The sequence below is a fragment of the Nocardia sp. NPDC059229 genome (assembly GCF_042754165.1).
Lineage (GTDB): Bacteria > Actinomycetota > Actinomycetes > Mycobacteriales > Mycobacteriaceae > Nocardia.
Map to the genome: position 1 here is coordinate 95,333 of NZ_JBHZAK010000016.1, position 115,343 is coordinate 210,675.

102 protein-coding genes and 4 pseudogenes (1 of these 106 cut by a window edge) are annotated in these 115,343 nt (G+C 68.0%); 61 read left to right on the top strand and 45 right to left on the bottom strand.

Going from position 1 to position 115,343, the window contains the following annotated elements:
- The first annotated feature begins 453 nt into the window (after positions 1–453).
- Positions 454–3,732: a protein kinase gene (locus ACFXHE_RS31250; RefSeq protein WP_379388020.1), complete on the top strand. Its 3,279-nt coding sequence runs from the start codon at positions 454–456 to the stop codon at positions 3,730–3,732.
- 295 nt (positions 3,733–4,027) lie between these two features.
- Here ACFXHE_RS31250 and ACFXHE_RS31255 read toward each other — a convergent pair whose 3' ends face one another.
- Positions 4,028–4,528 (bottom strand): transglycosylase SLT domain-containing protein, encoded by a 501-nt coding sequence (locus tag ACFXHE_RS31255; RefSeq protein WP_379388022.1) that lies wholly within the window; start codon positions 4,526–4,528, stop codon positions 4,028–4,030.
- Positions 4,529–4,907: 379 nt separating this feature from the next.
- On the opposite strand from ACFXHE_RS31255, the gene ACFXHE_RS31260 reads away from it, so the two are divergent.
- The 19 genes from ACFXHE_RS31260 (at position 4,908) to ACFXHE_RS31350 (ending at position 24,479) form a co-directional block, all read left to right on the top strand.
- Entirely contained in the window at positions 4,908–8,171 is a 3,264-nt protein-coding gene (locus tag ACFXHE_RS31260) for a protein kinase (protein ID WP_379388024.1), read from the top strand.
- A gap of 130 nt (positions 8,172–8,301) precedes the next feature.
- Complete coding sequence (locus tag ACFXHE_RS31265; protein WP_379388201.1) at positions 8,302–8,931, top strand: PAS and ANTAR domain-containing protein; 630 nt, start codon at positions 8,302–8,304, stop codon at positions 8,929–8,931.
- 108 nt (positions 8,932–9,039) lie between these two features.
- Entirely contained in the window at positions 9,040–10,164 is a 1,125-nt protein-coding gene (locus ACFXHE_RS31270) for a HoxN/HupN/NixA family nickel/cobalt transporter (RefSeq protein WP_379388026.1), read from the top strand.
- Between the two features lie 94 nt (positions 10,165–10,258).
- Positions 10,259–10,633: a hydrogenase maturation nickel metallochaperone HypA gene (gene hypA / locus ACFXHE_RS31275; RefSeq protein WP_379388027.1), complete on the top strand. Its 375-nt coding sequence runs from the start codon at positions 10,259–10,261 to the stop codon at positions 10,631–10,633.
- A complete protein-coding gene (hypB, locus tag ACFXHE_RS31280; RefSeq protein ID WP_379388029.1) occupies positions 10,591–11,433 on the top strand; it encodes a hydrogenase nickel incorporation protein HypB in 843 nt (280 codons plus the stop codon). Before hypA ends, hypB begins: the two co-directional genes overlap by 43 nt.
- A gap of 126 nt (positions 11,434–11,559) precedes the next feature.
- On the top strand, positions 11,560–12,615 hold the full coding sequence (locus ACFXHE_RS31285; protein WP_379388030.1) for a hydrogenase expression protein HypE: 1,056 nt from the start codon (positions 11,560–11,562) through the stop codon (positions 12,613–12,615).
- A gap of 13 nt (positions 12,616–12,628) precedes the next feature.
- Positions 12,629–14,425, top strand: a complete 1,797-nt coding sequence (locus tag ACFXHE_RS31290; RefSeq protein WP_379388031.1) for a nickel-dependent hydrogenase large subunit — start codon at positions 12,629–12,631, stop codon at positions 14,423–14,425.
- A gap of 30 nt (positions 14,426–14,455) precedes the next feature.
- Positions 14,456–15,373, top strand: coding sequence for a NifU family protein (locus ACFXHE_RS31295; RefSeq protein WP_379388032.1), 918 nt, complete (start codon positions 14,456–14,458; stop codon positions 15,371–15,373).
- On the top strand, positions 15,370–16,005 hold the full coding sequence (locus ACFXHE_RS31300; RefSeq protein WP_379388033.1) for a DUF5947 family protein: 636 nt from the start codon (positions 15,370–15,372) through the stop codon (positions 16,003–16,005). The genes ACFXHE_RS31295 and ACFXHE_RS31300 overlap by 4 nt, the downstream gene beginning before the upstream one ends.
- Complete coding sequence (locus ACFXHE_RS31305) at positions 16,002–16,646, top strand: DUF6084 family protein (protein ID WP_379388035.1); 645 nt, start codon at positions 16,002–16,004, stop codon at positions 16,644–16,646. The genes ACFXHE_RS31300 and ACFXHE_RS31305 overlap by 4 nt, the downstream gene beginning before the upstream one ends.
- The gene (locus tag ACFXHE_RS31310) at positions 16,646–17,971 is read left to right on the top strand and encodes a hypothetical protein (RefSeq protein WP_379388037.1); all 1,326 of its coding nucleotides are present in this window, start codon (positions 16,646–16,648) and stop codon (positions 17,969–17,971) included. Before ACFXHE_RS31305 ends, ACFXHE_RS31310 begins: the two co-directional genes overlap by 1 nt.
- 15 nt (positions 17,972–17,986) lie before the next feature.
- Entirely contained in the window at positions 17,987–18,106 is a 120-nt protein-coding gene (locus ACFXHE_RS31315) for a DUF6893 family small protein (protein WP_379388039.1), read from the top strand.
- A 24-nt stretch (positions 18,107–18,130) separates the two neighbouring features.
- On the top strand, positions 18,131–18,586 hold the full coding sequence (locus tag ACFXHE_RS31320; RefSeq protein ID WP_379388203.1) for a hydrogenase maturation protease: 456 nt from the start codon (positions 18,131–18,133) through the stop codon (positions 18,584–18,586).
- A gap of 3 nt (positions 18,587–18,589) precedes the next feature.
- Positions 18,590–18,832 carry a HypC/HybG/HupF family hydrogenase formation chaperone gene (locus ACFXHE_RS31325; protein ID WP_354844185.1) on the top strand — a complete coding sequence of 81 codons (243 nt, stop codon included), beginning with the start codon at positions 18,590–18,592 and terminating at the stop codon, positions 18,830–18,832.
- A complete protein-coding gene (gene hypF, locus ACFXHE_RS31330; protein ID WP_379388041.1) occupies positions 18,829–21,153 on the top strand; it encodes a carbamoyltransferase HypF in 2,325 nt (774 codons plus the stop codon). Before ACFXHE_RS31325 ends, hypF begins: the two co-directional genes overlap by 4 nt.
- Positions 21,154–21,169: 16 nt before the next feature.
- Positions 21,170–21,511 carry a HypC/HybG/HupF family hydrogenase formation chaperone gene (locus ACFXHE_RS31335; RefSeq protein WP_379388042.1) on the top strand — a complete coding sequence of 114 codons (342 nt, stop codon included), beginning with the start codon at positions 21,170–21,172 and terminating at the stop codon, positions 21,509–21,511.
- Entirely contained in the window at positions 21,508–22,620 is a 1,113-nt protein-coding gene (hypD, locus tag ACFXHE_RS31340) for a hydrogenase formation protein HypD (protein ID WP_379388043.1), read from the top strand. The genes ACFXHE_RS31335 and hypD overlap by 4 nt, the downstream gene beginning before the upstream one ends.
- Positions 22,613–23,683 carry a hydrogenase expression/formation protein HypE gene (gene hypE / locus ACFXHE_RS31345; RefSeq protein WP_379388045.1) on the top strand — a complete coding sequence of 357 codons (1,071 nt, stop codon included), beginning with the start codon at positions 22,613–22,615 and terminating at the stop codon, positions 23,681–23,683. The genes hypD and hypE overlap by 8 nt, the downstream gene beginning before the upstream one ends.
- 19 nt (positions 23,684–23,702) lie before the next feature.
- Positions 23,703–24,479, top strand: coding sequence for a DUF6390 family protein (locus ACFXHE_RS31350; RefSeq protein WP_379388046.1), 777 nt, complete (start codon positions 23,703–23,705; stop codon positions 24,477–24,479).
- A 71-nt stretch (positions 24,480–24,550) separates the two neighbouring features.
- On the opposite strand, the gene ACFXHE_RS31355 is transcribed toward ACFXHE_RS31350, so the two are convergent.
- Positions 24,551–24,976, bottom strand: a complete 426-nt coding sequence (locus tag ACFXHE_RS31355; protein ID WP_379388047.1) for an SRPBCC family protein — start codon at positions 24,974–24,976, stop codon at positions 24,551–24,553.
- Positions 24,977–25,131: 155 nt separating this feature from the next.
- On the opposite strand from ACFXHE_RS31355, the gene ACFXHE_RS31360 reads away from it, so the two are divergent.
- On the top strand, positions 25,132–25,572 hold the full coding sequence (locus ACFXHE_RS31360; protein ID WP_379388048.1) for an ester cyclase: 441 nt from the start codon (positions 25,132–25,134) through the stop codon (positions 25,570–25,572).
- Between the two features lie 144 nt (positions 25,573–25,716).
- Entirely contained in the window at positions 25,717–26,169 is a 453-nt protein-coding gene (locus ACFXHE_RS31365; protein ID WP_379388050.1) for a MaoC family dehydratase, read from the top strand.
- A 3-nt stretch (positions 26,170–26,172) separates the two neighbouring features.
- Here ACFXHE_RS31365 and ACFXHE_RS31370 read toward each other — a convergent pair whose 3' ends face one another.
- The 4 genes and pseudogenes from ACFXHE_RS31370 to ACFXHE_RS31385 form a co-directional block, all read right to left on the bottom strand.
- The gene (locus ACFXHE_RS31370) at positions 26,173–26,544 is read right to left on the bottom strand and encodes a nuclear transport factor 2 family protein (RefSeq protein ID WP_379388051.1); all 372 of its coding nucleotides are present in this window, start codon (positions 26,542–26,544) and stop codon (positions 26,173–26,175) included.
- A gap of 187 nt (positions 26,545–26,731) precedes the next feature.
- Positions 26,732–26,961 (bottom strand): annotated as a pseudogene (locus ACFXHE_RS31375) (hypothetical protein); the annotation flags it as partial.
- Between the two features lie 76 nt (positions 26,962–27,037).
- Positions 27,038–28,300 (bottom strand): MFS transporter, encoded by a 1,263-nt coding sequence (locus tag ACFXHE_RS31380; RefSeq protein ID WP_379388053.1) that lies wholly within the window; start codon positions 28,298–28,300, stop codon positions 27,038–27,040.
- Positions 28,301–28,551: 251 nt separating this feature from the next.
- Complete coding sequence (locus ACFXHE_RS31385; protein WP_379388055.1) at positions 28,552–28,716, bottom strand: DsrE family protein; 165 nt, start codon at positions 28,714–28,716, stop codon at positions 28,552–28,554.
- Between the two features lie 158 nt (positions 28,717–28,874).
- Here ACFXHE_RS31385 and ACFXHE_RS31390 point away from each other — a divergent pair, with 158 nt between their 5' ends.
- The 4 genes from ACFXHE_RS31390 (at position 28,875) to ACFXHE_RS31405 (ending at position 32,394) form a co-directional block, all read left to right on the top strand.
- The gene (locus ACFXHE_RS31390; protein WP_379388057.1) at positions 28,875–29,549 is read left to right on the top strand and encodes an ArsR/SmtB family transcription factor; all 675 of its coding nucleotides are present in this window, start codon (positions 28,875–28,877) and stop codon (positions 29,547–29,549) included.
- Positions 29,550–29,596: 47 nt separating this feature from the next.
- Positions 29,597–30,058 carry a Tn3 family transposase gene (locus tag ACFXHE_RS31395; protein WP_379388059.1) on the top strand — a complete coding sequence of 154 codons (462 nt, stop codon included), beginning with the start codon at positions 29,597–29,599 and terminating at the stop codon, positions 30,056–30,058.
- 74 nt (positions 30,059–30,132) lie between these two features.
- A complete protein-coding gene (locus ACFXHE_RS31400) occupies positions 30,133–31,038 on the top strand; it encodes a class I adenylate-forming enzyme family protein (protein ID WP_379388061.1) in 906 nt (301 codons plus the stop codon).
- 132 nt (positions 31,039–31,170) lie between these two features.
- Positions 31,171–32,394 (top strand): PucR family transcriptional regulator, encoded by a 1,224-nt coding sequence (locus tag ACFXHE_RS31405; protein WP_379388205.1) that lies wholly within the window; start codon positions 31,171–31,173, stop codon positions 32,392–32,394.
- Between the two features lie 105 nt (positions 32,395–32,499).
- Here ACFXHE_RS31405 and ACFXHE_RS31410 read toward each other — a convergent pair whose 3' ends face one another.
- From ACFXHE_RS31410 to ACFXHE_RS31425, 4 genes are all read right to left on the bottom strand, one after another.
- Positions 32,500–32,634, bottom strand: coding sequence for a hypothetical protein (locus ACFXHE_RS31410; protein ID WP_379388062.1), 135 nt, complete (start codon positions 32,632–32,634; stop codon positions 32,500–32,502).
- A 529-nt stretch (positions 32,635–33,163) separates the two neighbouring features.
- A complete protein-coding gene (locus ACFXHE_RS31415) occupies positions 33,164–34,846 on the bottom strand; it encodes an FAD-dependent oxidoreductase (protein ID WP_379388064.1) in 1,683 nt (560 codons plus the stop codon).
- On the bottom strand, positions 34,843–35,130 hold the full coding sequence (locus tag ACFXHE_RS31420) for an alpha/beta fold hydrolase (protein WP_379388065.1): 288 nt from the start codon (positions 35,128–35,130) through the stop codon (positions 34,843–34,845). The genes ACFXHE_RS31415 and ACFXHE_RS31420 overlap by 4 nt, the downstream gene beginning before the upstream one ends.
- 88 nt (positions 35,131–35,218) lie before the next feature.
- Entirely contained in the window at positions 35,219–38,197 is a 2,979-nt protein-coding gene (locus ACFXHE_RS31425; protein ID WP_379388066.1) for an AAA family ATPase, read from the bottom strand.
- On the opposite strand from ACFXHE_RS31425, the gene ACFXHE_RS31430 reads away from it, so the two are divergent.
- Entirely contained in the window at positions 38,183–39,079 is an 897-nt protein-coding gene (locus ACFXHE_RS31430; RefSeq protein ID WP_379388067.1) for an alpha/beta fold hydrolase, read from the top strand. The genes ACFXHE_RS31425 and ACFXHE_RS31430 overlap by 15 nt on opposite strands.
- Before the next feature lie 29 nt (positions 39,080–39,108).
- Here the strand turns inward: ACFXHE_RS31430 and ACFXHE_RS31435 are convergent, their stop codons facing one another.
- The gene (locus tag ACFXHE_RS31435) at positions 39,109–39,957 is read right to left on the bottom strand and encodes an MBL fold metallo-hydrolase (RefSeq protein WP_379388069.1); all 849 of its coding nucleotides are present in this window, start codon (positions 39,955–39,957) and stop codon (positions 39,109–39,111) included.
- A 204-nt stretch (positions 39,958–40,161) separates the two neighbouring features.
- Between ACFXHE_RS31435 and ACFXHE_RS31440 the strand changes: the two genes are divergently transcribed.
- From ACFXHE_RS31440 to ACFXHE_RS31450, 3 genes are all read left to right on the top strand, one after another.
- Positions 40,162–40,935 carry an SDR family NAD(P)-dependent oxidoreductase gene (locus ACFXHE_RS31440; protein WP_379388070.1) on the top strand — a complete coding sequence of 258 codons (774 nt, stop codon included), beginning with the start codon at positions 40,162–40,164 and terminating at the stop codon, positions 40,933–40,935.
- A 139-nt stretch (positions 40,936–41,074) separates the two neighbouring features.
- Entirely contained in the window at positions 41,075–42,022 is a 948-nt protein-coding gene (locus tag ACFXHE_RS31445; protein WP_379388071.1) for a universal stress protein, read from the top strand.
- A gap of 78 nt (positions 42,023–42,100) precedes the next feature.
- The gene (locus ACFXHE_RS31450) at positions 42,101–43,102 is read left to right on the top strand and encodes an Acg family FMN-binding oxidoreductase (protein WP_379388073.1); all 1,002 of its coding nucleotides are present in this window, start codon (positions 42,101–42,103) and stop codon (positions 43,100–43,102) included.
- A gap of 132 nt (positions 43,103–43,234) precedes the next feature.
- On the opposite strand, the gene ACFXHE_RS31455 is transcribed toward ACFXHE_RS31450, so the two are convergent.
- The gene (locus ACFXHE_RS31455; protein ID WP_379388075.1) at positions 43,235–43,789 is read right to left on the bottom strand and encodes a flavodoxin domain-containing protein; all 555 of its coding nucleotides are present in this window, start codon (positions 43,787–43,789) and stop codon (positions 43,235–43,237) included.
- Between the two features lie 323 nt (positions 43,790–44,112).
- On the opposite strand from ACFXHE_RS31455, the gene ACFXHE_RS31460 reads away from it, so the two are divergent.
- Positions 44,113–45,054, top strand: a complete 942-nt coding sequence (locus tag ACFXHE_RS31460; protein WP_379388077.1) for an ATP-binding cassette domain-containing protein — start codon at positions 44,113–44,115, stop codon at positions 45,052–45,054.
- Positions 45,051–46,655: a hypothetical protein gene (locus ACFXHE_RS31465; RefSeq protein WP_379388078.1), complete on the top strand. Its 1,605-nt coding sequence runs from the start codon at positions 45,051–45,053 to the stop codon at positions 46,653–46,655. Before ACFXHE_RS31460 ends, ACFXHE_RS31465 begins: the two co-directional genes overlap by 4 nt.
- Positions 46,656–46,829: 174 nt before the next feature.
- On the opposite strand, the gene ACFXHE_RS31470 is transcribed toward ACFXHE_RS31465, so the two are convergent.
- Both ACFXHE_RS31470 and ACFXHE_RS31475 read right to left on the bottom strand, forming a co-directional pair.
- Positions 46,830–48,581 (bottom strand): adenosylcobalamin-dependent ribonucleoside-diphosphate reductase, encoded by a 1,752-nt coding sequence (locus ACFXHE_RS31470; RefSeq protein WP_379388080.1) that lies wholly within the window; start codon positions 48,579–48,581, stop codon positions 46,830–46,832.
- Positions 48,578–49,531, bottom strand: coding sequence for a universal stress protein (locus tag ACFXHE_RS31475; RefSeq protein WP_379388082.1), 954 nt, complete (start codon positions 49,529–49,531; stop codon positions 48,578–48,580). Before ACFXHE_RS31475 ends, ACFXHE_RS31470 begins: the two co-directional genes overlap by 4 nt.
- Before the next feature lie 183 nt (positions 49,532–49,714).
- Between ACFXHE_RS31475 and ACFXHE_RS31480 the strand changes: the two genes are divergently transcribed.
- From ACFXHE_RS31480 to ACFXHE_RS31505, 6 genes are all read left to right on the top strand, one after another.
- Positions 49,715–50,140: an Hsp20/alpha crystallin family protein gene (locus tag ACFXHE_RS31480; RefSeq protein WP_379388083.1), complete on the top strand. Its 426-nt coding sequence runs from the start codon at positions 49,715–49,717 to the stop codon at positions 50,138–50,140.
- Positions 50,141–50,190: 50 nt separating this feature from the next.
- Entirely contained in the window at positions 50,191–51,183 is a 993-nt protein-coding gene (locus ACFXHE_RS31485; RefSeq protein ID WP_379388085.1) for a 1-phosphofructokinase family hexose kinase, read from the top strand.
- Positions 51,183–52,106 carry a universal stress protein gene (locus ACFXHE_RS31490; RefSeq protein WP_379388086.1) on the top strand — a complete coding sequence of 308 codons (924 nt, stop codon included), beginning with the start codon at positions 51,183–51,185 and terminating at the stop codon, positions 52,104–52,106. Before ACFXHE_RS31485 ends, ACFXHE_RS31490 begins: the two co-directional genes overlap by 1 nt.
- Positions 52,107–52,135: 29 nt before the next feature.
- Positions 52,136–53,083: a universal stress protein gene (locus ACFXHE_RS31495; protein WP_379388087.1), complete on the top strand. Its 948-nt coding sequence runs from the start codon at positions 52,136–52,138 to the stop codon at positions 53,081–53,083.
- 76 nt (positions 53,084–53,159) lie between these two features.
- Complete coding sequence (locus ACFXHE_RS31500) at positions 53,160–54,158, top strand: Acg family FMN-binding oxidoreductase (protein ID WP_379388089.1); 999 nt, start codon at positions 53,160–53,162, stop codon at positions 54,156–54,158.
- Positions 54,159–54,186: 28 nt separating this feature from the next.
- A complete protein-coding gene (locus ACFXHE_RS31505) occupies positions 54,187–55,086 on the top strand; it encodes a universal stress protein (RefSeq protein ID WP_379388091.1) in 900 nt (299 codons plus the stop codon).
- 24 nt (positions 55,087–55,110) lie between these two features.
- Here ACFXHE_RS31505 and ACFXHE_RS31510 read toward each other — a convergent pair whose 3' ends face one another.
- The 8 genes from ACFXHE_RS31510 to ACFXHE_RS31545 all read right to left on the bottom strand — a co-directional run bounded on the left by ACFXHE_RS31510 (position 55,111) and on the right by ACFXHE_RS31545 (position 64,669).
- Positions 55,111–56,820, bottom strand: coding sequence for a GAF domain-containing sensor histidine kinase (locus ACFXHE_RS31510; RefSeq protein ID WP_379388093.1), 1,710 nt, complete (start codon positions 56,818–56,820; stop codon positions 55,111–55,113).
- 108 nt (positions 56,821–56,928) lie between these two features.
- Positions 56,929–59,235, bottom strand: coding sequence for a phosphoenolpyruvate synthase (ppsA, locus tag ACFXHE_RS31515; RefSeq protein ID WP_379388095.1), 2,307 nt, complete (start codon positions 59,233–59,235; stop codon positions 56,929–56,931).
- Complete coding sequence (locus ACFXHE_RS31520; protein WP_364618518.1) at positions 59,228–59,404, bottom strand: hypothetical protein; 177 nt, start codon at positions 59,402–59,404, stop codon at positions 59,228–59,230. Before ACFXHE_RS31520 ends, ppsA begins: the two co-directional genes overlap by 8 nt.
- Positions 59,401–59,880: a DUF2267 domain-containing protein gene (locus tag ACFXHE_RS31525; RefSeq protein ID WP_379388097.1), complete on the bottom strand. Its 480-nt coding sequence runs from the start codon at positions 59,878–59,880 to the stop codon at positions 59,401–59,403. Before ACFXHE_RS31525 ends, ACFXHE_RS31520 begins: the two co-directional genes overlap by 4 nt.
- Before the next feature lie 44 nt (positions 59,881–59,924).
- Positions 59,925–60,479 carry a flavodoxin domain-containing protein gene (locus ACFXHE_RS31530; protein ID WP_379388099.1) on the bottom strand — a complete coding sequence of 185 codons (555 nt, stop codon included), beginning with the start codon at positions 60,477–60,479 and terminating at the stop codon, positions 59,925–59,927.
- A gap of 80 nt (positions 60,480–60,559) precedes the next feature.
- A complete protein-coding gene (locus ACFXHE_RS31535) occupies positions 60,560–61,438 on the bottom strand; it encodes a DUF302 domain-containing protein (protein WP_379388101.1) in 879 nt (292 codons plus the stop codon).
- A gap of 157 nt (positions 61,439–61,595) precedes the next feature.
- Positions 61,596–62,270, bottom strand: a complete 675-nt coding sequence (locus tag ACFXHE_RS31540; protein WP_379388102.1) for a phosphatase PAP2 family protein — start codon at positions 62,268–62,270, stop codon at positions 61,596–61,598.
- Positions 62,271–62,338: 68 nt separating this feature from the next.
- The gene (locus ACFXHE_RS31545; RefSeq protein ID WP_379388103.1) at positions 62,339–64,669 is read right to left on the bottom strand and encodes a heavy metal translocating P-type ATPase; all 2,331 of its coding nucleotides are present in this window, start codon (positions 64,667–64,669) and stop codon (positions 62,339–62,341) included.
- 335 nt (positions 64,670–65,004) lie between these two features.
- Between ACFXHE_RS31545 and ACFXHE_RS31550 the strand changes: the two genes are divergently transcribed.
- Positions 65,005–65,445 (top strand): pyridoxamine 5'-phosphate oxidase family protein, encoded by a 441-nt coding sequence (locus ACFXHE_RS31550; protein ID WP_379388104.1) that lies wholly within the window; start codon positions 65,005–65,007, stop codon positions 65,443–65,445.
- A 5-nt stretch (positions 65,446–65,450) separates the two neighbouring features.
- Here ACFXHE_RS31550 and mgtA read toward each other — a convergent pair whose 3' ends face one another.
- From mgtA to ACFXHE_RS31565, 3 genes are all read right to left on the bottom strand, one after another.
- Positions 65,451–68,114, bottom strand: a complete 2,664-nt coding sequence (gene mgtA, locus ACFXHE_RS31555) for a magnesium-translocating P-type ATPase (protein WP_379388106.1) — start codon at positions 68,112–68,114, stop codon at positions 65,451–65,453.
- A gap of 209 nt (positions 68,115–68,323) precedes the next feature.
- Positions 68,324–68,971 (bottom strand): response regulator, encoded by a 648-nt coding sequence (locus ACFXHE_RS31560; protein ID WP_379388108.1) that lies wholly within the window; start codon positions 68,969–68,971, stop codon positions 68,324–68,326.
- A gap of 53 nt (positions 68,972–69,024) precedes the next feature.
- On the bottom strand, positions 69,025–70,044 hold the full coding sequence (locus tag ACFXHE_RS31565) for an Acg family FMN-binding oxidoreductase (protein ID WP_379388110.1): 1,020 nt from the start codon (positions 70,042–70,044) through the stop codon (positions 69,025–69,027).
- Positions 70,045–70,162: 118 nt separating this feature from the next.
- Between ACFXHE_RS31565 and otsB the strand changes: the two genes are divergently transcribed.
- Entirely contained in the window at positions 70,163–74,155 is a 3,993-nt protein-coding gene (gene otsB / locus ACFXHE_RS31570; protein WP_379388206.1) for a trehalose-phosphatase, read from the top strand.
- Here otsB and ACFXHE_RS31575 read toward each other — a convergent pair.
- Positions 74,136–74,342 (bottom strand): hypothetical protein, encoded by a 207-nt coding sequence (locus ACFXHE_RS31575; RefSeq protein WP_379388112.1) that lies wholly within the window; start codon positions 74,340–74,342, stop codon positions 74,136–74,138. The two genes, otsB and ACFXHE_RS31575, sit on opposite strands and share 20 nt — an antisense overlap.
- Positions 74,343–74,570: 228 nt before the next feature.
- On the opposite strand from ACFXHE_RS31575, the gene ACFXHE_RS31580 reads away from it, so the two are divergent.
- From ACFXHE_RS31580 to ACFXHE_RS31630, 11 genes and pseudogenes are all read left to right on the top strand, one after another.
- On the top strand, positions 74,571–75,509 hold the full coding sequence (locus ACFXHE_RS31580) for a universal stress protein (protein WP_379388114.1): 939 nt from the start codon (positions 74,571–74,573) through the stop codon (positions 75,507–75,509).
- The gene (locus tag ACFXHE_RS31585) at positions 75,506–77,869 is read left to right on the top strand and encodes a phosphoketolase (protein ID WP_379388116.1); all 2,364 of its coding nucleotides are present in this window, start codon (positions 75,506–75,508) and stop codon (positions 77,867–77,869) included. The genes ACFXHE_RS31580 and ACFXHE_RS31585 overlap by 4 nt, the downstream gene beginning before the upstream one ends.
- An 803-nt stretch (positions 77,870–78,672) precedes the next feature.
- Positions 78,673–79,584 carry a ketopantoate reductase family protein gene (locus tag ACFXHE_RS31590; RefSeq protein ID WP_379388118.1) on the top strand — a complete coding sequence of 304 codons (912 nt, stop codon included), beginning with the start codon at positions 78,673–78,675 and terminating at the stop codon, positions 79,582–79,584.
- A gap of 284 nt (positions 79,585–79,868) precedes the next feature.
- Positions 79,869–80,303, top strand: coding sequence for a hypothetical protein (locus ACFXHE_RS31595; protein ID WP_379388120.1), 435 nt, complete (start codon positions 79,869–79,871; stop codon positions 80,301–80,303).
- Between the two features lie 22 nt (positions 80,304–80,325).
- Positions 80,326–82,035 carry a SulP family inorganic anion transporter gene (locus tag ACFXHE_RS31600; protein ID WP_379388121.1) on the top strand — a complete coding sequence of 570 codons (1,710 nt, stop codon included), beginning with the start codon at positions 80,326–80,328 and terminating at the stop codon, positions 82,033–82,035.
- A gap of 80 nt (positions 82,036–82,115) precedes the next feature.
- Entirely contained in the window at positions 82,116–82,703 is a 588-nt protein-coding gene (locus tag ACFXHE_RS31605; RefSeq protein WP_379388123.1) for a hypothetical protein, read from the top strand.
- Positions 82,704–82,733: 30 nt separating this feature from the next.
- Positions 82,734–83,636, top strand: coding sequence for a universal stress protein (locus ACFXHE_RS31610; RefSeq protein ID WP_379388125.1), 903 nt, complete (start codon positions 82,734–82,736; stop codon positions 83,634–83,636).
- Between the two features lie 20 nt (positions 83,637–83,656).
- The gene (locus ACFXHE_RS31615; protein WP_379388126.1) at positions 83,657–85,015 is read left to right on the top strand and encodes a wax ester/triacylglycerol synthase family O-acyltransferase; all 1,359 of its coding nucleotides are present in this window, start codon (positions 83,657–83,659) and stop codon (positions 85,013–85,015) included.
- A 205-nt stretch (positions 85,016–85,220) separates the two neighbouring features.
- A complete protein-coding gene (locus tag ACFXHE_RS31620; protein ID WP_379388128.1) occupies positions 85,221–86,027 on the top strand; it encodes a hypothetical protein in 807 nt (268 codons plus the stop codon).
- Between the two features lie 76 nt (positions 86,028–86,103).
- A pseudogene (locus ACFXHE_RS31625) lies at positions 86,104–86,775 on the top strand (DUF4389 domain-containing protein); the annotation flags it as partial.
- A complete protein-coding gene (locus ACFXHE_RS31630) occupies positions 86,772–87,026 on the top strand; it encodes a hypothetical protein (RefSeq protein ID WP_379388130.1) in 255 nt (84 codons plus the stop codon). The pseudogene ACFXHE_RS31625 and the gene ACFXHE_RS31630, both read left to right, overlap by 4 nt.
- Here the strand turns inward: ACFXHE_RS31630 and ACFXHE_RS31635 are convergent.
- From ACFXHE_RS31635 to ACFXHE_RS31660, 6 genes and pseudogenes are all read right to left on the bottom strand, one after another.
- A complete protein-coding gene (locus tag ACFXHE_RS31635) occupies positions 86,993–87,379 on the bottom strand; it encodes a universal stress protein (RefSeq protein ID WP_379388208.1) in 387 nt (128 codons plus the stop codon). The two genes, ACFXHE_RS31630 and ACFXHE_RS31635, sit on opposite strands and share 34 nt — an antisense overlap.
- A 105-nt stretch (positions 87,380–87,484) precedes the next feature.
- Positions 87,485–87,670, bottom strand: a pseudogene (locus ACFXHE_RS31640) (hypothetical protein); the annotation flags it as partial.
- Positions 87,671–87,716: 46 nt separating this feature from the next.
- A pseudogene (locus tag ACFXHE_RS31645) lies at positions 87,717–88,634 on the bottom strand (alcohol dehydrogenase catalytic domain-containing protein); the annotation flags it as partial.
- A gap of 35 nt (positions 88,635–88,669) precedes the next feature.
- The gene (locus ACFXHE_RS31650) at positions 88,670–89,674 is read right to left on the bottom strand and encodes a hypothetical protein (RefSeq protein ID WP_379388131.1); all 1,005 of its coding nucleotides are present in this window, start codon (positions 89,672–89,674) and stop codon (positions 88,670–88,672) included.
- 144 nt (positions 89,675–89,818) lie between these two features.
- A complete protein-coding gene (locus ACFXHE_RS31655; protein WP_379388133.1) occupies positions 89,819–90,820 on the bottom strand; it encodes an Acg family FMN-binding oxidoreductase in 1,002 nt (333 codons plus the stop codon).
- Positions 90,817–91,527 carry an SRPBCC family protein gene (locus tag ACFXHE_RS31660; protein ID WP_379388135.1) on the bottom strand — a complete coding sequence of 237 codons (711 nt, stop codon included), beginning with the start codon at positions 91,525–91,527 and terminating at the stop codon, positions 90,817–90,819. Before ACFXHE_RS31660 ends, ACFXHE_RS31655 begins: the two co-directional genes overlap by 4 nt.
- Before the next feature lie 178 nt (positions 91,528–91,705).
- Between ACFXHE_RS31660 and ACFXHE_RS31665 the strand changes: the two genes are divergently transcribed.
- The 4 genes from ACFXHE_RS31665 to ACFXHE_RS31680 all read left to right on the top strand — a co-directional run bounded on the left by ACFXHE_RS31665 (position 91,706) and on the right by ACFXHE_RS31680 (position 95,548).
- Positions 91,706–92,467 carry an SDR family NAD(P)-dependent oxidoreductase gene (locus ACFXHE_RS31665; RefSeq protein WP_379388137.1) on the top strand — a complete coding sequence of 254 codons (762 nt, stop codon included), beginning with the start codon at positions 91,706–91,708 and terminating at the stop codon, positions 92,465–92,467.
- A 30-nt stretch (positions 92,468–92,497) separates the two neighbouring features.
- Positions 92,498–92,758, top strand: a complete 261-nt coding sequence (locus tag ACFXHE_RS31670) for an SHOCT domain-containing protein (RefSeq protein WP_379388139.1) — start codon at positions 92,498–92,500, stop codon at positions 92,756–92,758.
- 18 nt (positions 92,759–92,776) lie between these two features.
- Positions 92,777–93,679: a universal stress protein gene (locus ACFXHE_RS31675; RefSeq protein ID WP_379388141.1), complete on the top strand. Its 903-nt coding sequence runs from the start codon at positions 92,777–92,779 to the stop codon at positions 93,677–93,679.
- A 216-nt stretch (positions 93,680–93,895) separates the two neighbouring features.
- On the top strand, positions 93,896–95,548 hold the full coding sequence (locus ACFXHE_RS31680) for a SulP family inorganic anion transporter (protein ID WP_379388143.1): 1,653 nt from the start codon (positions 93,896–93,898) through the stop codon (positions 95,546–95,548).
- A gap of 19 nt (positions 95,549–95,567) precedes the next feature.
- Here ACFXHE_RS31680 and ACFXHE_RS31685 read toward each other — a convergent pair whose 3' ends face one another.
- The 8 genes from ACFXHE_RS31685 to ACFXHE_RS31720 all read right to left on the bottom strand — a co-directional run bounded on the left by ACFXHE_RS31685 (position 95,568) and on the right by ACFXHE_RS31720 (position 105,516).
- The gene (locus tag ACFXHE_RS31685; RefSeq protein ID WP_379388144.1) at positions 95,568–96,719 is read right to left on the bottom strand and encodes a site-2 protease family protein; all 1,152 of its coding nucleotides are present in this window, start codon (positions 96,717–96,719) and stop codon (positions 95,568–95,570) included.
- Between the two features lie 28 nt (positions 96,720–96,747).
- Positions 96,748–97,395 (bottom strand): DUF2267 domain-containing protein, encoded by a 648-nt coding sequence (locus ACFXHE_RS31690; RefSeq protein WP_379388146.1) that lies wholly within the window; start codon positions 97,393–97,395, stop codon positions 96,748–96,750.
- A gap of 109 nt (positions 97,396–97,504) precedes the next feature.
- Entirely contained in the window at positions 97,505–100,348 is a 2,844-nt protein-coding gene (locus ACFXHE_RS31695) for a cation-translocating P-type ATPase (protein ID WP_379388148.1), read from the bottom strand.
- A 5-nt stretch (positions 100,349–100,353) separates the two neighbouring features.
- Positions 100,354–101,973: an AAA family ATPase gene (locus ACFXHE_RS31700; RefSeq protein ID WP_379388150.1), complete on the bottom strand. Its 1,620-nt coding sequence runs from the start codon at positions 101,971–101,973 to the stop codon at positions 100,354–100,356.
- 252 nt (positions 101,974–102,225) lie between these two features.
- On the bottom strand, positions 102,226–103,242 hold the full coding sequence (locus ACFXHE_RS31705) for a TIGR03617 family F420-dependent LLM class oxidoreductase (RefSeq protein ID WP_379388152.1): 1,017 nt from the start codon (positions 103,240–103,242) through the stop codon (positions 102,226–102,228).
- A gap of 101 nt (positions 103,243–103,343) precedes the next feature.
- Positions 103,344–103,952: a hypothetical protein gene (locus ACFXHE_RS31710; protein ID WP_379388154.1), complete on the bottom strand. Its 609-nt coding sequence runs from the start codon at positions 103,950–103,952 to the stop codon at positions 103,344–103,346.
- Between the two features lie 467 nt (positions 103,953–104,419).
- Positions 104,420–104,629 carry a DUF397 domain-containing protein gene (locus ACFXHE_RS31715; protein WP_379388156.1) on the bottom strand — a complete coding sequence of 70 codons (210 nt, stop codon included), beginning with the start codon at positions 104,627–104,629 and terminating at the stop codon, positions 104,420–104,422.
- Positions 104,626–105,516, bottom strand: coding sequence for a helix-turn-helix domain-containing protein (locus tag ACFXHE_RS31720; protein ID WP_379388157.1), 891 nt, complete (start codon positions 105,514–105,516; stop codon positions 104,626–104,628). The genes ACFXHE_RS31715 and ACFXHE_RS31720 overlap by 4 nt, the downstream gene beginning before the upstream one ends.
- Before the next feature lie 231 nt (positions 105,517–105,747).
- Between ACFXHE_RS31720 and ACFXHE_RS31725 the strand changes: the two genes are divergently transcribed.
- Both ACFXHE_RS31725 and ACFXHE_RS31730 read left to right on the top strand, forming a co-directional pair.
- A complete protein-coding gene (locus tag ACFXHE_RS31725) occupies positions 105,748–106,131 on the top strand; it encodes a hypothetical protein (protein WP_379388158.1) in 384 nt (127 codons plus the stop codon).
- A complete protein-coding gene (locus tag ACFXHE_RS31730) occupies positions 106,118–106,423 on the top strand; it encodes a hypothetical protein (protein WP_379388159.1) in 306 nt (101 codons plus the stop codon). Before ACFXHE_RS31725 ends, ACFXHE_RS31730 begins: the two co-directional genes overlap by 14 nt.
- 212 nt (positions 106,424–106,635) lie before the next feature.
- Here the strand turns inward: ACFXHE_RS31730 and ACFXHE_RS31735 are convergent, their stop codons facing one another.
- On the bottom strand, positions 106,636–107,079 hold the full coding sequence (locus ACFXHE_RS31735; protein WP_379388161.1) for a winged helix-turn-helix transcriptional regulator: 444 nt from the start codon (positions 107,077–107,079) through the stop codon (positions 106,636–106,638).
- Positions 107,080–107,161: 82 nt separating this feature from the next.
- Here ACFXHE_RS31735 and ACFXHE_RS31740 point away from each other — a divergent pair, with 82 nt between their 5' ends.
- Positions 107,162–108,025: an SDR family NAD(P)-dependent oxidoreductase gene (locus tag ACFXHE_RS31740; RefSeq protein ID WP_379388163.1), complete on the top strand. Its 864-nt coding sequence runs from the start codon at positions 107,162–107,164 to the stop codon at positions 108,023–108,025.
- A 1,688-nt stretch (positions 108,026–109,713) separates the two neighbouring features.
- Here ACFXHE_RS31740 and ACFXHE_RS31745 read toward each other — a convergent pair.
- From ACFXHE_RS31745 to ACFXHE_RS31760, 4 genes are all read right to left on the bottom strand, one after another.
- Positions 109,714–110,139, bottom strand: a complete 426-nt coding sequence (locus ACFXHE_RS31745) for a hypothetical protein (protein WP_379388165.1) — start codon at positions 110,137–110,139, stop codon at positions 109,714–109,716.
- A 180-nt stretch (positions 110,140–110,319) separates the two neighbouring features.
- Positions 110,320–110,673: a hypothetical protein gene (locus tag ACFXHE_RS31750; protein WP_379388166.1), complete on the bottom strand. Its 354-nt coding sequence runs from the start codon at positions 110,671–110,673 to the stop codon at positions 110,320–110,322.
- Between the two features lie 240 nt (positions 110,674–110,913).
- Positions 110,914–111,792: a tyrosine-type recombinase/integrase gene (locus tag ACFXHE_RS31755; RefSeq protein WP_379388167.1), complete on the bottom strand. Its 879-nt coding sequence runs from the start codon at positions 111,790–111,792 to the stop codon at positions 110,914–110,916.
- A gap of 282 nt (positions 111,793–112,074) precedes the next feature.
- Positions 112,075–112,992 (bottom strand): alpha/beta fold hydrolase, encoded by a 918-nt coding sequence (locus ACFXHE_RS31760; protein WP_379388169.1) that lies wholly within the window; start codon positions 112,990–112,992, stop codon positions 112,075–112,077.
- A gap of 107 nt (positions 112,993–113,099) precedes the next feature.
- On the opposite strand from ACFXHE_RS31760, the gene ACFXHE_RS31765 reads away from it, so the two are divergent.
- From ACFXHE_RS31765 to ACFXHE_RS31775, 3 genes are all read left to right on the top strand, one after another.
- Complete coding sequence (locus tag ACFXHE_RS31765) at positions 113,100–113,561, top strand: winged helix-turn-helix transcriptional regulator (protein ID WP_379388171.1); 462 nt, start codon at positions 113,100–113,102, stop codon at positions 113,559–113,561.
- 618 nt (positions 113,562–114,179) lie between these two features.
- On the top strand, positions 114,180–114,731 hold the full coding sequence (locus ACFXHE_RS31770; protein WP_379388172.1) for a DUF4262 domain-containing protein: 552 nt from the start codon (positions 114,180–114,182) through the stop codon (positions 114,729–114,731).
- A gap of 378 nt (positions 114,732–115,109) precedes the next feature.
- Positions 115,110–115,343 carry the 5' portion of an alpha/beta hydrolase domain-containing protein gene (locus ACFXHE_RS31775; protein ID WP_379388174.1) on the top strand. The gene runs 1,149 nt beyond the window's last position, so the window shows 234 of its 1,383 coding nt (coding positions 1–234); its start codon is at positions 115,110–115,112; its stop codon lies beyond the right edge, outside the window.

The window sequence follows — 115,343 nt, forward strand, 5'->3', positions numbered from 1 at the left end:
AGGGCGTAGACGGCGAGACGGCGGGCGGTCCGGGGACGGGGTCCGGTGGCCATTGAGTTCCTCCTCAGGAATTTCGATGCCGAGCACATGTCGCTTCGTTGCGACCTGCGGGGCGAAAGCGAGCCCTGGCGGCGTTTCGGGGGAATCGGCCGCGTCGGCAGTGAAGACAGCATCGATTGCGGGCCTGTGTCGGCACGACGGCCGATCTACCTGAGACATACCTATTTCTGCTTCTTGCTCAATCCGCTTACGTAGCGGCGGAGACCTATCACCCAGCTGCGGGAACGGGCTCGCCCGTGTCCCTGCATTCGGCTGTTCGAATCGCGTTTTCCAACTCTGGAGCCCCTTCCCGATAGCTCGGTTGCCGAGGTCCGGCGGGGATACGCTGTGCATTAACGAGGATTTGACGGGTGTTGCTCGGTGCCGGGACGCCGGTGGATGGTGGGCCGCTGAATGAGCGAGGACGATCGGTTCCTGACTGTTCGTGACGTGTTCGAGCCGGTCACGGACGAGTTGGCCGCAGCCGGATTCGAGGATGCCGAGGAAATCGGGCGGGGCGGTTTCGGTGTGGTCTATCGCTGCACACAGACCGAGCTGGATCGGACGGTCGCGGTGAAGATCCTGACCGCCGAGCTGGACGAAGAGAACCAAGCGCGATTCTTCCGGGAGCAGCAAGCGATGGGCCGGCTGACCGGGCATCCGAACATCGTGACGATGCTGCAGGCGGGTGCCACCGCGAGCGGACGACCCTATCTGGTGATGCCGTATCACCCGGTCGGCTCTCTGGAGGCACGGATCCGCGGGCAGGGTCCGCTGCCGGTCGAGACCGTGTTGCGGATCGGGGTGAAGATGGCCGGGGCGCTGGAGAGCGCGCATCGCCTCGGCATCGTGCATCGGGATGTGAAGCCGGGCAATGTGCTGCTGACCGATTACGGCGAGCCCGCGCTGACGGATTTCGGTATCGCGCGGATCGCCGGCGGGTTCGAGACGACCGCGGGCACTCTGACCGGGTCGCCGGCTTTCACGGCCCCGGAGGTGCTCGAGGGTCAGAATCCTACGTCGGCCGCGGATGTGTACGGGCTGGGTGCCACTCTGTTCTGTGCGCTGACCGGGCATGCGGCGTTCGAACGTCGCAGCGGGGAGAACGTGGTGACCCAGTTCCTGCGGATCACCACCCAGCCGGTGCCGGACCTGCGCGAGAGCGGCATCCCTGCCGACGTGTCCGCGGTGGTCGCAGCGGCGATGAGCCGCGATCCCGGCGAGAGGCCGTCGGCGGCGGCGCTGGGCGAGGCGATCCGGCAGACGCAGCGCCACCACGGGTTCACCGTCGACGAGATGGCGTTGCACGCCGAACCGGCCCGGGAGCGCCGAGACGGGAAGCCGGCCACACAGGGGTGGAGCCCGCCGGCAGCGCCAGTGGTGGGCCGGGGCGGCGCTTTGCCGCTGGAGTTGACCAGTTTCGTGGACCGCCGTGTCGAGCTGGCGGAGTTGAAGAATCTGCTGTCGGCGGCCCGTCTGGTGACGTTGACCGGGATCGGTGGTGTCGGCAAGACCCGGCTGGCGTTGCGGGCGGCGGCGACCACGCGCCGGGAGTTCCCCGACGGGGTGTGGTTTGTCGAGCTGGCCGATGTCCACGACCCGTCCCTGCTGGTCAACGCAGTGGCGGCCATCCTTGGGCTGCGCGACGATCCGGCGCGGCCGTTGCCCGAGGTGTTGGTCGAGTTCCTGTCCACGCGCAAGTCGCTGCTGGTGCTGGACAACTGCGAGCAGCTGGTGGCGGCGGTGGCGGAACTGGTCGGGACATGGTTGCGGAGCTGTCCGGACCTGCGGATTCTGGTCACCACCCGCGAGCCGCTCGATATCGCCGGAGAGGCGGTGCTGCGGGTGCCGCCGCTGTCGGTGCCGGACCCGGATCGGGAGCCGTCACTGCGAGGGAGGCTGCGGTACGACGCAGTCACGCTGTTCGTCGACCGCGCGACCGCGGTCGTGCCAGGTTTCGAACTGTCGGAAGACAACAAGGCCACCGTGGCCCGGATCTGCGCTCGGCTGGACGGGTTACCGCTGGCGATCGAGCTGGCAGCGGCGGGGATGCGGATGATGTCGCCCGAGCAGATCCTGCAGCGCCTCGACGATCGGTATGCACTGCTGAGGCGCGCGAGCCGTACCGCACCTGCGCGGCAGCAGACGCTGCAGTGGTGTGTCGACTGGAGCTACGGGTTGTGCACCCCGGTCGAGCAGCAGCTGTGGGCCCGGCTGTCGGTATTCGTCGGAGGCTTCGAACTCGATGCCGTTGAACAGGTTTGCGGCGTCGATCTGGCTCCGGAGAATGCGCTCGATGTGCTGTCCTCGCTGGTGGACAAGTCGATCGTGATCCGCGACGAGTCGGATGGTGTGGTGTGGTTCCGGATGCTGGAGACACTTCGCGACTACGGCCGAGAGAAGCTGCGCGAGTCCGGTGAGGATCAGCAGTTACGGCGCCGGCACCTCAACTGGTCCCACCGAGTAGCGCTGGCTGCGGAGGCGGGGTGGATCAGCGACCGGCAGCCCTACTGGAACGCCAGGCTCGAACGCGGACAACCCAACCTGCGCGAGGCGCTCGAATACAGCCTGGCCGAAAACACCGAGCAGGCGGCCGAAGCCGGACTGCAGACCGCCGCAGCACTATTCGTGTTCTGGACTTTCCGAGGTCTGTACAGCGAAGGTCGCCGTTGGATCGACCGGCTCCTCGACCACCCGGCCCGGCAATCCGTACCAGACCGTGTTAAAGCCCTTCATGCCGGCTGCATCATGGCAGCGGTGCAGGGCGACGTGCCGGCGGCTGCCGCCCTTGCCGAGGAGGGACGCGTGCTCGCCGAACAGGTTCCCACCCCGATGACCCAGGCACTGATCACCTATGCCGACGGTATCGTGGCGCTCTATCGCGGTGAGCTTGCTCTGGCGGTCTCCTGTTTGGAACGTGCTGTCAGGATGCTCAGCTCGAATCGGCAAGGATCCCTTTACGCTGCTGCTTTGGCCCGACTCGGTGGGGTGCACGCACTGGCCGGTGATACAGAAGTGGCGATCGAGTGTTACCGGCAGTTGATTTCCATCGCCGAAGAGGTCGGTGAATCGTACTTCCGGTCGATAGCGTTGTGGGGCCTGGGCGTTGCCGCCTGGCGGCAAGGTGAACGGTCCCGGGCAACCGAATTGTTCGAGGACGCACTGCGAGTCAACCGGCGAATGCGCAGTCCGTTCGTTGCCGCGTTGAGCCTCGAGGTGCTGGCCTGGGTCGCCGGTGCCAACGGTGACGCCGAGCGTGCAGCCGTACTGATGGGAGCCGCAGAAGAAGGACGGCGGTCCTTCGGTAACCCTGCGCCCATCTTGCCAATGGTGGACAATCACGACGAATGTGTCCGGACAACGCGATCCGCTCTCGGCGCCCGTAGATTCGATGTGGCCTCCGGTAAAGGCCGAGCGATGGGGATGGACGATGCCGTAGCTTACGTACTCAGCGAGGCGCCTGCCGAATCCATGCCCACATCGGGTCCGGCCGCGGCTCTCACCAAGCGTGAGAACCAGGTCGCGGACCTCATCGCGCAAGGCTTCACCAACAAACAGATCGCCGCCAAACTGGTGATCTCCCAACGCACCGCCCAAGGCCACGTCGAGCACATACTCACCAAACTCGGATTCACCTCCCGCGCGCAAATCGCGGCCTGGATCGCAGAAGGCGCCGAACGGCAAATTCATTGACGGTGCCGGCCGGCAATGGGATCCGGTACCCGGGGAAGCTCGAGGGCGAAGAGTCGAGACACCATCGGGGCCGAGGCCACGAGTCCGAAAAGCTCTGGCTCACACCGCAATACCGCCAGATCGGCAGCTAGTCGCCACCGACATCAACCGAGCCGAGCCGACCTGTTCCGCACCTACGAGCGTGACGCCACGGCGCGGCTGGTTGAGGCTTGGCCCGACAACCTCGCGACGGTGCGAGATTATCGGGCCGAAGTCGAGGATCACGCCCTTGCATCGAGGGCCGGGTTATCGACGATCAGTATGCGGAGTTGACGTTGTCCATGGAGCCGTAGCGGGCGGCTGCGTAGTTGCAGGCGGCGGTGATGTTGGCTACCGGATCCCAGATGTCCCAGGAGGTTCCGGCGACGTGGTAGGCCTGGAAGGTCGGATCGATGACCTGGAGCAGGCCTTTGGACGGGGTGCCGCTGGCCGCGTTGGAGTCGTAGAGGTTGATCGCGCCGGGGTCTCCTCCGGATTCGCGCATGATGTTGCGGTGGATTGCGTCGTAGCTGCCCGGGATGCCTTGTGCGGCCATGATATCGAGGGCTTGACGGATCCAGCCATCGAGGTCGGAGCCGTATACGCCGGATTCGGCGGAAACCTTGCCGGAAGGACTCATGGCTGCCGGAACGGTTTGTGCCGGTGATTGCGGGACGAGTGCCGAGGCCTCGGCGGTTGCCGTGATCGTCAGTGATGCGGCTGCCAGGGCGTAGACGGCGAGACGGCGGGCGGTCCGGGGACGGGGTCCGGTGGCCATTGAGTTCCTCCTCAGGAATTTCGATGCCGAGCACATGTCGCTCCGTTGCGACCTGCGGGGCGAAAGGGCCCTGGCGGCGTTTCCAGGGGGAATCCACCGCGCTCGGCAGTGAAGACAGCATCGATTGCGGGCTTGCTTCGGCACGACGGTCGATCTCCCGGAGACATACCTATTTCCGGGACTCACTCATTTCGGGCTCTTGGCTCGATCCGCCGCACCGGCCGGCACCCGTGTCGGGAATGGCAGAGGTTGCCACCCGAGAACCAACAGCATCCTCGGAGTGCGGTCACGGCCGGTCGTGAGCATTTTTCGTGATGGTCTGACCACTCGCGCAGGGATATTCTGGCTGGTGTCCGCTGCTGCGAATTACGAGTTACCGATGGCTGAAAGTGTTCCGATCGAAACGCAGCGTGATGCCGGTCCCGACGTCGTCACGGAGCTGAGCGCTGCCGGGTTCGACGACGCCCACGAGATCGGGCGGGGCGGTCTCGGGACTGTCTATCGGTGCACGCAGGTTGCCGTTGACCGCACGGTGGCTGTGAAGGTCCTCACCGGTGAGCTGGAGGAGGACCGGGAGCGGTTCTTTCGCGAGCAGCGGGCGATGGGTCGCCTCACCGGGCATCCGAACATCGTCAGCATGTTCGAGGTCGGGCAAACGGGCAGCGGTCGTCCCTATCTGGTCATGCCGTACTTTTCCCGAGGCTCGCTGGCGGAACGTATCCGCGACGCCGGTCCGTTGTCTCTCGCGGACACGCTTCACATCGGGGTGAGGATCGCGGGGGCGCTGGAATCCGCACATCGAGCGGGGGTTCTCCACCGCGATATCAGACCGGCGAACATTCTGCTCACCGACTACGACGAGCCGGCGTTGACCGACTTCGGTCTCGCCCACGTCTCCGACGAGTTCGAGACGGATGCCGACATCATCACCAGCTCGCCGGCCTTCACCGCGCCCGAGGTGTTCGGTGGACAGGCGCCCAGCCGTGGCTCGGACGTCTACGGGCTGGGAGCCACATTGCTCGGTGCTCTCACCGGCCAGGTCGAACGCCGCCGCGGTGAGCAGGCGGCGACCCAGTTCGTGCGGATCGCCGCCCCCTCGAGTCTCGACCGCTGTGACATCGGTATCCCCTGGGACGTACGCGCAGTGATCGAGGCGGCGATGTCGCGCGACCCGCACGACCGGCCTACCGCAGCGCTATTGGGCGAGCAACTGCGCCGAATACAGCGAGAGCACGGTTTCGCGGTCGACGAGATGGCGGTGCGTGACGAATCGGGCTCCGAATCCGAATCGCTGGTGAGTTCGGAACCGTCAGGGCCGCAAGGAGTTCCGCGTATTCGCAGCGACGGATTGCACGAGGGGACGGGAAATCTCCCGCTCGAGCTGACCAGCTTCGTCGATCGACGGACCCAGTTGTCCGAGGTCGGCAATCTGCTACCGGGGTCACGTCTGGTGACCCTGACCGGGATCGGCGGGGTCGGAAAGTCAAGGCTCGCACAGCGAGTCGCGCACAAGGTGCGGCAGAAGTTCGCGAATGGGGCGTGGCTGGTCGAGTTGGCGGAGCTGCACGATGACGCACTGCTGCCCGATGCGGTGGCCGCTGTCTTCGGAATACGAAGCCAAGGTGTCATATCCGTGCTCGACACGCTGGTGGAGGCGCTGGAACCGTATGACATGCTGCTGGTGCTGGACAACTGTGAGCACGTGGTCGACGCGGCCGCGAAGCTGTCGGAGGCGCTGCTGCGGGCGTGTCCGGATGTGCGAATCCTGGCGACGAGCCGGGAGGCACTGGGGATCGGCGGGGAAACCGTGTATCCGGTGCAGCCGCTCGGGGTTCCCGATTCGACCAGTGAGCGGGCGCTGGCGCACTCCCACGCTGTGGCACTGTTCGTCGAACGGGCCGCCGCGGCGGTGCCGGGGTTCGAGATGACCGAAGCGAATCAGCGTGCCATTGGCCAGATCTGTACCAGGCTGGACGGTTTGCCGTTGGCGATCGAGCTGGCTGCGGCGCGCCTGCGCACGATGTCGGTCGAGCAGATCCAGACCCGGCTGAGCGACCGGTACGCCCTGTTGACCCGGGGTGGCCGGGGAACGCCGAAGCGGCAGCAGACGCTGTGGTATTGCGTCAATTGGAGCTATGACCTGTGCACACCCGACGAGAAGCGGCTGTGGGCTTGCTTGTCCGTGTTCAGCGGCGGCTTCGAACTCGACGCCGTCGAGCAGGTGTGCGCAGATGACATGACCGAGTCCCAGGTGCTCGATACCTTGTCCGCGCTGGTGGACAAATCGATCCTGGTCCGACAGGAAGCCGATGGGGCGGTGCGCTTCCGGATGCTCGAGACAGTGCAGGAATTCGGCCGGGAGAAGGCCGAGGAGTCCGGTCGGTTCCCGGAGCTGCACCGGCGGCATCGGGACTGGTGTGAACGACTGGTACGCGAGGCGGACGCCAATTTCATCGGCCCGCATCAACTGGATTGGGTAGCCCGGCTCGAGCGGGAACTGCCGAATCTTCGAGAGGCATTGGAATTCAGCCTGTCCGAGTCCGACGAAGGCGGGCTCGGGATGATCACGAACCTGTACCTGTTCTGGGGCTCGCGCGGGCGGCTCCATGAGGGCCGTCGCTGGTATGAGCGCGTGCTCGGCCATTCGCTCGACGGCCGGACCACGGATCGAGCCAGGGCACTCTTCGCCGCCGGCACGATCGCGGGTTTGAACGGCGACCTGCAGACCGCGAACGACCGGTTCACGGAGCTCCGCGTACTCGCCGAGCAGACGGTGGAACCGCTGGTCGGAGCCTTGGTCAACCACGCCGAGGCAAATCAGGCGCTCGCCCGCGGCAATGTCGGTGAGTCCGACGCGGTTGCCCTGCTGACCGATGTGGTCCGCAGTTACGAAGTGTGTGGTGAGCTCGGAATGCAGTTGGACGCCCAACTCTCCCTCGGCTGGGCCTACGCCCTGGGCGGTGACGCTGCCCGGGCCGTCGCCTGCCACGAGAAGACGCTCGCCATGACAGCAGCCTGCGGCGAAACGATCTATCGCTCATGGGCGTTGTTCGCGGCGGGCTTCGCCGTCTGGCGCCGCGGCGACGTCGAACGCGCCAAGCGACTGTTGGAGGAAGGCGTTCGGCTGTCCGCACTGACATCCGATCCGCTCGTCGCCGCGGGTTGTCTGGAGACGCTGGCCTGGATCGCAGCCGACCGCGACGAACCTCGCCGCGCGGCGGTTCTGATGGGCGCAGCGGACAAGCTGGGGCGCCTCGCCGGCACCGCGACGCTCATGGTCCGTGATCTGCTCGCATACCGCACCGAGTGCATGCGGAGCAGCCGGCAAGCGCTCGGCGTACGAGCCTTCGACCGGGCTCGTCAGGAAGGTTCCGCGATGAGTCTCGACTCGGCCGTACGGCTCGCGCTCGGCGAACCGTCCCCCGCGCTCGATAGTTCGCCGCAGCAGTTGACGAAGCGTGAACGGCAGGTCGCCGACCTCGTCGCGGAAGGTCTGACTAACAGAGCGATCGCGTCACGTCTGGTGATCTCGCAACGCACCGCACAGGGGCACGTCGAACACATCCTGGCCAAATTGGGATTCACCTCGCGCGCGCAGATAGCGGCGTGGGCTGCGGAAAATTCCGGCGGCAGTCCAGGGTGACCGGCCGGCGTCTCGCTGTGGTGTCGGCCGCGTCGAATCGCTCCCCGTGCCGGTGCGGCAACGCATAATTTCGGCTGTGACACAAGGCGGTGAGGCTCATCCGGACGATGCGCAGATCCTCGAACGGGTGATGGGCGCGGGTCGCCCACAGAGCGTCGGTAGCTTTCGCTTCTGGTTCGGTGACCAGCGGTGGGAGTGGTCCGATGAGGTGGCGGTGATGCACGGATACCCGCCGGGCGCGGTGTCGCCGACCACTGATCTGCTGCTCTCGCACAAGCATCCCGAGGATCGTGCCCAGGTCGCGAGCATGATCGCGCGTTCGGTGAACGATGCGCTGCCGTTCTCGAGCCGCCACCGCATCATCGATACCGGCGGGAACGTGCACGACGTGATCGTGGTGGGTGATCAGATGGTCGACGGCCAGGATCGGGTTGTCGGATCGGCCGGTTTCTACATCGACGTGACCGATGCGCTCGCTGAGCACCGTCAGGAGGCTCTCGACGACAGCCTGCCCGAGCTGTATGCCGCGCGTGCGGTGATCGAGCAGGCCAAGGGCGCGATCATGCTGGTCTACGGTGTCAGCGCCGAGGCGGCGTTCCGGGTGCTCGCCTGGCGATCGCAGGAGACCAACACCAAGCTGCGTGCGCTGGCCGCGCAATTGATGGAGGACCTGCGAGCTCTGACGGACGCGGCGAAGCCGATTCGCACCCACTTCGACCATCTGCTGTTGACCGCCCACGAGCGAGTACCTGAGCAATGACGGCCGGCGGTTTCCGGGCCGCGCCCCGCGGTACGCGAACAATCGGTTGCAGCACCGGCGAGCGCGGGTCTACCGTCAGATGGTTCGGTGTGCGTCGATTGGCAGATCGTGGCATCAACAACGCAGCAGCGCAGGCCTTTTCGCGCGTTGCCGAAGCCCCTCGCACTGACCCGGCCGGAATCGCTGCAAATGGTGGCGATGGCCGGGATGATCGTCGGCCTGCATGTGCTGGGCTGGTTCACGCTGGTCGCGCTCGTCGCCCCGCAGCATCTCAGCGTCGGTGACCGCACCCTCGGTATCGGAGTCGGCCTGACCGCGTACACCCTGGGTATGCGGCATGCGTTCGACGCCGACCACATCGCCGCCATCGACAACACCACCCGCAAGCTCTTGCACGATGGGCAACGTCCGCTGTCGGTGGGATTCTTCTTCTCCCTCGGACATTCCACGGTCGTCTTCGTGCTGGCCCTGCTGCTCTCGCTGGGCGTGCGGGTCGTCGCCGGGCCGATCGAGAACGACTCCTCGGCCCTGCATCACTACACCGGAGTGATCGGCACGACGGTGTCCGGGACGTTCCTCTACCTCATCGCGATCCTGAATCTCGTTGTGCTGGTGGGTATTCTGCGGGTCTTCGGGCGCATGCGCGGCGGCGGCTACGACGAGGCCGAGCTGGAGCAGCAGCTGGCACAGCGTGGCCTGGTGAATCGGCTGCTCGGGCCGGTGACGAGGTCGGTGACCAAGCCCTGGCAGATGTATCCGATCGGGCTGCTGTTCGGTCTCGGCTTCGACACCGCCACCGAAGTCGCGCTGCTGGTCCTGGCCGGCACCAGCGCGGCGGTGGGCCTGCCCTGGTACGCGATTCTGTGTCTGCCGATTCTGTTCGCCGCCGGTATGAGCCTGCTCGACACCATCGACGGCGGCTTCATGAACTTCGCCTACGGGTGGGCCTTCGCCAAACCCGTGCGCAGGGTCTACTACAACATCACCGTCACGGCGTTGTCCGTCGCGGTTGCCCTGATCATCGGCACCATCGAGCTGCTCGGCCTGCTCGCCGGCCAATTGGGCTGGACCGGCGGCGTCTGGGATTGGGTCGGCGGACTCGACCTCAACGTGGTCGGTTTCCTCGTGGTCGGCGTGTTCGTCCTCACCTGGGCCATTGCCCTGCTGACCTGGCACTACGGTGGCCTCGAGGAAAAGTGGACCACCGCGCGGCAACCTGGCGCCGGGGAATGAACCGCAGGGGTGAGGTGGTGTGCGGGGAACGGCTCGGGAGTAGCTTGAGAGGGGTCCTTCTCGGTAGGGGTTCTTCTCGACGAGACGAGTCGTTGTGCACGAGATGGCGATTACCCAGAGTGTCGTCGATGCCGTCGGCGAACACGCGGCCGGCCGCACCGTCCATAGCGTGACGCTCGAGATCGGCGCACTCTGTGCTGTCGTCCCCGATGCCCTGCGTTTCTGCTTCGATCTGGCCGCCGAGGGAACCGTCGCGGCGGGCGCACGTCTGGACATCCATCTCATTCCCGGTATGGCCCGGTGCCGGGCCTGCGGCCGGGACTTCGTCCTGCCCGATCCTGTGCTGCTGTGCCGTTGCGGCAGTGCGGATGTCGAGGTGACCGCCGGGCGGGAGCTGCGAATCCGATCCATGGAGGTGAGCGACCCATGTGTGCTACCTGCGGATGCGGTGGCGAGACGGGCGGACTGATCACCGTCCCCCACCCGCACGACCCGGGCGAAGACCATGACCATCACGGCCACGTCCATGACGACCACGCCCATCACGACCATGGACACCCGGTGCACGACCATGCCGGCCATGAGCACGGCGGTGACCACGTGCACCTGCCGATCACCGAGACCGTGACGCTGGAACAGCAGGTCCTGGCCAAGAACGACCGGCTGGCACAGGAGAACCGGGCCTGGCTCGCCGAACGCGACATCCTCGCGCTCAATATGACGAGCTCGCCGGGCGCGGGAAAGACCACGCTGCTGGTGCGCACCATCCGTGAACTCGGTGGAGCACCGATCGCCGTCATCGAGGGGGATCAGGAGACCCTGCTCGACGCCGAGCGGATCATGGCCACGGGATGCAAGGTGGCACAGATCAATACCGGTGCCGGCTGTCACCTGGACGCGGCCATGACCCGGCGCGCCCTCGACCTGCTCGCGCCGGAGTCCGGCAGCCTGCTGTTCATCGAGAATGTCGGAAACCTGGTGTGCCCGGCGCTCTTCGATCTGGGCGAGAGCGGCAAGGTCGTGGTGATCTCGGTGACCGAGGGCACCGACAAGCCGCTGAAGTACCCGCACATGTTCTCGGTGGCGACCCTGGTGCTGATCAACAAGATCGACCTGTTGCCCTACGTCGACTTCGACCCGGACCGCTTCGGTGAGCTCGCGCGATCGGTGAATCCCGGAGTCCGAATCCTGGAGATCTCGGCGTCCACCGGGGCGGGTCTGGCGCAGTGGTACGAATGGCTGTCCGCACAGCGCGTGCCTGCTCGGTGAACTCTTGAGGCGGTCTCGGGCCGCGCCTAAACTTACGTGATCAGGCTCACATCCCGGCCGGTCGTTTTCGAGAAAACGGCGACGCCCGACCGCCTGGCATTTCGCTTCGAAGGGTGGCACCTTTTCATGCCGACTAAAGAAGCAGTCAATGCGGAGCAGACGCTGATCCACGTTCTCTGGATCAACGCGGGACTCAGTTGTGATGGCGACTCGGTGGCCCTGACTGCCGCCACCCAGCCCAGTGTCGAGGAGATAGCTCTCGGATCCCTGCCTGGCCTGCCCAAGATCGCCGTTCATTGGCCACTCATCGATTACGAATGTGGCCCGACCGGGGGAGCCGACGACTTCCTCGAATGGTTCTTCAAGGCCGATCGTGGCGAGCTCGAACCCTTCGTCCTGGTCGTCGAGGGGTCGATCCCGAACGAGCGTTTGCACGTCGAGGGCTACTGGTGCGGGTTCGGCAACAATCCCGAGACCAACCAGCCCATGACCACCAGCGAATGGGTCGATCGGCTGGCCCCGAAGGCGACCGCGGTGGTCGCGGCCGGCACCTGCGCGACCTACGGCGGCATCCACGCCATGGCCGGCAACCCGACCGGCGCCATGGGCGTCCCCGACTACCTGGGCTGGGAGTGGAAGAGCAAGGCCGGCATCCCCATCGTGTGCGTGCCGGGTTGCCCGATCCAGCCCGACAATCTCTCCGAGACCCTGACCTACCTGCTCTACATGGCCACCGGTCAGGCCCCGATGATCCCGCTCGACGAGGCATTGCGCCCCAAATGGCTTTTCGGTGCGACGGTGCACGAGGGGTGCGATCGCGCGGGCTATTACGAGCAAGGGGATTTCGCCACCGAATACGGCTCGCCGAAATGCATCGTGAAATTGGGGTGCTGGGGCCCGGTCGTGAAATGCAATGTGCCCAAACGCGGTTGGATAAACGGCGTCGGCGGTTGCCCGAATGTCGGTGGTATCTGTATCGGTTGCACCATGCCCGGATTCCCGGACAAGTTCATGCCCTTCATGGACGAGCCGCCGGGCGGCAAGCTGTCCTCCACCGCGTCGGGTTTGTACGGCTCGGTGATTCGCAGTCTGCGGCACATCACGGGCCGCACCGTGGACAAGGAGCCGAGCTGGCGGCACAAGGGAGACAAACTGGATTCCGGCGCGGTCCGGACCTGGTAGGGAAGGCAAGCCGATGACCGAGATCATTCCCGAGCCCTCGCACCGCACGATCCAACCGGATGCCCTCGTCGAGATGGCCTGGGATCCGATCACCCGCATCGTCGGCAGTCTGGGCATCTACACCAAGATCGATTTCGAGAATCGGGAGGTGGTCGAGTGCCACAGCACCTCCTCGATCTTCCGCGGTTACTCGATCTTCATGCGCGGCAAGGATCCTCGTGACGCGCACTTCATCACCAGCCGCATCTGCGGCATCTGCGGCGACAACCACGCCACCTGTTCGTGCTACTGCCAGAACATGGCCTACGGGGTGAAGCCGCCGAATCTGGGCGAGTGGATCGTCAATATGGGTGAGGCCGCCGAGTACATGTTCGACCACAACATCTTCCAGGAGAACCTGGTCGGCGTGGACTTCTGCGAGAAGATGGTGTCCGAGACCAACCCGGGTGTGCTGGCGTTGGCCGAGAAGACCGAGGCGCCGCACGCGCAGGCGCACGGCTACCGCACCGTCGCCGACATCATGCGCGCGCTCAACCCCTTCACCGGCGAGTTCTATCGCGAGGCGCTGCAGGTCAGCCGCTACACGCGAGAGATGTTCTGCCTCATGGAGGGCCGGCACGTGCACCCGTCGACGCTGTACCCCGGCGGGGTCGGGACGGTCGCCACCCTCCAGTTGATGACCGACTACATGACCCGGCTCATGCGCTACGTCGAGTTCATGAAGAAGGTCGTCCCCATGCACGACGACCTGTTCGACTTCTTCTATGCGGCGCTGCCCGGATACAACCGGGTCGGCCTGCGGCGCACGCTGCTGGGCTGCTGGGGCTCGTTCCAGGATCCGGCGGTGTGCAACTTCAACTACAAGGACATGGAGGACTGGGGCAACGCGATGTTCGTGACCCCCGGCATCGTGGTGGACGGGAAGCTGATCACCCACTCACTGCTGGACATCAATCTCGGCCTCCGAATCCTCTTGGGCAGTTCGTATTACGAGGACTGGACCGACCAGGAGATGTTCGTCAAGAACGATCCGCTGGGCAATCCGGTGGACCGCCGCCACCCCTGGAATCAGCACACCAACCCCAGCCCGCAGAAGCGCGACCTGGAGGACAAGTACAGCTGGGTGATGTCGCCACGCTGGTTCGACGGCAAGGATCATCTCGCGCTCGACACCGGCGGCGGACCGCTGGCGCGACTGTGGTCCACCGCCCTGGCGGGGATGGTCGACATCGGCTATGTGAAGTCCACCGGCCACAGCGTGCAGATCAATCTGCCCAAGACGGCGCTCAAGGGTCCGGTCGAATTGGAGTGGACGATACCGGCTTTCGGCAGCAACACCATCGAGCGCAACCGCGCCCGCACCTACTTCCAGGCCTACGCCGCGGCGTGCGCGCTGCACTTCGCGGAGAAGGCGCTCGAAGAGATCCGGGCCGGGCGGACCAAGACCTGGGAGCATTTCGAGGTGCCGGACGAGAGCATCGGCTGCGGTTTCACCGAGGCCGTGCGCGGTGTGCTGTCGCACCACATGGTGATCCGGGACGGCAAGATCGCCAACTATCATCCGTATCCGCCCACACCCTGGAACGCCAGCCCGCGCGACAGTTTCGGAACCCCGGGACCGTACGAGGACGCGGTGCAGGGACAGCCGATCTTCGAGGAGAACGATCGGGAGCACTTCAAGGGCATCGACATCATGCGCACCGTCCGCAGTTTCGATCCCTGCCTGCCCTGCGGTGTGCACATGTACCTGGGTGGTGGCAAGTCCTTGGACCTGCTCCACTCACCCACCCAGGCGCTGACCGCTGAGTAGCGGTCGAGCCGATACCGGGAGGCGAGCGCGGTGAACGACCGATCCGAGGACCACCGCGCTCAGGCCGCGGACACCGATCGCTGGCGCGAGGCCGGCGAGCGGATCGACACTCTGCTGAGTGCCATTTCCGCCGCCGGGCCCGTGGCGCGCGAGCGCGCCGAGGAACTGGTCGGTGAGATCGTCGGCCTGTACGGTGCGGGACTCGAGCGGACCATTCGGCTGCTCGATCCCGAGACCGTCGAACGGCTGGCGGCCGACGACCTGATCGCCAGCCTGCTGCTGGTGCACGGACTGCACCCGCACGACACGCTCACCCGGGTGCGCACGGCGCTGGACGGGGTACGCCCGTACCTGGGCTCGCACGGTGGCGATGTGGCGGTGGTGGCAGTGGCCGACGGCGTGCTGCGGCTGGCCTTCACCGGCAGCTGCCGCAGTTGCCCATCCTCCGCGGTGACCCTGGAGCTGGCGGTGGAGGATGCGGTGCGTGCCGCCGCGCCGGAGATCGAGACCATCGAAGTGGTTGCGTCCGAACCAGATTCGAATGCCGGGGTGATTCCGGCGGAGTCGCTGCTGGCCCGCGTCCACGCCAACGGCGAGCACGGCGGAACCTGGATCGGGGCGCCCGAGCTGGCACAGCTCGGCGCGGGTGAGGTGGGTGGTTTCGCGCTGGCCGGCGCGGCCGTCGTGGCCTGCCGGGTTGGCGACGAGCTGTTCGTCTACCGCGATCACTGTCCGTCGTGCGGGAATTCGATGGCGGGAGCGGCGCTGCATCGCCGGGCCGGGTTCCCGGCCGGCGCGGCCGTGCTGCGCTGCCCGGTCTGCCGGGCCCACTTCGACGTCGTGCACGCGGGCGCGCGCCTGGACGGCGACGGTCATCTGGAACCGCTCCCGGTCCTGATCCGTTCGGGCACACCGCAGGTGGCGGTGCCGATGGAGGCGGCCGGATGAATCCCGCCTTCGGCGTGCTGCGCAGGCTCGCGACGTCCCGGCCCGCCCCGGCGCCGGCCGGGGAGCGGTGTGAGATGTGCGGTGAAGCCATCGCCGAGACGCACAGCCATGTCGTGAATATCGAAGGCAGACAACTCATGTGCGTCTGCCGGGCCTGCTATCTGCTGTTCACCGACCGCACCGCGAACCTGCGGTATCGCGCGGTCCCGGATCGCTGCCTCGCCTTCCCCGGGGTCAGCATCGGCCCGGGGGAGTGGGATGCCCTGCAGATTCCGGTCGGCCTGGCCTTCTTCTTCCGCAACTCCACGCTCGGGCGCACGGTGGCGTTCTATCCCGGTCCGGCCGGTGCCACCGAATCCGAACTGCCGCTGGACCAGTGGAGCGCGATCCTGGACCGGCATCCCGAGCTCGCACAGGCCGATGACGATGTCGAGGCGGTGCTGATCCACCTGCCCGAGCGCGGCGGCACCCCGACCTGCCTGCTGCTGCCGATCGACGCCTGTTACGAATTCGTCGGGCGCATGCGGTTGCTGTGGCGCGGATTCGACGGCGGGCAGGAAGCCCGCCGCTACATCGAGGAATTCCTCGCCGCCATGACCGCCCGGGCCCGCGTCGTCGGAGGCACCCCATGAGCCCGGCGTACTCGATCACCTTCGCGGTCCTGGGCATCCGGCCCGAACCGTATGCCGTGACGCCGACCCTGTCGGCGCGGATCGGGATCGCCGCGCTGTCCGAGGAGCCCGTGCACGCCATCGCCCTGCGCGCGCAGGTGCGTATCGACCCGAACCGGCGCTCCTACACCGACGAGGAGGGTGCGGGCCTGACCGATCTGTTCGGTCCCCGGGAACGCTGGGCCGAGACCCAACGCTCCTTTCTGTGGATGCATTGCGCGACAATGGTTCCCGGCTTCGGCAGCGGTGGCACCGAGGTGGATCTGCCGATGCTGTGCACCTACGACCTCGAGGTCGCGGGTTCGAAGTACCTGCACGCGCTGCGCGACGGCACGGTACCGCTGTCGTTCCTGTTCAGTGGCACCGTGTTCATCAGGGGCGAAACCGGTTTCGCGGTGCAGCAGGTGCCGTGGGACCGCGACGACCGGTTCGACATGCCCGTGTCGGTGTGGCGGGATCTGATGGCCGCGCACTTCCCGGACACGGGCTGGGTGCGGTTGTCGCGCGAGACACTGGATGAGCTGTCCGCCTTCAAATCCGGTCGCGGCCTGCTCGGCTACGACCAGGCGGTGCGCGAGTTGCTCGCCGCGGGGGGTGCGTGATGAGCGCCGATGTGGCGGCCCGGGCGGCGGCGCGCGCGGTGGCCGACGCGGTGCTCTACGAGGGGTACCTGCTGTACCCGTACCGGGCGAGCGCCCGGAAGAACGTGTGCCGCTGGCAGTTCGGCGTGCTCGGACCCGAGCGGGCGGCCGCCGACGGGCTGGGCGAGGATTCCGAGCTCGCGACGCAGTTCCCGGTCACGGCCGGCGAGCCGGCGCGGATCAGCGTCGCGGTGCGGTTCCTGCACCGGCAGCGGCGCACGGTCCGGAGCTCGGACGGCACCGCCGTCGCGGAACTCCATGCCGCCGGTCGGTCCTGGCTGAGCTGGGACGAGGCCGTCGAATACGAGCACGACATCGGACCGATACCGCTGGTGCACAGCGTTTTTCCGTTCACCGTCCCCGGCGCCGAGGAGAGTGCGGCGATCAGTGACGACACCGGCGGCGTGGTCGGCACGTTGCTGCGCACCCGGGAACCGCTCCGCGGCGAGCTCGAACTGTCGGTGGACGACGTCGGCGGCTACCGCCGAGTGAGCATCGTCCTGCGCAACACCGGCGCGCCCGCCACCGACCCCGATGACGCGCTGGCCCGCTCGCTGCTGGGCGCGCACCTGATCGTCGAGCTCGACGGCGGGCGGTTCCATTCGCTCACCGATCCGCCTCCCGACGCCGAGAATGTTGTCGAAAGCTGTTGCCACCACCGCTGTTTCCCGGTGCTCGCGGGCCCGCCCGGTCAGGACGAGCTGCTGCTGGTCTCCCCGATCATCCTCTACGACCATCCCGAGATCGCCCCGCAGAGCCAGGGCCCGCTTTTCGACTCCACCGAGATCGACGAGATCCTGGCGCTGCGCGTGCTGACCATGACCGACGACGAGAAGCGCGAGGCGCGCGCCACCGATCCGCTCGCCGCCGAGATCATCGATCGCTGCGAGAAGCTCGACGCCGAGCGAATGGGATCCCTGCACGGGGTGCTGCGGGAGGACCCGTCCCCACGGGTGCTGCCCGCGCTGGCCGACGGCGTCGACTGGTGGGATCCGGTGGCCGACAGTGCCGTTGCGCCCGACACCGACGCGGTGGCGGTGGCCGGGGTGCTGGTGCGCAAGGGCAGCCGGGTGCGATTGCATCCCGGGCGCCGCGCCGACGCGCAGGACCTGTTCTATGCCGGCCGCACCGCCAGGGTGGTCACGGTGCACGAGGACGTGGACGGCGGGGTGCACGTCGGCGTGGTCGCCGAGGACGACCCCGCGGCCGAATTGCACGAATGGTACGGGCGCTACCTGTACTTCGCCCCCGATGAGATCGAGCCGCTGGACGGCTCGCCCGAGTGAAAGGAAGGGCCGGAGATGGCAACGGTAGGAGTGGTCGCGATAGTGATCGTCGCCCTGGCCGCGTTGTTCGCGGTCGCTGTGGGCCTTGTGTCCATCCCCGATATCCGCAGGTACTTCCGGATACGGCACATGTGAGCGGGTGATCGCACGACACGGGTACTGGTCGCCGGGATCGGCAATATGTTCCTCGGCGACGACGGATTCGGATCCGAGGTGGTCCGGCGGCTGCCGCCGGACCACGACCCCGGCGTGCGCGTTACCGACTACGGCATCCGGGGCCTGCACCTGGCCTACGACCTGCTCGACGGATGGGACGCGCTGGTGCTGGTGGACGCGATCCCCGATCGCGGCGAACCGGGACGCGTGGAGGTCTTCCGTGCCGAATCCGGCGGCGGCGCTGCCGGATTCGACGGGCACGCCATGCACCCGGAGGCCGTCTTCGAAACCGTGCGCGCACTCGGCGGCGCGGTGCCGCCGACGGTCGTGGTGGGTTGTCAGGTGTGCTCGGTCGACGAGCGTATGGGACTGACCGACGTGGTCGCCGCCGCCGTGCCCGCCGCGGTCGCCGCGGTCGGCGACGTGCTGGCCGAACTACTCGCCCGGCAGGAGGTGTGAGCCGTGTGCCTCGGAATTCCCGGCCTGGTCGTGGAGATTCTCGACGGCTATCACGACCAGATCGCGCTCGTCGACGTTTCTGGTGAGCAGCGGAAGGTGAATGTCGGCCTGCTGGACCAGGATCCGGTCCGGCCCGGTGACTGGGTGATCATTCACATGGGCCTGGCGGTGGAGAAAACCGACGCGGCCGGTGCGGCCGCGGCCCTGGACGGGCTGCGGCTGCTGCGCCAGGGAGACGCGCCGTGAGCGCCGGGCGCGGCCGCCGCCGCGTGGTGGTGCGCGGCGTGGTGCAGGGCGTCGGCTTCCGGCCGTTCGTGTACACCACGGCCGCCGAACTGTCCCTGACCGGATCGGTGTCCAACGACAGCTGCGGCGTGATCATCGAAATCGAGGGCGCGACAGCGGATCTGGCGGAGTTCGTGCGGCGGATGCGGTCCGATGCGCCGCCGCTGGCGGTCGTCGAATCTGTCGAGTGCCTCGAGATTCCGGTGCGCGGCGGCGCCGGCTTCCATATAGCCGCGACCAGCCGGGACGGGACCGGACGCACACTGGCCTCACCCGATGTGGCGATCTGCGCCGAGTGTGTCGCCGATCTGTGCGATCCGGGCAACCGGCGCTACCGGCACCCCTTCGTGAACTGCACCAACTGTGGTCCCCGGTTCACCATCATCGCGAGCCTGCCCTACGACCGCGACCGCACCAGCATGGCCGGCTTCCCGATGTGCGCGCGGTGCGCCGGCGAGTACGCCGATCCCGCCGACCGGCGCTTTCACGCGCAGCCCATCGCCTGCCCCGACTGTGGTCCCCGGTTGTCCTACACCGGCCCGGGCGCCGGTGATCCGGTCGCCGCCGCACGAGAGTTGTTGCGCGACGGCGGAATTCTCGCCGTCAAGGGCATCGGCGGGTACCACCTCGCCTGCGACGCCGGGAACGAGACGGCAGTCGCCGAGCTGCGCCGGCGGAAACGCCGCGGGGACAAGCCGTTCGCCGTCATGACGGCGGATCTGGATACGGCACGGCGTATCACCGAGATCGACGAGACGACCGCCCGGCTGCTGACCGGACCCGCCCGGCCCATCGTGCTGCTGCCACGCGCCGACCGCGCCGCTGGTACCGAAACCGGCGGGCGCGCTCCGGAATTCGCCATCGCGCCGTCGGTCGCGCCGCGCAACCCCGATCTCGGTGTGATGCTCGCCTACACGCCGCTGCATCTGCTGCTCTTCGGCCTGCCCGGCGACCCGCCCGGCCCCCGGGTGCTCGTGATGACCTCGGCGAACCTCGGTGGCGAACCCATCTGCTACGACGACGCCGACGCCCGGACCCGGCTGACGGGTCTGGCGGACGCCTGGCTCGCGCACGACCGTCCCATCCTGGTGCCCTGCGACGATTCGGTACTGCGGGTGGTCGACGGCATGGAACTGCCGTTGCGTCGTTCGCGCGGCTTCGCCCCGCTGCCCCTGGCCCTGCCGCTGGCGGTCCAGCCCACGCTCGCGGTGGGTGCGGATCTCAAGAACACCTGCGCCGTCGGCGACGGGCGCTATGCCTGGCTCAGCCAGCACATCGGCGATATGGACGATCTGGCGACGCTGCGCGCCTTCACCGACGCCGAACACCATCTCGAGGAATTGACCGGCGTGCGACCTGTCGTCCTGGCCGCCGACGCCCATCCGCGCTACCGCTCGACCGCGTGGGCCCGGGAACAGGCGGGCGAGCGGCCGGTACGCACCGTGCAGCACCATCACGCGCACATCGCGGCGGTCATGGGCGAACACGGCCTCGATCCGGCCGCCGCCGTCCTCGGAATCGCCTTCGACGGCACCGGATTCGGGCCCGACGGCGCGATCTGGGGCGGTGAGGTGCTGGCGGCCGGATACAAGGGCTACCGGCGGCTGGCGCACCTGCGCTACGTACCGCTGGCCGGTGGCGACGTGAGCGTGCGCCGCCCCTACCGCATGGCGCTGGCGCACCTGCGGGCCGCCGGAATCGAATGGACCGAGGATCTTCCCGCGGTGGCTGCGTGCCCGCCCGCCGAGCGCGCCGTGCTCGCCCACCAGCTGGACACCGGATTGGGCAGCGCGCCGACATCGAGCATGGGCCGGCTGTTCGACGCCGTCGCTGCACTGGCCGGGGTCCGGTTCGAGGTCGACTACGAAGCGCAGGCCGCGATCGAACTGGAATGGCATGCGCGCGGGGTGGACCCGGAGTCCGGGAATTACCGGTTCGCGAGGCCGGATCGAGTCGGAGGCGGGGACGGTCCGTCGGTGTTCGACGCCGCCCCGGTGATCGGCGCCGTGATCGGCGATGTGCGGGCGGGCGTCCCGGTGGAGATCATCGCGGCGCGTTTCCACGACGCGGTCGCGCGGCTGGTCCTCGGCCTCGCGGCCGACTACGCCACCCCGGCCACCCCGGTCGTCCTGACCGGCGGCGTGTTCCAGAACGCGCTGCTGCTGTCGGCCGCGCGTGGACTGCTGGTGGACAACGGTTTTCGAGTCTTGACCGCTCATCGGTTGCCGCCCAATGACGGCGGCCTGGCATTCGGGCAACTACTCGCCGCCGAGGCGGGTTGAGCGAAGGGAGCAGCAAATGTGCCTGGCAGTCCCGGGAAGGGTTCTCAGCCTGCAAGAACGCAATGGCACCCTGATGTCGATCGTGGATTTCGGCGGCGTGCAGAAGGACGTGTGCCTGCAATACATCCCCGACGCCGCGGTCGGCGACTACGTCGTGGTCCACGTCGGTTTCGCCATTCAGCGGCTCGACGAGGAATCCGCCCTGCGGACACTCGCCGAGTTCGAGCATCTGGGTGTTCTGAAGGAGGAGTTCGGTAACGGATTCGAGATCGCGGCCGCGCAGGCGGGCCTGGCGAATCCCGAAACAGCGCAGGAGTCGACAGGGCAGGAGTCGGATGAACCGGAGGTGGGGTCGTGAAGTACCTCGATGAATTCAGCAACCCGCAGCTCGCCGGGATTCTCCTCGAGCGGATCCGGGAAAGCGCAACGCGCCGCTGGGCGATCATGGAAGTGTGTGGCGGGCAGACGCATTCGATCATCCGTCACGGCATCGACCAACTGCTGCCCGAGACGATCGAAATGATCCACGGACCCGGCTGCCCGGTGTGCGTGACCCCGCTCGGCATGATCGACAAGGCCCTCGACATCGCCGCGCAGCCCGGCGTGATCTTCTGCTCGTTCGGCGACATGCTGCGGGTACCGGGCAGCTCCAAGGACCTGTTCCGGGTCAAGAGCGAAGGCGGGGACGTCCGGGTGGTGTACTCGCCGCTCGATGCGCTCGAGCTCGCGCAAGCCAACCCCGATTGGCAGGTGGTGTTCTTCGGCATCGGCTTCGAGACCACCGCGCCCGCCAATGCGATGACCGTCTATCAGGCGAAACGGCTTGGCATACGGAACTTCTCGCTGCTCGTCTCGCACGTGCTGGTGCCGCCCGCCATCGCCGCGATCATGGAATCACCGTCGTGCCGGGTGCAGGCGTTCCTGGCCGCCGGACATGTCTGCACGGTGATGGGTACCCGCGAATACCCGCCGCTCGCCGACAAGTACCGGGTTCCGGTCGTGGTCACCGGGTTCGAGCCGCTCGACATCCTCGAAGGCATCCGGCGCACCGTCATTCAGCTCGAATCCGGACGGCACGAGGTGGAGAACGCCTACCCGCGAGCCGTCGCCGAAGCGGGCAATCCGGTCGCGAAGGCGATGCTCGAAGACGTCTTCGAGGTCACCGACCGAGCCTGGCGCGGGATCGGCGTGATACCGCGCAGTGGATGGCGGCTCTCGGACCGGTATCGCGAGTTCGACGCCGAACAGCGATTCGCCGTCGGCGACCTGCACACCGCCGAGTCCTCGATCTGCCGTTCCGGTGAAGTGCTGCAAGGGCTGATCAAGCCGCACGAGTGCGCCGCCTTCGGCAAGCAGTGCACGCCACGCAACCCCCTCGGAGCCACGATGGTCTCCTCCGAGGGCGCGTGCGCCGCCTACTACCTGTACCGGCGCCTGGACCTGCCCGCGGAGGTGGCACATGCGTGAGGAGATCTCGGCGCCCGTCGACCTGGCGAACTGGGTGTGCCCCATGCCATTACGGGATTCACCCACCATCGTCATGGGGCACGGTGGTGGCGGCGCGATGTCGGGGGAACTGGTCGAGCATCTGTTCCTGCCCGCCTTCGGCGCGGCCGCCGAGGCCGGGATGGGGGACTCGGCCGTGCTCACCGTCGGGGAGTCCAGGCTCGCCTTCAGCACCGACTCGTTCGTGGTCAAACCGATGGTGTTCCCGGGCGGATCGATCGGCGAGCTCGCGGTCAACGGCACGGTCAACGACCTGGCCATGGTCGGTGCGCGACCGCTGGCGCTGTCGACGGCGTTCATCCTCGAAGAGGGCACCCCGCTGGCCGAGATCGCGCAGATCGCCGGAGCGATGGGTACCGCTGCGCTCGGCGCGGGCGTCACCCTGGTCACCGGTGACACCAAGGTGGTCGACGCCGGGCACGGCGACCGGGTGTACATCAACACCACGGGTATCGGCGTGATCGACGAGGGTGTGGACATCCGTCCCCAGCGCGCGAGTGTCGGGGACGTGGTGATAGTCAGCGGCGATATCGGCCTGCACGGTGTCGCGGTGCTGAGCTGTCGCGAGGGGCTGGAGTTCGGGACCACGGTGTGCAGCGATACCGCACCGCTGCACGGCCTGGTGGCTGCCATGCTCGCCACCGGCGCCGACGTGCACGTGTTGCGCGACCCCACGCGCGGCGGTATGGCCGCATCGCTCAACGAGATCGCCCATACCGCGAAAGTCGGTGTGGCACTGGAGGAGAACGACATCCCCATCCCGCCCGAGATCCGCGACGCCTGTGGACTGCTCGGGCTCGACCCGATGTACGTTGCCAATGAGGGCAAGCTGGTCGCCTTCGTCGCGGCCGAGGACGCGGATCGGGTGCTGGCCGCCATGCACGCCCATCCGCTCGGGACGCGGGCCGCTGCGATCGGCGTCTGTGTGTCCGAGCATCCGGGCATGGTGGTGGCCAGGACCGCCCTCGGCGGTACCCGGGTGGTGGATCTGCCGGCCGGAGAACAGTTACCCAGAATCTGCTGAGGCGGAAGGGAATTCGCCCATGGACCCGGTCCGCGTCGACGGGACCGAAATGTTCGCGCGCTACGCCTACGCGCCGAACGCGCTCGGCTACTGCGGGCCGCCCGACACCGCCGGGCTGCGTGACGGGTCGAGCGCGGCCGTGCGGGCGACCGCACCGCTGTTCTCCGGGGCGTGGCCGTACCTGTGCGTGATGTCCGCGCTCACCGGGATCGAGGATCCACTCGACGCCCGGCTCGTCGAATCCTATTGGCTCGGTGGCGGAGTCGGCGCCGCACTGGATCCGGCCGAGTTCGGCGCCGCCCTGCTCGCGCGCATCGGGCCGGTCGCCGGACAGTATTGGGCGCACCTGAGCGCCCGCCTGGCCCTGGAGGCAGCGCCCAATCACGGCTTCCACGTGCTCGGCGTGTATCCCTGGTCCCGGCTGCTCGATGCGGCGGGTGAAGGCCCGGCCCTGCGGATTCTCGACGACTGCCGGATCACCTGGGCGCGAGTGATCGATCGGAGCGACTCGCAGGTTCTGGTCCGGTCCCGCCGGTTGAGCTGGAATGGCCTGAGCCTGGGCCTGTCCAGACTCGAGGACCGGACCCTGGACATCTGGCACGATGGGTACGCCGCCGTGCCCGACGCCGTGGTCGGCGACATCCTCGCGGTGCATTGGAATCACCTGTGCGGGCGGATATCACCCTCGCAAGCCGCCGCGCTCGCTACCACGACCGTGCGCCAGATCAGGGTGACCAACGAACGGCTGGCGCTCGGCCGTTCCGCCGCGACGGCGGGCTCGAGGTCGGATGGCTGAATTCCCACCCGGACCTCGACTACGCCGGCTTCCGTCGAATTTCGATGAGTGCCAGCGCAACTGGGACCTGATCAGGACTGGCAGAGGCGCTCGGCCAGGATCGTGGCGCGGGCCAGCTGGACCTTGCGGGCCTGGCCGGAGGCGAAGGCCAGCAGTCCGAGCGGGGTGCGCAGCCGGAGCTCGTCCTCGATGCGCGTGCCTTCCGGGCCGTCGGCGAACTCGAAGCGGTAGGCCATGTGAACGCCGCCGGGGCTCTTGACCTCACCCCAGACCGCCTGACCGGGTGTCCCCTCGAGCGACACCCGGATGCGGTTGTCGTATTTCAGCCCGAGGAGCCGGAACCGTTCGACGGCTACGTACGAGCCATCCTGGACATCCTCGACCGCCACGACGAGTGGCGACAGGCCGATGTAGTTCTCGGGCCGGGTCAGATGCTCGTAGGCCGCTTCCATCGGAGCAGGGACGGTGAACGTGTTACGGAGAATCTTTTCCGGCATTCCCGAACTCTAGCGGTCACGCTGGTATCGGCTCGGCACGACGAGTGACCTATCACCTGAATGTGTGATGCCTTGGGCGGCGCGGATCGGGCACGCTGTCGTTCGGCCGCTGGTATGGCCCGGATCAGATGATGCCTGTGACGAGGAGCGTCTCCATGACCAAGAGCGACGAATCGACGATGACGGTGGAGCAGGCGCGGAAGATCTCTGCGCCGCTGTATGCCGCGTTGAACAGGCCGGCCGAGAAGGACGTCGCAGCACTGCTGGCCGAGGCATGCAACGACGACTACCGGTCGTTCCACACCAACCAGGATTTCCTGACGCGTGACCAGCTGGGTGAGGTGTTCACGCGGATGGGGGAGACCGTCCCGGATCTGGCGTGGGAGGTCGTCGACATCCATGTTGTCGACGACATGATGATCGTGCGCGGCGAGGCGACGGGGACGCCCGTGGCCGAGTTCTGGGGTGCTGCACCCACCGGTAAGTCCTTCCGCACCATGGCCATCGACGTGTTCACCGTCCGAGACGGAAAGCTCGCCACGGGCTATCACGTCGAGAACTGGGCGACCGCGCTGGAGCAGCTGCAAGCCTCGTAGTACGTCCTTGAGCCCTGGATCGAGGGAGGAATCACCATGCTGGCAGCGCACGCGAACACGAACGAGGAACTGGTCGACGCCGCGCGCACCCAGCCGGCCGAGATCGCCACCGGCACGGCGTGATCCGGTCGGCCGGGAGTAGCCGTGACCGCACAGGCCTTGTGGCTGGACGATATTCGGGTGGGGGATCGCTTCCGGAGCGGGTCCCACACCGTGACCGCCGCGGAGATCGTCTCCTTCGCCGAGTCGTACGATCCGCAGCCGTTCCATCTCGGTGAATCCCGAGCAGCGGGAACGTTTTTCGCCGGGCTGGCGGCCAGCGGATGGCATACGGCCGCGATCACCATGCGGTTGCTCGTCGAGGGTGGGCTGCCGATCGCGCACGGCATCATCGGCGTCGAGCAGCAGCTGGCGTGGCCGACGCCGACGCGACCCGGCGACGTGCTGCACGTCGAGTCGGTCGTCACCGAGGTGAAGGTCGGCCGGTCCGATGCCGCGCGCGGGATCGTCACCACCGAGTACCTGACGATCAACCAGGAGGGCGAGGTCAGGCAGCGAGCAACGGGCAAGATCTTGGTGTTCCGGAAACCGGAGTAGCACTCAGGCCGGCGCGTGGATTTCGGTGACGATGGTGTACAGCTCGATGATGGTGCCGTCCTGGGTGCGGGCGATGTCCATGCCGACGACCACCGGGGACTGCCCCGCGGGACCGTAGTGGAAGCCGAGGTGGCCGATGTCGTCGAGTTCTGACGCCGGGCCCGCCGGGCGGAAGACCCAGTCCGGATTCTCGGCACGCAGCTCCTCGGCGCGGCGTTCGAGTTCCTTGCGTCCGTGCATGATTTGTTCCGCCTCGTGCCAGATCACGTCCGTGGCATAGGTTTCGGCGATGGCCGCGGCGCGGCGTGCCGGGTCGGGCTCGTTGAAGACATCGAGGAGATTGCGGCGCATCAGGTCGGCGGGAGAAAGGGTCACGGCTGTCCTCTCGGAAGTGGTGGATGCTGCACTGCGAGATCGGCTGTACCTGTGGGGAACAATCCCGGGCCGCGGGTGCGGGCTCGGCTCTCACTACCCGGTGCGGCGGTGCCGACCAGGAGCTGTTGGCCGGTGCCCGCTGCACATCGAAGGCCTGGTAGATCAGTTCGATCCGGCTCGCTCGCCGGTGGTCGAAGATCTTGGTCTTGCGGCCGAGGCCGCGCACGTCGTTGTCGTGCCACAGCGCCGCGAATTCGGCACTGGTGGTGCGGAGTCGGTCGATCAGATCGATGGTACCGGCGTCCGCGCGCGATGCCCGGTCGCCGGGCGCAGAGCGTGGACCGCGTCGCGAGCCGCGGTCGGCCAGTCGGCGAACAGGGTACGGGCGGCGCGGTCGTGGAACAGCGTGGTGATCATGTTGCGGGTATCGGCCGGCAGTGCGAGCAGCGCGTCGGCGAGCACGTTGCCGGCGGCTCGACGCCCGAGGACGCGTTCAGGGGTTTCGACGGCCGGAGTACGCGGCGGCCGGGACGACCGCCAGTGCGAGGACACCACCGGCGAGTGCCAGCGTCGGATAGCTGGTGGCGGCGACCATGAGTCCGGAGCCCATGCCGCCGGTGGCTCCGGCGATGGCGATGGACACGTCCACCGCGCCTTGGGTTTTCGCCCGAGTGGCCAGCGTGACAGTGTCGGTGATGATCGCGGTGCCCGCGACGAGTCCGAGGTTCCAGCCCAGCCCGAGCAGGGCCAGCGCCAGCGCGAGCAGGGCGACCGAGTCGCCGGGTGCGAGGCCGGCGAGTACTCCCGCGACGAGCAGCGTCACACCGGACGCGGCGGCGACGGGCAGGCGGCCGAAGCGGTCGACGAGCCATCCGGTCAACGGGGAGGGCAGGTACATGGCACCGACGTGGACGGCGATCACTGCCCCGGCGGCGGCCGTGTCGTGGCCGTGCGCGAGCATGTGGACCGGCGTCATGGTCATGATCGCCACCATCACCAGTTGCGTCAGCGCCATCACGAATCCACCGGCGGCAATAGCCTTGCCGGAACCATCAGCAGACGAGATCTCCGTGGTACCGGGCGCGGCGACGGAGTCCGTCGCGCCGATCTGCCGCGCCAACAGCAGCGGGTCCGGGCGCAGCCACCACGCGAGCACCAGCGCAGCCAAGCCGTAGGCCAGCGCGGCGAGCAGGAACGGCCCCGCCAGATAGGGAATTCCCACGGCGCGGGCCAGTGTGCCTGTCGGGGCGGCGAGGTTGGGGCCGACGACACCACCGAGTGTGGTGGCCACCAGCACGGTCGATACGGCACGGCCGCGGTGCGAGGCGGTGGCCAGATCGGCTCCGGCGTAACGGGCTTGCAGGTTGGTGGCGGTGCCCGCGCCGTAGACGAACAACGCGACGAACAGCATCACCGGGTTGTCCGCGACGGCGGCGGCGATGACGCCGAGGCTGCCGATCGCGCCGGTGAAGTAGCCCGCGGCCAGGCCGGGGCGGCGGCCGCGGGACTGGGACAGGCGGCCCACGGCGATGGCGGCGAACGCGGAGCCGGCGGTGAACAGCGCGCTGGGTAGGCCGGCCAGGCTGGTGGAGCCGAGCATGTCCTGGGCCAGCAGAGCGCCGACGGTGATCCCGGCGGCCAGTCCGGCGCCACTGAGGATCTGCGCGGCCACCAGCACAATCAGGACACGACGTTGGGCGCGGACGGTATCGGGAAGGCGAGAGCTGGAGATGGTGGCGGCGGCGCTGTGCGACACGAGAGGTCTTTCCTGAAGCTGATGGCCCGGGCACACTCTGGTGGAGTGGTTCGGCGATGGATCAGGAGCGAATGTTGCAGCGAGCCAACCAGTCTCGCTCCTGCTGTTCCTTGTTCTGGTGGTAGGCCACCGACGGCTCTTGCAGGTTCACCCGCGGGGCGGGTGGTGCGAGGAAATTGCCTTCGCTCCTGGCCGCCAAGCCGTTACGGAGTTCGACATGGCGTCTCGCTTCCTCTGCTGCTGGAGGGTTTTCAGACGTTGATGACCTGGCCGGCCCAGGCGGTCCATTCGGCCAGTTCTGCCATCGACGAGCGATGTGCGTCGTCGACAAGCTGGTTTTCGGTCATGCCACGGGCGTCCATGTACGCCGGGCAGTGGCCGATCTGTCCGCCGTTCTTGATGAGTGCGGTGGTCATCTTGGTCGTGCAGCACGAAGAGACAGTTCACGCGTGTTCTCTCTGGTAGAGCCGCTCCCGGTCGCGGGGCAAGTCGGTGGCGAATACAATCGCCATGTTCGATGTTGTTCCAAGGAACTATGGAATAAGCTATTCCAAAGAGTATTGGAGAAGCAAACGTGAGTGAGTCGATCAGTCGCAAGGCCGCCCTGTTCGACGAGATCGCCCGCGTCGGCAAGGCGCTGGGCAACGGCCGACGGTTGCAGATCCTGGACCTGCTCGCGCAGGGTGAGCGCACCGTCGAGGCGATCGCCACCGCGACCGGCATGAACCTGACCACGGCTTCGGCGAATCTGCATTCACTCAAGGCCGGCGGTTTGGTGCAAGCGCGCCGCGACGGCACCCGCCAGTACTACCGTCTCGCCGGAACCGATGTGGCCCGCTTGTTCGCGCTCGTGCAGACCGTGGCCGAAGCCCACCTGGCCGACGTCGCTGTCGCAGCGGCCGCCGTGCTCGGTGCACCGGAGGACACCATCACCCGCGATGAACTCATCCGCCGTCGTGACGCCGGGGAGATCACCCTCATCGACGTCCGCCCGCGCGAGGAATACGACGCAGGTCATATTCCCGGCGCCATCAGCATCCCCGTTGCCGAACTGGTTGCCCGCCTCGCCGAACTGCCCGCCGATCGCGAGATCGTCGCCTACTGCCGCGGGGCCTATTGCGTCATGGCGCCCGACGCGATCCGTATCGCTCAGCAGTCCGGGCGCGCAGTGAAACGTCTCGACGAAGGAATGCTGGAATGGACACTGGCCGGGTTACCGGTCGACGGTGTCGCGGCGGGCAGCCGCTGATAGGCCCCGTCGGAAGAACTCAGAAGAGAGATCAACAGCGGGTTGCGGTGGTGCTGGAACTCCGCGACACGGTCGTGTGCTGCGGCAAGGATTCCCAGCTCACCGGCGCCGACCGCGAGCACGCCGAGGTGTCGATGCTCGCTCTGCACCTGCTGCAATCGGCGATGGTGCACACCAATACCCTTCTGTTGCAAGCCGTTCTGGTGGATCCGCAGTTCCATGATCCGGTCGGCGACAACGAACGCCGCGCCCTGAGCCCGTTGTTCTGGTCGAACATCAACCCTTACGGCCGGTTCCCGCTCGACATGGACACCCGCCTGGACCTCACCAGGGAACGAGTCACCGGATTGTGCCCCTGTCGATGGTCACGCCATCAACTCCCGCACCTGGCTCGAACCATGGGGAAGCGAGGACGTGGCGGAGGCGATAGTTACATCCCGGTTACTACGGCGGCGCATGTGAGGTGGGAGTTGTCCTCCGGTGACAATGCCCGCGGCGAATTTCGTTGATGCACGACGGTGTCCAGCGGCGGCGTGATTTCTACCGTTGTCGTTATTCCCTGTACCCGTTCTGAGGACCGCTGATGAACCTTTTTTCGACTCTCCCGGACCGTCGTGCGGCTGCCGCACCGGACGCGGCCGCGGTCGCCGACGACAGCACCGACCTGAACAACGCAGGATTCCTCGACGCTGTGCGGCGTGCCGCGGCTACCCTGCGCGCCGCGGGAGTCTCGAGCGGCGACGTGGTTGCGATCATGTTGCCCAACACTGCCGCTTATGTCGTATCCCTGTTCGCTGTCTGGCGTGTGGGTGCCACGGTCACCCCTATCGACCCGTCGCTGACCGCCGCAGAAGCCGACTATCAGCTGACCGATACGGGCGCCAAGGTCCTGATCACCGCGCAGCGGCCCACCCCCGACGCTCCGGTCCACGTCGTCATACCCGCCGGCGATCTCGCCACCGCGGACCCCGATGTCGCCGAACCCGCACGGCCCCGCAACGACACACTGGCACTGCTCCTCTGCACCAACGGCACCACGGGCAAACCCCACAGCGTGACGGTCGATCACGCCAACCTCAACGCCATGTGCTCAATGGTGATCGAGGCATTCGAACTCACCGCAGCCGACCACAGCCTGCTGAATCTGCCGCTGTTCCACGTCAACGGCATCGTTGTCGGCACTTTGTCGCCGCTGCTCGCTGATGGCCGCGCCACCGTGGCCTTCAGCCCGAAGACTTTCTTCGACCGGATCGAGCGCAGCCGTGCCACATACATCTCGGCTGCCCCGACCACGTATGCACTGCTGTCGGATCTGCCCGCCCAAATCCGGCCGAACACCTCATCGGTACGATTCGCCATCTGCGGCGCGGCCCCGGCCGAGGTCGAACTGCTGACCAAATTCGAACGCCGCTACGGAATTCCGATCATCGACGGCTATGTCTCCGAAGTTCCGGTGCGAGCACGCTGCTCACCGTCACCCGCACGATGAACGCCGTCGGAATATTCCTGCCGGCAATTTCCCGCACGGCAACGGCGCAGTAACTACCGTTGGGGAGTGACGACTTTTCGTCGCGGCGGTGATGTCGTTGTGGGCCGCTATGTCGCGGGGATCGCCGCCCGCATGAACGAGCGGGTGACGGATATCGCCGCGATCCTCCGGCGCGGTCTCGAGGACGAGATCCCCGAATTGCGGGGCGACGCCCGCACCGTCGAACTGCTGGGCGCCAGCGTGGAAGGCAATGTCGACACCATCCTGCACGCGCTGCAGCACGACATACCCGTCGCCCGGATCAACGCTCCCACGGCGGCCATCGAATACGCCAGACGCCTTGCCCAGCATGGAGTTCCGGTCAATGCCCTGGTGCGTGCCTATCGGGTCGGCCATCGGCGGATGACCGAGTTGGTCTTCGCTGAATTGCGGGCCAGCGCTATCGCGCCCGCCGACGGTGTCACGGTCGCGGAGGCGATCACCACCGCGACGTTCGAGTACATCGACTGGATCACCATGCAGGTCGTCGCGGTGTACGAAACCGAGCGCGAGCAGTGGCTGGAGAGCCGCAACAGCGCCCAGGCGCTGCTCGTGCGTGAGGTGCTGTCGGGGAGTAAGCCGGTCGATATCGATGCCGCGACCGAATCCATCCGCTACCCGCTGCGTTGGCATCACCTGGCGCTGATCCTCTGGTATCCCGACACCGGCGCGGGTAGTGACGAGCTGACCCGGCTGCAACGCTTCGTCCGTGAGCTGGCCGAGGCGGTCGGCACCGCGGCCGCGCCGCTGTTCGCGGCCGCCGACCGGACGAGCGCGTGGGCCTGGCTGCCATATCGGTCCGAGGCCTCCGATGCGGTGGCCAAGGTCCGTGATTTCGCGAGCAAGCGGCCGGACCCACCGCGTCTGGCGATCGGGATCATGGGCCAGGGGATATCAGGCTTCCGCCGGTCCCATCGGCATGCGCTGCGCGCACGCTCGGTCGCGCTCATCCGCGGGGACGTCGAACCGCGGATCATCGCCGCGAGCGATCCGGGGTTATCGACCGCGGCGCTACTGGACGGCGCCCGCGCGGAGGTTGGCGAATGGGTGAGCGAGGTGCTCGGCGAATTGGCCGCCGACAACGAGAACGATGCCCGGCTGCGCGAGACGCTGCGGGTGTTCCTGCGCACCGGATCCAGCTACAAGGCGGCTGCCGCGGAGCTCGATCTGCATTCCAATTCGGTGAAATACCGGGTCGGGCGGGCAGTTTCGCGACGCGGGCGGCCGATCACCGACGACGATCGGTTGGATGTCGAGCTGGCGCTGCTGATCTGCCACTGGTACGGCGCAGCGGTACTGCGGCCGAATTCGGACTGACCGCGGCGACAAACCCCCTCGACACCCAGCGCCCAACAGCGCACCGCCTCACCCCAGGCCACCACGCGGCCGGCCGGATCAGCTTCCGCTGGAACATCCTGCTGCTCAACGCATGTCGATGACAGCCTTGCCGTTGACCTGACGGGCGAGGAGGGCGCGATCGCGTCGTGCAGGTGTTGCCAGGATCCAGTCCATCTTATTTGCGGAGAAAATCCAGCGAACTTGCGAGATGACCTGCACGGCATCGTGTTTCGAACCATGCCACGCGGTGTCCCGCCCCTTCTGCGGTGGCGTTGACCCTTCGGCATTGCCCCTGGGCCTTCGTGGCATTGCTCGCGCGTGGTCGACCTCGGCGTACACCGCCGCCGCGAGTTGAGAATCCAGCCCGCCCGGTGAGACCGGGCGTCGGGCAGGGATTCGGAGGTGCGCCATGACAGCAATCCCACGCGAACCGCGCGGTGACGGGCCCGCTCGCCGGCCGGGAAAGCGGTATACGACGGCACCCGCCGTCACCAGCGGTTCCGATGAGGATGTGCCGGTGGTGCGCTGGCCGGATCCGAGTCGGCTCGAATCGTGGTGGCACGACGTCATGCACCCCGCGAAGCGCCCTGATTCTGTGTGAATATCGCCAGGGGCGCGGATCCCGGAGCATCACGATAATGCGACCGTTCGGTATCTTTTGTGGGTAGCGTTCCGCATATGGTGCTCAACGAAATCGTCGTCCGCCCGACGGCGCAGGGCTGACCGCCGCTCTCGAGCCGGCCGGGGGTTACATGCCGGCGAGGCCGATGAATTCGTGTACCGATCGGACGCTGCCGGCGCCGTCGCCGACGGCGGCGGCGATGCGCTTCATCGATCCGGCACGCATGTCGCCGACCGCGAAGATGCCCGGCACGCTGGTCTCGAACGGGAGGGGGCCGCGGCCCAGTGTGCCCCACATGTCTTCCGCGGTGCCGGGGCCGAGCGCGATGTCGGTGAGAACGAATCCGTCGGAGTCGAGGCGGATGTCGGCGAGCCAGGAGGTCTCCGGGTCGGCGCCGATGAAACAGAACAGGCCGGAGCACGGGAGCCGCTGCGGTTCGGGTGCGTTCTTGCCGGACACGGTGATCGCGGCCAGTCGATCGTCGCCGTGCAGGGCGGTGACCTCGGTGCCGAGCCGGATGTCGATCGCGGGGTTGGCCTCGATGCGGTGGGCGAGGTAGCTCGACATCCCGGCGGACAGATCTCCCGATCGGATCACGAGGGTGACCATGCACCCGCGGCCGGCCAGGAACAGCGCGGCCTGTCCAGCCGAGTTCGCGCCGCCGATCACCGCCACCGGGGTACAGGAGCAGGTGCGGGCCTCGATTTCGGTGGCCGCGTAATAGATTCCGCGCCCTTCGAAGTCCGGCCAGCGCGGCAGGTCCAGCGCCCGGTACTTCACCCCTCCGGCGAGAATGACCGCCCGCGAGTGGGCGACAGCGCCGTCGGACAGCGTCACCTCGAACAGCGCACCGGTGCGTCGCACCGAGACGACCCGGCACGGACTGTTCAGCGAGGCGCCGAACTTCTGCGCCTGCACCATGGCCCGGCCGGTGAGGTCTGCGCCACTGATGCCGTGCTCGAATCCGAGATAGTTCTCGATGCGGGAGCTGGAACTGGCCTGCCCGCCGACGCCGACCGCGTCGAACACGACCGTGCGCAGCCCTTCGGAAGCGCCGTAGACCGCTGCGGCCAAACCTGCGGGCCCGGCCCCCACGATGATCAGATCCGTTGCGGCCGAATCAGGTTCGGATTCGGCCGAATACGCGAGGCCGAGGGCCGCGGCGACCATGGCCGGATTCGCATCGGTGATCACCCCGGTCGGCGTCACCGCCGCGGGCAGCCGTTCGTCGGTGACGCCGATCGTCCGCGCGAGCGCCGCGCCCGCGGCGCTGTCGATGTCGAACCAGGTATAGGCGATGCGCGCGTGCGCGGCCCAGGACCGCAACGCCAGCGACTCGCGAGACAGTTCGCTGCCGAGCATGCGCACACTGAGCGCGGCGTCGCCGGACTGGAGTTCGCTACGGCGGGCGAGGAATGCGGTGAGGATGAGGTCCGACAGTTCGGTGTCCTCGTCCATCAGCCGGCGGAACGCGGCCGGGTCGATCCGGATGATCGAACCCGCCGCGGTGACCCGCGCGGTCAGATACGTCGACTGCCCGGTCAGCAGGTTCAGCTCGCCCAGGAACTGACCCGGCGTGCACGAAACCACCTGCGCCTCGGGCAGATCCGTCGTGGCCACCCGCACGATCTCCGCGGCGGCGGTGGTCAACACGATGAAGTCGTAGGTCCGCTGCCCGGTGCCGTACAGCACCGCACCCGGCTGCACGACCTCGACGCTGCCGTATCCGCGCACCCGCTCGAGTTGTGCATCGGACAGGACGGGGAAGCGCTCGGCTTCGGGGTCGTGCGCGGGCGCGGCGGGAGTCATGGGGCCGACCCGTCGATGTCGCCGAGGAAGTCGCCGACGTCGGCGGCGAATTCCCGGGCGTGCTGGAAGAGGAATCCGTGCGCCGAATCGGGATAGATCTTGATGCGCGCCTGCGGAATCATCCCGGCGAGCAGGTACGAGAAGTGGGGCAGGATCATCGGGTCGCTGTCGCCGTTGGCGATGAACACCGGATGCGTGATCGCACTGACCCGTTGCAGCGCAGCGTGATCGGCGCGCACCACCCTGTTGGGGGCGGCCGCGTAGCTGAGCGCGGTCGAGGTCATGTCGCTTCCCTTCGCAGGACTGTCGGTCAGCGGGCCGTTGCCGATCGGTCGGACCAGGTTGCCATTCCCCAGCACGACGATCACTCACCTATTCGTGTGACGGCAAGCTGTGCAGGGTGTTCGCGAGCTGGACCCGGGATTGGATACCGAGCTTGGTGAACGCCGAACGCAGATGGGTGCCGATGGTGTTGACCGAGATGCCGAGCTCGGCGGCCGCGGATTTGTTGGTGTGCCCCGCGCCGATGAGGGCCGCGACCCGGCGTTCCGAGGGCGTGAGCGAGGCCCAGCCGTCGGTCGAGTGATGCAGTGTGACAAGCCATTTGGAACGACGAGCACCTGCCGCCCGCATCACGTTCTGGATCTCGGCGGTCTTGGCCCGGGCATGCATGGTGTGGAATTCGTCCCACGCGCGGTCCAGTTCGGCCAGGCCGCGGCTGCGGTCACCAGCGATGAGGAGGGCCCGCCCGTAGGATTCGGCTCCGCAAGCCCGCAGCAGGGGACGAGGGCTGCGGGCGAGAACCTGTGCGGAACGGCCGATGAGGTCCAGGTCGCCACTGTTGCGGCCGCGCAGGTTCAACGCCATGCCCTCGAAACTGGCGACCCCCGGATTCCGGCTCGCCGCCACTTCCGCGACCGCTGTTGCCAGAGCAGTGAATTCGTGATCCATGGCGGTGTCGCCGATCTTGAAGAACAGGCCCGTCCAGCACGGCCACAGTGGCCAGTAGCCGTTGCACACACCGGCCCCGTCCAGGACGGGCCGCCACGTGGCCATGGCGTTCTCGAAGTCACCGCGGGCGGCGGCGAGCCAGCCGCGCATGACCCCGACCACGGGCTTGCGGGTGTCGTCACCGCCTCGAACGATCTCGTCGGTGGTCCGGATGTGCTGGTCCGCGCGCTCGATATCGCCCTGCAACAACGCTACCGCGACGCTCACCATGGCGGCGTCACAGGCCTGCTCGGTGTTGCCGAGAGTGCGGCCGAGGTCGATGAGCGCGCGGGCTGCGGCATCTGCCTCGTGGAGGCGTCCGAGATTGAAGTGCAGCCACATTTCGCTGCCACTCGAGGCCGGCAGGATGGCTTCGGTCGTGCAGTGGTCGGTGCGGGCCTGATCGAGCAGCGCCTGTGCGTGGTCGTAGCGGTCGAGGAACTGCAGCTCGATGATCTCCTCGGCCAGGTGCGAGACCCCGCCGAGAGCGCGGAGTTCGCGAAAATGGCCCAGTGCCGTGAGGTGGCGGGCATCGTTCTTCGCGGCCTCACCGGCCGCCTGCAGGGCCAGGCCGAGCGCCTCGCGGTCGCCGACCGTACGAGCGAGGTCGAGCGCGGCCTCGCTGCCGCGGATAGCGGCGGGTCCGCGGGCGATCCGGGTGTTGGCCAGGGCAGCGGCAGCGCGCAGGCGCGCGGTGACGGCGGGCTCGAGGGTTCGGGTGCCGAGGACCCGCTCGGTGCGGGTGACGAGATCGCTGATGCGACCGCTCAGCCACAATGCTTGGGCCACTTGGGTTTCCACTTCAGCGGCAAGGGTGTTGTCGTCCAGGCGAGCGAGGATCAGGTCGGCGACGGTGATGGCTTCGGTGGAACGCTGGGTACGGCAGAGCACCGACAGGCACCGTCTGCTGAGGTCGAGCCAGGCGGGTTGGTCGGGGCGAACGGCCCGGAAGGCGAGCGCCGCCAGTTCCCCGGCCTCCTCGGGGTGGGTCGCCACCAGGGATTCGGCGACCGACACCATGGTCGTGGCGCCGGGCAGATCGCCCGGACCGATCGCTTCCCGCGCGTGCGCGGCGGCGATGAGTTCTTCGGAGGCTGCGAGGTAGTAGACGGCGCAGCTGCGATGCAGCCGTCGAGCGTGTGCGGCCGGAATACCGGCGCACACCGCGGCACGCACCAGGTCATGCCGGCAGTCCACACGTTCGCCCTCGGCGCGCAGCAATCCCGACTCCAAGGCGCCGGAAAGGGCTTGTGGGAGCTGCTGTTCGGAGCTCGCGGTACCGAGCCTGCCGAGGTCGGGTACCGGAATCGGACGGCCTGCGATGGCGACGGTCTGCACGAGATCCCGTGCGGCGGCGCTGAGCTGTGCCAGCCTGGCGGCAATGGCCGCCGTGAATTCCACCGATACGGTGTCGGAGTCGTCGCGGGCGGTGGCCCGAGCGACATTGTCGATGATCTGGACGGCCAGTGTGGGATTGCCGGCGATGGCATCGAGATATCCGCGCAGCCGCTGGTCGGGCAGGTGGCCCAGCCGATCCTGCGCGATCATCGCCAGGTCCGGCAGCGCCAGCGGGCCCAGCCGAATCTGCTCGACAGCGGCGAATCCGTGTCCGGGGAGATCGGCTTCCACATCGTCATCCCGGGTTGTCAGCACCCACACGACGGGCAGCCCGACCAGGCGTGGAATCACGGTCCGCAGGAGGAACTGGCTGACCCGATCGGCGCGGTCCACATCGTCGACGGCGAGCAACAGTGGGGCGGTGGCGGCGCGGTTCTCGAGCGCCGAGGCGACGGCTTCGACCAGGAGGAGCGGTTCTGCCGATTGTGCGACGATGCCCGCGTAGTCGGCGGTGGCCAGCAAGGGATCTCGTCCGGAACGTAGCAGCCCCAGCACCGGTGCTCCCGGCCGGACCTGCTCCACGATGTCGCAGCGACCGGTCGCGACACGCATGCCGGTGCGCTCGGCCTGTCGGCATATCTCCGACAGCAGCGCCGTCTTGCCGAGCCCGGCGGCGCCGGTGATCCAGAGGATCCCGCCGCTGCCGTGCTTGCTCGCGCCTCGCAGCACCGCCAGCGCACGCCGCATGGGTTCGCTCCGGCCTCGCAACGGCTCGGAATGCAACGGACACCGCCTTTCCCCGCAGCCACCCTGGAATACCCATTCTGCGCGGCTGCTCGAGCTCCGGCATCGCGAATCCGTCCAATCGGTGTTCGACGGGGCGGCTCGCCTCACCTGTTTGCGGTAGAGACGCCCCGACCCGCTCGCTCGATACTGGGGCGACGATCCGTGTGCGGGACCATTCAGGCCGTCGTATGGCTTCACGCGCGGCTGGACCGAGGAGGAGGCATGCACGACGCGCATGGCGCGCTCGCGTCGCAGCCTCCCGGGGCGGGACCGCAGCTGGGCTGGCAGCGTAGTGGCCGCGGCGCGTACCCGACAGTGTTCCTCCACGGCTGGCCGCAGACGTCCCACGCGTGGCGCCGGGTGCTTCCACTGCTGGACGAACTCTGTTCCGCGGTGGCCCTGGACCTGCCGGGAGTGGGCCGATCCGCGCCCCAACCGCACGCGTTCGACAAGGTCACGATGGCGGCGAATGTGCATGCCGCACTGGAGGATCTGGGCCTGGGCCGAGTGTTCCTGGTCGGGCACGACATGGGTGCACTCGTCGGCTATGCCTTCGCCCGCCGCTATCCCGCCGCCGTTCGGGGATTGGTCAGCGTCGATACGGCGCTGCCCGGCATCGCCGGATGGGAGGACGTCACCCGCTCGCCGGCCTACTGGCATCTCGGCTTCCACAGCGACACCTCCTGCGGCCGTTTCACCGCCCAGCACCTGGTCCAGGGCAACGAGCGCGAGTACTTCCGCCGATTCATCGACCGCTTCGCCGCGCACCCGGAGGCGATCGGCGCCACCGACATCGCCACCTACGTCGCGGGCTATCAGGGTGCGGATCGTCTTACCGCGGGGTTCAAGATGTTTCGTGCGCTACCGCTCGATATCGCCGACAATCAGCACACCACCGAGTCGCTCGAGGTGCCGATCCTGCTCGCGTTCAGCGAGTTCTCCCACGCCACCGTCACCGACACCGTCGCGCAAGGGCTCCATGACGTCGGAGTCGCGGACGTTCGCACCGCCATGATCCCCGATGCCGGGCATTGGCCGGCCGAGGAACAACCGGTGTCGCTGGCCCGAGCCATTACCGAATTCGTCGAATCGATCGTTTCCATCGATGAAAAACGGTGAGGATCAACGACCTCGGTCGGTGAGGTCGATCAGTTCTGGAATTGGGAATAGGCGGCGGCGAACAACGTGTAGGGGTTCCCGTAACCGGGGAAGAGACCGGTCATCTCGTCGATAACCTCGTGCGCGGACGGCAGTTTGGCGACAGCCCGGTCGAATGCCTCGATGTAGGAACGAGATTGCGCGATTTGCCGTTCGGCGTCGTCGTCGGGCGCGCCGGGATCCTTGTGCCCGGCGATGATCGTGGCGGGGTGCAGGTCGGCGATCCTGTCGATGGTCGCCAGCCACGTCCGGCGACTGTCGGGCGTCGAATTCCATAGCCACATATGGATGTTGTTGTACACGGCGTCGCCGGAGCAGACGGTGTCCAACTCGGGGATATGGACCACGGTGTTGAGGACACCATCGGCGCCCCCGACTTCGACCAAGCGCACCGGGTGGTCGTCCACGGTCAGGGTTTCCGATTCCACCGGCTGCGGGAGTGCCGGGGTGCGGTCGAACCGGTCACCGAACCACGCGATCCAGTTCTGCTGCACCTCGGGTCCGAGGTTGTAGCGCGCTTCCTCGATGACGGTGGTGTTCAGAGCCAGCAGCCGGGCCTGCGGGAAAGCCTCGAGGACCGGGCCCGCGCCGAAGAAGTGATCGCCGTGACCATGGGTGATGACGATGCTGGTCAGGTTCTTTCCGGATTCACCGATCCAGGAGGCGAGGCGGCGGCCTTCCTCGACCGTCATGAGAGCGTCGACCAGGATGGCGTCGCGCACACCGGAGATCAGCGTGGCGGTCGACGCGGGCCAGGTGGCGGCGGTGTCCGGATCCCATCCCGGTCCACCGTTGATCGGCAGGTATCCGGTGTTGAAGACGTCGATCGTGAGAGACATGGCAATTGCTTTCGCTCGCAAGGGGCAATCGGTGGTCTGGACGACCCGGAAGCCGGATCACGGCTCGAGTATCCGGAGTCGGTTCCGGACGCTCCATCACCCGAATATGTGACCCTGCCGCGAGGCGCTGATGCTGGTTCGAGAGGCGGCAGATCGAACGCAGGCTACGATTGACCAAGCAATTGCTTGGTATAGGGAGAAATAGTGAGCGATGACTTCCGAGGACGTGACGGTGCCGCACTGGTCGCGGGTGGCACCGGCGGAATCGGTGCCGCGGTGGTCCGCCTGCTGGCGCACCGGGGCAGCGATATCGGACTCACCTATCGCGCGAATCGAGACGCGGCCGAGTCGCTGACCAAGGACGTCGAGCGGGTCGGACGCTCATGCCGCGCCTGGGCGCTGGATCTCACCGATCCGAGTGCGGTCGCGGATGTCGTCGCGCAGTTCGAACAGCGATTCGGCGGTCTGCACACCGTGGTCTACGCCGCCGGACCCCATGTCCCGATGGTCCACCTGAGCAGCGTGTCACCGGAGCAGTACCGGGAGCAGTTGAATGCCGACGCTGCGGCGTTCTTCAACCTGATGCACGCCACCCTGCCGCTACTGCGCCGCTCGCAGGGCTCCGTCGTCGCGGTGACCACCGCCGCAACGCGACGCTATCCGGTCCGCGATGGCCTTTCCGCCGGCACCAAGGGGGCGGTGGAAGCCGTCGCCCGCGGCCTGGCGGCCGAAGAAGGTCGCTACGGCATCCGCGTCAACTGCGTCGGCCCGGGCATGCTGACCGACGGCATGGCCGAGCGCCTGATCAATTCCGGCGATCTCGATCGAACCGCGCTCGAGGTCGCCCGACGCAATATCCCGCTGCGCCGCTTCGGGAATGCGAACGACATCGCGGAAGCCGTCGCATTCCTCGCATCGGACCGAGCGGACTTCATCTCCGGCCAAACACTGGACGTCGACGGCGGTTACACGGTCTGAGTGCCGCACCGGACGAGTGCCCGCCACCCGAACCCGGGAATCGGGTGGGGGAGGATGGCCCGCCGAGGAATGACGTTGTTCTCTGTGGCGGCGGGTGCCTGCGCAGAATGCTCGTAGCATCGCCGAATCAGGAGATGCCATGGAAGAGAATGCTGTTCCCGCAACGGGTTTCGATCACCCCGAGCACGAGGATCTGGGGATTGTCGTCGGCACCGACGGGTCCGAGATCTCGTATCAGGCGGTGGCGTGGGCTGCCGTGGAAGCCGGCATGCGGGGCTGCCCCCTGCATATCGTCACCTCGTATGCGAGTCCGATCGTGCCGGGGGCCCCGGAACTCGGCCCCGACGACCTGCGCGACCTGCGGCTGCAGGGGCAACAGGTGCTCGCCGACGCCGCGAGCATCGCTGCTGACGCCGTACCGGGCGAGAGCCTGCACATTAGAACCGAACTCATCTTCGACATGATCACCGGTGCGCTGATCGAGCGCTCTAGCCGGGCCCGGCTGCTGGTGGTCGGCAATCGAGGGCTCGGTGCGATCCGGCGCGCGGTGCTGGGCTCGGTGAGCACCGTGCTGGCCCGGCACGCGCACTGTCCGGTCGCGGTCGTGCACGGTGTTTCGGAGACGGACCCGGCGTCGGTGCCGAAACCGGTGGTGGTCGGCGTGGACGGGTCGCTGAACAGCGTGCCGGCCATCGAGCTCGCCTTCGAGGAAGCATCGCAGCGCAAGGTCGAGCTGATCGCCGTGCACGCGTGGAGCGATACCAGCGGCTTCGACCTGCCCGTGATGGGCTGGGACGCGATCCGCAGGACTCAGGATGTGGTGCTGGCAGCGGCGCTGGCCGGGTACGCCGAACGGTATCCCGATGTCACGGTGCGCCGGGTCATCGCCTGCGATACGCCGGTGCGCGCGGTGCTGGAGCAGGCCGAGAACGCGCAGCTCGTGGTGGTCGGCAGCCACGGCCGGGGCGGATTCGCGGGGATGGTGCTGGGGTCGGTGAGCACCGCGCTGCTGCATCTGGCGCAGTGCCCGGTGCTGGTGGTCCGTCGGCCATCACAAACCTGGGTCGAAGAACCCGACGCCCAGTGACTTTCGGCCGTCACCAACGGCCACCCATGGAGACATGCTGAACAGTACGAAGCTGCGAATCCCGAGGAAGGAATAGCGATGTCGAGGACGCATCCCGATACCGACACCATCCGCGCGGCACTGGCCCTGGCCGTGCGCGCCCCGTCGGTGCACAACACGCAACCCTGGCAGTGGCGTATCGGGGAGAGCACCCTGCATCTGTACGCCGACGACACCCGCTGGCTGAAGCACACCGACCCAGACCGCCGCGAACTGGTGCTCAGCTGCGGCGCGGCACTGCATCACCTGCGAGTGGCGATCGGCGCGGTCGGATGGGAGACGGTGGTGCATCGACTCCCGAATCCCGCGGATCCGCGACATCTGGCCGCGATCGAATTTCGCTCCGGGGCCACTGATCCCACGACGGTGCAGCTGGCGGAGGCCATCGCTCGACGTCGCAGCGACCGGCGGCATTTCACCTCCTGGGAGGTGCCCGCAGTGCACGCGGACAAGGTCATCGCCGCCGCCCGTGTCGTGGGCGTGGAAATTCGCGACGTCGACGCCCTCGAGGCGCGTGGGACACTGGCGCAGGCCTTCGAACAAGCGTCGGCGAGCCACGCCCAAGACCCGGACTACATCGCGGAATTGCATGCCTGGAGCGGCCACCACGCCGCACCATCCGGCGTCCCCGCCCGCAACGCCGTGGTCTCCACGGACCCGGCCGTACGTCCGTTCTCCGACCCTCGGCTCCCCGAAGCCGTAGTCCGCGACACCGACGAATTCTCGCGAATGCTGTTGCTCAGCACCGGGTCCGACGATCTCCTGGCGTGGCTGCGCGCCGGCGAATCCACCAGCGCCGCCCTGCTGACCGCGACCGTCGGCGGCCTGGCCACCTGCGCTCTCACCGAACCTCTGGAACTGCCGGCCATCCGAGAACAAATCCGCACGAACATCCTCGGCGGCTTCGGCCACCCGCAAGTGATCATCCGAATGGGCTGGGCGGCAACCAGCGCCGACCCGGTCCCCCCGAGCCCCCGGTTCGCGCTGGACGACGTGGTTCACCCGCTGCAACCGGCTGACTCGGCTGACCAATCGCGCTGACCAATCGCACTGACCACGTCGGGATGGTTGTTCCGCATGATGTCGCGAACTCGGCTGTCGGCCGAGCGGTGACGCCATCCCGCCATGACCAGTGTGGGATCGATGATGTCGAATCCTGTGTTCGCGTGGCCGTCAGGGATGAATCGGAATGGTGTGCGGTGCGTGCAGATTCAGAGCCTGCGCAATGGAATCCGAAAAGGTGCTGATGGCGGTCCAATCCCGCAGGTCGCCGTAGCGACCGCCGCCGAGTAGGCGGTAGAGGACGCGTGCGCCGAGGGACACGCCGACGCGCTCGTAGTGCCCCGCAAAGGCCTGGTATTTGCGCGGACTGATCGAGTCACGTAGGGCAGCAATGCGTTTCGGCACGATGCGGCCGACTCGGTGGCCGATCGGTCCGCGCAGCGCCGGTCCGATGCCGACACTGAAGAGCCAGACCGGCCGAGCGCTGAGTTCGTTGCGGTGGGATGCCACGTACTCCGCGACGTTGGGCAGCAGGGCCATATCGTGCACCGCGCTGCCGATGACCACGGCGTTGAAACGCGACAGGTCCGGTGCGTGCTCGGCATCGGCGACCTCGACGGTCGCGCCCCGGGCGGCGAGATCGTTGCCGATGTACTCGGCGATCTCCCGGGTCGACCCCTGAGCCGAAGCGAAAACGATGCTGACTGCAGGTTTGCGATTCTCCATGTGCCGAGCGTGCGCCCCGCGGCGTTCCAGAATCAGAGGACTCGTACCCGGCCGGAGGGGACGATGGTCACCAGCCCGGCGGCCCGATCGTAGTGGCGACCGATGGGTCCGCCATCTCGTTCCAGACGGTGGTGTGGGCCGCGGTGAGGCGGGCCTGCACGGGTGCCCTCTGGAGATCGTCATGCCGGTCGGATGAGGGCCGGGCACGACGGTGTCCGAAGTGAATCCGGTCGGCAACGGATTCGACGACATTGGCCCATGGCCGGTGCCGAGACAGGGGTCGAGAATGGGGAGCACTCCATCGCTGGTCGGAGGTAAGGACCATGGGTGTCATCGAGGCGCACGCAGTTACCAAGCGGTACCAATCCACACTCGCACTCGATCGTCTCGAACTCGACATCGAGGCGGGGGAGATCTACGGCTTCCTCGGCCCCAACGGCGCGGGCAAGACGACGACGATCCGGCTCCTACTGGGCCTGCATCGTCCGACCTCGGGCACGGTGCGCATTGCGGGCCGGGACGCGTGGGCCGATCCGGTCGCCGCGCACCGGCATTGTGCGTACGTCGCCTCGGAAGCGTTGCTGTGGCCGTCACTGACGGGCGCGGAAACCTTCGAATACCTGGAGAATCTGCGCGGCGGCTGCGATCGTGCATACCGCGACCGGCTGATCGAGCGCTTCGATTTCGATCCTGACAAGAAGATTCGCGCGCTGTCGAAGGGCAACCGGCAGAAGGTGCAGCTGGTGGCGGCGTTCGCGACCCGCGCCGAGATCCTTGTTCTCGACGAACCCACCTCCGGGTTGGATCCTTTGATGGAGGCCGCTTTTCGCGAGACCGTCGGTGAAGCTCGCGACTGCGGGCAGACGGTATTCCTGTCCTCGCACGTGCTCAGCGAGGTGGAGGCCCTGTGCGACCGGATCGGCATTCTGCGGGCGGGCCGGCTCATCGATGAGGGCACCCTGGCGCAGCTGCGGCACCTGTCGGCGCGGACGGTGGAGGTGAGCTTCGCGCGGGACGGCGTCGATATCGCTCCGCTGCGCGCGGTCGCCGGGGTCGAGGTGGTCGATGCGATGGATCACCATGTGGCACTGGAGGTCCGCGGTGAGATGGGACCGCTGCTGGCAGCACTGACCGGGCTGCCGGTGACGACGATCGACAGCCGGGAACCGAGCTTGGAGGAGATCTTCCTGGTCCATTATCACGATGGCGCGGGCGGCCCTACCCGGAACGGCCGGGCCGGGAGCACAGCGGAGGCACCTCGATGAACCTCGAGGCGGTGCACGGCTTCGTCGTCATGGTGCGAGCACGATTGCGCGCCAACCGGATGTCGCTGGCGGTGATGACGGTTTTGATGGCGGTGTTCTGCACGGCCGCGCTGCAAACCTATGTGGTGGCGTTTCCGAATCAGGCGACCCGGACCACGATGCTGGCACCGCTGACGAACAATGGTGCGCTGCGCGCGCTGTACGGGTACCCCTACGACATCGCCTCGCCCGCCGGCTGGGTGGCGTGGCGCAGCATGACCAGCGTCGGGATCATCATGGCCATGTGGGCGGTGATCATCACGACCGGTGCGTTGCGCGGGGAGGAAGACGCGGGCCGAGGCGATCTGGTGCTCAGCGGCGGACAGTCCCGGCGGCGCTGGTTCGCGGCGGCGCTCACGGCCACGGCCGTCGAGACTTTCGTGATCATGGTGGTGACCGTGTCCGTGCTCGCCGCGGTCGGGGTGCCGCAGCATCTGCTCAGTGCCGCCAACACTTGCGAGCTCGGGCTGCAGCTCGCATTGCCCGCGCTGCTGTTCGCCGCGGTTGGCGCGTTGACCGCGCAACTGGCCGCCACCGTGCGTGGCGCGCGGTTGCTCGCGGCGGGAATTCTGGTCGCGGCCTTGATTATCCGCATGCCCGCCGACATCGGTGCGGGCATTCCGTGGCTGCGATGGCTGACGCCCCTGGGCTGGTTCGAGGAACTGCGCCCACCGGCCGCGCCGCCGCTGCTCACGCTGGCGGCGATTGCCGCCGGAACGGCTGTGCCAGTGGCGATTTCCGCGTACCTGCTGCGGATCCGAGATATCGGCCGGGGCGTGCTCGGGGCCCGGGACAGCAGACCGCCACGGCGACTCCTGCTCGGCTCGGCGTGGCAAGCCGCCCTGCGTGAGGAGATTCCGCAGCTGAGTTTCTGGTTCGCCGGGACCATCGCCTACACCCTGCTGATGGGCGGCCTGGTCAAGACCATTCTCGACTTCATGCAGCGCACCCCGGTCTTCACACAGTTCTTCGGTCGCCAGATCGCCGTCGACGGCTTTGTCGCCACGCTCTTTTCGCTGGTCCAGTTGCTGGCCGCGCTCTTGGCGGTGACCTTGGTCGTGGCGGCCCGCAGCGAGGAATCGGCGGGCCGGTTGGAAGTCGTGCTGGCCATGCCGCACTCCCGGCTCCGATGGTTGTCCGGCCGCGCCGTGCTGGCGGGGTCCTTGGCGGCCGGTTTGACGCTGGTCGCATCGGTGGGCATCTGGACCGGCGCGGCGCTCACCGGCGAACGCCTTCGATTCGGTTCCCTCCTGGCGGCGTCGGCGAACAGCCTCCCGCTCATCGTGACCACCGTGGGCGCCGCGACCGCGGTGCTGGCGCTTGCACCCCGAGCCGTCTCCTTCATGCACGCCCTGGTCGCCACGGCATTCCTCTGGGACTCCGTGGGCACCGCACTCAAAGCCCCGGCCTGGTCGCTGGAAGTCTCGCCGTTCCACGCCCTCGCCCGCATGCCCCTGCAGCACTTCGCCGTCTCGCCCGCCCTCGTGCTCACCACGCTCGGCCTGGGGCTGTTCGCGCTGGCGCTGCTCATCTTCCGCCGCCGCGATCTAGCGCTCGCCTGACGACCGGGCGGCGACAGCTGCTCGTTTCCGGATCAGCCGCCTTGTCAGTGGCGTTGGCGTTTACCGTGTTCGGCCGGTCGCTGGACCAACCCGGGGCCGCACGCTGACGGTGTCCTTGCGATCAGCCGGGTCGCGACGGCTGCGGCTCCCCACGTCGGAGGAACGGTTCCCTGGTTACCAGCCCTCGCACGACTCGGCGTCGGTGCGGCGCAGCACCTGGCCGGGGCGGGTGCCGGAACGGTAGACGGTGATGCCCTTCGCGCCGGCCTGCCAGGCGCGCTGGAAGGCCCGGCGTACATCGTCGGGGGTTGCGGATTCGGGGAGGTTGACCGTCTTCGAGACGGCGGCGTCGGTGTGGCGTTGGACGGCGGCCTGCATCCGGATGTGCCAGATCGGCTCGATTTCGTGTGCGGTGACAAATGTACGGCGAAGCTCATCCGGCAAGCCGATAGCGCCGGAAGCTGTTCCGGTAGAGAGGATTTCGTCTTCCAGGACGGTGGACCACGCCCCTGCGGCCGTGGCGCGTGCCCGGAACAGGGGATCGATATGCGGGAAGTCGCGTCCGAGGATATGCCGGGTGTAGGCGAGCCCGTAGAGGGGTTCGATGCCGGCGGAGGTGCCTGCGATCAGCGAGATGGTGCCGGTGGGTACGATCGAGGTGACCTGCGCGTGGCGCATGGGGGACCCGGTGGCCCACCGGCTGTGGGGGAACAGCGGGAACGGGCCGCGCTCGGCGGCCAGTTGCCGTGAGGCGGCGTGCGCCCAGCGGGCGATGCGCGCCATGAGCCCGCCGGTGAACCGGACGGCGTCGGTGCTGTCGTACGGGAGACCCAGGGCGGCAAGCATTTCCGCGAGGCCCATGACCCCGAGGCCGATCTTGCGGGTGGCACGCGCGGCGGCGGCCAGTTCGGGCACGGGATACTCGGACACGTCGAGCACGTCGTCGAGGAAGCGGACCGCGATCGCGACAACCTGTGCGAGCCTCTGTTCGTCGAGTCCCTCGCCGGTGACGAAGCGTGCGAGATTCACCGATCCGAGCGTGCAGGACTCGTACGGTGCCAGCGGTACCTCGCCGCACGGGTTGGTGGCCCGCAGCGCGCCCAGCTCCGGTACCGGGTTGGCGCGGTTGACCGCGTCGAGGAACAGCAGGCCCGGTTCGCCTCCGTGCCAGGCGGATTCGGCGATCCGATCGAACAACTCGCGAGCCCGGACCTCCCGGACGAGGCGGCCGGAATGCGGATCGATGAGCCGATGCGCGCGATCCTGGTCCGCGGCGTGCAGAAACTCGTCGGTGACCGCCACCGACAGGTTGAACGTGGGCAGGGCCTCCCGGTCGGATTTGGCCGCGACGAACTCCTCGATGTCGGGGTGATGCGCGTCGAGTACCGCCATATTGGCCGCCCGGCGGCGCCCGCCCAGCCGGACCACCTGTGCCGCAGCGTTGTAGAGGCCGATGAACGACACCGGTCCGCTGGCGGTGCCGCCACTCGCGGTGCGTGCGCCGCGCGGGCGTAGTTCGGAGAACGAGTATCCGGCACCCGCCCCGCTCCGGTGCAGCAATGCGGCGGTACGCAGGGTGGCGAAGATGGACTCGAGCGAATCGGCGACAAGGAGAACGAAGCAGCCCGAGAGCACGCCGAGCGAGGTCCCGGCGTTCATGAGAGTCGGCGAGTTGGGCAGGAATTCGCGGGCACGCAGCACCGCGGAGAAGCGCTCGGACCAGAGAGCCGATTCTCCCGGTCGATATTCGTCCTCGGCGCGGGCGACATGGGCCGCCACGCGATCCATCATGCCGCCGGGGGTTTCGCGGACGACGCCGGCATCGTCGCGAAGTAGGTAGCGCCCGGCGAGCACGGCCTGAGCCGCCGGATCGAGCCCGAGATCGTCGACCACGGCATGCGGGTTCCCGGCTCGGAGATCGCTCATTGCGTGACGATCCGGGGCAAAATCGTTGCCGTATCGCGGGATACGACCTCGGTTCCGGGCGGGTCCGGGACCACCAGCACCGGGCAGGGCGCGTGGCGGACGAGATCCTGGGTGATGCTGCCCAGACGCGCCGTACGGGCGGACTCGGGATCATGCCCGATCACGACCAATTGCGCAGTGGCGCCGAGGCGTTCGACCGCGGTGGCGGCATCGCCGACCACCGTGACGGGCCGCACGTCCACATCGGGGAAGTCGCGTCGACACTGCCGCAGCTGGGCGTCGGGGACGACCGAAGTCGCCGCGTGGTGATCGGGCGGAAGCCCCGACCACATCGCGTAGTCGGGTGGTGACGCCCACTGCCGCCCCTGCCATACCCGCGCCACGGTGACATCCGTGCCGCGGTCCCGTGCCGCGCGGAACCCGGCGAGCAGGGCCGCACGGGCGGTGTACCAGGTGCCGACCACGACCAGGATCGAACCGTGCTCGGTTGCGGGCCGTCTGACCAGCGCGACCGGGCAGCAGGCATCCCTGGTCACCGCCAGCGCGGTGGATCCCAGCACCATGTGCGAGAGAAACCCGACGTCCCGGGCGCCCAGCGCGATGAGCATCGCTGACCGCGAGAGCTCGACGAGCACACGATCGGCCTGCCCTCGCAGCACGGCGGTGCTGATCTCGAGCGGGTCCGCATCCTGACCAGCGGGGTGCCGCGCGAGGACCGCGGAGCGCGCGTCCTCGAGTGCCGCGTGGGCCTCCCGGTGCCGCTGCCCGCCCGGCCGGAATGCGGGCTTGTCGATCGCGGGCACGGTCGAGACCAATCGCAGTGGGGCATGCCGGGCGATGGCCTCGGCCGCGGCCCACTCGGCGGCGTGCACCGCCACGCGGGAGCCGTCGATGCCGACGACGACCGGATCGGGTTCAGCGGTCACCGCGGTGGGGATGTTCGTCTCCATATAGCCAGGGTTCGCCGCGTCGCTCCCGTCGGCTAGAGACCGCGCACCTGGGATCGCGGGACCAAAGTCACCGGCGAAAGGACAACCGTCCCCGGCAGCGACGACTCGATGCCCTACAGAACCGGTGGTCTGGAGCGTGAAATCTAGTGTGTCAGAACAGTTTACCTCTCGTAAGGAGGGATCATGAGCCTGCTGCCCGTACATCGTCGGCGCGGTTCGCTGCTGCCCGACCTCGCCGAGCTGTGGAACGCCATGGCGGCGCCCGCCGTCCCGATGTTCGGCACCCACCTGATGCGCGTCGAGGACACCGTCGAGGAGGGGCGTTACCTGGTGCGCGCCGAGATTCCCGGTGTGGACCCGGCCAAGGACATCGAGGTGTCCGTGCACCAGGGGGAGCTGACCATCAAGGCCGAGCGGACCGAGAAGCACGAGGAGAAGGGACATTCGGAGTTCACCTACGGCTCCTTCGTCCGCACTGTCGTACTGCCGCCGGGGGCTCAAGAGGAAGGCATCGACGCGAGTTACGCCAAGGGCATCCTGACCGTCAGTGTTCCGCTCGGTGAGCCCGAATCGCCCATCAAGACAGTCGAAGTCAAGTCCGCGGAGTGACATCCGGGCCCCGCGAACCGGACGGGCCCACACCCGAGAGAAGGCGGCCGATGCCGATCGTGACCTTGACCATGAATCCCGCGATCGACATCGCCGCCGGTGCGGACCGCATCCGGCCGACCTCCAAGACCCGCTGCACGCCACCGCGATTCGATCCCGGTGGCGGCGGAATCAACGCCGCGCGCACCATCGCGGCTCTCGGCGAGCCGGTGACCGCAATTTTCCCGGCGGGCGGCCCATCGGGGCGGCAGCTCGAGGACCTGGTCCGTGACGCCGGAGTCCCGATGCGATCGATCCCGATCGCCGGCCATACCCGGGAGAACCTCGCGGTCACCGACAACGAAACCGGCGACCAGTTCCGATTCGTGTTTCCGGGACCCCGGGTGACCGCGCCGGAGCTGCATCTCTGCCTGAGTGAAATCGAACGCGCGGCAGTCGGTTCCCGCTATGTGGTCGCAAGCGGCAGTCTGCCGCCGGGCGTCCCGGACGACCTCTATCAGGTTCTCGCCGACCTGCTGCGCGACCTGGGTGTCCCGCTGATCCTGGATACGTCGGGCGCAGCGCTGCGCGCGGTCCGGCGCGGGGTCCTGCTCCTGAAACCGAGTGTGCGCGAGCTCGCCGAGCTCACCGGTCACCCGCTGCCCGACCGCAAGTCGCAATTCGCGGCCGCGCGGGAGCTCATCCTGGCGGGAGTCTGCGAGATCGTGGTCGTGTCGCTGGGGGCGGGCGGCGCGCTGGCGGTGACCCGCCACGACGACGAGTGGTTCCCGTCGCTCGAGGTGACCGTCCGCAGCGGCATCGGAGCCGGCGACGCCATGGTGGGCGCCATGACGGTCGGCCTGTCACGCGGCTACCCACTCGATGACGCGGTGCGGCTGGGCATCGCCGCCGCCACCGCCGCCCTGACCACGCCGGGCACCCGGCCCGGCCATCCCGCCCGCATCGCCGAGCTGTACCAGCAAGAACCTGAGACCCGGCCGAGCTGCTTCGCACCGGCCGGCTCGGGCAGCCCCGAAACGCCTGTTTCACAGAGGAGGACGTGATGACACACGAGGACTACGACGATCCGTACCAATTGGCCTCGGCCGGTGTCGTGGTCGGAGTGGACGGATCGCTCGGATCGGAGCTCGCCCTGCGCTGGGCCGCGAGCTATGCCGCCGAGCGCCGCCGGGAGCTCCAGATCGTGCACGCCCTCGATCTGGGCGGAGTCAGCAGTTCCGGAGGCCCCTCCGGCGTGGTGCCGCCATCGGTGGTCGACGCGGCGCGGGCCCGGGGGCAGCAGCTCGTTCGCGAGGCCGAGGAGATGGCGCTGCGGATCGAACCCGGATTGCGGACCGCGACACGGCTTTCGGTGACCAATGCGAGCAGACTGCTGGTGGAGCTGAGCGCGACCGCCTACGCGGTAGTGCTCGGAGCGACCGGAAACGCCGGGACATTCATCCACCTGGGATCCACGCTGTTCGCCGTCACGTCCCATGCCCACAGTCCCGTGATCGTGGTGCGACCGGATCCGGATGCGCACGACACCCTCCGCGAGTCCGGACCGGTCGTCGTCGGCGTCGACGGCAGCCCGGTCAGCGAGGCCGCCATCGCCATGGCCTTCGCCGAAGCCGCCGAACGCCGCGCCGACCTGGTCGCCGTACATGTCTGGAGCGATTGGGATTTCGGCGAATACCTCGGTGACCGAGCCCCCGCTGACCTCGTCCAGGTGGACGGACTCGAGGACGCTCTCCTGACCGAACGACTCGCGGGCTTCCAGGAGAAATATCCGGACGTGCAGGTGACCCGCCGCATTTATGTGTCCGCCCCGGCCGAGAAGCTGCAAGGGTGGTCGAAACACGCGCAACTGGTCGTGGTCGGCAACCGCGGCCGTGGTGGTTTCACCGGCATGCTCCTGGGTTCCACGACGCACACGCTGGTGCAGCACGCCCATTGCCCGATCATGGTTGTCCGTCCCGCGGAGTGAGCCGAGTAGCCGCTGAATCAGGAGACGTCATGGAAGAGAATGCTTTTCCCGCAACGAGTTTCGGGGATTCGGATCACGATGATCTGGGGATCGTCGTCGGCACGGATGGGTCCGAGATCTCCTATCAGGCGGTGATGTGGGCGGCCGTCGAAGCCGATATGCGAGGCTGCCCGCTGCATATCGTCACCTCGTACGCGAACCCGATCGTGGCGGGGGCGACGGAACAGAACCCCCACGACAGGCGTGACCTGAGGCAGCGAGGACAGCAGGTGCTCGCCGACGCCGCGCGTATCGCCGCCCACGCCGTGCCGGGGGCGAGCCTGCACATCAGGACCGAACTGATCTTCGGCATGATCATCGGCGCGCTGATCGAGCGCTCTCGGCGGGCGCGGCTGCTGGTGGTCGGCAATCGGGGGCTCGGTGCGATCGGCCGGGCTGTGCTGGGGTCGGTGAGTACCGTGCTGGCCCGGCAGGCGCACTGTCCGGTCGCGGTCGTGCACGGTGTTTCGGAGGCGGACCCAGCGTCGGCGTCGAAACCGGTGGTGGTCGGGGTGGACGGATCGGCGAACAGCGTGCCGGCCATCGAGCTCGCCTTCGGGGAGGCGTCGCGGCGCAAGGTCGAGCTGATCGCGGTGCAGGCGTGGAGTGACACGGGTGGCTTCGATTTGCCCGTGATGGGGTGGGATGCGATCCGCAGGACCCAGGATGTGCTGCTGGAAGCCGCGCTCGCCGGCTACGCCGAGCGTTGTCCGGAGGTCACCGTGCACCGGGTCGTGTCCTCCGATACGCCGGTGCGTGCGCTGCTGGAGCAGGCCGAGAACGCGCAGCTCGTGGTGGTCGGCAGCCATGGCCGGGGCGGATTCGCCGGGATGGGGCTGGGCTCGGTGAGCACCGCGCTGCTGCATCTGGCGCAGTGCCCGGTCCTGGTGGTCCGTCAGCCATCGCAAACCCGGGCCGAAGAACCCGCCGGACAGTGACTTTCGGCCGTCACCGGCGGCCTGTCACACGGGCCATGCTGAGTGAGGGCACGAGAATTCCGAGGAAGGACAGGCGATGTCGACTCTCCCCGATCACGACACCATCCGCGCCGCCGTGGCGCTGGCGGTGCGTGCGCCGTCGGTGCACAACACCCAGCCGTGGCTGTGGCGGGTCGGCGACACCACGGTGCACCTCTACGCCGACGACAGCCGCCGGCTGCCCTACACCGACCCGGACAGCCGGGAGCTGGTGGTGAGTTGCGGTGCGGCACTGCATCATCTGCGCGTGGCATTGCGCGCGGTCGGCTGGGAAACGGTCGTGCACCGGTTCCCGAACCCCGCCGAGCCGAGACATCTCGCCGCCCTGGAACTCCACCACGCCGAGCCCGACGCTTCCGCTACGCGTCTGGCGCGCGCTATTGCGCGGCGGCGCAGCGACCGTCGCCGGTTCACCTCGTGGGAGGTGCCGCCCGCGCAGGTATCCGCGGTCGTCGCCGCGGGCTCGGCAGTACCGGGAGTGCAGGTCCGCGAGATCGACACGACCGGGGAGCACGCCCGACTGATGCGCGCTTTCGTCGACGCCGCGACCGCCCACCGCGGTGACGCCGGCTACAACGCCGAGCTGGCGGAATGGAGCGGTCACCACGCCAGCGCGCAGGGCGTACCCGCGCGCAACGCGGTGGTCTCGTCGGATGCGACGGTCCGGCCGTTCGGCGACCCCCGCCTGCCCGAGGCGGTCGTGAGTGACACCGAGGAGGCCGCGCGAATGCTGTTGGTGTGTACCGCGTCGGATGATCTGTGGGGCTGGCTGCGCGCCGGCGAGGTGGCGAGTGCGGTATTGCTCGAGGCCACCGCGCGGGGGCTGGCCACCTGCGCGCTGAGCGAACCCCTCGAAGTCACCGGTGTGCGGACCCGGATCCGCCGGGATCTGCTGGGCGACTTCGGTTATCCGCAGCTGATCATCCGGATGGGCTGGGCGGCGACCAGCGCCGCGCCGGTACCCGCCACACCCCGGCTCCCGCTCGAGGACGTCGTTCGTCCGCTCGAATCCCTGAGCCTGTCGGGTGAGCAATAGCGAAGACACGAGTGTCAGGAGCGAACAAATGACTGAAGACCTTGCCCCGCAGGTGGATCCGAATCCACCGATCGTCGTCGCCGTGGACGGCTCGGCCGTCTCCTACCAGGCGGTGGCCTGGGGGTCGCTGGATGCCGCGCGGCACGGAGCCCCCTTGCACATCGTCACATCGATCTGCGCGCCGACCGGGCTGCCGCCGACCGCCGTGCTCGAGGCCCCCGATATCGCGTCGCTCGAACTGGACGGCGAACGCATCGTGGGTGAGGCGACTCGCATCGCGTCCGAGACGCTGCCCGGCGAAGGGGTCGAGATGTCCTCGGAAGTCACCGAGGAGCCGATCATCTCGCGCTTGATCGACCTGTCGCGGGACGCCCGGATGGTTGTGCTCGGCAGTCGCGGACTCGGTGCGCTCCGGCGCGGGCTGCTGGGGTCGGTCGCCACGGCGGTGACCCACCACTCGCACTGTCCGGTCGCCGTTATCCATACGACCGCGGCCGCGGATCCGGTGTCGGCGGGGCAGCCGGTGCTGGTCGGCGTCGACGGCACCCCGAACAGCGTTGCGGCGCTGGAACTCGCGTTCGAGGAGGCGTCGCTGCGCAAGACCGGCCTGACCGCTCTGCACGCCTGGAGCGACGTCAGCGGACCCTACCTGCCGATGTCGGGGTGGGAGACCGTGGAGGAGCAGGAGCGGGCGACCTTCGGCGAGGAGATGGCCGGATACACCGAACGTTATCCCGATGTCGCGGTGCGGCGAATCCTGGTGAAGGATCGTCCGGTTCGGTCGATGCTGGACGAATCCGAACACTCGCAGCTGGTGGTTGTCGGCAGCCACGGACGCGGTGGCTTCACCGGCATGCTCCTGGGCTCCACCAGCAACGCCCTGCTGCACAGCGTCGACTGCCCGATTGTCATCGTGCGTGGTAAGTGACCGGATCACTCGGCGGCCGCCGGTTCACCCCAGCGGCACCGCCCAGTGCAGCAAGGTCCCCGCTCCCTCGGGGTTGCGGCCGAAGGAAAAGGTTCCGCCCATCTCCTCGGCCCGGCGCTCCAGGTTGTGCAGCCCACTCGGGGTGATGTTCTCGGGGATCCCGCAGCCGTCGTCGGCGACCAGCACGGTCAGATCGTCGGAGACGTCGATGGTCACCGAAACGGTCGCGGCCCCGGCGTGTCGCACCGCATTGGAAACCGCTTCGCGCACCACGGCTTCGGCATTGTCGGCGAGTTCGGCCGCCACCACCGACAGCGGCCCGGTGATGCGCAACGACGTGCGCAGGCCGGTATCGGCGGTGTGCGTGCGGATCACCTCCTCGATCCGCTGCCGCAGCCGGGTGCTGCTCGCCGCGCCGCCGTGCAGGTCGAAGATCGAGGTGCGGATCTCCTGGACCACGTCCTGCAATTCGTTGATGACGTCCGAGATCCGGTCGCGCACTTCGGCCGAACGCGCGCGGGCGACGGTGCCCTGCAGGCTCAGACCGGCCGCGAAGAGCCGCTGGATGACGTGGTCGTGCAGGTCGCGGGCGATGCGGTCGCGATCGGTCAGCACGTCGAGTTCGCGCATGCGCTGCTGGGCTTCCGCCAGCTGGATCGCCAGCGCGGCCTGATCGGTGAAAGCGCCTGCCAGTTCCTGTAATTCGTCCGCGAACGGGGGAGCGCCGGCCGGGCGGACCATGACCAGCACGCCGAAGGTCGACTCCTGGGCGTTGAGCGGCAGAATCAGCGCGGGTCCGGCGTCGAGCGCGGTGTCGAGGCCGAGATCGTCGCAGTCGCCGAGGCGCAGGGCCACACCCTGGCGGAATGCTCGCCCGATCGCCGTCCCGGATGTGCGGACCATTCCGGTGTGATCGTGACCGTTCGGCCCTGCGCACTTGCTGATCCGCAGCCCCTCGGCGTCACTGTGGTTGCTGTCGGGTTCGTCGTCGACGGCGAGGAACGCCCATTCGGATTCGGTGAGCGTGCGCGCGTGCGTGACCATGTGGGCGAGAACCTTGTCGGGATCGGTTCCGGCCAGGAATTCGGTGGCGATGTCTCGGGTGGCTTCGATCCAGGCTTGGCGGGTGCGGGTGGACTGGTAGAGCCGGGCGTTGTCGATCGCGGTCCCGGCGGCCGCGGCGAGGGCCTGCACGATGACCTCGTCGTCCTCGGTGAAGGGTTGCCCGCCGGACTTCTCGGTGAGGTACAGGTTGCCGAAGATCTCGTCGCGGATCCGGACGGGCACGCCGAGGAAGGTCCGCATCGGTGGATGGTGGTCCGGAAAACCGACCGACGAGGGATGATCGGCGATGTTGTCCAGGCGGATCGGCTTGGGCTGGCTGATCAGCAGACCCAGCACGCCGCGGCCCTCCGGCAGATCGCCGATCCGGGCGCGCGTCTCCGCGTCGATGCCCTCGTAGATGAACTGTTCGAGCTGATCGTCCGCGCGGACGCCGAGCGCACCGTAGCGGGCGTCGACGAGGCTGATGGCGGTGTGCACGATGGTGCGCAGGGTTTGATCCAGATCGAGGCCCGAGGTCACCGAGAGCATCGCCTCGACCAGGCCGTCCATGCGGTCGCGAGCGTCGATGATCTGTTCGACACGGTCCTTGACCTCGGTGAGCAATTCCCGCAGCCGCAGCTGGGAGAGGGTGTCACGTACCGAGTAGGAGCCGTCGGGCTCAACGGTCATCTCGTGTTTTCCTGTACTCGTGTCGGGCGAGCGCGACCTGTTCTGTTACGGCTGTTTCATTTTAGGCGCGCGCCCGACGACGATAGTGCAGGTGAGTGGACGGCAGTGTCACCGCCGGTCCGGCTGGGCAAGTGCGCGGTCCAGGAGCACGCGCCGTTCGGCGGCTGCGACGGCGTGCCGGGTGCGCTGGACCGCATCGGGCGAGACGGACACCGACGTGATGCCCGCGCGCACGAGATGCTCCACGAATTCCGGACGGGTGGAGGGCGCCTGGCCGCACAGCGACGAGGTGATGCCGAGCCGGCGGGCGGTGGTGACGATCTGCGCGATGGCGTCCAGCACCGCCGCATCGGATTCGTCGAACAATTCGGCGCACTCCTCGGAATCGCGGTCCACGCCCAGCATGAGCTGGGTCAGATCGTTGCTGCCGATGGAGATTCCGTCGATCCCCAGTCCGACGTACTCCGGTAGCCGGTAGATCACCGACGGCACCTCGGCCATGACCCAGCGGTGCAGGCCCCGCTGGCGTCCGAGCGGGCTCGCGTCGACGAGCTCGAGGCACTGCTCGAGTTCCCAGCGGGTGCGGACGAACGGGATCATCAGGTGCACGTTCGGGGTCTGTTCGCGCACGCGTGCGAGCGCGGCCAGTTCGAGCCGGAACATCTCCGGCTGGCGTACGTAGCGGTAGCAGCCCCGGAACCCGATCATCGGGTTGTGCTCCCGGGGCTCGTAGCGCTCGCCGCCCTCGAGCGCCCGGAACTCGTTGCTGCGCATATCGCTTGCCCGGTAGACGACCGGGCGCGGCGCGAAGGCGGAGCTGATCCGTTGGATGGAGGCCGTCATGCTCTGGACGAACTTCTCGTCCTCGCCGCGGGCGATGAGATCGCGGGGATGGCGGCCGCCGAGCGCCTGGGTCAGCAGGACCTCGGCGCGCAGCAGGCCGACCCCGTCAGCGTCGCCGGCGGCGACGCGTTCGGCGACTTCGGGCAGCGCGAGATTCACGTAGACGCGGGTCGCGGTGGCCTCGGGTGCGGTGGTCTCGGGGACCGGACGCGGCACCGCGGTGATGGTGGCCGGAAGCGGGTTTCCGGCGTACACCTGGCCGGCGGACCCGTCGACGGTGACCTCCTGGCCGGTGGTCAGCTGGGAGGTGGCCGTGCGGGCTCCGACGATGCACGGGATACCGAGTTCGCGCGCCACAATGGCCGCGTGGCAGGTCATGCCGCCGCTGTCGGTCACCACCGCGGCGGCCCTCGACAGGGTCGGCAGCCAGTCCGGATTGGTCATGGGAGCGATCAGTATCTCGCCGTCGCCCAGCGCGGATCCCTCTGCGGGAGAGCGTAATACGCGCGCGGGCCCAGTGGCGCGGCCGGGTGCCGCGGCCAGCCCGCGCACCAGCACCCGACCCTCGACGGTGGGCGCCACGGGCGGTTTCGCCGCGGCGTCGCCGGGCAGTATGGTGATCGGCCGCGCCTGGACCAGCCAGAGATGCTCGTCGTCGAAGACCCATTCGACGTCCTGGGGGCGGCCGTGGTGCGCCTGCACCTCGAGCGCGAGCCGGGCCACGGCGACGGCCTGGTCGTCGGTGAGCGCCGGCGCCTCGGCCTCGGATTCGGAGAGCTGAATTCGCTGATCGCCGTCCGCGCCGGGCACGATGGCGAAGCTCTGGCTGCCGACCTCGGTGCTGAGCAGTGTCGGTCCGGCCGCGTCGAGTATGTAGGTGTCGGGTGTGACGGCGCCGGACACCACCACCTCGCCCTGGCCGCGCGCGGCGTCGATGACGATGCGATCGAGCGAACCGGTGGCAGGGTCGGCGGTGAAGGCCACGCCGGCCGTGCGGGCGGCCACCATCCGCTGCACCACCACGGCCATCTCGGGACGATTGTGCATGCCGCGCCGCGCCCGATAGGTCAGCACGCGCGGGGAGAACAGCGATGCCCAGCAGTCGGTCAGCGCGGTGATCAATTCATCGTCGCCGTGAATATTGGTGTGGGACACGTTCATTCCCGCGAACGACGCGGTCGCGCTGTCCTCGCCGACTGCCGAGGACCGCACGGCCACGGTCACCGCGTCGCCGAGCCGGTGGTAGGCCGACAGCACGGCATCACGGACGGCCGGCGACATCGGGGTGTCGTGCACGAATTCCCGCATGCGGCGGCACAGCTCGTCGAGCTGCTGTGTCTCGTCGCGGGTCGCGCCCTGCGCTGCCGCGAGCCCGCGGGTGTGCAGTTCGTCGAGTTCCGGGCCGTGCGCACCCGCGCAGATCACCTCTTCGTAGGCGGATTTCAGCACGACGAACCCCGGCGGCACGGGCAGCCGCGCCGCGACCAGTTCGCCGAGATTGGCGCCCTTGCCGCCGGCGCGGTCGGCATCGGTCAATCGCAGTTCATCGAAGGTGGCGACGTAGTCACCCATGACGGCTCCAGTTCTTTTTCGATCCGGGCAGCACGAGCAGCAACAGGATCGGGACGGCGAGGATGAACAAGGCGGACAGCATCGCCAGCGGCGACGCGCCGCTGAGTTCGAGGCCGGTGACCACGAAGGGAAGTGCGATGACGAACAGAGGGGCGTGCCGGATCGTCACTGCTGTGCCTCCGGAGTCTCGAAAATGCCCGCGGAGGTGAGAATGTCACTGAAATCGGCACCGAGCAGCAGGCGCCGCAGGGGTACCGGAAGCTGTGCCAGCACGTGGTCGAGCTGGCCGGGGGAGAACAGCTGAGCCAGCGCATCGGTGACCGCCGCGGACATCCGCCTCGCTTCCTCCGCCGACACGTCCGCCGTCCGGGCGAACTGGTGCAGGAACGACTGCGGATCATGGCGCACCGGAACACGTCCCGGCGTCCAGCCCTCGTAGTAGACACCGCGCAGCAGCGTGGGCAGCTGGGCGCTCAGGTGTGCAGCCGCGCCGATGTCGAGGCGGTCGCGCACGGTGTGCAGCCAGGCGCGCAGGGCCCGATGCGCCTCCATCCGGTCGTCGGTGCCGAGCCGGTCGGCGACGGTGCGCAGCCAGATGCGGCCGGTATGGATCGCCGGGGCGAACGGATCGGTGTGATGGCTCATCGGCATGGCCTTTCGCGAAGACGGGATGACCGGGGGCGTGCGGGTCAGGGGTGGGTCGGAGTGGCCTTGGCCTGCGGCAGGTGCAGAGCCTGCGCGATGGTGTCGGTCCAGATCGTGATGTCGGACCAGTCGCGCAGGTCCCCGTAGCGGGCACCGCCGAGCACGCGGTACATGGCGCGCGCGGGCAGCGAGACCCCGGCGCGTTCGTAGTGGCCGGCGAACGCGTGGAAATCACGCGGTGTGATCGAATCACGCAGGGCGGCAATCTTCTTCGGGACGAGATGGCCGATGCGCCGCCCGGTCGGACCGACCAGGGCCGGCCCCAGCCCGACGCTGAACAGCCACACCGGGTACGCCTGCAGTTCGTGGCGATGCGACCGGACGAATGCGGCCATCTCCGGCAGCAGGGCCAGATCGTGCACGGCGCTGCCCAGCACGATGGCATCGAAGGGCGTGAGTTCGGGAGCGTGCTCGACGTCGGCGACCTCGACGGTCGCGCCGCGGGCCGTGAGGTAGGCGCCGATGAAATCGGCGATCTCACGGGTGGATCCCTGGGCGGTGGCGTAGATGACGGCGACGCGGGGAGCGGTGGTTTCCATGCATCGAGCCTGCTCGCGTGGCCGGATTTCGGTGAGAGGACTCCTACCCGTGGTGACCGGGACCATGGTCCTCGACCGCCTCAGCCGGCCGCCGCCGCGGGGTGGGACAGGTCGGCCAGTGCGGCGGCGAGCAATCGACGGGCTTCTTCGGCCGGTCCGGCGAGCTCGGGCCTGGCCAGGACCTCGGCGAGCAGCGTGGGATCGGTGGCCTCCACGAGCACGCCGGTCCGGTCGGCCCGCACGACGACATTGCATGGCAACAGCAATCCCGCCTCTCGGTCGACGGCGAGGGCGCGACCGGCGAGCTGCGGGTTGCAGGCTCCGAGGATCAGGTACTCCTCGATGTGCTCACCGGTCCCCTCCCGGAGGGCGGCCTGGACATCGAATTCGGTCACGACGCCGAATCCGTGCTCCCGCAATGCGATCCGGGTGCGGTCCACAGCGTCGGGAAACGTCACCTCGAGGTGGACGGTAATGGCCGCGGCGGGGGCCACCGGAATCCGGATCTCGGTGATCAGCAGACGGGGATCGCTGACCTCGTCGGGGCCGATGAGATACGCCTCCGTCGGTGGTCCGATGGGTCGATAGCCGTTGCCCTGCAGCCACTCTCGCAATGCGCGGTACCCGGCGTCGATGTCGCGATAGCTGCCGCGATGACAGGTGCGAGCGACCAGCGTGGGCGACTGGATGGTCAGCTCCGCACCCGAACTCGGGCCGAGGGCGGGCGCGGCCTCGATGGGGAGCCCGAATTCGACGACGATGGCATCCTCGGCGGGCAGTTCCCGATGGAAGGTGATCATCGGCGCGCCGTTCGCGACGAGCCCGGCCCGCTCGGCCACCTCCGCCAGCCGGTTCATGCCGCCGACAATGCCGTCGCTCAACAGGTCCGGGCGGATCTCCAGCGGTATGCGCAGCACCGCCTGCGGCGGGGTGTCGCACACGTTCACCCGGTACTCCATGACGCGCCTCCTTCGACAGTTCGTGCGTTCAGCGTGCGTCCGGACGTAGGGGCGGCACAGAGGACAAGGTCACGGTGGCGGGGGAACAAACGCACAGCCGTGCGGCGCGATCGGCCGGAGTGGACCAAGGTCCCGAGATCGTCCGACCATGGTGGCGTCACAGGCAGGGCCGAGAGCGACGACGTCGTCCCAGCGAGTGGTCCCGCCACAACGGCGTGGCGGCGGTGCCCGCGGCAATGACGAACCCGGCCCAGGACGCGCCCAGTGCCCAACCGGCAACGATGTCGCTGACATAGTGGACGCCGAGATAGACACGGGAAGAACCCACGGCGACAACCAGAACGACCGCCGCGGCCCAGACGGCGAGGCAGGTCCGCCGGGACCATCGATACGCGCGGGTGAGCATCCACGCCGACACCACCGCGACCACGGCGATGCCCGCGGCATGACCGGACGGGAAGGACGATCCGTCGACGGCGATCGCCCGCTCCGCATCCGGTGGGCGGGGCCTTCCCACCGCCAGTTTCACCGTCACCACCATCAGCCCGAACCCCGCGAAGGCGGCCGTTCCCAGGGCGACAGGTGCGAGCGTGCGCACTCGGATGGTCGTCACGGCTGCGGCGGCGGCGATGGTCGTGGCCAGAACGGGCGGATTGCCCACGTCGGTCAGCCCGCGCATGATCGTGGTGAGTGCCGGTTCGCGATGTGCCGCAATCCATGCCGAGATCGGCCGATCCCATGCGGTGAATCCGTCCCCGTCGAGGACATTGTCGAGGATCGCCGCGAACAACACCGCCAGTGCGCACACGGCCGCCGCTCCCGCTGCTGTCACGAGTACCGCGATGCCGCCCGGAGTCAACCCCCGACCCGGTCTCCCACGATCGGCAGGCCGGGGCATGTTCACAGCCGTTCGTCGGCGGCGAGGGCGAAATAGTTCTCCTCCTCCTGCACGAAGTGCAGGCGCAGCACGGCGTGCAGGCCGTAGAGGCAGGCCAGCAGGTCGTCGATCTGATCCGGGTCGAATTCGCCACGCGCGTGGGCCAGTTCGAGATGGGTGCCGATGCGGGTGGCCAGCCGTTGGATCTCGGCGTGCGCGCGGCTCATGGTGGCCGTTGCCTCGGTGCCGCCGAGCGGCCCGGCGAGTGCGGGATAGAGCTGGGTCTCCTCGGCCACCTCATGGGGCAGCAGGTCTTCGATCAGAAAACGGTGCACGTTGTCGAGTGCCGCGAGGGCAGCGTCGTCGGGGCGGTCCGCGACCCGGTCGGCGACCGCGCGGAGCTTGGCGAGGGCGTCCTGCATGACATCGTGTTCGGCGGCGAAGCGGTGGAGCAGCTCTTCGGTATCCGCCGGCAGGTCCAGACTGGCGGCCGGATTACCGCGCAGTGCTCGCAGCGCGTTCAGGATGACGGCGACGTCGATGGCCTCCTGAAGCAGCGCGCCCGCCGCGGGCGGCAGCCAGCCGACGGCCGCGACGATCATGGCCGCCAGCGACAGGGACATGCCGACGGTCGCGCTCTGGACCGCGATCCGCCGCGACCAGCGGGCGATGTCCATGGCGTCCGCGAGCCGGTCCAGCCGATCGGTGGTGAGCACGATGTCGGCGGCCTCGGACGAGGCGGTCGAACCCCGCGCTCCCATGGCCACCCCGACTGTGGCGGCGGCGAGGGCGGGCGCGTCGTTGATGCCGTCGCCCACCATGACGGTTACCTGCTGCTGGCTCTCCCGACGCACCGCCTCGACCTTGTCGGCCGGGCTCTGGCCCGCGTAGACCTCGTCGAGGCCCAGCACCGTCGCGACCTCGCGCGCGGGCTCGGGGCGATCGCCGGTGAGCATGACGAGGCGGTTCAGCCCGGCCTCACGCAGCCGGCGCAGGGTGCGGGGCGCCTGCCGCCGCAAGGGATCCCGCAGCAACACGACACCCCTGGGGTCGTCGTCGACGACGATCCAGGCGACGGCGGCGGAGTCCAGCCGTGCCCGATTCATCACCGGCCGCGCCCATTCCGGGGTGATCATCGACTCCGGCAGCTTCCCCACCTGCACGCGATGACCGTCGACCGTGCCGGTGACGCCGCGACCCGCCTGCTCGGAAACCGCTGTGGCAACGTCGAGCTGGAGCTTGCGGGCCAGCGCCTCGGTCACGATCGCCTCGGCCAGCACGTGCGGCGACAGCTGATCCACCGAGGCGGCCAGCCGCAACAGCCACGCTTCATCCACGCCCGGAGCGGCGGCGACTTCCGTGACCACGGGCCGTCCGGCCGTGACGGTACCAGTCTTGTCCATGACCAGAGTTGTTGCGCGACCGAGATTTTCCAACGCCCCGCCGTCGCGCACCACCACGCCGACCCGTGACGCGCGTGACAGCCCCGACACGATGGCAACGGGTGCGGCCAGCAACAACGGGCACGGTGTCGCGACCACGAGCACCGCCACCGCGCGCACCAGCGATCCGCTGAACCAGTACGCGGCACCCGCGACGAGCAGGGTCAGCGGGAGAAACCACACGGCATAGCGGTCCGCCAACCGGACCGTGGGCGCAGTGGCGGCTCCCGCCTCGCGTGCCAGCCGCACGATCCCGGCGTAGGTGCTGTCGTCGGCCGTTGCGGTGGCCCGCATCTCGAACACGCCCCCGGCATTGAGCACGCCGCTGCGCACCGGCTCCCCGGGGGCGCGCTCGACCTGGAGCGGTTCTCCCGTCAGTGCCGATTCATCGAGCGCCGCAACGGTATCCATGATCCTGCCGTCGGTGGGAACCACCTCGCCGGCGGCGATCACCAGGATGTCGCCCGGAACGATCTCATCGAGATCGACGACCCGCACCACGTCCCCCTGCCGTAGCCGTGCCGACCGCGGTGCCCGCTCGAGCAGGGCCCGCAGATCCCGGGCCGCGCGCCGCTCGGCGGCGGCATCGAGCGCATGCCCGCCGCTGAGCATGACCGCGATCAGCGCGCCCGCGAGGTACTCGTGCACCCAGAGCGTGCCGGCCAGCGACAACACCGCGATGAGGTCCACTCCGGCGCGCCCGCGGCGCAACGCCGCGACGACCCACCACACCGCCGGGACCATGGCCACCACCGTGCCCGCGGCCCAGCACCGGTCGGCCACTCCTGTCGCCCCCGCGGCCCAGGCGACGCCACCGGCGACCAGCGGTGCGATCGTCCCGGCCAGCAGCGCCGTTCCGAGGATGCCGCCGGCTCGATCCAGCCAAGCGTGCAAACGTGAATCGCCCACCATGCTCTCGTCCCTTCACCGGGTGTGCACTCCCGATCAGTGCATCGCAGTTGTCCGCCGGAGTGGCAGGGCCACAGTCCCCGAACACCACTGCCCTTCGTCCCTGTCGCGGCCGGACCACGGCTCCTGATGCGGTGTGCCCGATCGGGCAACCTGAGACAAGGATCTCGGTGTGCGAGTCGGTGTTGCCGGGCTCATCGGTGCCATGTCGGTTGTGGGCTGTGCCGTGTCCGATGGATGTCCGAGACAGGACCTTCGGCCCTGTGGGGGCGCCGGTGCGGGTGTTGACATGGATCGAGGAGATGCAGTGCCGGGATCAGGTGAGAAAGGGTTTGCAGTTGAACCGTGGGTATCAGTTCGCTCCGCGCGCCACCGTGAGTCTGGGGCGTGTGGAAGCGCTGCGGCTGCTGGCCGGTGTCCCGTTCGGGAGGGTCGTCTTCACGCGCGACGCGTTGCCCGCTGTGCGGCCGGTGAACCATCTGGTCGACGAGGGCGAGATCATCGTCGTGCGGACCCTGCTCACGTCTCGGCTGACATCGTCCGTGCGCGCGGATTCGAATGTGGTGGTGGCGTACGAGGCCGACGACATCGACCCCGTCGCGGGGCTGGGATGGTCGGTGGTGGTGACGGGGATCGCCCGCACCGTGACGGATCCGGAACGGGTCGCACGCTACGAGCGCCTGCTGCAGCCATGGGTCGACGGGGAGATGGACACCATCGTCGCCATCGAGCCGACGCTGGTGACCGGAGTGCGGCTCGTGGCGAAGCAGGCGGTTTAGCGGGTTCAGGACGCGGAAGCGCCCGCCGCCGAAGGCGTTCCGGTGGCGAAACGCGCAGCGCGACGGCGCAATCGATGATCGGGCCGGCGATCGCGGGCGGCCGGGACGGCGGGGGGTGTCCGGAAGAACCAGTGCTTCGCGGTTTCCGCCAGCGCCAGGTACACGACGATCATGGCGAGCAGCGCGACGAAGAAGGCGCCGGGCAGCGGCTGGAAGCCGAGCGTGGCGGCCAGCGGCGTCAGGGGCAGCAGTGCGCCGATTCCCACCGCGGCCAGCGCGGCGGTGAGCAGGGCGACGCTCGGGTGGCTGCGGAAGAAGGGCGTTCTGCGGGTGCGGATCACGAACAGCACCAGGGTCTGGGTGGCAAGCGATTCGACGAACCAGGCGGTGTGGAAGAGGGCTTCGCCCGCGTGGAAGACCCACAGCATGATGCCGAAGGTCGCGAAGTCGAACACCGAGCTGATGGGACCGAACACCAGCATGAATCGCCGGATCAGCCCGATGTCCCAGCGCGCGGGCCGGGCCAGCTGCTCCTCGTCGACGGTGTCGGTGGGGATGGCGAGCTGGCTGGAGTCATAGAGCAGATTGTTGAGCAGGATCTGCGAGGGCAGCATGGGCAGGAACGGCAGGAACGCGGAAGCGCCCGCCGCGCTGAACATATTGCCGAAATTGCTGGACGTGCCCATCAAGACATACTTCATGGTGTTGGCGAACACGCGCCGGCCCTGGGTGACGCCGTCCGCCAGGACCTGCAGGTCCTTCTCGAGCAGCACGACGTCGGCGGCGTCCTTGGCGACGTCGGTGGCGGCGTCCACGGAGATTCCGACATCGGCGGCGTGCAGGGCGAGCGCGTCGTTGACGCCGTCGCCGAGGAACGCGACATCGACGCCGAGCGACCGCTGCGCGCGAACGATGCGCGCCTTCTGCTCGGGATCGATGCGGGCGAAAACTGTTGTGGTGGCCAACTTCCCGGTGAGCTCGGCGTCGGTGAGCCGGTCGAGGTCGGCGCCCGACAGGGTCTCGCCCGCCGGTAGGCCCAGCTGTTCGCAGACCCGCGCGGCCACTGTCGGATGATCGCCGGTGATGACCTTGACCGCGACGCCGAGTGTGGCCAGGCGGCTGATCGCCTCGCGCGCAGAGGCTTTCGGCGGGTCGAGGAACACGAGGAACCCGGCCAGTCGCAGACCGGTCTCGTCGGCGGCCGTCAGCGACGTCCGCCCGGGCGCCGGACGGGTCGCGACGGCGACCACGCGGTGCCCGGCCGCGAACTCGGTGCCGAGCGCCCGGGTGGCCGCATCCGGCACGTTCTCGCAGCAGGCGAGGACGGCTTCGGGTGCTCCCTTCGTAATGATCGTTCCCCCGGTGTCCGGTGCATCGACCAGGACCGAGACCATGCGCCGCCGATGATCGAAAGGCAGTGTGGCGAGCCGGGTGTGCCGCTCGGCGCCGTCTCGCGGTGCGAGCGGCGCGGCCCACAGTGCCGTGTCGAGCGCGTCACCGCCGGCGAGCCGGCCGTTCTGGATCACGCCGTCGGTGCAGGCCATGCCCAGCTCGATGACATCGCCGCCGGTGTCCGGTTCGGCGGTGACCGCGCGCATGAATTCGATCCGTCCCTCGGTCAATGTGCCGGTCTTGTCGGTGAACAACACTTCGATGTCGCCGAGATCCTCGATGCAGACCAGCCGCTTCACCAGTACCTTGCGCTGCGCCAGGATTCGTGACCCGGCCGCCAGGCTGGTCGACACCACCGCCGGCAGCAGTTGCGGGGAAATGCCGACCGCGATCGCCAGCGAGAACATCAGCGCGTCCAGCAGCGGCCGGTGCAACACCAGGTTCACCCCGAAGATGCCGATCGTCAGAACGGCGGCGACGCGCACCAGGAGCATCGAGAACCGGCGCAGCCCGGCCTGGAACTCGGTCTCGGGCTCCCGGCGCGCCAAACCGACGGCGATACGCCCGAATTCGGTGTCGCCACCAGTCGCGGTCACGACGCCACGGCCGGTCCCGGCGGCGACCACCGTGCCCATGAGTGCGCAGCAGGCCAGCTCGGACACCGGGCTTCCCGCCGCTACCGGGTCGGTCGATTTGATCACCGGTTCCGACTCGCCGGTCAGTACCGATTCATCGCACTGCAGTCCGGTCACGGACAACAGCCGCATATCCGCGGGCACCAGCTCGCCGGGCCGCAGCTGGACGATGTCGCCCGGTACCAGCTCCGCGAGGTCGACCGATCGTGCCTGTCCGGCACGCGTCACCACGACTCGATGCCGGATGCGCTCGTGCAGTGCGGCCGCCGCCTGCTCGGCACGGAATTCGTTGACGGTGCCCAGGCCGACGGACATCGCCACGATCACCCCGATGACCACCGCATCGCTGCGCTCGCCGAGGAAGAACGACACCAGGGCGGTCACGGCGAGCAGCAGCAGGAGCGGCGAGCGCAATTGCCGCGCGATGACCGGCACGATGCGTGCGCGATGAGCCTGGATGGCGTTCGGCCCGAAAAGGCGTGCCCGTCCGGCGTATTCGGATTCGGTCAGCCCTTCGTCGCCGGTGGCCAGTGCGGTCAGAATCCGGTCGGCGGGCCGCGCCGCCGCGTCCGTGGCGGGTACGGCCCGAACCGTGTGCGGCAGCGTGCGATTCGTGGCCGAGGACAGCGTGTGGACGTGCATACAGTCGAGGGTTCCGCTGTCCGGGCCGGGCCGATAGGGCCTGCTCGCATCCGGGGAGGGGACCAAAGACCTTGCAACCGAGGACTTGCCGCCGCCGTTGGATAGCCCCGGCCTCGGGCGTGGGCCTGTCGGGCCGGTATGGGCGGATGCGGGAACGCACGATCGCCGCGCCTTCGGCCGAAGACGCGGCGGGGGGAGCGAGGTTCGCGCTATTGCGGACGCGGATGGTCGCCACGCAGCTTGGACGCGTAGACCGCGGCCTGGGTGCGCCGCTCCATGCCGAGCTTGGCGAGCAGCCGCGAGACGTAGTTCTTGACCGTCTTCTCCGCGAGGAACATGCGTTCGGCGATCTGCCGGTTGGTCAGCCCGTCGCCGAGCAGGTCGAGAAGTTTGCGCTCCTGGTCGGTGAGCCCGGCCAGCGGGCCGTCGGACTGGGTGCTGCGGCGCAGCCGATCCATCAGTGCCGCGGCGGCGCGGTTGTCCAGCAGCGAGCGGCCGGCGCCGACCTCCTTGATGGCCTTCGCCAACTCCATGCCCTTGATGTCCTTGACCACGTAACCGCTGGCTCCGGCGAGGATCGCGTCCATCATGGCCTGCTCGTCGGTGAACGAGGTGAGGATGAGGCAGCGCAACGCATCGACGCGCGAGAGCAGATCACGGCAGAGTTCGATGCCGTTCCCATCCGGCAGCCGGACATCGAGGACCGCGACATCCGGTTTCAACGCCGGGATTCTGGCCAGGGCCTGGGCCACATCGGAGGCTTCACCGATGACGGTGAGTTCTGGGTCGCTCTCGAGCAGGTCGACGAGTCCCCGGCGAACGATCTCGTGATCGTCAACAAGAAAAACCTTGATCATGGCCGGTTCCCAATCTGTAGGTCGTCGTAGTCGAACATAGTTCTCCGGGCGGATTATCGGGGATGGCCGGACGGAGCTGGGCCGCCGGGGGTGGCGGGAGCGGTGATCTCCAGGATCTGTTCGAGGGGCAGCCGTGGGGTATGGGGCGGCTGCCGGTCGGAGGCGGGAACCGTGCCGACCCGCACCAGCACCTGGGGCTGCTCCACACGGCCGGTGAGCTCGCGGATGACCGCTCGGCTCTGCGGCACTTCGGTGACGTGGGTGATCGGGCAGGTCGCATAGCCCGCGACCGTGCATTCGAGCAGGATGGTGGACAGCGCCTCACCGCAGCGCAGCAGTTCCGCGGAGCTGTTGCCGCTGGACACGACGAGAACCACGGACCGATCGTCCTCGATCTCGGTCCGGCGCGGCTCCTCGTCGACGGCCGGGAGTACGCGGCTCAGATCGACCCGCTCGCGCTCCGCCGCGGACACCCGGGCCGTCGGCGGGATGCCCTCCGCGGGGAGTGAATGCCCTGTCCACCACTGCAATTCGGCTTGATAGCCGGAATCGTAGCGGCGTATCGCCGCGGTCAGCCGTGAAGCGCGGGCGAGCTCGGTGCGGGCCTCGGGCGGCAGCACGGTGATCACCGCGTCGAAGGGGTCGACGATGACCGGCAGCACCGGTTCGAATTCGCGCCAGTCCGCCGGTGCGGAGAAAGGGAGCCGGTCGGTGTAGCGAACCGTGATGGCGGCGGCCCGATCCCGGTCGGCGTCGGTCACGATCCGCGCCGGCTCGAAGGTCACCGTCGCCGGCTGATCGTGCCGGTTGGGGTTCGGGAAGTACGTGACCTGCGTCTGCCACCCGGCCGCGGCCAGCGCGGCGCGCAGATGCCCCAGCGCGAGGCCACAGCTGATCATCATCTGCCGCCCGGACTGGTCGGTGGCAGGCAGCATGCGCGATGGTACCGAGAACAGGTGCAGGGCATCGCCGTCGAAGACCCAGCGCCACGGCTGGCTGTTGTGCAGGGAGGGCGCGCGACCGGCCAGCCGTACTGCCTGCTCGATCGTGTCGCCGCTGGGTAGTTGGCTCATGGACTCACGCTAGGACGGGTGGCGTGTGCGCTACAGGGGCCGTTGGTCCTCGTTACGGTGCTACAGGACCCTTGGCCCGGCGCCCGGACGCACGCACGCTGAAGCCGTGGACGACAACATGCAGCCCGCGCCGCTGATCGACGCGCGGCGCCATGACGCGGTGATCTTCGATATGGACGGTGTGGTGACCGACAGCGCCCGCGTCCACGCGGCGGCCTGGAAGGAGATGTTCGACGACTTCCTCGCGCATCGGATGCCGGCCCCGGGCGAGAACCTGTCGCCCTTCACCGACGACGACTACCTGCGGTGGGTGGACGGTGAACCGCGCTACCGGGGAGTGTCCGATTTCCTTGCCGCACGCGGTATTTCTCTGCCCGAAGGCGATCCCGCTGACGCCGAGGACGCGGGAACGGTGTGCGCACTCGGCAACCGGAAGGACCGGTTGTTCCTCGAACGGCTCGCCCGCGACGGCGTCCCCGCGTTCGACTCCACCGTGGCCCTGGTGCGGCGCCTGCAGACGGCGGGTATCGGTGTCGCGGTGTTCTCCGCCAGCCGCAACTGCGCCGACGTGCTGCGGGCCGCCGGTATCGGAGACCTGTTCGCGGTGCGGGTGGACGGCATCGTGGCGGCCGAGCTGGGCCTGGCGGGCAAGCCCGACCCGGCGATGCTGCGCGAGGCCGCGCGCCGGCTGGGCGCGGAGCCGGAGCGGACGGTCGTCGTCGAGGACGCGGAGGCCGGTGTCGCGGCGGGCCGGGCCGGCGGATTCGGTCTGGTGATCGGCGTCGACCGGGGCGGGCACGGCGATCGGCTGGCCGAGCGCGGGGCTGATGTGGTGGTGCCGGACCTCGATCGGGTGCGGCTGCGCAATGGTTTCCGGCGGATGTCGGAGGTGCCGGAGGCGGCCGCGGGGCGGCTCGGTGATCTGCTCGACACCGAAAAGGCCTGCGTCCTGCTCGATTTCGACGGCACGCTGTCGGCCATCGTCCCCGATCCGGCGGCCGCGACCCTGGTGGAGGGCGGCGCGGCGGCGCTGACGCGGCTCGCGGCGCAGTGCCCGGTCGCCATTGTCAGCGGGCGTGAGCTGGAGGATCTGCACGATCGGGTCGGTGTCGCCGGACTCTGGTACGGCGGGTGTCACGGCTTCGAATTGCAGGCCCCGGACGGCACGACGTACGTGCACGATGCCGCTCCGGGCGCGGAACGGGCGCTGGCGGCAGCAGCGGAAGAGCTGGCGCGGTCGTTGAGCGCGATCGAGGGGATCCTGGTGGAGCACAAGCGCTTCGCGGTCGCCGTGCACTATCGGCGGGTCGCCCCGGAACACGTCGGCGCGGTGACGGCCGCCGTGCACGCGCAGGCGCACCAGCGCGGCCTGCGCGTGACGGGCGGACGCAAAGTGGTTGAACTGCGGCCGGACATGGACTGGGACAAGGGCACTGCGCTGCAGTGGATCCTCGGCCATCTCGTCACGCCCATGTTGCCGATCTACGTCGGCGACGACCTCACCGACGAGGACGCCTTCGACGCCGTGGAGGCCGAGGGCGTCTCGATCGTGGTCCGGCACGACGAGAACGGCGACCGGCGGACCGCCGCGCGCTTCGCGCTGCCCGGACCCGAGGGCGTGCCCTCCTTCCTCGACGATCTGGCCGTCCTGCTGGCCGCCGAATCCGCTGGGGCCGTGTCAGATTCGTGGGTGTTCGCCTTCGAGGGGTACGACCCGGCGCACGAGCGGCTGCGGGAGGCGCTGTGCACCGTCGGAAACGGATACCTCGCCACCCGCGGGGCCGCGCCGGAGTGCGCGGCAGGGGAGCACCACTACCCGGGTACCTATGTCGCCGGCATCTACAACCGGCTCTTCGATCAGATCTCAGGGCGCACGGTCGACAACGAGAGCCTGGTGAACCTACCGAACTGGCTACCGGTCACGTTCCGGATCGGCGACGGCGACTGGCTCGATATCGACACCGTCGAATTGCTGTCCTATCGACAGGAATTCGATCTGCGCCGGGCAGTCCTGCTGCGGCACTTCCGCTTCCGGGACGGCATCGGTCGCATCACCGCGGTGCGACAGCGGCGGTTCGCGGCCATGCACGCGCCGCACCTGTGCGCGCTCGAGACCGCGGTGACCGCCGAGAACTGGTCGGGGACAGTGGTCTTCCGCTCGACGGTGGACGGCGCGGTGAGAAACAGTCTGGTGGCGCGGTATCGGGACCTGTCGGAGGATCACCTCGAGCGGGTCTCGGCGCGGGAGCTGTCACCTGAATCGGTGCTGGTGGTGGTGCGCACCGGGCAATCCCGGATTCCGGTTGCGACCGCGGCGCGTGGCACGCTGCACCGAGAGAGTGTGAAGCTGTGTCCCGCCACAGAACTCGTCGAGAGCGACGGGTCGATCGGGCACGACCACGGCGTCGCGATGACCGAGGGTGACACGGTCGTGCTGGAGAAGATCGCGGCCGTGGTCACCGGCCGCGACCACGCGGTCTCGGCCCCGGACGACGAGGCCGCGCGCGCACTGCGCAGTGCCGGCCGGTTCGCGGACCTGCTCGAATCGCACACGGCCGCCTGGGAACATCTCTGGGATCGGCTCCGAATCGATCTGGGCGGCGGTGAGCACGCGACCCGGGTGATCCGGTTGCACCTGCTGCATCTGGTGCAGACGCTCTCGCCACACACCGCCGATCTGGACGTGGGGGTCCCCGCGCGGGGTTTGCACGGCGAGGCATATCGGGGGCACGTCTTCTGGGACGAGCTGTTCGTGCATCCGGTTCTGAGTCCTCGCTTCCCGCGACTCGCACGCGGTCTGCTGCGATACCGATACCGGCGGTTGCCGGAGGCGCGGCGCGCGGCGGCGGCCGCCGGGTTGTCCGGGGCGATGTTCCCGTGGCAGTCCGCCTCCGACGGCCGTGAGGAAAGCCAGCTCATGCATCTGAATCCGCTGTCGGGGCATTGGAATCCGGATCCGAGCCCGCGCGCCCACCATATCGGCAGTGCCATCGCCTACAACGTCTGGCAGTACTTCCAGTCGACCGGCGACCTCGAATTCCTCACCGACTACGGCGCCGAGCTCATGGTGGAGATCGCCCGGTACTGGGCGAGCCTGGCCGACTACGACCCACGCCACGACCGGTATCACCTGCGCGGGGTCATCGGGCCCGACGAATTCCACACCGGTTCGCCGAGCGCGCCGGGATCCGGCGTTGACGACAACGCCTACACGAATGTGATGGCGGTGTGGACGTTGCTGCGGGCGCGCGACGCGCTGGAACGGCTGACGCCCCGTGCACGGGCGGAACTGCTCGAATCGCTGCGGGTCTCACCGGTGGAACTGACGCGGTGGGAGCATGTCGGGCGGCGGATGTATGTGCCGTTCCACGACGAGGTCATCAGCCAGTTCGACGGTTACGAGCAACTGGCCGAACTGGATTGGGACGGCTACCGGCAGCGCTACGGCGAGATCCAGCGGCTCGATCGCATCCTCGAGGCCGAGGGCGACGACGTCAACCGCTACCGGGCCGGCAAACAGGCCGATGTCCTGATGCTGTTCTATCTGTTCTCCGCCGACGAATTGCGGGAGGTGCTCGGACACCTCGGCTATGACCTTCCCGGGGAGATGATTCCGCGGACGATCGACTACTACCTGGCCCGCACGTCGCATGGTTCGACGCTGAGCGCGCTGGTCCACGCCTGGGTGCTGGCCCGCGCGCACCGGGCGCGGGCGATGGAGTTCTTCGACCGGGTGCTGGACTCCGATATCGCCGATATCCAGGGCGGGACCACGCAGGAGGGAATCCACCTCGGCGCCATGGCCGGAACCATCGACCTGGTCCAGCGGTGCTTCACCGGAATGGAGATCCGGGCCGATCGCCTCATCTTCAACCCCTGCTGGCCCGACGAGCTGGGGGAGCTGCGCTTCTCGATCGTCTACCGCGGGCACCGGCTCGCGATCATGGTCAGCGCCTCCGCTCTGGAGGTCGCCGCCGATCCGGGCGTGGCGGACCCGGTGGAGATCCATTACGACGGGTTCACCGAGCTGCTGCCGGCGGGGGCGACGATCCGAATGCCGGTGAGCCGCAAGGCGTCCGATCCGGATCCGCTCACGACCGCAGCTGACTGACGCCCCATCGCGCCAGCCCGATCGCGACGGCCAGGTATTCGATGAGCGCGAGATACACCAGCACCGCGCCGTACAGCTGAGCCCAGAGGGAGATGTATTCGGTCGCGGCGGGAACCGCGACCACCATCGCCGCGCCGAGGACCAGGGCCACGGTCGCCACGGCATGCGGTGTTGCGGGAGGATTCATGGCAGCAAGTTTTGTCGCGGCTCGCGCGAATCAGCAGGGCCGATGTTCCCGACACCGGTGGGACCAACGGCCGAAGCCCCCAGGCCGCTCAGCCCGTCGCCGCGCAGAGGTCTTTGGTCCTCACTCCGAGGACGATCGCCTGCAGAGGGCGGTCAGGTCCCATTTCTACCGTGAGAGTACGAGCCCCTCCCCGGGCGCCGACGATTTCACCTCACCCCGGAGGTCAGGATGACACACCAGGAACTCGACGATCCGCATCGGCTGGCCTCGGCGCCCGTCGTGGTCGGCGTGGACAATTCGGAAGGTTCGGCGCGGGCGGTGCACTGGGCCGCGAACTACGCCGCACAGCGGCAGCGGCGACTGCACATCGTCCACGGCCTGGATCTGGTGGCGGTCAGCCGTGGCGTCGGTCCCTACTCGGTGGCGGCGCCGTCGCTGGCCGAGGCCGTCAAGGCCGCCGGTGCGGCGGCCATCGCCCGGGCCCGGCTGGCCGCCGGCGACTACGAGCCGGAACTGACGGTCACGTCCGCGGTGTCGACCGACAGTCCCGCCCAGGTGCTGATCGATCTCAGCGAGTCCGCCTTCACGGTGGTAATCGGAGCGACCGGGACGGCCGGCACGCTCTCGCATCTGGGATCCACCCTGTTCTCGGTGACCAGTCACGCCCGGGGCGCGGTGGTCGTGGTGCGGCCGGATCCCGACGCGGCCAATGCCGTTCGCGGCTCGGGTCCGGTCGTGGTCGGCGTGGACGGCAGCCGCGTGAGCGAGGCCGCGATCGGCGCGGCGTTCGCCGAAGCCTCCGAACGGGAGGTGGGACTGGTCGCCGTCCACGTCTTCAGCGATTGGGACACAGGGCAATTCGCCGACGCGGTGATCCCGGTGGTGACCGCGGAGCTGGCCGGCATCGAGGAGGCCGTCCTGGCCGAGCGGCTGGCCGGCTGGCAGGAGAAGTATCCGGATGTCGAGGTGACCCGCGAGGTGTTCGCCTCCGGGCCCGCCGGGCGGCTGGGGGAGCTGTCGAAGACCGCGCAGCTGGTCGTGGTCGGCAACCGCGGTCGTGGGGGATTCCTGGGAATGCTGCTCGGATCCACCACCCAATCCCTGGTGCAGCACGCGCACTGCCCGGTGATGGTCGTGCACGCCGATGACGAGGAGACGAAGCGATGACGATGACCATGCCCGGCGCCGGAACCGGAATCCGGGACGATCTGATCGATCTGGACGCGTGGTGGCGGGCTGCCAACTATCTGGCCGCCGGGCAGATCTACCTCATGGACAACCCGCTGCTCACCGAGAAGCTGCGGCCCGAGCACATCAAGCAGCGGCTGATCGGCCACTGGGGAACCGTGCCCGGGGTGACCCTGACCTACGCCCACCTCAATCGGGTCATCATGCGGACCGGGCAGCAGATGCTGTTCGTCCTGGGCCCCGGGCACGGTGCCGCGGCGCTCACCGCAGCGACCTGGCTCGAGGGCACCTATTCGCTGAGGCACCCGGAGGTCGGCCAGAACCTGGCCGGGATGCGAGAACTGTTCCGGCAGTTCTCCTTCCCGGGCGGTGTCCCCAGCCATGCCTCACCGCATCTGCCGGGTTCCATCCACGAGGGTGGCGAACTGGGCTATTCGCTCGCCCATGCCACCGGCGCGGCGCTGGACAATCCGAATCTGGTGGTGGCGTGCATGATCGGTGACGGCGAGGCCGAAACCGCGGCCCTGGCCACCAGCTGGCACGGGTCGCTGTTCCTGGACCGCGTCATCGACGGCACCGTACTGCCGATCCTGCACCTCAACGGCTACAAGATCGCGAATCCGACGCTGCTGGCGCGCATGCCGCGCGGCGAGCTCGACGCCATGCTCAGCGCGCAGGGCTGGGAGCCGATGTATGTAGACGGCGACAATCCGGCCGAGGTCCACGACCGGTATGCGACCGTGCTCGACGAGGCGATGGAGCGGATCCGGGAGATTCGCGAGTTCGCCGAGCGCGGCCTGGGTCCGCGCGACCCCTGCCGGCCGATGATCGTGTTGTCGACTCCGAAGGGGTGGACCGGTCCGGCGATGGTGGACGGCGTGCACGTGGAGGGCACCTTCCGCGCGCACCAGGTGCCATTGCCGGGCGTGCGCGAGAATCCGGAACGCCTTGCGCAACTGGAGGACTGGTTACGGTCCTATCGGCCCGAGGAGCTCTTCGACGACGAGGGCCGTCCGGTGGACCGGATCGCGCGCCTGCATCCCGAGCATCTGCAGATGAGCGCCAATCGCGCCGCCCACGGTCATGACAGCGTCGACCTGCAGCTGCCGTGCCCGACCGATTACGCCCTCGAATTCCCCGCTCCCGGAACCGAATCGGCGGAGGCGACGCGGGTGCTGGGCGGGTATCTGCGCGACGCGCTGGTCGAGAATCCGCACAATTTGCTGTTCTTCTCGCCGGACGAGCACACCTCCAATCGTCTGGATGCCGTGCTCGAGGTCACCGGCCGGCGCTGGCGCGGCAGGCGGATCGCGGGCGATGATCGGCTGTCCCCGGACGGCCGCGTCTTCGAGGTGCTGTCAGAGCATCTGTGCCAGGGCTGGCTGGAGGGCTATCTGCTGACCGGCAGGCACGGTGTGTTCTCCACTTACGAGGCCTTCGCGCACATCATCGACTCGATGGTGGTACAGCACGCCAAATGGCTGCACATGGCGGCGGAATTCCCTTGGCGCGAGCCAATTCCCAGCCTGAACTACCTGATCACCTCGCACGTGTGGCGGCAGGATCACAACGGGGCGTCGCATCAGGATCCCGGCTTCATCGACCATGTGCTCAGCAAGCGGCCCGAGGTCAGCCGGGTGTACCTGCCGCCGGACGCCAACTGCCTGCTGCACGTTTTCGACCACTGCCTGCGCAGCCGCGGCCGGGTGAATGTCGTGGTCGCCGGGAAGCAGCCCGCGCTGCAATACCTCGACGACGAGGCGGCGCGGCTGCACTGCGAGCAGGGTCTGGGTGTGTGGCATTGGGCGAGTTCGGATTCCGATCGTCCCGCCGAGGTCGTGCTCGCCTGTGCCGGGGACGTCCCCACCCAGGAAGCCCTGGCCGCCGCGGCGCTGCTGCGAGAGCTGGTGCCGGACTTGGCTGTCCGCGTTGTCAACGTGGTGGACCTGGCCCGCCTGTTCCCGCCGGATCGCCATCCGCACGGCATCTCGGACGAGGAATACCGCTTCGTCTTCACCGACGCGCCGGTGATCTTCGCCTTCCACGGCTACCCCTGGCTCATCCACCGCATCGCCTACCGCCGACCCGGCCACGACGTCATGCACGTCCACGGATTCACCGACAACGGCACCACCACAACACCTTTCAGCATGTGCGCCATGAACGGCATCGACCGCTTCACCCTGGCGGCCGCCGCCCTCGCCGAGGTGCCGCGCCTGTCCGAACAGCTCGCACCGCACACCGAAGAGCTCACAGCCCGCCGTGAGGCCGCCGACGCCTACGCCCGCCGCTACGGCATCGATCCACCGGAGATCGCCGACTGGCGCTGGCCCGTCTAGCCCGGGCCGCCCGCTGCACCGAATCGCGCCATTGGCAAGGGAGAGGTGCAGCGGGACGCGGGGCATGTGCGGGGGTGCGGTCCAAAGCGTCCGCCCGCCGCATGCTCGGTGTCTGCATACTGCGACACGGTTGGGTGGCGTACTAGGTTACTGATCAGTTGCCCAGTCTGTTTCGTCCGTTTTGGCTGGTCGCTTGGTCTTGTAATCTCCCGTATGGGGATTGTCTGGTGACTCATGCGAATGCGCTGATCAGGCATGTTAATTGGAGTAACACATATCACCCCCTAATCGGCGGCCAGCCTGGTGGATATCGGCGGCGCGCTCGATAGGGTTCCAATCATCCACTACAGCAGGAGTTTTCGATCCCGAGTCGTGTCACGCGGAGAGGATCGAGGAGACGTGAGCCGCTCACCCCCTTCGCAGCGGCTCACGGTTGTCCCGCGGATTGCCTGCAACGATCCCGGTGACGACGTCAAGGTCGACGCCCGGGTGCGGTCGGTTTGCCGCCTGCCCCGGGCGTCGGCCCCAACCGGCGCCAGGGGGAGTTGCTGGAGGTCAGCGGTTTCGCCGATGCAGCGGTGCCGGGGCGGCCCGGCCACGGGCCAGGGTGCGGATGCTCGCCGGGGATTGCTCCGCGCCCGGAACTCGATGGCCGCCAGTCGATCCGGGTGGCGCTCGTCGGGAACGCGCAGGATGTCGGTGTGCCTGTCACGGTCGGCCTAGGCCCTGTGCCGAAGTGATCCGAGGGGCGGCACCGCCCGGCAAGGCGGGGATGTCGGCATGCGGCGATGGGATACTCGGGCATGGCCGGAGCGAAGGTACTGGTAGTCGGCGCGGGAGTGATCGGCCGCATCTATGCTGCGCGACTTGCCGCCGCCGGCAGCGACGTCGATCTCCTGGCGCGGGGAAGGACGCTGTCGAACCTCGCGGCCGGTGCCTTGACGTTGCACACCAACGGCCGATCGACCACCCAGCAGATCTCGGTGCTCCAGGCACCACGAGCGCACTACGACACCGCCTTCGTCACGGTGCGACGCGATCAGATCGACGCCGCACTGGATCTCGTCACGCGCGTGCACTGTGACCACGTCGTCCCACTCTGCAACAACCCGCTCGGCGTCGACACACTGCGCGAGCGGATCGGGGCCGAGCGACTGATCGCTGGATTCCCCGGTGTCGGCGGCTATCTCAACTCCGATGAGAGCGTCACCTACCTGCAGATCCGGCAGCAGCCGACGACTCTCGAGCGCCGAGGCGGCGCGGAGCGCGCAACTGCCGAACTGCTTACCGGGGCAGGGTTCACCGTCGCATGGACCGACCACATGGCCGACTGGCTGGCTACCCATGCCCTGTTCGTCACCACCGTCTGCGCCGCGCTCGATCGCGCGAACTACGATGCTCCGACGCTCGCTCACGATCGCGCCGTCATGCACGATTTCGTCCGGGCGACCCGCAGCGGCATTCGCGCCCTGCGCCGCCGCGGGATCGCCGTCGCCCCGGCTGCTCTGGTCTTCCTGTTCACCAGGACTCCGACCGAATTCGCCGCCCGCTACTGGAGTCGGCTCCTGCGCGGCCCGCTGGGCACCGTCGCCCTCGCACCCCATGCCCGGGCCACCCGTGACACCGAGATCGCCGCCCTCCGAACCGATGTCCGGTTCCTGCTGCCTTCGGGTGCCGCTCCCGACCTGGACACCTTCGTGTATGCGGGCAGATAGCCCCCAGAGTCGAGTTGGGCCGACTGCAACGAGGCACCGGATGGGGAGTTCGATACCGGCTGTACTGACCATTGACTTTGGGGACGGCGTGGCGAGCTGACCTGGCTAAGACCTCCGAGTGAAGTGCGAGCTTCCAAGCGAGCACATCACTTTCGGCGGTCTTCGTGTCTCACAGGTGAGTACACCTAGGGGCAATGGTCATCTCGAGTACGACCTGTCGACTCTGCTGAGCCTGCCGGTGGCTGCGCCAGGCTCGGGAATGCCGACCGGAGAGGACCGATCCCATGACCACCGCCCGCGCCTTCATCACCGCCGCCGTCTTCCTCTGGCTGGGTATGGTGCTGGCCATCTCATTCATCGAGGCGCCACTGAAGTTCCGCGCCCCGAATGTCACGCTCGCCATCGGACTCGGTATCGGCCGCCTGGTCTTCCGTGCCCTCAACGGTGTCGAATCCCTGCTCGCCATCCTCATCCTCACCGCCGTCTGGGCCGATCCCCCCGGTATGGCCACGACCGGTGCCCTCACCGTCGCGATCGGCGCCCTGGTCCTGCAGCTGGCCTTCGTGCGTCCCCGGCTGACCCGGCGCAGCGACGCGGTGCTGGCGGGCCACGAGGGGCCGCGTTCGCGCAGCCACTATGCCTACGTCGCCCTCGAAGTCCTGAAGGCGATCGCCCTCCTCAGCGCCGGCGTGCTCGTCCTGGACAGCGCGATGCGATGACTTCGCACGCTACGGTGCTCTGATGGGTGACGCCACAGGTCGGTGGCTGCCCGGGACCCGACAGTTCCGGGGTTACCGGCGCGGCTGGCTGCGGACCGACGCCGTGGCCGGAGTCACCGTGGCGGCCTATCTGATTCCGCAGGTGATGGCGTATGCGACGGTGGCCGGTCTGGCGCCGATCGCGGGTCTGTGGGCGGTGCTCGGCCCGCTGGCCGTCTATATGGTGCTGGGGACCTCACGGCTGCTGTCGGTCGGGCCGGAATCGACGACCGCGCTCATGACGGCGGTGGCGCTGGCGCCGCTGGCCGCGGGTGACTCCACCCGCTACGCGGCCTTGGCCGCAGCGCTCGCGCTGCTGGTCGGAGCCTGTTGTGTGGCCGGCGCGATGACCCGGCTGGGGGTGCTGGCCGACCTGCTGTCGAAGCCGGTACTGGTCGGCTACCTGGCCGGGACGGCAGGAATCATGATCGTGGGCCAGCTCGGCCGGGTCAGCCGGGTGAGCGTGACCGGGGAGTCCATCCCCGATCAGCTGCGGTCCTTCGCGGCGCATGTCGACGAATTGCATTGGCCTACCGTGTGTCTGGCCGGCGGCACCCTGGCCGTGCTGTTGCTGGCGGCGTGGCGGGCGCCGCGGCTGCCGGGGCCGCTGGTGGCGGTGCTGGGCGCGACAGCGGTGGTTGCGGTGTTCTCGCTGCGGGAACACGGGATTCGCGTGGTGGGTGAGATCCCGTCCGGGCTACCGGTTCCGGGCATACCGCACGTCGCGACTGCGGACCTGGCGAAACTGCTGCTGCCCGCGGTCGGTATCGCCCTGGTCGGATTCTCCGACATGGTCCTGACCGCCCGCGCGTTCGCGGCCCGGCACGGCGTGGACGTCGACGCGAATCGCGAACTGCTCGCCATGGGCGCGACCAATCTGAGCGCCGGTGTCTCGCAGGGATTCCCGGTCAGTTGCAGTGGCAGCCGCACGAGCATCGCCGACGCCGCGGGTGCGCGCACCCAGCTGTACGCGGTAGGGGTGCTGCTGACGGTGCTCGCCGTCTTGTTCTGGGGACGGACCGTGCTCGCCGCGTTCCCGGCCGCCGCGCTGGGGGCGTTGGTCATCTACGCCGCGCTGCGGCTGATCGACCTGCGGGAGTTCCGTCGCCTGGCGCGATTCCGTCGCAGCGAGCTGGTGCTCGCGCTCAGCACGGCCCTCGCGGTGCTGGCGGTCGGCGTCCTGTACGGGATCCTCATCGCCGTCGGCCTGTCGATCCTGGACCTGCTGCGCCGGGTGGCCCGCGCCCACGATGCGATCCAGGGCTTCGTCACCGGTCTGGCCGGCATGCACGACATCGACGACTACCCGGCGGCGACGACCGTGCCCGGACTGGTGGTCTACCGGTACGACGCGCCTCTGTGCTTCGCCAACGCCGAGGACTTCCGCCGCCGCGCGCTGGCGGCCGTCGATACCGCCGCCGCGGCGGTCCCGGTCCGCTGGTTCGTCCTCAATGCCGAGGCCAATGTCGAGGTCGATCTGACCGCACTGGACGCCGTCGACCAGCTCCGTACCGAATTGGCCTCCCGTGGAGTGGTTTTCGCGATGGCGAGGGTCAAGAAGGATCTGCGCGCGGCGCTCGACGCGGCCGGGCTCACCGCCCGGATCGGCGCCGATCGCCTGTTCCCGACGCTGCCGACGGCGCTGGCGGCCTATCGGCACCAGACCGGCGACCTCGGACCGGCGGATCGGTGACTTTCGGCCGTCACCGAGCGGCCCTGGACGCGAGATGCTGAACGGGCACACAAGAAACTCCAGGGACGAGGTGCGAGGCCATGTCACACAATTGCTCACTGCCGTGGCGGGTGTGGCGGATGCGGCCGTGGAACACGAATCCGCTCATGCGGACATCCGACCGCTGGGAGTCGGCGCTGCGTGTGCTGGTGGTCGTCCTGCTGCTGCTGGCCGTGCCGGTCGCCGCCGCGGTAGGCACCGAGACGTACACCCGCAGCGCCGCCCACATCGGTGTCGCGAACGCTTCGAAGACCACGGTCCACGCGACGGTGCTGACCGCGCCGAAGGAAGTCCAGCCGGCCGGTCCCGCGCAGTCGGCGCGTTTCGAGTCACACGTGCAGTGGCAACACGACGGGAGCCTCGCGACCGGAACGATCGAGATCCGGCGCGATACGAAGGCCGGTGACACGGTGCAGATCTGGCTCGGGCCCGACGGCCTGGTCACCGACCCGCCGCGGCAACCCGAGATGGCGATGTGGGACGGCGTCGGCACCGGTGTCGCGCTGCTCGTGGGAGCCGGATTCGGAGCACTCGCGCTGCTCTGGTGCGTCACGCAGGGGCTGGAACGCCTGCGTGACGCGCGCTGGGAGGCGGAGCTGCGCGGGCTCGGCCGTCCCATCGGCACATAGTCACCACCGACCACCGGGAGGATACCGATCATGAGCGCCGACCCCAGTTCTGTTGCCGGGCAACCGATGTCGCGCATCATCATCGCCGCCGTCGACGGCTCGGCGACCTCGTACCGGGCGGCGGTGTGGGCCGCGGTGGCCGCGGACCTGCACGGCTGCGGACTGCACCTCGTCACCTCCATCTCGCTGCCCATCGGCGAAATCCCGGGCGAGTTGCTCGGAGACACCGACCTGGAGCTGCTGGACCGGGACGGTCAGCGAATCGTCGGCGAAGCCGGCCGTGTGGTGCGCGCCGCGGCGACGGGTGCGGCCGTGCCGATCACGACCGAGGTAATTCGCGAACCCATCATCGGCTATCTCCTCGACCAGTCCCGGCACGCGCGTGCGATCGCCGTGGGCAGCCGCGGACTGGGCGCGATCCGGCGCGGACTACTCGGCTCGGTGGCCGACGCGGTCACCCGGCACGCGCACTGCCCGGTAGCGGTGATCCACGCGACCGCGGCGGCCGATCCGCTGTCGGCGGAGAAGCCGGTGCTGGTCGGCATCGACGGCTCACCCCACAGCGTGCCCGCAGTGGAATTCGCGTTCCAGGAGGCCTCGGTGCGCAAGGTCGGGGTGACCGCGCTACACGCCTGGACCGACGTTCTCGGCTCATACGTGCCGCTGATCGGCTGGGAGCCGCTGCGTGCGCAGGAGAACGAACTGCTCTCCGAGCGGCTCGCCGGGTTCGGCGAACGCTATCCCGACGTGCCGGTCCGTCGCATGCTGGTGACGGAACGCCCGGCTCAGGCTCTGCTCCAGGAATCCGAGCACGCGCAATTGGTCGTGATCGGCAGCCGCGGCCGCGGCGGCTTCACGGGCATGCTGCTCGGTTCCACCAGTTCCACCGTGTTGCACAACGTCGAGACCCCGACGATCATCGTGCGCGCGTAATCGAAGATCAGGTGTCGGTCATGACCGAATTACAGCCGCTGGACGCGGGATTCATCGAACTGGAGGACTCCGACCGGCATATCAGCCTCGGTATCGCCGCTGTCGCGATCCTGGCCGGTGTGCCTCCCGATCGTGCGGAATTCACGGCGGCGCTGGCCGGGCGGGTCTCGGCCAACGACCGCCTGCGGCAGCGTGTCCGGCGTGCGCCACTGGACCTGGCCGTACCGGTATGGGAGGACGACCCGAATTTCGATCTCGCCCACCATCTCCGATGGAGCGCGCTGCCCGCGCCTGCCGACGAGCCCGCCTTGCGTGAATTCGTCGCCGGTGAGCTGGTGGAGCGCCTGGACCGCGATCATCCGATGTGGGAGTGCGTCGTCATCGACCACCTCGCGGGCGGGCGCTGGGCCGTGATCGTGAAGGCGCACCACAGTCTGGTCGACGGTGTCTCCGGCGTGAATCTGTTCGAAAGCTTCTGTGATGAAACGGAAGCGGAGAGCCGGCAGGAGCCGGAGCCGGACACCGATGCCGCCGAAGGCAGGAACTGGTTCGACTGGGCGGTCACCGGGCTCCGGTTGCCGGTCGAGGTGCCACGGTATGCGCTGAGCCTGGTCCGCAGCCTGGCCCCGGTGGCAGCGGCTCTCGTCTCCACGCCCGCGGCCTCCTCGCTCAACGGTCCGATCGGCAGGCAACGGCGCTATGCGATCGCCCGAGCCTCGCTCAGCGAGATCCGGGAGATCGGCCACGGCTTCGACGCGACGGTCAACGACGTCGTGCTGGCCGCGGTGACATCGGCGTACCGAGCTGTCCTGCTCGGGCGCGGGGAAGAACCCACCGGGAACAGCGTGCGGATTCTGGTCCCGGTGTCGATGCGGGCTGCCGACGCGAAATCGTTTCTCGACAACCGGATCTCGGCGGTCCTGTCCCTGCTGCCCCTGCACCTGGACGACCCGGTCGAACGACTCACCGCCATTCACCGTCGGATGGCCCGGCACAAGTCGGGCGGGGCCGCGCAAGCCGAGAAGTCGCTGCTCGCCCTCGCCGGCCGGCTCCCGTTCGCTCCGGTCGCCTGGGGCATGCGGCTGTGGTCGCATCTGCCGCAGCGCGGCGTGACGGCCGTGGCGACCAACGTCCCGGGCCCGCGCCGCACCCTCACCATGCTGGGTCGCGAGGTCCTGGAGCTGATACCGGCAATTCCCATCGCCATGCGCCTGCGCACCGGCATCGCAATCCTGAGCTACGGTGATCAGCTCACCTTCGGCATTACCGGCGACTACGACTCCACCCCGGACCTCGAGGTGCTCGCCGACGGAATCCACAGCGCCATAGCCGAACTGCTCACCGCGGTGCGAGCCCGCTCGCAGCGTCCGGCCGGGTAGGCCTGCTGTGTTCGGGGGCCACCGTCGGACAGCCAGAGGTCCCGCTGCCCGCGGGACCAAGGTCCCGCCCACGGTGCCGCCGGCGATGGACCGGCAGCGGCGAAAGGCCGTCGGGCGTGGGACTTCGGCTTCTGTCTGCGTAGCCCGGTCGCGGCGGACGATCGGATCGGCGGGCGGATCGACGCGCTCGCGGACGGAGGACACAATGGTTACCGAGTACGGGGGCCACGGCATCGGGGCGGCGGTCGTGCGGCTGCCGAACACACTGCGACATGCGCTGGAGGAGTACAGGACACGGCATTCCGGCGCGGTTGTCGAGCCAACGGCGCCCGAGCCAACGGCGCCCGCGTCGGCGGTGCCCGCGGCGCGCGGGGCGCGCGAGGTGCGCGCACGGTGGTTCGCCATGGTGACGGCCGGAGAATTCCTCGGGTTCCTCGCGCCGGCACTCGCCGGTGCGCTCATCGCACACTCGAGTGGGGCGGCGGTTGCCGCCGTCATGCTGACTGCGGGGGCCGTCGAAGGCGCTGTCCTCGGGTACTTCCAGGCCCGGGTGTTGCGAACACTGTTGTCCTGCTTGCGAATTCGCGAATGGATGGCGGTCACCTCGGCCGGGGCGGTCGCGGCGTGGTCGATCGGGGTGCTGCCCATGCTCTACGGCGAACGATTCGGCGCGTGGCCCACGTGGGCACAGGTTCCGGTGGCCGTTTCGGGCTCGCTGATCGTGGTGTCCTCGATCGGCGTCGCGCAGTGGACGGTGTTGCGCCGCTTCAGTGATCGGTCCGCACTGTGGATCCTGGCCAACGCGGTGGCATGGATCGGTGGGCTCATCGCCTTCACGGTGGTGGCGCCGCCGCTGTGGCAGCCGGGTCAGCCGCTGATTCTCACCGCTGCCATCGGTGCGCTGGGCGGTGCGGCCATGGCCGCCGCCATGGCGTGGGTGACCGGTGCCTTCCTGACCCAGGTATTGGCCGACGGACATCGCCGGACGCCGCCTACGGAGCGCCGATCCTGAAGCCCCGTAACGGATTCCCCCCTCGAGACCATGCTTGACCCTTTGTTCCGAACAGGAGAACGACATGAACCCCGAACCCTCCACTGTCCGCTCCGTCCGACTGCGCGGCGACCTGGACGAACCGCTCTCCCGCTGGCTGTGGCTGGTGAAATGGATCCTCGCGATACCCCACTACATCGTGCTGTTGTTCCTGTGGATCGCCTTCTGGGTGGTCACGGTGGTGGCGTGGTTCGCGATCCTGTTCACCGGGCGCTACCCGCGCTCCCTGTTCGACTTCACCGTGGGTGTGATGCGCTGGTCCTGGCGGGTGCAGTTCTACACCTACGCGGCACTGGGCACCGACAAGTATCCGCCGTTCACCCTGCGGCAGACCGACTACCCGGCAGATCTGGAGATCGACTACCCCGAACAGCTCTCGCGCGGGCTCGCTCTCGTGAAATGGTGGCTGCTCGCCATCCCGCACTATTTGATTCTGGCCGCCTTGTTCGGCGGCGGTGTGATGCTCGGCGGCGACACGGGCAACAGCAACGGCAACAACACGATTCCGCTGATCGGCGTGCTGGTACTGATCGCCGCGGTCGCCCTGCTGTTCACCGGCCGCTACCCGCGCGGACTGTTCGGATTCGTCCTCGGCGTGAACCGGTGGTTCTACCGCGTCCTGGCGTATTCGGCGCTGCTGACCGACGACTATCCACCCTTCCGGCTCGACCAGGGCCCGCGGGAAGCAGCCGAGGATGTCGTGCCGTGACAACGCGATTCCCCCGGGTGCCGGAACGCTGGGCGATCATTGCCGTGCTGCTGGCGGTCGCGGTGGTGCTGGCCGCCGCGGCCCTGGTGGCGATCCTCTGCGATCGCAATGACCAGTCCGCGCCGGCACCGCCGGCCACCGTCGCCTCGTCGGCCGGCGCCGACTTCCGCTACGAACCCCTCTGGCCCTTCCGCAGCCTCGCCGAACACCTGGCCGCTCAACCGCACAGCACGACGGGACAGGGGGAGTGATGCAACAGATCCCGGCTCGTGGAACCGAACAATGCGGCGGTCGCGGAGCTGCGGGCGCGGGTGCCGACCACCAGTAGCTGGGAGTCGTGTCCCGCCTCCGCCAGAACGGTGGCGGGTATGCCGGGAACGGTCACCTCGGTGACCTCCACGTCCGGGTGAGCCAAGCGATGCGGGGCCAGCGCACTCGTCAGGACGGCATCGTCCGTGGCCGTGTGGCCGGCTGCCGGTCCGATCGGCACGATCCGGTTCCCCGGCCGGCAGTGCACGGCGGTCAGCGGCACCGAGAGTGCTTCGGCGAGTTCGAATCCCAGCGCGAGGGCCGCAGTACTGGGCGGGGTGCCGTCCACACCCACCGTGACCGGTTTCCGCCGCGGAATGCGCCGGCCCGCTCTACCGCGCCATACCGCGACCGGGCACCGCGCGTGGCGTGCGACCTCCATCGTGGTCGGGCCGACCAGCCGCCCATCCCAGGCGGTCTGGGCCCCGACCACCAGGATCCGGGCGTGCGTGCTGCGCGCGATGAGCGCGGGAGCGGCCGCCTCGGGGGTGACCTCGGTGGTGACGGGCAGCTCCGGCGCACAGGAACGGACCAGTGCCACAGCATGTTCGGTGGTGTGCGCGGCGATCTCGTGCCAGCGCACCACCCGTCCGCTCGGGTGAGTGTGCTCCGCCTCGCCGTCGCCGCGGGGAGCTGGCCACCAGGTCGATGAGCCGGGGTGTGGAGTAGGTGTCGACCAGGCCGGTGGTGATGGTCAGGTCCCGGATCCAGATCTTCTCGAGGTGCAGGGTGGCGGGCTTGCCGTGGACGCCGATATTGGCGACGTGACCGCCCGGGCGGACGAGGTCGACTGCGGTTTCGAACGTTTCGGGGATGCCGACCGCTTCGATGGTGACGTCCGCGCCGAGGCCGCCGGTCAGCCATGCGATCACGTCGGCCGGATTGTCGCGGCCGCTGTTGACGATCACATCCGCGCCCAGTTTCGCGGCGGCGTCGAGTCGGCTGTCGGCCAGGTCGATGGCCACGATGTGGCCGGGGCTGTAGAGCCGGGAGGTGACGATCGCGGCCAGCCCGATCGGACCCGCGCCGATGATCGCTACCGTATCGCCCGGCCGCACAGCGCCGTTGAGGACGCCGACCTCGTAGCTGGTGGGCAGAATGTCGGCGAGCATGAGCATCTGCTCGTCGGAGATGCTCCGGGGGATCGGATAGGTCGAGGTATCGGCGAAGGGGACGCGCACCATTTCCGCCTGCGTGCCGTCGATGAGATGGCCGAGGACCCAGCCACCACCGCCGAGGCACTGCCCGTAGCGGCCCTCCCGGCAGAATCGGCATGCGCCGCAAGCGCTGATGCAGGAGGCCAGGACCCGCTCGCCGACCTTGCGGGTGTGCACTCCGGTACCCACCTCGACGATGGTGCCCACGGCTTCGTGACCGAGAATCCGGCCGGGCGCGAACTCGGGGACGTCACCCTCGAGAATGTGCAGATCGGTGCCGCAGATCGTCACCGCCTCGACGCGGATGATCGCATCGGTCGGTTGCGTGATGATCGGGTCGGGAACCTCATCCCAGGATTTCTGCCCGGGTCCATGAAAAACCATTGCTCGCATGGGAATACCTCCTGTGCGCGGACATGTCGACCGGCCTACCGGTCCGGTGCTGCCGCGGTGCGTGATCGGCGGCCGTGCGTATCGGTCGCGGCGTCGAGGGAATCGGCGAAGTCGATGAGCTGGTGGACCTGTTCGCCGTGCCGGCGCAGGAAGTCCTCGCGGGCGCGGCCGCGGCGGAAGGTGAGGAAGGCGCGGCCGGTCTCGAGCTGCCAGGTGTACCAGAACAGGTAGGGGATGGTGAGGACGAAATTGGCTATGCCCCAGACGATCCAGACATCATTGTTGAACCAGCCGTCCGACGGCATCACCTTCGGGAAGATGTTGTAGATCGCGATCACCAGCATGAGCACGGGCAGCGTGTAGATGCGCGCCATGATGTAGAGCTCTGGGCGGCGCTTGACGAGCGGATAGATCTCCGCGACCGCGAGAATGCAGATGCTGGCTGCGAAATGCTCTTCCTGCGGGGGATATCCGCCGAAGGTGAAGCACAGATTCCAGGTGGTGTAGAGGAAGTTCCACGCCATGGTCGTGTAGGCGACGAGTTCGGCGTTGCGGCCGGGCAGCACTTCCCAGAAGCGCGGGCAGTAGGGGATCGTGAGGCACAGTCCGAGCCCGACCGCGGCGTTCCAGTAGTTGCCGATCTGGGCGTCGCGCAGGGTGGCCTCGGCGATGTTGAGGAACAGGATCGCGTACGGGAACCACAGGAATCGCGGGTTGCGCAGGATCTCCCACACCCGTCCGGGGCGTTGCTCGGCCACGGAGATCCGCATCGCGCCGACCAGGGTGAGCGGGATCAGCACCGACAGGATCTTGGCCCAGGAGAACCAGTTGATCAGGCCGATATCACGCCCGGGCCCCCAGATCCAGAGCGGGAACGTCAGCAGCGACAGTCCCCACACCCACATCGCGGGTCGTGGATGGGTGCGCATGTAGTCGACGATGAGCCAAAGGATGCCGCAGAACACCAGCATCGAAACCGCCGTCACCCACGTGAAGGGGGCCGGATTCCCGGACACCGCCTGCGACGCCGCGCTGATCATGGTGGATACCGCCTTTCACTTACTGCGGAGGAGAGCGATCGGGCAACCGACGAGCAGGCTGATTCCGCCCATCTCGAGCCGACCGCGTGGGCAGCCGCGGACGGCGCGCCGTGCGGCCGGGGAGCGGCGCCGCGCTCGCCTGTGTCAGCCCTGTTCGATCGTGAGGATGTCGGCCAGCGGGCGCCGGGGAGTCGGCGGCAGGGGCGGTTCCCCGTCCGGTACGGTGCCGATCCGCACGACGATCTGCGGTGTGCCGGGATGCCGCAGCAGATTGGTGAGAATGTTTCGGGCCGTGGGCAATTCGGTGATGTGGGTGAGCGCGCAGGTCGCCAGCCCGGCCGCCGTGCATTCGAGCAGCACCGCCGAGAGGGCCTCGCCCGTCGCCAGCCACTCGGGTAAGGAATCGCCCTCCGAGCTGAGCATGACCGTGCCGGCGTGGTCGTCGGTCTCCGCGCGCCGCATGGAATGCGCCGCGGACGGGAAGACCCGGCCCACCCGGACCCGGGCGAATTCCGCGTCCGAGACCAGCGCCGCGGCCGGAACGCCCTCGGGATCTCCGGAATGCCCTGCCCACCAGCCGATTTCGGCCTGGTACATCATGTCGTGTCGGCGCAGCGCCGCGGTCTGCTGGGATACCGCGGCCAGCCTGGCCTGTACCGCGTCGTCGAGCGTATCCAGCTCCAGGTAGTGCGGCGAGACCAGCATTCGCAGCCTCCGCTGGAGGTCTTCCCAGTTCGGGGGCGCGCCCAGCGGCAGCCGGTCGGTGCGGCGGTGCTCGATGGCGCCCGCCCGGGCCACCAAACCCGATGGGGGATCGGGCCAGGGCCGGAAGCTGATCTCGGCCAGGCGGCCGGGATCCAGTGGGTCCGGGACCCGGGTGGTGTCGGTGTGCCAGCCCTGCGCGCCGAACGCGGTGCGCACATGGTGCAGCATGGCGCCGCAGCTGATCACCTGCTGGCGGCCGTGCGGGTCCGCGGCGGTGAGCAGCCGATCGGGATCGGTGCGCAGGTGCAGCCGCGCGCCGTCGAAGCGCCAATGCCAGGGCTGGGTGTTGTGCACGGAGGGCGCGCGTGAAGCCAGCAGCATCGCGGCCGTCAGCGTGCGGTGGTCGGGTACGGCGAGCGGGGTGGCGTTCATTGCGGTCATACTTCGAGTGTTCGCGTCGGCCAGTCCGGAACATACGGGCTTTCCGCCTGCTGACCAGGGACGTTGGTCACCAGGGTGAGTGCCGGCGCGGTCCGTTCGGCACGCTCCTTGATGCCCCGCAGCATCTTGGCCTCCATGATGAGGCTGCCGGGCTCCATGATCAGCATGTAGAAGAGACGTTGCAGCAGACCGGCATCCGGTAGCGCGATGCGGTTGCGGCTGATCAACCGGGTGCCCTCGGCGGTCGGGTAGAGGCCGAACGCCCACACCCAGTGGTGGTCGGTCGAGGCCAGCACGAAGGCGTGCGGACGGTCCAGCACAGCCACCCGCATCGCGGGACCGGACTTGCCCATCGGCAGCACATCGTCCACCGCAAGCTGCTGATACTCCGGCAGGATCTGGTCGGCGCTGTGCATGTCCAGGCCGAGCAGATTCTCGATCCAGTCGTAGGTGTAGGCGCCGGCCCGGCCCGGTCCCATCTGAACCAGCCACGGCCAGATCTGCTCCGGCGTGGCGGCGACGGTGATCGCACGCGTGGTGACGGTGCCGGCCTCGGGCAGCAGTTCGTCACCGGGCATCGTCCGCCCGACCTCCTCGGCGGTCGAGCCCCAGGTCACGCACTTGGTGCGTGCGAAGAGCCGGTATCCGGCCGCCAGCCCGGTGAGGGCCGAGGCCACGCCGATCACGGTCGCCAATGGTGTCTTCACGGTTCTTCCTCTCGGTGGTCCGTCGATATCGATCCTCGGCCGCGCCGCGGGATTTCCGCAGGGACCGATGGCCCGACATCCGCCCTCGGAACCGGTGACTTTCGGCCATCTCGCCGCAGCCCACCCGCGCGGGATGCTGTGAACGAACGGCGGATTCGCACGGATCGGAGGACAGGCCATGACGGAGTTCGTGGACCGGAGCGCGATCGTCACCGGCGGTGCGCGGGGAATCGGCGCGGCGGTGGTCGCGGAACTGGTGAAGGCGGGCTTCGGCGTCGTCATCGCGGACCTGCGCACCGACGCCGGGACCAAGCTCGCCGAAATCCATGGGCCGAAAGCACGATTCCATCATCTCGACGTCACCGACGAGACGGAGTGGCAGCGGGCGCTGGAGAAGACCGAGCGAGAATTCGGCCCGCTGGGCGCACTGGTGAACACCGCCGAGATCCTCGACCTCGGGACCGTCGAGTCCGAGTCGCCCGCCCTGTTCCGGCACGTGCTGGACGTCAACCTCTACGGGCCCTGGCTCGGGATGCGGCTGGCCACGCCGCGCCTGCGTGCCGCGGGCGGCGGCACGATCGTCAATATCTCCTCGACCGCCGGCCTGGTGGGCTACCCGGGCATCAGCGGATACGTCGCCAGCAAGTGGGGACTGCGCGGATTGACCAAAGCCGCGGCGCTGGAACTGGGTTCGTCCGGCATTCGCGTGTGCTCGGTGCACCCCGGGCTGATCCATACGGCGATGACCACCGGCCTGGCCGAGTCGATCTCCGCCGCCCAGCCGCTGCCGCGATTCGGCGAACCGGAGGAGGTCGCGGCCATGGTGCGGTTCCTCGTCACGGAGGCGACTTTCTCTACCGGGTCGGAATTCGTGGTCGACGGCGGCGCGACCAGCGGTCAGGCCGGGCTGATCGAAACGTCTGGTGCAGACCAGCGGTAATGGCGACACGAAAGAACTGGAGGCATCGCCATGATGTATTGGTACGGCCACGACATGAGTGGCTGGGGCTACGCCTGGATGGGCGTGGGCATGTTGGTCTTCTGGGCACTGCTCATCGTCGGGATCGCGCTCGCGGTCCGGTTCGCGGTATCCGACCCGGGCCGCTCGGGCCGCTATGAATCTCCGTCGCCGCAGGAACTGCTGGCCCAGCGTTTCGCACGCGGCGAGATCGACGAGACCGAATACGCCAATCGCCTTGCCGCACTGCGGGCCTCGGGCGCGCGGCAGTAGACCGACGGGAGCGTGAGCATGTCGAAGATCTCCGAAACCCCTGGCGGGCAATTGAATCCGCCGGTCGTCGTGGCAACCGACGGATCGGCCGTCTCGTACCTCGCCGTGGCCTGGGCGGCTGTCGATGCGGCACTGCACGGCTCGCCGCTCGAGATCGTCACCTCGATGGCGGTCCCCGGCGGATGGGGGCCCGGTGCGATGCTGACCAATACCGACACCGATTGGCTCCGCCTCGATGGCGAACGGGTGGTCACCGAAGCGAGTCGCGTGGCGCGCACCGCGGCCGTCGGCGACGGCCTGTCCATCCGCACCGATGTCACCTTCGAGACGGCGATTCCGTCTCTGATCGAACGGTCGCGGCACGCGCGCCTACTGGTGGTGGGCAGCCGCGGGCACGGCGCGATCCGGCGCGGCCTGCTCGGATCGGTCAGTACCGCGGTGACCCGGCATGCCCACTGCCCGATCGCGATCGTGCATTCGACAGCGGCGATCGACCCGGTGTCAGCGGAGAAGCCGGTGCTCGTCGGCGTAGATGGCACACCCAACAGCGTGCCTGCCCTGACGCTGGCTTTCGAGGAGGCATCCCGTCGCAAGGTCGGGCTCGACGCGCTGCACGCCTGGAGCGACACCAACCGTGACGGCCTGCCGCTGCCAGGGTGGGACGCCGTCCGCGACCGTGAAACCGAACTGCTCGCCGAACGGCTCGCCGGATTCGGGGAGCGCTATCCGGACGTCCAGGTCCGCCGGATCCTGGTCCGCGACCGCCCGATCCAGTCCCTGCTGGATGCGGCGGAGAACGCCCAGCTGTTGGTGGTCGGCAGTCATGGACGCGGCGGTTTCGCCGGCATGCTGCTCGGCTCGACCAGCAACGCGCTGCTGCACAGCGTGGAATGCCCGATGATCGTGGTGCCGACCCGCTGACCGGGCCGACATGGTCTCGGCGTAGTGGTAACTGCAGTACCGCCCCCGACAAGGGGGTGCATGCTGCTCATTGATTGCATGTTTTCTAAACTAATAACCTAGCTTATTAGTGAAGGAGAATGTTGCCATGGACGATCAGACCACTGCGGAGCGGCCGGCAGCAGTACTGGAGCAACCGACAGCGTTGAAATCGGCTCTGGTGCAAGAACTGTGAGCATGCGGGCACTGTTGCCGGTCTGGTCGGACTGGTGTGCGGGCGTGCGTGCTCCGGGCGCGGATCTGCTGTCCGGGCTGATCGTCGCCCTGGTCGCGCTGCCGTTGGCGCTGGGCTTCGGGATCTCCTCGGGCCTCGGCGCGGCTGCCGGCCTGGCGACCGCGGTGATCGCGGGCGCGGTTGCTGCGGTCTTCGGCGGATCACGGTTCCAGGTGTCGGGGCCCACGGGGGCGATGACCGTGGTGTTGGTGCCGATCTTCCATCAGCATGGTGCGAGCGGGGTGCTGGCCGTGGGGCTGCTGGCCGGGCTCGTGCTGGTGGTGCTCGCGGTCGCCGGGGTCGGGCGTGCGGTGCGCTACATGCCCGCCCCGGTGATCGAGGGCTTCACCGCCGGTATCGCGGTGGTCATTGCGCTGCAACAGGTCCCGGCCGCGCTCGGTATCGCGCACGCGCACGGGGACAAGGTGTGGCAGGCCGCCGCGGACGCCGTGCGCCAGTACCTGGGGCATCTCGACCCGTTGCCGATCGTCACCGCCCTGCTGGTGGCAGCGCTCATGCTGGTCGGTGGCCGGTATCTGCCCCGCTGGCCGTTCGCGCTGCTGGCCGTGGCGCTGGCGACCGCGGCGGTGGCGGTGTTCGATCTGCCGTTGGCCCGGATCGGCGCCATCCCGTCGGGATTGCAGGCCCCCGACCTAGGCTTCCTCCATGTCGACCAGCTGGGTTCGCTGCTGGCGCCGGCGTTGGCGGTAGCCGCGCTGGCAGCATTGGAGTCGCTGCTATCGGCCACGGCCGCCGACGCGATGGCGGTGGGGACCCGCCACAACTCCGACCGCGAGCTGTTCGGTCAGGGTCTGGCCAATATCGCCGCACCGCTGTTCGGAGGTGTCCCGGCCACCGGCGCGATCGCGCGCACCGCAGTGAACGTCCGCTCGGGCGGTCGCACCCGGCTGGCCGCGCTCACCCACGCGATCGTGCTGGCGGCCATCGTCTTCCTGGCCGCTCCGCTGGTCGGGCAGATTCCCCTCGCCGCGCTGGCGGGGGTGCTGCTGGCGACCACGGTGCGGATGGTCGAGACGGCGTCGCTGGCGGCGATCGCCCGCGCTTCGAAGGGAGACGCGGCGATCATGGGCGTCACGTTCCTTGTCACCGTCGCCGCCGATCTGGTGACCGCGGTGGCGGTGGGTGTGGGGATCGCGGTGGTGCTCGCCTTGCGCTCGGTCGCGAAAGAGGCTCGCCTACAACAGATTCCGCTGGACGAGGGAGATCATCTGGCCGAGGAGCACGACCTGCTCGACGAACACATCGTCGCCTACCGGCTCGACGGGCCGCTGTTCTTCGCCGGCGCGCACCGATTCCTGCTGGAGCTGGCCGAGGTATCGGATGTGCACGTGGTGATCCTGCGCATGTCGCACGTCACCGCCCTGGACACCACCGGTGCGCTGGTGCTCAAGGACGCGATCGGCAAACTCGAACACCGCCGCATCGTCGTGCTCATGTCCGGTCTTCGCCCCGATCACCAGCGCCGTCTCACCGCGATCGGAGCCCTGCCCGCGGGCGGCGCCGACCACCTGTTCACCCACACGCCCGATGCCATCACCTGTGCGCACCGGCTGGCGCCCGCACCGGTCCGGGACGGTCACCGAGCGGGCGCCTGACATCCCTGGTCCGCGCTGTTCAGCGCGTGTTGGTGGAGGGGCGGGCCGGGAGCCCCAGGGCGGAACGGTTGCAGGCCAGGGCGAGGTCGGTAGCGGTCACCAGGCCGGTGAGGCGGCCGCTGGGGTCGGTGACGGCGACGGCATCGAGGTTGGGGCGCAGGACGATTCGGGAGATGACGTCGGCGAGCAGATCGTCGGAGTGAGCGATCGCGGCCGGGGGGAGCGGGCGGGCTAGGTCTGCGACCCGGAGGCCGGGGTGCGGACGTGCGCCGGTGCGCAGGAGATCGGCCCAGGCGAGGACGGCGCACGGGTGGCCGTTCTGGTCGACGACCGGGAAGAGGTGGTGGTGGGTGTAGACGAGGTCGGATCGAAGGAGCTGGTCGAGGGTCCATGCGGCGTCGGCCATCCGCGGCGCGGGGGTCATGATGTCGCCGATGGTGGTGGCGCCCAGACGATGTCGCAGGCCCGCCATGGTCAGCTCGCTGTTGGCGGCGCTGTAGAGGAACAATCCGAGCAGTATCAGCCACAGGCCGCTGAAGTCACGGAACACGATGATCTCGGCACTGCCGAGGCCGCCCAGGGTCATGCCCAGGACCTGGCCGGTGCGGGCGGCCGCGGTCACGGCGCGCAGGCGGTCGCCGCTGCGCCACCAGATCACCGCCCGCACGACGCGCCCACCGTCGAGGGGCGCGCCCGGCAGCATATTGAACACGGCGAGAACCACATTCACGGTGGCGAGCCAGACGAGGGTTGCGGTGACCGGACCGCCGGGGGAGAAGACCGACGACACGGCCGCCGCGCCGTAGGCCATCACGCCGAGAAGCAGACTGGTGGCGGGGCCGACCAGGGCGACCCGCAGGTCGGTCCGGGCATCCTTGGGCTCGTCGGTCAGCTCGGAGGCCCCGCCGAGCAGCCACAGCACGATGCGTTCGACATGAATCCCATTGCGGGTGGCCACGATCGAATGCGCCAGCTCGTGTGCGAGCAGGCAGGCGATCAATCCGAGAGCGCCGACGATCGCCGCGACCCAGATGATTCCGGCGCCGGCGGTGCCACGGAGGTAGGTGGCGAGTATCCACGTGAAGAGCCCCACGGTGACGGCCGCGGACCAGTGCGCGGCGATACGGATGCCGCCGATTCTTCCCAGTGGGACAGTGGATCGGATCTGCATGGTGTCCTCGTCTGTCGTGCCGGTCGGATCAGCGCTCGGACCGGGTCAGCCCCTGCGTGAGCAGGATGCGGTGGGCCTGCTGCGCGGCCGAGAATCCGCCGTGCTCGTCCGGTCCGGCGTCGGCGGGATACTCGAGGCCACGCACGAGTGCGGTGACGGCCTCGGTGAGCGCGGTCAGGCGTCGTTCGATGTCATCGGTCTGCATCTGCCCCGGCTGTGTCAAGACCGCAGCGCCCCCGGAGACTGCCGCCAGGTCGGTGCCGAGCAGGAGGAAGCGCAGCGCCACCGGCAGCTGCGCCAGCACATGGTCGAGCTGACCAGGAGAGAACAGGTCGGCGAGGGCATCGGTCACCACCCCCACCAGCGGCACGGCCTCCTCGGGAGTGACACCCGCGGCATGGGCGAACTGGGCGAGGAATGACGGCACATCGCGCGGGACCGGCACGTGGGCCGGGATCCAACCCTCGTAGAACGTGCCGCGTAGCAGCTCGGGCAACTGGGCGCTGAGATGCGCGGCGGCATTGACGCCCAAGCGGTCGCGCACGGTGTGCAGCCACGCACGCAGGGCGCGATGGGCGAGGAATCGATCCTCGGTGCCCATCGCTCCGGCCACGGCCGCAAGCCATTCGTGGGCGGTGTGCACGCTCGGTGCGAACGGATCGGTGTGATGGCTCATGGCGACACGGCCTTTCGGGAGATGAGTAGGCACTCGGGTGATAGGTCGAGCCTGCGCTCCCCGCAGGCCCGACGGCAGAGGACTGGTGCCACCGCACCGACGACAGAGGTCACCGCCGCGATGGTCTTTGCGCCCTGCCGGCTTCGGGGGCGCCGTCGCCGGAGCCGGCGGACCCGCTGTGGGCGGCCCGATGCCGAACCAGCCAGCGGCGAAGTTCGTCCGCGCCCCACACGATGAGTGGGAAGGGGACGGTGAAGGCGAGCATGGCGGGGGTGAGGGAGGCCGTGCCGAGGAGGGTGTGCAGGGGCGGGAGGTAGATGATGACGGCGGTCAGGGCTGCCTCGAAGGCGATGCCCCACAGCAGGAGTGGGTTGGAGAAGATACCGATCGAGCGCAGGGAGGCGTATTCGGTGCGGGCGGCGAACGCGGTGCCGATCTGGCCGGTGACCATGCCGAGGAAGGTCATGGTCGTCGCCTGCCGATAGGCGTGGTGAAGAGGGGTGCCGGGGCCGGTGGGCGCGCCGGGATGCCATCCGGCGCGCAGGAGCACCCAGAAGAAGCCCACCATGGCCAATGCTGCGCAGAGGATGCCGAGGAACAGCCAGGCGCGAAACAGCATCGGCGCCCGGATGACCGGTTCGCCGCGTGGGCGGGGCGGCTGGTCCATGAGGCCGGGTTCGGCGGGTTCGCGGCCCAGGGCCAGGGCGGGCAGGGTTTCGGTGCCGACGTCGAAGGACAGCAGTTGCAGCACGGTCAGCGGGAGCGGAACGGCGCCCCCGGAGAGCGCGAACACCAGGAACGGGACTACTTCCGGGGTGGCGTGGGCGAAGATGTAGAAGATGAACTTGCGGATATTGACGTAGACGCGCCGCCCGGCCTGAACGGCGCTGGTGATGGTGGCGAAGTTGTCGTCGGTCAGCACCATGGTGGAGGCTTCGCGTGCCACGTCGGTTCCCGAGCGGCCCATGGCGATTCCGATGTCGGCGCGCCGCAGGGCGGGCGCGTCGTTGACTCCGTCGCCGGTCATCGCGACCACGTGTCCGGCTTCCCGCAGCGCGTCGGCGATCCGCAGCTTGGCCTCCGGTGAGGAGCGGGCGAAGATCAGCGCCGAGTCTCCCGCGAGTAGCCGGTCGAGGTCCTGCTCGGACATGAGGTCGAGTTCGTCGCCGGTCACGATGACCGGCTCCTCGTGGGTGATGCCCACCTGTGCGGCGACCGCGGCTGCGGTCAGGCCGTGGTCGCCGGTGATGACGATGATCCGGATCCCGGCGGTGTGGCAGGCGCTCACGGCCTCGGCCACTCCGGGTCGGGGCGGATCCACCATCGCCACCAGGCCCACGAGCATCAGTTCGCACTCGGCCTGATCAGGTTGTCGTGGGTCCGGCGCACCGTCTTCGAGGCGGCGTTCGGCGACGGCGAGGACCCGCAGACCCTGCCGGGCCAGTTCGTCGACCAGCGCGCCGAGCTCATGTCGGCGGGCGGCGGTCAGGGGCACCGCCTGCCCGTCGTCATCGAGTTCCGTATTACACAGTGGCAGAAGAGATTCCGGTGCGCCTTTGGCGTGCACGACATGGACGCCGGGATCCTCTGTATCGAGCGTGGACATTCGCTTGCGCGACGAATCGAAATGGAACTGCCGGACCCGACGCCGCAGGCGCAGCTCGGGATCGAGTCGAATGCCCAGCGCCGCAGCGGTTTCGAGGATCGCCACCTCGGTTGGATCGCCCATCGCCCGGTCATCGCCGCCGGGGCCGTGAAGGCGCGCGTTGTTGCAGGTGGCCATGGCGGTGGCCAGTCGGATCAGGGTGAGCCGTGGTGCGGGTGGCGGGTGCTCCGGTGTGAAGTCGAATCGTCCACCGGCGGTGTGCGCCACCACGACTCGCATTCGGTTCTCGGTGAGAGTGCCGGTTTTGTCGGTGCAGATGACATCGGTGGACCCGAGCGTCTCCACCGCGCTGAGCCGCTTCATGACCGCGCCGCGGTGGGCGAGTTCGCGGACCCCGATGGCCAGCGCCAGCGTGATGACCGGGAGCAGCCCCTCCGGGACATTGCCGACCAGCAGCCCCACCGCGAAGACCACCGCGTTGACGAACGAAAGCCCGGCCGCGAGGGTGGCGAGCGGGATGAAGGCCGCCCCGAGCGCGACCGACACCAGGGCGATGAGCCAGGCTACCCGGCGTACCTGATGTTCGAGCGGACTCTCGTCCCGTCGCACGCGCTCGGACAGGGACGCGATTCTGCCCAGCTCCGAGCGCATCCCGGTGGCGTACACCACCGCCCGCGCCTCGCCCTCGGTGCAGGTGGTTCCGCTGAAGACCAGGTCGGGCGCGTGCAGCAGTGGCACGCCGGCATCGGCCAGGTCAGCCGCTCGATAGACGGGCATGGATTCGCCGGTCAGGGCGGACTGGTCGACCTCGATGCCGCCGTCGAGCATGCGGGCGTCCGCCGAGATCCGATCGCCCTCGGAGATCACCAGCACATCGCCCGGAACCAATTCGGTGGCATCGATTTCCGCGACGGCCCCGTCTCGCAATGCTGTCGCCCGGGTCGGCAGATAGGCGGCAAGTGCCTCCACCGCCTGCTCGGCGTGGCGTTCCTGTACGAACGCGAACCCGGCGTTGATCACGATCACGATCACGATGGCCGCCGCGATCGGCGCGATGCCGACCGCGGCGGCCAATCCGGCCGCCGCCCAGAGTAGTATCGCCAGCGGATGAGTGAACTGCCGCAGCAATTCTCGTGGCCAGGTGCGGCCGCCCCGCCGCTGAAGCTGGTTGGGACCGACGTGGACGAGTCGCCGCCGCGCCTCGCGATCGGTCAGCCCGGTGCGGCTGCTACGCAGATCCCGGAGCAGCAGGTCGATGCGCTCGGTGGGGTCCGGCGGCACCGCGGATTCGCCACCGGGCGCGCTGCCAGACGTGTCGGCTGCACGCGCATCGGTGTCGGCTGTCATGCGGATCAGCCGCCACGGTTGGGCAGGTCGATGGCGGCCGGATCCGTATCGGGAGAACTCGCGGAACGTCCTACCGCGTTCCACTCGCGCAAGGCCTGGGCGACGGTGGCATCGATCGAGGTGGTCGTGTCCACTGTTGTCGCGTCCGGCCACGGAGAGCTGGTCGTGGCCAGTGCATGCGCGATATCGGGGGTGGCCTCGGAATCGCCGGGGCGGCGCGTGCGGATTCGCGTGGCGTACGTCTGGGGCGGGCATTCACAGCGCAGCGGGATCAGCTCGGCGTGGGCATGCGCCGCGAGTGCGCGGGCGCGGGTCCGTTCGGCGGCATCGATCCAGGAGGCGTCGAGTATCACCGAGACGCCGAGCGCGAGCCGCTGCCGTGCCAGTTCCAGCATGTGGGTGTACACCAGTGATCTCGCGTCGGGCCGGTAGGCCCCGGCGTCGAGGCCGCCGCTCGCACCGGTGATCGCTCCCGAGGCGCGGAGCCGGGTCCGCACGGTGTCGCTCGAGATGACCTCGGCGCCGGTGGCTTCTGCGAGACGGGTTGCGACGGTGGACTTTCCGGTCCCGGGCAGGCCGCCTACCAGAGCCAGCCGCACCGCGCCGACCTCCAGGTGCCGTACCGCGAGATCCAGGTGCCGGATCGCGTGACCGACGAAATGCTCGTCGCCCTGCGCGGCCCGGATATGGTTCGTCTTGGCCCGCACCATGGCCCGGTAGGCGATGTAGTGGTGGCGCAGCGAGGCCGGCGGCGAATCCCCGGCCGCGCGCAGGTAATCGGTGAGAAAGTCCTCGGCGAGCTGCGGCCGGCCGAGGAACTCCAGATCCATCGCCAGGAAGGCGGCATCGTCGAGGCCGTCGACAGCGCGGAGGGAGTCGTCGAAGTCGAGGCAGTCCAGGATCCGGAAGCCGTCGGGGAGCGCGAAGATGTCTTCGGTCAGCAGATCGCCGTGCCCATCCAGAATCCGGCCGTCCGCAATGCGTTCGGCCAGCAGCGGCGAGCGGCCGTCGATGAAACGCATGGCCAGCCGCTCGATGCGGTCGACCAGCAGGGGATCGAGCGCGCTGAGTGGATGGGATCGAGGGCCGCGCAACACGATTCGCCATCGCTGCCGCAGGGCCTGTGCCGTTCCCGCCTGATCGATCGTGCTGCTCCGACTGGCATTGCGATGGAATCGGGCCACCACCGTCGCCAGTTCGGACAGTTCCGCCCGGCCGATCGCGCCGCTGGTGACCAGTCTGCTCAAGCGCCGAGATTCCGGCATACGCCGCATGATCAGCACGGGTTCGCCGGGACTGTCGAGCGGACCGGTGAGATGATCCAGGCCAAGGTAGACATCGGGCGCCCAGCGCCGATTCAATTCGAGTTCGCGGCGCAGCGCGTGTTCCCGGGCCTCGGTCGTCGCGAAATCGAGGAAGTCGGTGACGATGGGCTTCTTCACCTTGTACGCCCGATCCCCGACCAACACCACCAGGCCGGTGTGCGTTTCCCGGAGCTCCGCGGCGCGCGCATCGTGGCGGGTCCCGCTGCGCAGGTGCTCGGCAGCCACGGCGCGGTCGACCGCCCGCTGTCGCAGGTCGTCGGGCCGGACGACAGGACGTGAGGTGGAGGCGTTCGTGTCCATGCCTCCCACACTCCGCGCGCCGGGCTGCCGGAAACAGAGGACTTAGGTCCCCGCAGTGACGACAACGGTCCCGTCGCCGGCGATCGCCCGTAACTACATCGCCGATCAGCAACTGCCGGGGCGGTCTCAGCGCATGAGCATGCGGTGTCGTGATCACCGCGGGGCTCCAACCCGCGCTTTTCCGGAAGTTCGACACCGCGCATCCTCCCGGGCGGGGGAGCCGCGCACACATGAAGTGGCGTGCTGTTCTCGCTACGACGCTCGGAGGGACTCGATCGCGTGCATCAACCGGGTGTTCTCGGGGTCGGCTGTGGGTGCCGGTAGGACGATGCCGTGGACGAGGCCGGCGTAGCGGTCACGCACGAGGTCCGGCAGGGCGTCGTAGTCGCCGCAGATGAGCAGCGCGTCGAGGACGTCGTCGGTGACCACGTCGTGGAGTTGGTCCCAGCGTTGCGCTTTCACCAATTCGCGCAGGCGATCGAACAATTCGGGCAGACCGAGGCGGATCAGCGTCGGCCGGTAGGACGGGGTGGAGTAGAGGAAGGCGAGCAGCCGCCGTTGCCGCTCACGGTCGCGGGCCACCTCTTTTGCCGTGGCGCCCGTGGCGATCGGGACCGCGGCGATGATTCCGGGGGCCTTGCGTGAGCGTTCCGCGGCGCCCGCGTGCAATGCGGGCTGGACGACGTCGCGCAGGTATCCCGGATCGGAGTTGGTGGAGTGGGTGATCACGCCGTCGGCGAGTTGTCCTGCGAGGCGGCACATCCCGGCATTCACCGCGCCGAGCAGGATCGGTGGCGGGGCGATGTCGTCGGGGCCGGGATTGAAGTAGGGCTGCAACCGGGTCAGCCGGTAGCTGTCCCCCTCGAAATGGATCGAATCGCCGGATGCGAAGGCGGCGAACAGCTCCCGCAGCACGGTCACGTACTCCCCGATCCGGGCGACGGGTTCGGTCCACGGCATCCCGAAACGGCCTTCGATGTTCTGCTTGATCTGCGTTCCGAGCCCCAGCTCGAAGCGCCCGCCGGAGAATTTCGCGAGATCCCAGGCGTTGTACGCGACCAGTGTCGGGCTCCGGACGAAGGCCAGCGTGATCGCGGTGCGCACGGTGATCCGGCTGGTGTGCTCCGCCGCCAGCAGCGCGACCGCGAACGAATCGTGGATCGTCTCGGGGATGTGAAGCCCATCGAATCCGAGGTCCTCCACCCGCCGCGCCACCCGCGGCACCTCGGACAGCGGCAGTCGCGGATCCAGGGCTGCATAGACTTTCATCGACCGTCTTCCTCGGCGTCGGTGCATTCTCACCGGAGACGGTAGCGGGCGCACCGCTTCAGGCCGTCGGGCTGCTCCTGCGGATCAATGCCGGCGCACGATCACGCCAAGATCTCCGCTTCCAGATCCTGCCGACCTCGCTCCTCCGCGAACGTCAGTGCGCGCCCGTGCAATAGGTCCACGAAGTACCCATACGGGGCATCGTCGCTATCGACGGCCATCATGAACAGCAACACCAGAAAGTCGTTCGTCGACTCCTGCGACCACCGGTAACCAACCGCCGGACCGTACCGGTCAAAGATCGGCGCACCGTTCTGAGGTGAGTTGAACCAAACACCCTCGACACGCCGCACCATCCACTCACCGATATAGGTGATGAATTGGTCGGCGAGATAACCGTTTTCGGGCGCGTACCGTCCATCCTCGCCAAGCACAGCGGTGTCGATCAGGGAAACGATCCAGTCGAACGCAGCGGCGCTGAATCGGTCATCGAGCGAGGGGCGGCCCTCGCTGCCCTGTACCGCCTCCAGCCGGGGCAGCGTCTCGGTGAACAACGTCTCGATGCGGGCATCGATCGCAGCCTGGTCGCTCCACGCGAGCCAGGCCGCGGACTGCTGGGCGTCGTCGTCGAACCATCCGGGGTCCAGATCGCTATCGGCCGCAGTGGCCCGTCTCGCGTGAGTCCTCACGTTCCCCTCGTGTGCGTGCATGCCGTTGATGGTCTGCCGGATGATAGACGATCTCGCGCTGCCACAACGGTAGAGCCGCCGAGGTGCTGTTCGAGATTGTGGCTGATCATTGGGTGTTCAAGTGGAACCGCGCCGGTCAGCACCGGCACATACTGTCGCATGAGCGGCACTGTGCGTCATCGATGGAATGCGACTGCCGCGATAGGTTTCTCGGTGCCGACATCCCAACAACACCGCGTCGGCGCGCAAAGGGTTAGCGCCCGCCCGGGCGGCAATTTCTTTCAGCGCGGCCCGGGCGGGCATTCTGTGTCCACGGATAATGATCTCAATCGCTTCGGGATTCACGCCACATGTGGCCTGCGTGGACTGCACGAGTAGCGCATAAGGGAGTGTTCGCGTTCGAACGCCTCGATAGCTTCACGACACCCAGCGCAGATGATGCCGCCTGGACCGACGGGGTTCTTCCCACATTTGGCACTGATCGACCCTCAGACCAGGTCGTTGAAGTCCCCTCGAATGATGCCGGCGGCGAAGGCATCCCATTCGCCGGGGGCGAAGACGAGGGCGGGGCCGGTCGGGTTCTTCGAATCGCGAACTCCGACCGTGCCTTCGGTCAGCCAGGCCACTTCGACGCATTCGGTTTGGCCGCTACTGTGGCTGCTCTTGAACCACTGCGCTCCGGACAGGTCGATGTTCATGCTGTATGACTCCTTGCCACCCGTCTGAGCAGGTCTCGTGTTGCTGTCTCGTCCAATGCGGTTTCCCTTATGGCCGAGGCTATTTCATGGTAGCGCTGCATGTCGTCGCTGCTTTCCATGTAGATGTCCGGTTTGCCCGCTCCCTCGAGATAGACGAGAGGCGGCTCGATCGGGCGAGATTTGGCATTCTGTCCGAACTCGAGAATGACAAAGGGGCCATGCAGCAGACCACGGCTGCACCCACTCGCGAACGGCTGAACGCGCAGCGAGACGTTCGGCAGCTTGCCGATCTCGGCCATGTGCTGCAGCTGAGCAGCCATGACGCGCGGTCCGCCGATCATGCGGTGCAGTGCCGACTCGTGAAGCAGCAGCTCGAGTTTCACCGGATCGGTTTTGCGAGTGATGATCGTTTGCCGTTTGAGCCGCAACTCGACCCGGCAGTCGATGTCTTCCCGGCTGCTGTCGACATAGAACGCGCTGATCAGGGCGCGGGCATAGTCGGCGGTTTGCAGGAGGCCGGGAACGATCTCGTGGTAGGTGATCAGACGCTGGGCCGATGCCGCCAGTCCGACAAACATATTGAACGTCGTATCGCTGTAGAGACCGCCGAATGCGGTGTACCAGGAGGTGACCTGCGCCTGCTTGGCAAGCTCGACGGCCCGATCGGTATCGGCGGGAGTGACCTCGTACAGCTCGCACAACGCTCGGATGTCGCGAATGCGAAGCTTTTTCACGCCGCCGGTCTCGATGCGATGCAACGCGGTCTTGCTCAGCTCTACCAGGCGAGCCGCACGATCCATCGAGAATCCACGGCTGTCGCGGGCCTCGCGCAGGATCCGGCCCAGTTGCCGCCTGGGCAGTGTCGAGGGTTCGTCATCGCTGGTCATGTGTGCATCCTGTGGATTTTCGGAACGGAACACGCGCCATCGCGGAACAGACTGTACGCCGGGCGCGGACCCCGTCCTGGCCAATCGAACCAATCGTGTTCGGAACGTCCGAATTCGCTGTCTCGCCAGGACATCGGTGGTGTCCTGATCGCACGCCCGGCGAGAAATCACACCATTTGGTTCTCCAAATGCTCGGCGCGGCATAGCCGTCCGACGAGTAGGGGGTCGATGATGTCCAGAAACAATCCGTGGTCGGTGCAGTCGATCATCGACCGCATCGAACGTGAGAAGCAGCGAACCGTTGACACAGAGCACGCCGAGGTCGACGCGGCCGGGTATGCGGTGCGTGGGCTGTGGTCGTGCTACGACGATCCCGGCACATTGACTGCCGGACAAGCGCATACCGCAATGCAGGTGCATCTCGGATGCGGGGTGGACAGCTGCTGGGTGCGGTGGCGGGCGCGGACCGCGCTGGTCGCAGCCGGGCGAATGGTGCTCGATCCGCGTGCGGCACGGGTGCCGGGTGTGCACCGTAGGTCCCTTCTCGTCGTGTTGCGGATGGCGGTGTTCGGTTGTGGCGCACTGTTTCTCGGAGGTCGTCATGCCCTGCGATGACCCCGGCCGGATCGAGATCCAGGTCATCCAGGACGTACTCGATACCGTCGAAGCCCGGCTGTGCGACCGCGAGCGTCGCGGGTGGCGGCTGACCGCTCCCCGTTCGCTCATCTACGCGGCCGTCCTGCACGTGGTCATCGTCAGCGCCCGCGCCTCCCACCGCCTGCCCGCCACCCTCGACCACGCCGCGGTCCTCGACGCCATCTTCGACGGCACCGAACCGTCGGAACCCGGTGAACGCGGCCGCCCGGTCGATGACGTGATCGAACGCCACACCATCAACATGAACTGACTGCCTTCGCCGCCGAGGCGGCTCCCGCGACGAGGCCGCCATCACGGTCGGCAACCGTCACGGCGCCTTACGCGGCGCGCTTGAATCCCCGTGCGTCCGTGCGGATTCCCAGCGCTCCCTACGGTCTCGCCTCCCTCCGGCCCCGCTGCAGCCCGGATCTCGTCGCTCATGGCCTGGAGCGGAACACCCGCCAGTTCTTGAACTCCCCACTTTCAGTCACGTTCGAAGTCCCGGTCGGCTACGTGGGTGTGGGCGTCGTGTCGCACTGCGCGGGCGGCTGCGATCTGAGGCTGGTGCTCGACGGCCCAGTCGGCGAGGGCGGACAGCGGCCCGAGCAACGAGTGACCGAGCGGAGTGAGGCTGTATTCGACGCTCGGCGGGTTGGTGGGGAACACCTCGCGGTGGACCAGGCCGTCGTGCTCCAAGCCACGAAGCGTGCGGGTCAGCATCCGTTGACTGATCGTCTCTATCCCGCGATGTAGCTCACCGAAACGGTAGGGGCGCTTGCCGAGCAGCACAATGACGAGGATCGACCACTTGTCGCCGATACGACGGAGCACATCGGTAACCGCACACCGTTCGTATTCCTCGACCGGGACGGGGCTCGGCAGTTCCGCGCTCACCATGGAAGGCACAGGGATGTTCGTATCGGACATGAAACTGCCTCCTTCCTCGAAGGGTCGTGGTTACCGATGATGACGGTACGCACGATCAGTAACCGCCGGAAGGACTTTGCCCATGCCCACACCAAGCTCGGACCGCTCCCGCGTCATCGTCATCAGCGGCGGCACCGACGGCATGGGCCGCGCCTTGGCCTTGGCCCGCGCCGCGCGCGCCGATCGCGTCGTCGTCATCGGCAGCAATCCCGGCAAGGGTCAGCGAACGGTCGCCGACGCCAACCGGATCGGCGTCGGCGGCCGGTTCGATTTTGTTCAGGCCGATCTATCCAGCGTTGCAGACACGCGTGCCGCCATCCGCGAGATATCCAGCCGGCATCAAGCCATCGACGCGCTATGTCTGTTCGCGAATAGACAGTCGCCGCGACGCACCATGACAACGGAAGGGCTCGAGCGCACCTTCGCGCTCTACTACCTCAGCCGCTACGTGCTCAGCCACGAACTCGAGCCGCTGCTGTCGCGAAGCGCGAGCCCGGTAATCGTCAATGTGGCTGGCGTCGGCGCCACCAAGGGCGAGATCCACTGGAACGACCTTCAATTGGAGCGTGGCTACAGCACCATCGCCGCGCAGCTCCAGGCCGGTCGCGCCAACGATCTGCTCGGCGTCGCCTATGCCGCGCAACCCGAGAACCCGATCCGATACGTGCTGTACCACCCCGGATTTACCAAAAGCGGCGACCTCACCCCGCTCCCTGCCGCAGCGCGTGCGTTCATCCGTGTCGCCGCTGCGCTCGCGGCACGCACCGTCGAACAATCTGTCCAGCCGATCCACGAGTTCATCGACCGCCCGCCCACCGCCGCCTTGACCGCGATCGACCGCGGCAAGACGCTTCCACTCACTCTCGCGACCCTCAACCCCGCGGACGCCGAGCGACTATCCATAGCCACAAGGCATCTCCTGGCCAACTCGGTGGCGAGGCCGTGATCTCCCGTTGCAATAGCATCGGCGGAAAAAGCGAAACCTCCCAATTCCCCTCGACTTCGGCGTGGCGGAAAGGCGCCGGACGATCATCGATTGGATTTCCGTCGTCCGTGGTACAGCACAGGAAGCCATCGCCCACCAGCTCACGGTCAATGGCTGGGAAGATCCAGAAGAACCCGGGAAGCGGCGTTGGTCGACTTCGCTGACGCCTACCACGTGTTGCTCGATCTGTTGGGCGGCGATCTCGACTATGCAGCACGAGTGTCCGAATCGTAAGGGCGCCTTCGGCTTTGGCGGCTACTGGGTTTGATGGTCGTTTCCATCGATGTCGACGACATCAACGACTTCGCGGATCGAATCCGCTGCATGACCTGGCGTGACTGCAGCGACGACCTTGGTACCTACATCTGGCCATCGAAGACCCTGTTCGGCGCACCACTTGGGTGCTGGACGGTCAGGACTTCGACCGATCCAACCGCAGGCCGGCAGCTGAACCGCAACCGCTCGCCGCGATCCATTCTCCTCAACTCGGCAATAGCGTGCACTGCCGGCGGCCGAGCGACCCTCAGCCCGTTGATCTTTCGATGCCCCGCGCTGGCCGGTTCGGTCAGCGCGCCATGCGGCATAGAAAGACGTTCTGTGCGTTGGATGTCTGGACGTGGGGAACGTCCTCCTGATGCGCTTGTCGGGCTTGGTGTCCCATCGCGGTAGGAGGACGTTCCATGGGTAACGGTAGTGGCGTGTCCCGGGGTGATCGCAACCGGAACGCGCGTTTGGCGAGGCTGCGGGGGTTGGTCCCGGTGAGCAACGCGATAGTCGGGATCGATCTGGCCGAACGCAAACAGATGGTGGTGGTCGTTGATCATGACTCGAAAGTGCTGGCGCGCAGAACTTTCTGGTGTCGTGCATGGGATCTTGGTGCTGGCCTGGACTGGGCGGCCGAGCACGCTGCCAGGGCTGGGGTTCGCCGGTGTGACGGTGGCGTGTGAACCGACCGGGCATCGGTGGCGGGTGCTGGGGCAGTTGGCCGCTGACCGGGGCATGGCCTTCGTGTGTGTGCAACCGGCGATGACCGCGTGGTCGCGCCGTGCCGAAGACCTCACCAGCGACAAGACCGATGAGAAGGACTCACCCCGACCCAGGCCGAAGCCGCGATCGCGGCAGCCATCCTGCGGCACCTGCATGCCGTCGTCACCACCGGCCAACACTGGGACGCCGAGATCGCCACTCACGGCAGACCGAAACCATCCACGATCTCGACCGCCGCCTGACCGGCGGCCGTCGAGCGGTCGGTCGGGGCGAGCCCTACGCGGCATCGAGACACCCCGTGATCTCGCCTGTAATCCTGGGCAGCCCCGACCTGTCGTCACTCAACCCGATTACACGCTGCAGGGAACCAACCCCATTACCGCTATGCCGGGACGACGACAGACCGAGGCACCGACCGAACCGCTTGACACAAAACGCCTTACGCTGATTACAGGACACTGCCTGTACGAGCAGCTGAGCGGAGGAACGCGCGGCGGAAGCCGCAAAAGGTCCTCGACGGTATCGGGGCCGGAATGTTCGGCTTCGATCTTCGCCGTCGACGTGACCGCGCCGAGCGGAGCCGTCTCGACCGCTTCGACACCGCTACCGCTCAACCGGTGGGTTCGGATTCGGTCAGCGCGGTATGCGGCAATACAGGATTTTCACGACCCCCAGTAGATCTCCCAAACTCCATCGTCCCTCTTGTAGATGCCTTCGAAGAAGGTGTGATGCACGTCGACGCCGCCGAACCACTGCGACTGCTGGCGAGTGCTCCTTTCCGTCTCGGCGATGGCGGCGGCAAGGTCACGCACCGTGAACCACTTACCGTTGGGCGCTCGGTGTTCAACGGGGTCACCGAACCCACGCAAGTTCAGCATGGGCGATTCCAGGACAACGCGGTCGAACTCGTTGACGGTCAAGTCACGAGCCTCCCCATTTTCGAACACATTCAGCGTGAACGAGACTCCCCTGATCGCCGCGGTTGCTGTCGCGCGCTGATTAGACAGGTTCGCCGCGACATTCTCGGTCGGTTCCGTCAGCTCGATCGCCAGCGTCCCGGACAACCCATTGAAGAACTCCAGTGACATATATGGATGGTGGCATGGAGCACCGACACTTCGCGCACGCCGACGGACCATCGATTGCACGCACATCGGCAGTAGCGGACGTTCGGCCGGCTCGGAGGGCTACGGCCGGTTGATCTTCCGCCGCACTGCGTTGGGCGGTTCGGTGAGCGCGGTATGCGGCATTACCGCACGAAGCAGCAGCTAGGTGTGTAGCCCAGCGGTAATCTCGACAAACGCCAGTCCGTCAGCGAAAGCGGGAGCCCCCGCCTCGACGATGATTTCGACCAGTCCCGGCGCTGCGTCCTCGGCGATGCTGAGGCCGGTAGAAAACAGTTTGAACTCACCTGGCGAAACATTGAGGTTCACCTCGCCCGCCCATGTGCGCTGGTCATCCGACAGCACTCCCTGGCACCCGCCCCCGGCGAGGTTGTCCCAAAGCCACCTGCTCGCAACGGGTGTGTGCAGTGAAACTGCCTCCGGCACAGTGATTCTGACAGTCTCCCGCTCGACGGTTTCGCTACCGGTGTTGAGGATCAGCAGACCTGCATAGACCAACTTGTCGCCTGGGTGAACTCTGCTGGGATTCTGTGGCTGAAGCGTGAGTTGACGGCCAACCTTCAACCTGAGACCTCGAGTGGGGTCTTGCCAGGGTGACGGGTCTTGAAGGACTTGCCATCTCGTCATCTATACACTCCACCATGGAGGCCCGATAGCCGCCACCCTATGCAAGGGCGCAGCAATTCCGCATCCAAGGGAATGGCTTGCGGCACTCGGCATGTGCGGATAGTTGAGATGTCATGTGGCTGAGGCCATGTAGGCGGCCAGGATGTAGTTCGGATGTCGATCGAGGTTGGTGCGGGCGCGGTCGTAGCGCATCGTTGTGCGTGGGTCGGCGTGGCGGGCGGCGATCTGGACATCGCGCAGGTCCACGCCGGCGTCGAGCATGGTGGTGACGAAGGTGTGGCGCAGCATGTGCGGGTGCAGCTTCGGCAACCGCACCGCCGATGCCTGGCTTAGGTGCCGCAAGCGGCGGGTGGCGCAGTGGCGGTCAATGCGCCGGCCGCGGAGGTTGAGCAGGATCGGGCCGCGCCCGCGGTCGTCGACGGCGCGGTCGATGGCCCGGCCGACCGCGGGCGGCAGTGGCACGAGTGCGATCTTCGAGCCTTTGCCGATGGTGTGCAGGACGCGGTGGCCGTGTTCCTCGCCGAGATCACTCATATCGCAGCGGCAGGCTTCGCTGATCCGTAACCCGAGCAGTCCGAGCATGGCGACCAGCGCGAAGTCCGGTGGGTTGTCCGAGTCGCGGGCTGCGCACAGCAGGGCTTCGAATTGCAGGTGTGAAAGTCCCAGTGTCGGTGACTCGTTCGACACCCGGGGCCGGCGCACGTACTCCGCGGGGGAGCGGTCAAGGATGCCGTCGATGACGCAGGTGCGGTAGAAGCCGGCGACCACGGCCAGGCGGCGGGCGACGGTGGCGGATTTGAAGTGGCGGATCTCCTGCATCCATCGCATGTACCGTTCGACCTCGGTGCGGGCGACGGTCAGTGGGGTGAGCTGGTGGTCGGTGCACCAGTAGAAGTACAGGCGCAGGTCGGATTTGGTGTGGATACGTGAGACCGCGGAGAAGCGGGGCGAGGTAGGCGAGGGTGGCCAGCTGGAGCACGAGGTCCTCACCGGCGAAGGTGACGTCGAGATCGGGAGAGGTAGCCATCCTTCACGATGCCGCAGTCCCGGCGAACCGCCAGAGCAGAACGCGCGGTACGCGGCAGTAGCGGACGTTCCGTCGCCTCGGATCCGCACGGCCTGTTGATCTTTGCTGCCCCGCCGGTCGGGTCGGACAGTGCTGCTCACGGCGTTGGGGGACGTTCATCTGGCACGACCGGAGGGGCGAGGGTGCTCGTCTGTCACGTCGGATTGCGCTGCCGAAGCGGCGGATCCCGGTTTCTCCCGCGTGGATTACGCGGTCGTGTCGAGGAACAGTTTCAGCAGTGCGGTGATGATGGCTGGATTGTCTTCGAGGCTGTAGTGGCCTGTGTCGGGGAGCTCGTTGACCTGGCCGTTGGGGAAGGCTGCCCGGAACAGCGGTAGGAAATGGTCGGCGGCGAGGGTGTCGTCGGCCATTCCCCAGATGGCCAGTGCTGGGCAGGATTTCAGATGTTCGCGGGCGTGGTCGGATGGAGTCTCGAAGGTATGGGCGCCCTGCGCGAAGCCCTCGGCCCAGCCGATGGCTCCGAGCGTGTCCGCAGCTGTCGGGAACGGGGAGCCGTAGGCACGCAGCCAGGTCGGTGTGATGATCGAATTGTTCTGGAAGCCATTGAGTTTCAAGGTACTCAGGATGTTGTAGCCGAGGTGCCCCAGCGTGCTGCGCAGACTGTCGCGGTCGTGGGCCTCGGCGATCCAGCGGAACCATGGCGACCGGGACGCGTTGGCGGTGAGGGTATCGAGGAGATCGGGTTGGCCGAAGGGTGTCGGCCCATTGACGCTGACGACGCGGGCGATGAGTTCCGGATGCCGGGATGCGAGGCCCATACCGACGGGGCCGCCGAAATCGTGCATGACGAGTGTGATGTCGCGCAGTCCGAGCTCGAGGACGAGGGCTTCGAGATTGTCGATGTGGTCCTGCAGTAAATAGGAACGGTCGGCCGGGGTCGCGCTCTTGCCGAAACCCATGTGATCAGGCACGACCACGCGATGCCCGGGCGCGAGCGCGGTGATGACGTGGCGGAACATGTAACCCCAGGTGGGCTCGCCGTGCAGGCACAGGATCACCGGACCGGAGCCCTCGTCCACGTAGTGCATGCGGAACCCTGCCGCGGCGGTGAAATGCGGTGGGAAAGGGAAGGTTTCGTCGAAGGTTTCAGCGGCGGGTATCATCGGGAAAAGCCCTCCATGGTTTTGATTTGAAACCATCATGGCGGTGATGGTCTCGATTTGCAACCATGGAGGATGTGGGTACCGAGACACTTCGAGCCGGGAGGATCATGAGTCGCGCAACGCCGGAGAGCGACTGGACGGATCCCGCGTGCCCGATCGCACGCACCATCGATCTGGTCGGCGACAGATGGTCGCTGCTGATCCTTCGCGACGCCTTCGACGGCAAACGGCGCTTCGGCGAGTTCCAGCGTAGCCTCGGCATCGCCAAGAACATCCTCAGTGCTCGTCTGCGCGGGCTGACCGACGCCGGGATACTCCATGTCGAACCCGCCTCCGACGGAAGCCGATTCGAGGAATACGTCCTCACCGATCGCGGCCGCGATCTGTTCGACCTGATCCTCGGGCTCGGTCAATGGGGGCGCGATCACGCCTTCTCGCCCGGCGAGCGGCATTCGGAACTGGTCGACATCGACTCCGGTGAGCCCCTGCCGAGGCTGGCAGTCATGACGCCCGAGGGATCCCGGATTGCTCCTGATCGCGTGCGGGTACGCAGACTCAACCAGTATTGACCAGGTGCTACGCGAACTTTGTTGTATTTTCGGCGATCTCACCAGTCCGGGACCCCTTGCCTCCCCTCGAAACCTGCGAGAGGCGGATAGAGGGTATGCCTATTGTGGGTGGCAGTCGCTGATGCCCACCTCGGAATGGTCATGGGCTTGATAAGCGCCCTGCCCCAAGCCGCCTTTCGTGATATGCACCGTACACAGCAAACGGTCGCCGACTCGCCGATCATCGAGTTCGCGGTCGGTCATCGTAATGTGCAGACGTCGATCCATTCTGAGCCAACCTGGCCGGCGTCGCCCTATAGTCAGATCGGGTGGGCGCCCTCAGGTCCGATCGCCTTCTGATGCATCGTATTCCCCGCCTGCCTCCGCATCGGCGCGCCAGCCGTCGGTGGAGCGGTGTCGGCCGAGCCCAACGACGTCAAATTCGTCGTAGCCGAGTCTGCCGCCCGATGCGCCAAGCCGCAGTAACGCCATCGAGATCGGGCCGCTGTATGGCTGCCCTTCCTGGGCGAAAGCCAGCCGCCCGGTGCAGTCAGCGGTATGAGCGTGCGCCCGGCTCCATTTCGAACGGGTCGGGCGATTGCTAGGGTCGCGCCTGTGAGTAGTTCGGATTGTCGGTGTGTGACCTGCCATGACTACGGCGATCGGGCCGACATGCACTCAGGTGATCAGAGATTGGTCGACAATATCGGCGAACACGGCTGGGGAGTGCTCGCTATACCCGGGACCGACACCACTGGCCCGTGGGCGTTCACCGTGGGTCTGTGGCACACCTATCGCGTGCCGGAGGTTGCCATCTTCGGGATACCGCCACAGAACGCGATGGCGATACTCAACCTCATCGGCGACCAGGTCGCCGCTGGCACACAACTCCACGTCGATCAGTGGATCGACGACGTACTGCCGGACTATCGGATGAGATTGCGACCGATCGCCGAGCCCTGGCGCAGGCCATTGTTCGGCACGGCGATTCGTTACTACCGCGCCACCCCGGAATGGCCCGTCCTGCAATGCGTTTGGCCGGATCGATCTCACCGATTCCCCGGTGAGGCTGGATATCCTCCCGCGTTGGACGAAAAGCAGCCGAGGCTGGAAACAAGACCTGACGAGCATCCCCAGGGCGGCTGGACTGCCTACCGTGAAGAGTGGCTGGCATGGACCACGAGGCAGTAGCGCAGGTGCTACCGACCTCGTACGTACATCGGTAGCTCACAGCAACCTTCGGCAGCGCCACGAGGCCGGATCGAACCGCGTGCTCCGCGGCAATTCCGGATGTGCGGTCACCTGCGTCATCATCATTCGATCTTCGTCAGCGTGACCCGAGGTTCATTCGTTGTCTGCCGTCCACGGAACGAGAGCCTCCAGGCGGACATCGAAGAGAAAAGGCAGACCGGCGCGGCTCATCGTCCACCACGGGCAGACTGTAGCGATGTCGCCATTGATCTGTTGGATCGTGCGGGCTGGCCAGCCAAGCCGGAGTGACCCGCCCGCTGGCGGGTCGGCGCGAGTCCGGCGATTGTCCAAAAACCAAGCACTTGTTAGGGTTTCGAGATGAAGCTTTCCGGTCCGGTGGCAGGTCCGATCAACCTGATCTCGACATTCTTCCCACTGGCCGATGTCGGTTACATCGCCGAGGAGTACTTCCTGTCCGGTACAGCCGGGTCCTACCGCCTGACCGGCTCGGCCGGTGACGAGGGGGAGTGGGTGACCGAGCCGGACGGCCTTGCACCGTTCACGACCAGACTCGTGGTGTACCGACCGGTCGAGGGCTACTGCGGAACCGCT

Bases quoted from the DNA above. Each gene is read 5' to 3' on its own strand.
- ACFXHE_RS31335 (WP_379388042.1), top strand. From the start codon at position 21,170: ATGTGCCTGGCAGTCCCGGGAAGGGTTCTCAGCCTGCAAGAACGCAAT.
- ACFXHE_RS31250 (WP_379388020.1), top strand. From the start codon at position 454: ATGAGCGAGGACGATCGGTTCCTGACTGTTCGTGACGTGTTCGAGCCG.
- ACFXHE_RS31545 (WP_379388103.1), bottom strand. From the start codon at position 64,669: ATGGTGGGCGATTCACGTTTGCACGCTTGGCTGGATCGAGCCGGCGGC.
- ACFXHE_RS31460 (WP_379388077.1), top strand. From the start codon at position 44,113: ATGGGTGTCATCGAGGCGCACGCAGTTACCAAGCGGTACCAATCCACA.
- otsB (WP_379388206.1), top strand. From the start codon at position 70,163: ATGCAGCCCGCGCCGCTGATCGACGCGCGGCGCCATGACGCGGTGATC.
- ACFXHE_RS31650 (WP_379388131.1), bottom strand. From the start codon at position 89,674: ATGATCAGCGCGGCGTCGCAGGCGGTGTCCGGGAATCCGGCCCCCTTC.
- ACFXHE_RS31655 (WP_379388133.1), bottom strand. From the start codon at position 90,820: ATGACCGCAATGAACGCCACCCCGCTCGCCGTACCCGACCACCGCACG.
- ACFXHE_RS31535 (WP_379388101.1), bottom strand. From the start codon at position 61,438: ATGGAGTACCGGGTGAACGTGTGCGACACCCCGCCGCAGGCGGTGCTG.
- ACFXHE_RS31600 (WP_379388121.1), top strand. From the start codon at position 80,326: ATGGGTGACGCCACAGGTCGGTGGCTGCCCGGGACCCGACAGTTCCGG.
- ACFXHE_RS31670 (WP_379388139.1), top strand. From the start codon at position 92,498: ATGATGTATTGGTACGGCCACGACATGAGTGGCTGGGGCTACGCCTGG.
- ACFXHE_RS31290 (WP_379388031.1), top strand. From the start codon at position 12,629: ATGACCGAGATCATTCCCGAGCCCTCGCACCGCACGATCCAACCGGAT.
- ACFXHE_RS31665 (WP_379388137.1), top strand. From the start codon at position 91,706: ATGACGGAGTTCGTGGACCGGAGCGCGATCGTCACCGGCGGTGCGCGG.
- ACFXHE_RS31385 (WP_379388055.1), bottom strand. From the start codon at position 28,716: ATGACCACCGCACTCATCAAGAACGGCGGACAGATCGGCCACTGCCCG.
- ACFXHE_RS31285 (WP_379388030.1), top strand. From the start codon at position 11,560: ATGCCGACTAAAGAAGCAGTCAATGCGGAGCAGACGCTGATCCACGTT.
- ACFXHE_RS31760 (WP_379388169.1), bottom strand. From the start codon at position 112,992: ATGATACCCGCCGCTGAAACCTTCGACGAAACCTTCCCTTTCCCACCG.
- ACFXHE_RS31255 (WP_379388022.1), bottom strand. From the start codon at position 4,528: ATGGCCACCGGACCCCGTCCCCGGACCGCCCGCCGTCTCGCCGTCTAC.
- ACFXHE_RS31305 (WP_379388035.1), top strand. From the start codon at position 16,002: ATGAGCCCGGCGTACTCGATCACCTTCGCGGTCCTGGGCATCCGGCCC.
- ACFXHE_RS31605 (WP_379388123.1), top strand. From the start codon at position 82,116: ATGTCACACAATTGCTCACTGCCGTGGCGGGTGTGGCGGATGCGGCCG.
- ACFXHE_RS31730 (WP_379388159.1), top strand. From the start codon at position 106,118: ATGCCCTGCGATGACCCCGGCCGGATCGAGATCCAGGTCATCCAGGAC.
- ACFXHE_RS31360 (WP_379388048.1), top strand. From the start codon at position 25,132: ATGACCAAGAGCGACGAATCGACGATGACGGTGGAGCAGGCGCGGAAG.
- ACFXHE_RS31715 (WP_379388156.1), bottom strand. From the start codon at position 104,629: ATGAACATCGACCTGTCCGGAGCGCAGTGGTTCAAGAGCAGCCACAGT.
- ACFXHE_RS31450 (WP_379388073.1), top strand. From the start codon at position 42,101: ATGTCGAGGACGCATCCCGATACCGACACCATCCGCGCGGCACTGGCC.
- mgtA (WP_379388106.1), bottom strand. From the start codon at position 68,114: ATGCACGTCCACACGCTGTCCTCGGCCACGAATCGCACGCTGCCGCAC.
- ACFXHE_RS31590 (WP_379388118.1), top strand. From the start codon at position 78,673: ATGGCCGGAGCGAAGGTACTGGTAGTCGGCGCGGGAGTGATCGGCCGC.
- ACFXHE_RS31765 (WP_379388171.1), top strand. From the start codon at position 113,100: ATGAGTCGCGCAACGCCGGAGAGCGACTGGACGGATCCCGCGTGCCCG.
- ACFXHE_RS31675 (WP_379388141.1), top strand. From the start codon at position 92,777: ATGTCGAAGATCTCCGAAACCCCTGGCGGGCAATTGAATCCGCCGGTC.
- ACFXHE_RS31495 (WP_379388087.1), top strand. From the start codon at position 52,136: ATGGAAGAGAATGCTTTTCCCGCAACGAGTTTCGGGGATTCGGATCAC.
- ACFXHE_RS31455 (WP_379388075.1), bottom strand. From the start codon at position 43,789: ATGGAGAATCGCAAACCTGCAGTCAGCATCGTTTTCGCTTCGGCTCAG.
- ACFXHE_RS31565 (WP_379388110.1), bottom strand. From the start codon at position 70,044: ATGAGCCAACTACCCAGCGGCGACACGATCGAGCAGGCAGTACGGCTG.
- ACFXHE_RS31680 (WP_379388143.1), top strand. From the start codon at position 93,896: ATGCGGGCACTGTTGCCGGTCTGGTCGGACTGGTGTGCGGGCGTGCGT.
- ACFXHE_RS31610 (WP_379388125.1), top strand. From the start codon at position 82,734: ATGAGCGCCGACCCCAGTTCTGTTGCCGGGCAACCGATGTCGCGCATC.
- ppsA (WP_379388095.1), bottom strand. From the start codon at position 59,235: ATGGGTGACTACGTCGCCACCTTCGATGAACTGCGATTGACCGATGCC.
- ACFXHE_RS31300 (WP_379388033.1), top strand. From the start codon at position 15,370: ATGAATCCCGCCTTCGGCGTGCTGCGCAGGCTCGCGACGTCCCGGCCC.
- ACFXHE_RS31265 (WP_379388201.1), top strand. From the start codon at position 8,302: ATGGGCGCGGGTCGCCCACAGAGCGTCGGTAGCTTTCGCTTCTGGTTC.
- ACFXHE_RS31585 (WP_379388116.1), top strand. From the start codon at position 75,506: ATGACGATGACCATGCCCGGCGCCGGAACCGGAATCCGGGACGATCTG.
- ACFXHE_RS31445 (WP_379388071.1), top strand. From the start codon at position 41,075: ATGGAAGAGAATGCTGTTCCCGCAACGGGTTTCGATCACCCCGAGCAC.
- ACFXHE_RS31615 (WP_379388126.1), top strand. From the start codon at position 83,657: ATGACCGAATTACAGCCGCTGGACGCGGGATTCATCGAACTGGAGGAC.
- ACFXHE_RS31530 (WP_379388099.1), bottom strand. From the start codon at position 60,479: ATGGAAACCACCGCTCCCCGCGTCGCCGTCATCTACGCCACCGCCCAG.
- ACFXHE_RS31580 (WP_379388114.1), top strand. From the start codon at position 74,571: ATGACACACCAGGAACTCGACGATCCGCATCGGCTGGCCTCGGCGCCC.
- ACFXHE_RS31560 (WP_379388108.1), bottom strand. From the start codon at position 68,971: ATGATCAAGGTTTTTCTTGTTGACGATCACGAGATCGTTCGCCGGGGA.
- ACFXHE_RS31405 (WP_379388205.1), top strand. From the start codon at position 31,171: ATGAACGAGCGGGTGACGGATATCGCCGCGATCCTCCGGCGCGGTCTC.
- hypE (WP_379388045.1), top strand. From the start codon at position 22,613: ATGCGTGAGGAGATCTCGGCGCCCGTCGACCTGGCGAACTGGGTGTGC.
- ACFXHE_RS31685 (WP_379388144.1), bottom strand. From the start codon at position 96,719: ATGCAGATCCGATCCACTGTCCCACTGGGAAGAATCGGCGGCATCCGT.
- ACFXHE_RS31695 (WP_379388148.1), bottom strand. From the start codon at position 100,348: ATGACAGCCGACACCGATGCGCGTGCAGCCGACACGTCTGGCAGCGCG.
- ACFXHE_RS31480 (WP_379388083.1), top strand. From the start codon at position 49,715: ATGAGCCTGCTGCCCGTACATCGTCGGCGCGGTTCGCTGCTGCCCGAC.
- ACFXHE_RS31510 (WP_379388093.1), bottom strand. From the start codon at position 56,820: ATGACCGTTGAGCCCGACGGCTCCTACTCGGTACGTGACACCCTCTCC.
- ACFXHE_RS31500 (WP_379388089.1), top strand. From the start codon at position 53,160: ATGTCGACTCTCCCCGATCACGACACCATCCGCGCCGCCGTGGCGCTG.
- ACFXHE_RS31525 (WP_379388097.1), bottom strand. From the start codon at position 59,880: ATGAGCCATCACACCGATCCGTTCGCCCCGGCGATCCATACCGGCCGC.
- ACFXHE_RS31260 (WP_379388024.1), top strand. From the start codon at position 4,908: ATGGCTGAAAGTGTTCCGATCGAAACGCAGCGTGATGCCGGTCCCGAC.
- ACFXHE_RS31415 (WP_379388064.1), bottom strand. From the start codon at position 34,846: ATGACTCCCGCCGCGCCCGCGCACGACCCCGAAGCCGAGCGCTTCCCC.
- ACFXHE_RS31690 (WP_379388146.1), bottom strand. From the start codon at position 97,395: ATGAGCCATCACACCGATCCGTTCGCACCGAGCGTGCACACCGCCCAC.
- ACFXHE_RS31355 (WP_379388047.1), bottom strand. From the start codon at position 24,976: ATGCCGGAAAAGATTCTCCGTAACACGTTCACCGTCCCTGCTCCGATG.
- ACFXHE_RS31465 (WP_379388078.1), top strand. From the start codon at position 45,051: ATGAACCTCGAGGCGGTGCACGGCTTCGTCGTCATGGTGCGAGCACGA.
- ACFXHE_RS31705 (WP_379388152.1), bottom strand. From the start codon at position 103,242: ATGAAAGTCTATGCAGCCCTGGATCCGCGACTGCCGCTGTCCGAGGTG.
- ACFXHE_RS31435 (WP_379388069.1), bottom strand. From the start codon at position 39,957: ATGTCTCTCACGATCGACGTCTTCAACACCGGATACCTGCCGATCAAC.
- ACFXHE_RS31710 (WP_379388154.1), bottom strand. From the start codon at position 103,952: ATGCACGCACACGAGGGGAACGTGAGGACTCACGCGAGACGGGCCACT.
- ACFXHE_RS31315 (WP_379388039.1), top strand. From the start codon at position 17,987: ATGGCAACGGTAGGAGTGGTCGCGATAGTGATCGTCGCCCTGGCCGCG.
- ACFXHE_RS31430 (WP_379388067.1), top strand. From the start codon at position 38,183: ATGCACGACGCGCATGGCGCGCTCGCGTCGCAGCCTCCCGGGGCGGGA.
- ACFXHE_RS31620 (WP_379388128.1), top strand. From the start codon at position 85,221: ATGGTTACCGAGTACGGGGGCCACGGCATCGGGGCGGCGGTCGTGCGG.
- ACFXHE_RS31400 (WP_379388061.1), top strand. From the start codon at position 30,133: ATGAACCTTTTTTCGACTCTCCCGGACCGTCGTGCGGCTGCCGCACCG.
- ACFXHE_RS31740 (WP_379388163.1), top strand. From the start codon at position 107,162: ATGCCCACACCAAGCTCGGACCGCTCCCGCGTCATCGTCATCAGCGGC.
- ACFXHE_RS31575 (WP_379388112.1), bottom strand. From the start codon at position 74,342: ATGAATCCTCCCGCAACACCGCATGCCGTGGCGACCGTGGCCCTGGTC.
- ACFXHE_RS31745 (WP_379388165.1), bottom strand. From the start codon at position 110,139: ATGTCACTGGAGTTCTTCAATGGGTTGTCCGGGACGCTGGCGATCGAG.
- ACFXHE_RS31485 (WP_379388085.1), top strand. From the start codon at position 50,191: ATGCCGATCGTGACCTTGACCATGAATCCCGCGATCGACATCGCCGCC.
- ACFXHE_RS31725 (WP_379388158.1), top strand. From the start codon at position 105,748: ATGTCCAGAAACAATCCGTGGTCGGTGCAGTCGATCATCGACCGCATC.
- ACFXHE_RS31700 (WP_379388150.1), bottom strand. From the start codon at position 101,973: ATGGACACGAACGCCTCCACCTCACGTCCTGTCGTCCGGCCCGACGAC.
- ACFXHE_RS31310 (WP_379388037.1), top strand. From the start codon at position 16,646: ATGAGCGCCGATGTGGCGGCCCGGGCGGCGGCGCGCGCGGTGGCCGAC.
- ACFXHE_RS31425 (WP_379388066.1), bottom strand. From the start codon at position 38,197: ATGCGCGTCGTGCATGCCTCCTCCTCGGTCCAGCCGCGCGTGAAGCCA.
- ACFXHE_RS31490 (WP_379388086.1), top strand. From the start codon at position 51,183: ATGACACACGAGGACTACGACGATCCGTACCAATTGGCCTCGGCCGGT.
- ACFXHE_RS31350 (WP_379388046.1), top strand. From the start codon at position 23,703: ATGGACCCGGTCCGCGTCGACGGGACCGAAATGTTCGCGCGCTACGCC.
- ACFXHE_RS31505 (WP_379388091.1), top strand. From the start codon at position 54,187: ATGACTGAAGACCTTGCCCCGCAGGTGGATCCGAATCCACCGATCGTC.
- ACFXHE_RS31720 (WP_379388157.1), bottom strand. From the start codon at position 105,516: ATGACCAGCGATGACGAACCCTCGACACTGCCCAGGCGGCAACTGGGC.
- ACFXHE_RS31420 (WP_379388065.1), bottom strand. From the start codon at position 35,130: ATGACCTCGACCGCGCTCAGCTACGCGGCCGCCCCCAACAGGGTGGTG.
- ACFXHE_RS31595 (WP_379388120.1), top strand. From the start codon at position 79,869: ATGACCACCGCCCGCGCCTTCATCACCGCCGCCGTCTTCCTCTGGCTG.
- ACFXHE_RS31470 (WP_379388080.1), bottom strand. From the start codon at position 48,581: ATGAGCGATCTCCGAGCCGGGAACCCGCATGCCGTGGTCGACGATCTC.
- hypB (WP_379388029.1), top strand. From the start codon at position 10,591: ATGTGTGCTACCTGCGGATGCGGTGGCGAGACGGGCGGACTGATCACC.
- ACFXHE_RS31735 (WP_379388161.1), bottom strand. From the start codon at position 107,079: ATGTCCGATACGAACATCCCTGTGCCTTCCATGGTGAGCGCGGAACTG.
- ACFXHE_RS31475 (WP_379388082.1), bottom strand. From the start codon at position 49,531: ATGGAGACGAACATCCCCACCGCGGTGACCGCTGAACCCGATCCGGTC.